We start from the raw sequence: 90,229 nt of genomic DNA on the forward strand, positions 1-90,229 counted from the left end.
TTCGATGGTGAGCCCAAGCTCTTTGGCATCAGCGACATATCCGGCCACGTCGCGCTGCGGGTCCACGACGACTGCGCGTCCGGTGGTTTCGTCACCGATCAGGTAGGACGCGTGCGACAGGCAATCCAGGTAGTACTGCTGCAGGATCATCTCCGGCTTCTTTCTCCTCGTTGGGTAGCACCACTCTGAGCTATACCCCTACGGGTATATCAATTACCCCCGGGGGTATCTTATTCCAATCCCGATGAATACGGGTGGGGGTATTGCTCACATCACTTTGAACAATACCCCCTCCCGTATATTCAGCTAGAGGCTTAGGTCCTCGGGGGCCGCGGCCGTCTGCCGGCGATACCCGGGGTGGCGGGCGCCGTAGCACCGGCGATAGGCGCCGCCTATCACGGCATCTGAAATGCCGATGGCTCCCGCCCCGCTTCCACCCCGGGATCACCGATTACGGGGATTAGATTGGCAAGATGACCAGGGTCAGAGACGGCCACGATGTTGACGCCACCTACGACGAACACGCCGTAAAGGTCACCAACGCCGAACACGAAGCCGCCGGCGTAACGGCCGTGATGGTCAGCATGCAGCGCGGACTTCGGCAGATGGGGCCGCTGCGCACCGCGGAGACGCTCAGCAGGATCAACCAGCGGCACGGGTTCGACTGCCCGGGCTGCGCCTGGCCGGAGGAACACGGCGGCCGCAAGCTCGCCGAGTTCTGCGAAAACGGCGCCAAGGCCGTGGCCGAGGAAGCCACGCTGCGCCGCGTCACCCCGGAATTCTTCGCCCGGCATTCGGTGGCCGACCTCGCCGACCGGCCCGAGTACTGGTTGTCCCAGCAAGGCCGGCTCACCCACCCCATGGTGCTGGCACCCGGGGACACCCACTACCGCCCGATCGACTGGGACGACGCCTACGCGTTGATCGCCTGGGAATTGACGGCCCTCAGCAGCCCCGACGAGGCGTTGTTCTACACCTCCGGCCGCACCAGCAACGAGGCCGCATTCCTGTACCAATTGCTCGCGCGCAGTTACGGCACCAACAACCTGCCGGACTGCTCGAATATGTGCCACGAGTCGTCAGGCACCGCCCTCGTCGAATCGATCGGCATCGGCAAGGGTTCGGTCACCGTCGATGACGTCATCCACGCCGACTGCATCGTCATCGCCGGACAGAACCCGGGCACCAACCATCCCCGCATGCTGTCGGTGCTGGAGAAGGCCAAAGCGGGCGGCGCCAGGATCATCGCCATCAACCCGCTCCCCGAGGCCGGGCTGATGCGATTCAAGGATCCACAGAAAGTGCACGGCGTCGTCGGCCACGGGGTGCCCATCGCCGACGAGTTCGTGCAGATCCGCATCGGTGGCGACATGGCCTTGTTCGCCGGGCTGGGCCGGCTGCTGCTGGAAGCCCAGGATGCTGCACCGTCCGGGCGCATAATCGACGGCGACTTCATCGCGGCACACTGCGCCGGCTTCGAGGAATACGAAACCCGCACCCGCACAATCGACCTGGACACCGTCACCGAGGCCAGCGGGATCAGCCGTGAACAGCTGCACCGGGTCGCCGACGCGCTGATCCGGTCCGAGCGCACCATCATCTGCTGGGCCATGGGCCTGACCCAGCACACCCACGCGGTGGCCACCATCGGCGAGGCCACCAACCTCCTGCTCATGCGCGGCATGATCGGAAAACCCGGAGCGGGAGTGTGTCCCGTGCGCGGACACTCCAACGTCCAGGGCGACCGGACCATGGGCATCTGGGAGAAGATGCCCGAAGAGTTCCTGGCCGCCCTCGACGCCCGCTTCGGGATCACATCCCCGCGCAAGCACGGCCATGACACCGTGGACGCGATCCGCGCCATGCGCGACGGACACGCCAAAGTGTTCGTCGGGATGGGCGGCAACTTCGTCTCCGCCACCCCCGACACCGACGTGACCGCCGCGGCGATGCGCAATTGCGCGCTGACGGTGCAGATTTCGACGAAACTCAACCGAAGTCATCTGGTGCACGGCCGCACCGCGCTGATCCTGCCAACGCTCGGCCGCACCGACAAGGATTTCCAGGCCGGCGGCAAGCAGCTGGTGTCGGTGGAGGATTCGATGTCGATGGTGCACCTGTCACGCGGCGGGCTGACCCCGCCCAGCGACTGCGTGCGCAGCGAGGTCGCCATCGTCTGCCAACTGGGCCGCACGCTGCTGGGCCCCGACCACCCCGTGCCCTGGGAATCCTTCAACGCCGACTACGACGGCATCCGTGACGCCATCGCCGACGTCGTCCCCGGATGTACCGACTACAACACCCGAGTCCGCCAACCTGACGGCTTCCAACTGCCGCACCCACCCCGGGATTCTCGCGAATTCCCCACGCACACAGGCAAAGCCAACTTCTCGGCCGAACCTGTCGAATGGGTGCCGGTACCCGAAGGCCGGCTGGTGCTCCAGACGCTGCGCAGCCACGACCAGTACAACACCACCATCTACGGCCTGGACGACCGCTACCGCGGCGTCAAGGGCGGCCGGCGGGTGGTGTTCGTCAACCCGGCCGACATCGCTGCGTTGGGTCTGCAAGACGGCAGCCGTGTCGACCTGGTGTCCGAATTCGACGGCCAAGAGCGCCGCGCGAAAGACTTTCTGGTGGTGCCCTATTCGACGCCTGTCGGTAATGCCGCGGCCTACTACCCGGAGACCAATCCGTTGATCCCACTGGACCACACCGCCCGAAAGTCCAATACCCCGGTATCCAAGGCAGTGGTGATCAAGCTTGCCCCGGGGGTCGAGCGCAGCGAGCGGGGGATCTGACCAGCCATGGGACGCGTAACCGCACGGCGCCGGGCCGAACACGTCACCGCGGGCGGCGCGGTGTCCCGTCCGGAAACCCTGGCAGTCGAGGAACCCCTGGAAATCCGGGTCAACGGCTCCCCGCTCACCGTGACGATGCGGACGCCGGGTTCGGATGTGGAACTGGCCCAAGGGTTTCTGCTCACCGAGGGCGTGATCGCGCGCCGTGACGACATCGCCCGCGTCGCATACTGCCGGGGCGCCACTTATCCCAATCCCGAGTCGCTTCGCTCCAGCCCGCCGGAAGACGGCGCCAACACCTACAACGTGCTCGACGTGACGTTGGCACCGCACGTCCCGCCGCCGTCGGTCGACGTGACGCGCAACTTCTACACCACCTCGTCGTGCGGCGTGTGCGGCAAGGCGTCCATCGACGCGGTCCGGACCGTAAGCCACTACTCCCCCGGAGACGACCCGACCAGCGTCACCTCCGACGTGCTCTCGGCGATGCCACAGCGGCTGCGCCAAGCGCAGAAGGTGTTCAACAGCACCGGTGGCTTGCACGCCGCCGCGCTCTTCAGCGCCGAGGGGGAGATGTTCGTCGCCCGCGAGGACATCGGCCGGCACAACGCGGTGGACAAGGTGATCGGGTGGGCGCTCGAACAGGGCCGCATTCCACTGACCGGTACCGTCCTGCTGGTCAGCGGCCGGGCGTCGTTCGAACTGACGCAGAAAGCCGTCATGGCCGGCATTCCCGTGCTTGCAGCGGTGTCAGCGCCGTCCTCATTGGCGGTCGATTTGGCCAGCCAGGCGGGGCTCACGCTCGTGGCGTTCCTGCGCGACGAGTCGATGAACGTCTATACCCGCCCGGATCGCGTGCTCAAGTAGGCCGCCCGACCGGTACCAATAGGAAAAGCCCCCGCCGTGGCGGGGGCTTTTCTACTGGCAAAACTAAGCGCTCTTGTCGCGACGCTCGGACCGCGCTGCCTTACGCGGCACGATGGTCGGCAGCACGTTGTCCTGGACGGTCTCCTTGGTGACGACCACCTTGGCGACGTCGTCGCGGCTCGGGATGTCGAACATCACCGGCTGCAGCACCTCTTCCATGATGGCGCGCAGGCCACGGGCACCGGTGCCCCGGTGGATGGCCTGGTCGGCGATGGCGTCGAGGGCCTCCTCGGTGAACTCCAGCTCCACCCCGTCCATCTCGAACAGCCGCACGTACTGCTTGACGAGTGCGTTCTTCGGCGTGGACAGGATCGACACCAGCGATTCCTTGTCCAGGTTGGTCACCGACGCCACGACCGGGAGACGACCGATGAACTCGGGGATCAAACCGAACTTGATCAGGTCCTCGGGCAGCACCTCGGCGAAGTGGTCCTGGGTGTCGATCTCGGCCTTGGAGTGCACCTCGGCGCCGAAGCCCAGACCGCGCTTGCCGACACGGTCGGACACGATCTTCTCCAGCCCGGCGAACGCACCGGCAACGATGAACAGCACGTTGGTGGTGTCGATCTGGATGAACTCCTGGTGCGGGTGCTTGCGCCCGCCCTGCGGCGGCACCGACGCCTGCGTGCCCTCGAGGATCTTCAGCAGCGCCTGCTGCACGCCCTCACCGGACACGTCGCGGGTGATCGACGGGTTCTCGCTCTTGCGGGCGATCTTGTCGACCTCGTCGATGTAGATGATGCCGGTCTCGGCGCGCTTGACGTCGTAGTCGGCGGCCTGGATCAGCTTCAGCAGGATGTTCTCGACGTCCTCGCCGACGTAGCCGGCCTCGGTCAGCGCGGTCGCATCGGCGATGGCGAACGGCACGTTGAGCATCTTGGCCAGGGTCTGCGCCAGGTAGGTCTTGCCGCAACCGGTGGGCCCGAGCATCAGGATGTTGGACTTGGCGAGCTCGACCGGTTCGGACCGGGAGTCGCGCGACTTCTCCTGCGCCTGGATGCGCTTGTAGTGGTTGTAGACAGCGACCGCCAGCGTCTTCTTGGCGTTGTCCTGGCCGATGACGTAGCCCTCGAGGAAATCCCGAATCTCCTGAGGCTTGGGCAGCTCGTCGAGCTTGACGTCGTCAGCGTCGGCCAGCTCCTCCTCGATGATCTCGTTGCAGAGGTCGATGCACTCGTCGCAGATGTAGACGCCAGGTCCAGCTATTAGCTTCTTGACCTGCTTCTGGCTCTTTCCACAGAACGAGCACTTCAGCAGGTCACCGCCGTCTCCGATGCGCGCCATGGGGTGAGGCCCTACTTTCTCCGGTCGCCGTCAGTCGTTACACCAGATAATGGGTTATTTCGGGTGTGATCCCGACGCTACCCGTTCGCTCCGTTGCGATGCGACCGAAAGGGGCGAATCGCTCTAGTGGTATTTATCCGTGTGCAGGAGAACATAGCCCGATCGGTGGCTTGCCACCCGTCGGCGCGCTGACCGTGATTCTGGCGTGTCTTCCGGGCGCCGGTTGGCGCCCGCTCGGCAGGCCTGTGATCAGGGCTGTTCACCTGTCTGCAACCCTACCGTGTGCACATCGAAGCCGCCGACAAGTTTCGCGGCCGGCGCAAGCGCAGGACCGTCGCGCCTAACCCAGCAGCCGACCACCCAGGTCCCCCACCGGCACCGCCACCGTGAGCGGGCCACCGTTGCCGACGAGGTGACTCTCGCCGAAGAAGAACGTGACGGTCTCGTCGGTGAGCGCGAAGTTCCGGTACGAGGTGCGGTCCGGTTCGATGAGTGCCGCATCGAACCCCTTCAGCGTGCGTTGCACCACCGGCGTCAGGATCGCCACCGGATCAGCACCCGGGCCGAACAACGTGTCGATGGTGATGGGCCCGTCCGCGCCATAGGTGAACGTCCGGAACCGGATGTCGGGGTGTCCTTCATGGGCGAAGCCCGTCGGGTCCACGATCTTGAGTACCAGGGTCTGGGTCCGCGCCGAGCGGTACACCGTCGGCGTCACGGTCTCCTCGTACCCCCGGCCGCGGCCGAACTTGTCCACCCAGCCGACGAACCCGTCACGATCCACGGCCAAATAGTCCGCGACAGCCTGTTGATCGGGGTAGTCGACCGGGAAGGCCGCCGTCCGTTCATACCCGGCCCCGATCTCGTGGATCCGGCAGATGCCGGTGGCGTCCGCCGTCCCGCCCAAGGCAGCACACGACCGCTGCGCGGACGCAGTCGGCGCCAGGCTCAGGAACGTCACTGCGGCGGCCGCGACAAGGACCGAAATCTTCATGCACCGATGGTTCGCCGACGCGCTTGGCGGATCCTTGGGATAGCCCTACCCGAGTTCGACGGTGAACTCATGGGAGCCGATGCGGATGCGATCGCCATCGAACAGATTGGTATTGGCCTCGATTCGGGTGCCCTGCACGTACACGCCGTTGGCGGAACGCAGATCCACCATGACAGGGCCGGTACCCGCATCGACGATGACGGCGTGGTGGCGGCTGACGTCCGCCGCGTCGAGCACGATGTCGTTGTCGGCCAGGCGCCCGATGCGGGTGGCCATCGCGCGCAGGGCAAACCACCGCCCGGTCGTATCGCGCAGCCCGGCCTTCGATGAGGTCGATCGGGTGGTGCTCGGCCTGAGCCGGCCGATGGTGTGCACCGCCGTCGCCTGCGCTGTCCCCTGCACGTCGAGCGGTTCCTGACGCAGAATCCGTTGGTGCAGAGCGCTTATCGCCTGGCCGGGATCGATACCGAGGTCGTCGGCCAGGATCGACTTCACGCGCTGGAACGCGTCGAGCGCGTCCGCCTGTCTCTGGCAGCTGTAGTAGGCGGTGATCAACTGTACCCACAGCGGTTCGCGGTAGGGATGTTCAGCGACCAGCGATTCCAGCGGTCCGATCACCAGAGCGGCGTGACCACAAGCGATTTCAGCCTCAGCGCGGGCCGTCTCCACCGCAATCCGGTCGTCGACCAGTGCGGCGGCGACCGCGTCAACGAAGGCGAAGTCGGCCAGATCACCGAGGACCGGGCCACGCCATTCGGCCAGGGCGGCCGAGAGGCGCACCGCTGCCGTTGTGAACTGCCGCTCGGCGGCCGCCCGCACACCGGCGACCTTTTCCTTCTCGAAGCGCCCGAGGTCCGTTACCTCCTCCGGCACATCGAGTCGATAGCCGGGCGGTGCGGCGGCCAGCGTCTCCCGCGGCATTCCGCACTCCGCCAGGATCTTTCGGAGATTGGAGACGTAGGAGTGCAATGCGGTGCGGGCAGCCGCGGCAGGCGACTGCTCCCACACCGCGCCGATCAACGCGTCCACGGACACCGGGCGGCCGCGACCCAGCAACAGCATCGCGAAGACAGCTCGCTGCTTGGGTGCGCCCAGCGGCACGTCATGGTCATCGACGGCCATCCGCAGCGTGCCGAGCACACCGAAATCGATTCCGGTCGGCCGCATGGGCCGAGGGTATCCGGCGCTATCGGCCCATGCGGGCTATTGCCAGTTCCGCGAACGCCTTCAGCGTTTCGCAGCGCCACACCGCAGTGGGGCTGCACAAACGCCAGCGGCCGCCAACCTGAACAGGCTGGCGGCCGCTGGGCGTCGGAGACTCAGGCCTTCTGGGCCGAGAGCTTCCGGTACTCGAGGACCGTGTCGATGATCCCGTACTCCTTGGCTTCGGCCGCGGTGAGGATCTTGTCGCGGTCGGTGTCCTTGCGGACCTGCTCGGCAGTCCGGCCGGTGTGACGTGCGAGCGTCTCCTCCATGAGGGTGCGCATGCGCTCGATCTCGGCGGCCTGGATCTCCAGGTCGGAGAACTGACCCTGGATGACGCCACCGAGCGACGGCTGGTGGATCAGCACACGGGCGTTCGGCAGCGCCAGGCGCTTGCCCGGCGAACCGGCGGCCAGCAGCACCGCGGCAGCCGACGCGGCCTGACCGAGGCACACCGTCTGGATGTCGGCCCGCACATACTGCATGGTGTCGTAGATCGCCATCAGCGAGGTGAACGAGCCACCCGGCGAGTTGATGTACATGGTGATGTCGCGATCGGGGTCCTGCGACTCGAGCACCAGCAGCTGAGCCATCACGTCGTTGGCCGACACGTCGTCCACCTGGGCGCCCAGGAAGATGATGCGCTCGTCGAACAGCTTGGCGTAGGGGTCGACGATGCGCTCGCCGGTGTGCGTCCGCTCGGTGAACTGCGGCAGGATGTAGCGCGCCTGCGGGGCGAGCGCCGGGTTCAGGTGCTTGGAGATCACTTCGAGGCTCCCTTACCGCCGTTGAGGTTTGCGCGGGTGATGATGTGGTCGACGAAGCCGTATTCCAGCGCTTCCTGCGCGGTGAACCAGCGGTCGCGGTCCGAGTCGGCCTCGATCTGCTCGATGCTCTTGCCCGTGAATTGGGCGTTGAGCCGGAACATCTCCTTCTTGATGACGTGGAACTGCTCGGCCTGAATGGCGATGTCCGCCGCGCTACCGGTGACGCCACCGAGCGGCTGGTGCATCAGGACGCGGGCGTGCGGCAGCGCATGGCGCTTGCCCTTGGTGCCGGCGGCCAGCAGGAACTCGCCCATCGACGCCGCCATGCCCATCGCGTAGGTGGCGATGTCGCACTCCGACAACTCCATGGTGTCGAAGATCGCCATGCCGGCGCTGATCGAGCCACCGGGCGAGTTGATGTACATGTGGATGTCTTTGGACGGGTCTTCGGCCGTCAGCAGCAGGATCTGGGCGCACAGCCGGTTGGCGATGTCGTCGTCGACCTGCGAGCCCAGGAAGATGATGCGCTCGGCAAGCAAACGCTCATAGACCGAGTCCGTGAGGTTGAGCCCCGGTGCGCTTGAACGCATGTCAGTCACGACTGGATACCTGCTTTCTCGAGTTCGTTCACACGACACTAACCAACGGCCGACGGCCGCGAGTCCCCGACGCGGTCTAGTTCGCTCACAGCGTCACAGTCGCCGTAGAGCGGACGGTGCCGCAGGCATCACTGAAGACACCTGCGGCACCCGTACCACGATCAGACTTGGGGACTCAGTCCTCGTCCTTCGATTCCTTGGCGGCCTTCTTGGCCTTCTTCTCCTTGGCCGGCTTCTCGTCGTCGGCCTTGGCCTCTGCCTTGGCCTTCTTGGCCTTGGCGGGCTTCTCGCCCTCGGCTTCCTCGGCCGGAGCCTCGTCGGCGGCCGGAGCCTCGGCCTCGGCCTCATCGGCAGCCTCAGCGTCGCCGCCGGCGGGGCCGAAGAACTCCGCGGTGTCGACCGCGTTGCCGTCGGTATCGGTGACGGTCGCCCCATTGACCACGGCGGCGATGGTCATGCCGCGGCGGATGTCGGCGAACATGGACGGCAGCTGGTTGTTCTGCTGCAGGATCTGGATCAGCTGCTGCGGCTCGATGCCGTACTGGCGGGCCATCAGCGCGATGCGCTCCATGAGGTCACCCTGGCCGACCTTGACGTCAAGCTCGTCGGCGATGGCATCCATCAGCAGCTGGGTCTTGACGGCCTTCTCCGCGTTGGTCCGCGCGTCGGCGTCGAACTCTTCGCGGCTGCTGCCCTGCTCCTTGAGCTGCTCCTCAAACTTGGCCTCGTCGTGGTCCAGTCCGTGGACGGCGTTGTGGACGGTTTCGTCGACAGTCGCCTGCACGATGGCCTCGGGCAGCGGCACCTCGATCTGCTCCAACAGGGTCTCGACGGCCTTGTCGCGAATCTGCTCGGCCTGACCGATCTGCTTCACCCGGCGAACCTGGGTGACCAGGCTCTCCTTGAGCTCGGCGATGGTATCGAACTCGCTGGCCAGCTGGGCGAAGTCGTCGTCCGGCTCCGGCAGCTCGCGCTCCTTGACCGACTTGACGGTGACGGAGACCTGGGCCTCCTTGCCGGCGTGCTCACCGGCGGCCAGGGTGGTCGGGAACTCCTTGGACTCGCCGGCCTTCAGGCCGATGATGGCCTCGTCGAGGCCCTCGATCAGCTGACCGGAACCGATCTGGTGCGACAGACCCTCGGTCTTGGCCTCCGGCACGTCCTCGCCGTCGACGGTGGCCGACAGGTCGATCGAGACGAAGTCGCCGTCGGCGGCGGCGCGCTCGACACCGGTCAGAGTGCCGAAGCGGGCGCGCAGGTTCTGCAGCTCGGCGTCGACCTCGTCGTCGTTGATGGCGATGGGGTCGACGGTGATCTTGATGGCCTTCAGGTCCGGGAGGGTGATCTCCGGACGCACGTCGACCTCAGCGGTGAAGACGAGCTCGTCGTTGTCCTCGAGCTTGGTGATGTCGATTTCCGGCTGACCCAGCGGCTTGACGTCCTGCGTGGTGACAGCCTCGCCGTACTTGGTCGGAATGGCGCTGTTGACGACCTGCTCCAGCACCGCGCCGCGGCCGACGCGGGCCTCGAGCAGCTTGGCCGGCGCCTTGCCGGGACGGAAGCCGGGCAGGCGGACCTGCTTGGCCAGCTCCTTGTAGGCCTGGTCGAACTCGGGTTGAAGCTCGGTGAAGGGCACCTCCACGTTGATGCGAACCCGGGTGGGGCTCAACTGCTCCACGGTGCTCTTCACAGCGTTACTCCTTGTGTTTTGTACTTGCCATCAGTTGGTGGTCGGGGTGACAGGATTTGAACCTGCGGCCTTCCGCTCCCAAAGCGGATGCGCTACCAAGCTGCGCTACACCCCGTGCCTCGTCGCGGTCGCATTACCGCGGTCGAGATACTACGTCCTAGACACACGACACCATCAATTGGATTGGCGGCCGCCGTCCCGGTACTGTCTGCCGGTACTGTGATCGCAGCAGTGCACGCGGGCGTAGCTCAATGGTAGAGCCCTAGTCTTCCAAACTAGCTACGCGGGTTCGATTCCCGTCGCCCGCTCCACAGGACCGGCCTGACCAGGCCGGTCCTTTTGTTTTCGGCCTCGTTTTCCATGGTGTGCACAGTCCGAAATCGCGTCGCGCCGAAACCGCCGCACCGGCAGTCCACGACCCCGCGCCCAGCCAGCCCCGCGGAACGACATTTCTGTCGCCGAACAGCTTTGCCTGGATGACTCCGAAGAAATATCGACCGCGCGGCGAATTGATTGCGCCGAGAGCGGCGTTCACTTACTCGATTCTGTGAATTTCCTGGCAATGTTGTGCAAATTGCCGCAATGCCGAACGCTTTTAGACCCCCGCATGTAGTCGCAGCTAAAGGCCCTCGGCAACGTTAATCAAGACACGATGGCAAATATTTTTGCCATCCGAGTCGATAGCTAATGCCGATGGCTGTATAAAAGCACGATGACCACGTCGCTCACTCGATTCGACCGCCGAAAACGGCAGTCGTTCGACGTGGATTCCGGGGTTGCTGAGAGCACGTGGCGCGACCCCAAGCGATACCTATGGTTACTGGTCCCGTCCGCCCCTGGCGCAGTGACGCTGTCCTGGCTGCTGGTGTGGTCGACGGGTCTGCACATCTTCTGGTGGACCGCTCTCGTGCTGATTCTGGTCGCCGGGCCGACCGCCGACCATCTGTTCGGGCGTGAGAAGCCCGATCGCGCACCCGACCGCATCCTGGCCCAGTTGCAGCAGGACAAGTTCTACCGCTTCGCCACGCACATGTTCCTGCCCACGCAGTACCTCGCGCTGGTATTCGGCTGCTGGGTGTGGGCCGGCGGCGGCTGGGTCACGCTGACGTTCAGCGACAAGATCGCATTGATGGTCGCGGTGGGGCTGTCCGGTGGCATCGCCAACAACGCAGCCCATGAACTGGGGCACCGGCGTGAACGCGCCGAACGGTGGCTCAGCAAGCTGGCTCTCGCGCAGAGTTGGTACGGGCAGTTCTACGTCGAGCACAACCGCGGGCACCATGTCCGCGTCGCGACGCCTGAGGATCCGGCCAGCGCCCGCTTCGGCGAGAACGTGTATGCCTTCGTCGTCCGGTCGGTGGTCGGCAGTACCCGCTCGGCCTGGCGCCTGGAAACCAAACGCCTTCGCCGCCAAGGACATTCACGCTGGAGCCTGCGCAATGACGTCCTCAACGCCTGGCTGTTGAGTGCGATCCTGTTCGCCGGCCTGGCGCTGTGGTTCCGTCCGGTGGTCGTGCCGTGGCTGTTCGGCCAGGCACTCATCGGCATCTTCTTGCTGGAGGGAATGAACTACCTGTCGCACTACGGCCTGCGCCGGCAGAAGCTGCCGTCGGGCCGCTACGAGCGCCTCCGTGCCGAGCACAGCTGGAACAGCAACACGGTGATCATGAACGTCTTCCTGCTGCACCTGCAGCGGCATTCGGACCATCACACCGACCCGTCGCATCGATACCAGGGCATCCGGCACACCGAGGATGCGCCGCAGCTGCCCAGCAACTACACCGCGATGCTTGTCCTCACCCTTGTGCCGATGCTGTGGCGTCGGGTGATGGACCCGCGGGTCCTGGCGATCTACGGCGGCGACGTCCGGCTGACCGCGCTCAGCCCCCGGCACCTCAAGCGGATGCAACTCGACGGCAGCTAGCGCTGCCTGCCGTGCCCCTCGAACAGGTTCCAGGACTGGCTCCCCCGAACCACGTGCAGGTAGTACGCGTAGTTCGCCGTCGTCATCGCGATCGCAGCCAGCCCGAACCCGATGCCACGAACGAGGCTGTCCGGCACATCGAGCAAGACGAGCACCACCTCGACCGCGAAGAAGATTCCGAGCAGCGTCAGGCCCTTGCGCCACATGCCCTTGACGAAGAAGTAGATGGGGCCGAACAGGAAAGCCAGGATGTTCGAGGTGAGCTTCAGCCGGTCCATGAAGGACAGCGCCCGGTAGGCCGCCCTGGACTCCGGCGTCGAGTTCGGCAGGCCGTAGGCGTTGAAGAAATCAAAACGCTTCTGCCACGACGGGGACACGGTGGAGCTGGGAAATTGCTGTGACACCGCACCGACAATAACGACTGTGGGGCCTCACGTGCGCACGCGGGCCGTCCCGGTCGCCTAGCTGTTGCCCGGAATCGGGCGGGCTACGCCGTTCGTCGTGCGAACGACGTTCATTTGCGGCGGATTGGCGGGGGCAGCGGCCGTCGAACTCGCGGTCGCGGTCGGCGTCGTGCCCGCCTGGCCGGCCAGCGGCGTGTACTGCTTGGTGGGCGGCGGCGTATAGGTCGTCGGAGCCTGAGTGGTCATCGTCGACGGGCCGGTGGGGGGCGCGGGCTGCGGGCTCACGGTGACGGTCGGCGCCGGTGCGGTGACGGGAGCCGGCGCGACCGTTGCCGGGGCCGGCGACGTGGCGGCAGGCGCCGAAGTGGCGGTGCTGGTCGGGGCGGCCGGTTGATCCGGTGCGGGTGGCGGGATTTCGAACCCGGCAAGGGCTCCAATTGCCAGCAGGATCAACACGATGACGACAGAACCGGTCCCGATGATCAGTACCTTGCCACCGTCGGACTGGAACCATCGCGTCGGTGCCGTCTCGGTTTCCGGTTCTGCCATCAGTTCGGTCTCTGCGTTTGCCATCAGTTGTTCTCCTCCCAGCAAGGTGCCGGGAGCGTATCTCGTAAACCCGCAGGTCGCGATTCGAGCTGACAGCATTTACCCAGCTCACAGGCATCTTCACGGGAACGTAACGCAGGCGCAATGCCGCGTCACATCGCTTATGCGCGATTTGCCGGTATCGACACTGCGGCGGCTACCGAGTCGCCACCTGGAACACCGTCACCGGCCTGGTATGCGCGGGCCGACTGCCGTCCGCGATGAAGAGAGGCGACCGTTCCAGCCGTCGGCGCATCGCGGCCAGCGGGATGGGTTCGGCCCCCGTGCGTTCCGAGAGCTGGAACAGCAGGTCGGTCAGCGCACAGACCTCGATGGCCGTGCACCCGGCGCCGAACATCGCCGCGACCGTCGCGGGGTCCGACAACAGCCGTTGCGACACGGTCGCGGCGGTCTCCCTGACCATCGCGTTGTGCCCGAATGGCAACTCCGGCACGGGTTCTCCGGCGCGGACCACCAGGGTGGCGTCGCCGGGTTCGGCCCGCATCACATTCACCAGCGACACGGTGTGACCGCGCTCGTCGCGCTTCGGGTCGGACACCACGAGTGCCACGGTCGGCGGTCCTTCGACGGGTTCGGCGCCGGCCCGGTCGCGCAGCGCCCGGTGTGCCGCCGCCGCAACGGTCTCGCCGTTGGCGGCGTCGAGCACGACGCCCGGCAACGCCCAGTCCCCTTGGTGCGGCGCGCGTTGCCTGCGCGCCAGGATGAGTCCGGGGTCAGCGCCGGGGCTCACCGCGAAGACGTCGACGCTCAGCCAGGTGGCCAGCGACTCAGCCATTATTGGCGTCCTCCTCGCCGGCGGCGTATGCCGCCCAATCACGTCGCACGGTAGCGCGCACCTCGGCGAAGGACACGGGGTTGACGATGACGCCGTCGTCGAACACCGTCCGCATGGCGTCCGTGGCCTCGACGGTGCCGGCCGCGCCCTGCACCAGGGTCAACTGGCCGCGCTCGTCGCGGACGACGGCCAACCGTCCCCGCGCGCTGCGCTTGCCCGGGTCGGTGACGGGCGCCTTGGCGATGTCGCGGCCACGGCCCTCCACCTGCACCCAGGTCGCCTTCATCGCGATCGAGAACGTGTCACGCGTGACGTATTGGTATGTGTAGGAACCGAATCCCAGTACCGGCGTGGTGGACACGAAGCCCTGTGTCATCAGATTGGCGGTGATCGCGTCGGCCCGGTCGTGGGTGATCGAGTCGCCGTAGATGACGCCGATGTGCGGGTCCAGCTCTCGATAGCCGGCAGCGTTCACGGTGCCGCCGAAGACCTCCCACAGCAGGTTCACCACGCCTTTGTTCGCGGGGCTCCCGGCCGGGGCGTCCGGGTCGCCGCACAGGATGCGTTCGGGGTCACCGCTGTCCGGGCGGATCACCACTTTGCCGTCGCGTGCGGTAACCGTGTCCTTCAGTGTCGGCAGGATGGCGGTGCACACGTGCCACAGGTCCCAGGTATCGCTGACGATCGACACGATCCCGGTGGGATACAGGTCCAGCAGCCGGGCGAACGTCGCGACCTCGTCGTCCTGGGTGCCGGCGCACATGACGCTGTGTTCGGTCGCCGGCACGCTGCCGCCGATCACCGTGCCCGCCGGTGAGCCCGGGTAGTTCCGCTCGACCCAGCCCAGCGCGGGCAGGCAGTCGGTGCCGGTGAACGCCACCAAGTGCCCGGCCCCTGACGCAGCGGCGGCCGCGCTGCCGGCCATGCCGCGGAAGGAGAAGTCGTGCCCCTGCCAGTCCACCGCGGCCGGGTCGGCGCCGCTGTCCTGCGCGCGGGCGTCCAGCAGCGTCCGGTTGCGCCAGGCGGTGGTGGCCGATGTGATGGGCTGCCACAGCGCGGCCGACATCTCGGTCTCGATGTAGTTGGTCAGCCAGAAGAACTCGGGTGCGGTGTTCTCGACGGTCAGGTACGGGATGCCGACCGGGACGATGCTGCCCTCCGGCAACGCCCGCACCCGCAGCGGCAACCGCCCGTAGGCGTGCAGTTGCCGGATGTGTTCGGCACCAACATCATTGGGCCCCAGCACCTGGGTGACGCGGTCCACATAGGCGCGGCACACCTCGTCGACGTCAGCGGCGAAGAAGACGCCCCACTTCTGGTCCAAATCCCGCAGGTAGGCCTGCAGACCGAAGAACGCGGTCCAGGACACCCCCGGGATGCGGCTGCTCCGGGCCGTCAGGTTGGAGTAGACGTATTCCGTGCCCGCCGGGTACTGGCGGCGGTGGTCCAGCTTGTAGGCATCGGTATCCATCAGGACATCCAGGGCCGCAACGGTTTCCGGTCGGTACGTGGTGGTTGCTTCGATGGTCATGGGGTAAGTCCTTGTCAGATCAGAGTGGCCAGGGTGCGGACGATGAACGGTTCCAGCGGTTGGACGTGTACGCCGTCGGGGGTGGCGCGCGAGTCGGTACTGGTGACCGAGGCGTAGCCGGCGAGGTTGTCCCGCCAGCGTCCGGTGAAGCAGCCGTGGCTGACCCACAGGTGCAGCGCCAGTTGGGGCTTGCTCCCGCAGATGGCATCGGCCAAACCGGCGAAGGTGCCGCCGCCGTCGCAGATATCGTCGATCACGAGCAGCCGGCCGGCGTCCGGCAGCCCGCCCGGAGCGACGAATCCCGACAGCTTGCCGTTGGCCGGATTCCGTTGCTTTCCAGCGATATACAGCGGCACGCCGAGCCGGGATGCCACGCGCCCGGCACGGTCACGGGCTCCCTTGTCGGGTGCGACGACGCCCACCCAGCCCGGCTGGTCGGCGCCGCCGCACCCGACGAGGTCCACGGCCTCGATGACGCTGACGGCCAGTCCCCCACGCCGGGCCTCGTCGACCCAGACCGGCGAGTGCGGGTCGACCGTCACGATCTGCGCGACGCCGGTGGCGGCGGTGAGCCGGGCGGCGACGCGCGCATCGTCGGTCGCGTCATGATCACCACGGGCCGACGGGAGGTACGGCGCCACCAGTACCGGGTCGGCCGCGGCGGGCGATTGGTTCCGGTGAAATGCCGCCCACTGCCCGACTGCGGCGTAATCGATGGCACCGCAACGGTTCCATGCGACGGGGCAGAATCCCGCACCGAGCGGTTCCAGCTCACGGACCGCGGTGTCGCCACCCGGGTAGCTGGTGACGATTCCCGGTGCGGTCGACAGCACACCGCGTTCGGTGTCGAAAACGTGGAATGTCAGGTTCATGACGGCCACGGTACTAGATATGGACAGTTATGTCCATATCTAGTTGACGGTGGTCATCGGTAAGCTGCCTGCATGGAGTTCGTGCTCATCCTGATCGTCATCGCGGCCATCGGGTTGTTTCTGTTCAGCAGGCAGGGCAAGGCCAACAAGGCCGCCGCCCTCGCCAACGCGAAAGCCGATGCCCGGCGCGTCATCGAGATGCTCGGCGGCCAGGTGTTCAACTTAACCGGCACGGACGACGCCTCGCGCCAGGCCCTGGCCGACGCGTCCGAGCGCTACAACGCCGCCGCGTCGCAGATCGAGCAGGCCACCACCGCCGAGCAAGCGGCATTCGCCAAGCAGAGCGCGGTCGAAGGGCTGTACTACGTGCGGGCCGCACGTACCGCCATGGGCATCGATCCGGGTCCGCCGCTGCAGGCCCTGGCCGGCCAGCGCGGGGCGGGCGAGGTCACCGAAGATCGCCGAATCGAGTTCGACGGGAGGCAGATTCAGGCCTCCCCGGGCCCGACGGCCGCGACACCGAACTACTACCCCGGCGGTCGGGTGGCCGGTCGCCCGGTGCCCGCGGGCTGGTACTCCGAGCCGTGGTGGAAGCCGGCGTTGGTCGCCGGTGCGTGGGGCGTCGGCTCGGTGCTGCTGTTCGACGCGTTGTTCGACGGCATGCACGGAGTCAATTACGGCGCACAGGGTTTCGAGTCAGGATACGGCTCGGGATTCGACCAGGGCTATCAGCAGGGCCTGGACCAGAGCCAGTTCACCGACTCGGGCAACAACGGCTGGGACGCCGGCAGCAACAGCAATGGGGATTCCGGGAACAGCAACTGCGGCGGCGGGAACAATTGCGGTGGCGGCAGCAGCTGTAGTGGCGGCAGCAGCTGTGGCGGCAGCAGCTGTGGCGGTGGTGGCTGCGGAGGCGGCAACTAGCCCGTCACCGAGCCGCGGCCGTCACACCTGACACTCGGGGCACCAGAACAGGTTTCGCCCCTCCATCACCTCGGTGCGAATGGTGGCGCCGCACACGCGGCACGCCTCCCCCGCGCGTCGGTACACATAGGTGCGCGGCCGGTCCGGGGCGTAGGACGGCGCGCCGTGGTCGTCTTCTGGACGCACCACGACGATCTTGCCGCGACGGACCCCGACCTTCATCAGCGCGACCAGATCGGTCCACAGATCCGCGAATTCGGCCTCGGCCAACTGCACACCCGGCCGGTGCGGATCGATCCGGTGCCGGTACAGCAGCTCGCTCCGGTATACGTTGCCGACACCGGCGATCACCGTCTGATCCATCAGCATCGATCCGATTGACCTGCGCGACTTGCTGATTCGTGCCCAAGCCAGTCCTGGGTCGGCGTCGCGGCGCAGCGGATCGGCACCGAGCCGGGCCACGACGTCGTCGACACCGGATTCGTCGATCAGCTCACAAACCGTCGGGCCTCGCAGATCGGTCCCGAATTCGGCCCCGAGCATGCGCATCCGCACCTGACCGACGGGTGCGGTCATCGGCAGCGGCTGCTCGGTGAACGTGCCGTACAGGCCGAGGTGGATGTGCACCACCGCAGCACCGTCGTAGTGGTGGAACAGATGCTTGCCCCAGGCGTCGGCCTTACGCAGCACCCGGCCGTCGACCGCGGCGGCGGCATCGGCGAACCGACCCTGCGGACTGCTGACCGTCACCGGCGCCCGCCCGAAACGCTGCTGGTGCAGGCGGGCCAACCGGTGCAGGGTATGCCCCTCCGGCACGGATCAGGCCTTCGAGATCAGGCTTGAGCGCCCGGGACTGCCGGCGCGATGTGCGTCTTCTCGTACTCGGCCAGGATGTCGATGCGGCGCTGGTGCCGCTCGGCCTGCGACCACTCGGCAGCCAGGAAGGCGTCGACGATGGCGAAGGCTTCCTCGGTGCTGTGCATGCGGCCACCGATACCCATCACCTGCGCGTTGTTGTGCTCGCGCGCCAGCTGCGCCGTCTCGACGCTCCAGGCCAGCGCACAGCGCACACCCGGCACCTTGTTGGCCGCGATCTGCTCGCCGTTACCCGAGCCGCCGATGACGATGCCCAGGCTGCCCGGGTCCTCGACGGTGCGCTTGGCGGCGTCGATGCAGAACGCCGGGTAGTCGTCCTCCGCGTCGTAGGCGAAGGCACCGCAGTCGACGGCCTGGTGGCCGGCCGCGGTGAGGTGGTCCAGCAGGGCCTGCTTGAGTTCGTATCCGGCGTGGTCGGCTCCGAGATATACGCGCATGGCGCACATTCTGGCAGAACCAGAGCCCGCGGCAGAATCAGCCGGTTCAGCCCGCTCTCTTGTTCACCGAGGCGGCCCGACCCACTAGCCGGCTCAGCCGGCGGCGATCTTCGTGTCGCGGTCGATGGCCTCGGTGATCTGCTTGATGATCTCGGCCTGGTCGGCGACGCCGTCGATGTTGATCTGCATCACGTACAGCCCAGTCCCGTCCTGGATGACGACGGTGTTCTGGGTGATGAGCTTGGTGACCCCGTTGGAGTTCCAGGAACCGGCGATCTGGAACGACTTGTGGCCGTCGACCGTGCCGGGGGTGCCGGTGTCGGTGGGGGTGAAGCCCGGCAGGTTGTTCAGCTCGCCCGGCGCGAAGTCCAGAATCTTCTGCGCATCGGCGTTCGGGCCGAGCCGCGAGATCAATGCTGTGGCGCTGGGCCGGTAATTGCCGCCGCTCGGGCCGTTGTAGACGATCGACTCGTAGGCGAAAGCCGGCGTCTGCGGTCCGGCGTCGACCCAGCCCGGGGGCATCGGCAGCGTCACCCCAGGTGCGCCGGGGTCGTTGCGGTGGACCAGTGACTCCTGAATGTTGTTGCTCTTCAGGTAGGTCGCGATGGTCTGGTAGTTACCGGGCGTGCCGACCAGTACCGGCGGTGCCGGCTTGTGCGACGACGACGGCTTGTCCGCTCCGGAGCTCTGGCTGCTGGAAGCTCCCGACGACGGGTTGTTGTCGTCGCCGGAATTCAAGGCGATGACAGCGACCAGCACGACAACGACGACTGCGACGGCGCCACTGATCGCCCAGATCTTCGCCTTACTGCCCGACTGGCCGCGGCCCGGCGGTGTCTTGCCGATCTCGGCCGCGAGTTGCGAGTACGACGGCGGTGGACCGCCCGGACGTCCCATGCCGGACGTGGCATGCGCCGCAGGATCGGCCGGGATGACCGGCAGCACCACTGTCGGAGATACCGTCTCGTGAGTCGGGCGGACGGGCCGCCGCGGCGGCGGAGGCGTGACCAACGGCTGCCGGTACGGCGGCGCCGACGGTGACGAATCAGGTTCCGGCCGAAAGGGTTTCGCCTCCGGCGGCGGACCGACGGGACCGGGTGGCGGCGGGGTGGGCGGCCGCATCGGCCCGGGACGAACCGATTCCGGAACCGGTGTCGGCTCCGACACCCGCTCGGGCGTCGGTTGCGGCGGCTCGGACGGCGCGGACGGCGCGGGAGCCGGGGACGGCGCGACGGGCTCCTGCGCCACCGGCGGCTGGACAACCGGTTCTGGCTCGAGTTCGGGCCCGACAACCGGGACGACCGGCGGAGGGGGCGTGACCGGCTCGTCTGGTGGCGCCACCGGCGGCGGCGTCACCTCTTGCGCGACCGGCGGCGGCGTCACCTCTTGCGCCACCGGCGGCGGCGTCACCTCTTGCGCGACCGGCGGCGGCGTCACCTCGGGAGCGGACGGTGTCTCGGCGGCGGGCGACTCGGGCACCGAAGTGACCGTCGGCAGCCGCAGTTCGGCAGTGCGCAGGTTCAGCGTCGGCGACTCGGTGACCAGTTCGGCCTGCCGCTCGAAGGCCCGCGCGAACTTGGTGCAGGAATCGAAGCGGTCATCGGGCGACTTGCCCATGGCCTTGATCAGCACGTCGTTCAGCGGCTCGAGCCACGGCTTCAGGTCGCTGACCTTGGGCGGCGTGGCGCTGAGGTGCTGACTGATCACCGCGATCTGATTGGTGTCCTGGTACGGCGTCTGCCCGGTGAGCAACCGGTAGGCGGTCGCGGCCAGCGCGTACTGGTCGGCGCGGCCGTCGATATCGGCGCCCATCAGCTGCTCGGGAGCCGAGTAGGAGACGGTGCCGATCGCCAGGTTCGCCGACGTCAGCCCCGTGACCTCACCGATCTGGCGGGCGATGCCGAAGTCGCTCAGCAGGATTCGCCGCTCATCGCTGTCGATGTTGCTGAGCAGGATGTTGGCCGGCTTGATGTCGCGGTGCAGCAACCCACGCTGGTGCGCGTAGTCGAGGGCCGAGCTCATGGCTTTGACGATGTCGACCACCAGTTCCAGCGGCAGCCCGTTCGGGTACTCGTACTTGACCAGCTGCGCGGCGTCAGTGCCGTCGACGTAGTCCATGCTGATCCACAGCCGGCCCTCGAACTCACCGCGGTCGTGCAGGCCGACGATGTGCGGATGCCACAGACCAGCGGCGATGTTCGCTTCGCGCTCGAACCGGATACGGAATTCGTCGTTGGCGGAGGCGGTTTCCCGCAGCACCTTCATGGCGTCGAGGCGGGGCAGCCGGGGGTGCTGGACGAGGTACACATCGCCCATTCCCCCTGAGCCCAGCAACCGGCGCACGGTGTACCCGGCGAAGGTTGCGCCCGTCTCCAGCGACATCAGCGCATCCTACTCAAACCCGCACGTCGAAGGACGAAACTGTCCGTCGGCACGTCGCTCCCCACCAGTTGCATCGTTGTGGCTCATGTTTCGGATGTGTCTGACCACCGTAACGGCGGCCAGACGTTCCTTGCGGAACGCCGACGAGATTACCTGTGCCGACCCGGACGGAGCGTGGCTAGCGGCGGATTGTGCTCAGTCGAACTCGGGAGCCTCGTCGCGGGAGCGCTTGAGCTCCCAGAAGTGCGGGTAGGAAGCGAAAATCACGGATGCGTCCCACAGCTTTCCGGCTTCTTCACCGCGCGGGATGCGGGAGAGCACCGGACCGAAGAACGCGACCCCGTTGACGTGGATTGTCGGGGTGCCCACATCGGGGCCGACTGCGTCCATGCCGGCGTGGTGGCTCTTGCGCAGCGCCTCGTCGAACTTCTCGCTGGTGGCGGCCTCCGCCAGCTCGGCGGGCAGGCCCAGCTCTTCGAGGGACTCGGCGATGACTTCCGCAAGGTTCTTGTTGCCCTGGTTGTGAATCCGGGTGCCCATCGCGGTGTACAGCGGCGCGAGTACCTCGGAGCCGAGGGCCTCTTCGGCGGCGATCGCGACGCGGACCGGGCCCCAGGCGCTTTTCATCAGCTCCTGGTACTGCTCCGGCAGGTCCCTGCCCTCGTTGAGCACCGCCAGGCTCATGACGTGGAACTGCACGTCGACATCGCGGACCTGCGCGACCTCGAGGATCCACCGGGAGGTGATCCAGGCCCACGGGCACAACGGATCGAACCAAAATCCTGCGACATCCTTGGTAACGGCAGAGTCGGCCATTGAACTTCCTTCGTGCGGTCGGTACAGAACCCTGTTGTCGACAACTATGCCCGGCGTCCCTATGTTCCCGGTCACGGCCACCGGTTGTCCCTTAAGTTGGTGACGTGGCACTTCCGAATCTGACCCGCGACCAGGCCGCCGAGCGCGCGGCGCTGGTGACCGTCGACAACTACCGCATCGATCTGGACCTCACCGACGGTGCCGGTGCGCCGGGCGAGCGCACCTTCCGATCGGTGACGACGGTGACGTTCAGCGCCCTGCCCGGCGCCAACACCGTCATCGACATCGCCGCCGACTCCATCCGCAGCGCCACGCTCAACGGGCTGCCGGTCGACGTGTCGGCCTACGACGAATCGACCGGCGTGCTGTTGACCGGGCTGGCCGAGCAGAACGTCGCCGTGATCGACGCCGACTGCCGCTACTCCAACACCGGTGAGGGCCTGCACCGCTTCGTCGACCCGGTCGACGGCGAGGTCTACCTCTACTCGCAGTTCGAGACCGCTGACGCCAAGCGCATGTTCGCCTGCTTCGACCAGCCGGACCTCAAGGCCACGTTCGACGTGACGGTGACCGCACCCGCGCACTGGCAGGTGATCTCGAACGGTGCCGGTACGTCGGCCGGAGCCGCCCCGGCGGCGGCATCAGATACGGGGACGGTTCATCGATTCGCCACCACCCCGAAGATGAGCACCTACCTCGCCGCGCTGATCGCCGGGCCCTACGCCCGGTGGGACGACGTCTACAGCGACGAGCACGGCGACATTCCGCTGGGCATCTTCTGCCGCGCCTCGCTGGCCGAGTTCATGGACGCCGACCGGCTCTTCACCGAGACCAAGCAGGGATTCTCCTTCTACCACAAGAACTTCGGCACGCCGTACGCGTTCGGCAAGTACGACCAGCTGTTCGTGCCGGAGTTCAACGCCGGCGCCATGGAGAACGCCGGCGCGGTGACGTTCCTGGAGGATTACGTCTTCCGGTCCAAGGTCACGCGCTACTCGTACGAGCGCCGCGCCGAGACCGTGCTGCACGAGATGGCTCACATGTGGTTCGGCGACCTGGTCACCATGCGCTGGTGGGATGACCTGTGGCTCAACGAATCCTTCGCCACGTTCGCATCGGTGCTGTGCCAGGCCGAGGCCACCGAGTACAAACAGGCCTGGACCACCTTCGCCAATGTCGAGAAGTCCTGGGCGTACCGGCAGGACCAGCTGCCGTCCACCCACCCGGTCGCCGCCGACATCCCCGACCTGGCCGCTGTCGAAGTCAACTTCGACGGCATCACCTACGCCAAGGGCGCCAGTGTGCTCAAGCAGTTGGTGGCTTACGTCGGACTGGAACCGTTCCTCTCGGGCCTGCGCGACTACTTCCGCGACCACGCCTACGACAACGCCACTTTTGCCGATCTGCTTGGTGCGCTGGAGAAGTCCTCGGGCCGCGATCTGTCGGACTGGGGCCAGCAGTGGCTCAAGACCACGGGGCTCAACACGCTGCGGGCCGATTTCGACGTCGACGGTGACGGTGCGTTCACCCGGTTTGCCATCACCCAAAGCGGTGCGGCGCCCGGTGCGGGCGAGACACGCGTACACCGGCTTGCCGTCGGCCTGTACGACGACGACGGCTCGGGCAAGCTGGTCCGCGTCCACCGCGAGGAGCTGGACGTCGCAGGTCCGGTGACGGATGTTCCTGCCCTGGTTGGGCTTTCCCGCAGCAAGCTGATCCTGGTGAACGACGACGACCTGACCTACTGCTCGATGCGGCTCGATCCCGCGTCGCTGCAGACGGTGCTGAGCCGCATCGCCGACATCGAGGACCCGCTCCCCCGCACCCTGGCCTGGTCGGCAGCGTGGGAGATGACCCGCGAGGCCGAGATGAAGGCTCGCGAGTTCGTCGCACTGGTGATGAGCGGGCTGCACGCCGAGACCGAGGTGGGCGTCGCCCAGCGGCTGGTGCTGCAGGCACAGACCGCGCTGACCTCCTATGCCGACCCGGTGTGGGCAGCCGAAATCGGTTGGGCCGCTTTCGGTGACGCGCTGCTGGACCTGGCGCGGGACGCGTCGCCGGGATCGGACCACCAGCTGGCGTACGTCAACGCGCTGTGCACGTCGGTGCTGGCACCGAACCACATCGCGGTGCTGTCGACGCTGCTGGACAACGAGCCCGCCGCGGTGAACATGCCAGGGCTGGTCATCGACACCGATCTGCGCTGGCGCATCGTGACCGCATTGGCCCGCGCCGGCGTGATCGACGCCGACGGCGCGGCGACGCCGTTCATCGACGCCGAGGCCCAGCAGGATCCGACGGCGGCTGGTCAGCGCAATGCCGCTGCCGCAGTTGCCGCGCGCCCGCAGGTGGCGGTGAAAGAGGCTGCGTGGCAACGGGTCATCGAGGACGACACGCTGGCGAACATCACCACGCGCGCGATCGTCGGCGGTCTGGTCCAGCCCGGACAGCACGAGCTGCTGGCCCCGTTCCGGGATCAGTACTTCGCGGCGATCTCCGGAGTGTGGGAGCGGCGTTCCAGCGAGGTGGCCCAGACGGTGGTCATCGGCCTGTACCCGGGATGGGACATCAGCCAGGCCGGCCTCGATGCGGCCGACCGGTTCCTCTCCGATCCGCAGGTCCCACCCGCCCTGCGCCGCCTGGTACTGGAAGGCCGTGCGGGAGTGGAACGTTCGCTGCGCGCGCGGGCCTTCGACATCAGCTGACGCGACTGCACGAGCCGCACCTGGCCGATTCCGGGCTAGGTGCGGCCCTGCAGGATGCCTTCGATGTTGCGCTCGGCAAGCGCGGTGATGGTCATGTAGGGATTGCACCCGAGGTGGCCGGGCATCAGCGACGCATCGTTGACGAACAGGTTGCGGTGGCCGTTCACCCGCCCGAAGGCGTCGGTGGCCTTGCCTCGCACACATCCGCCCAGCGGGTGAACGGTGTTGGGCGCGAACACCTTTCCACTGAACAGGTCATTGCGGTAGTCGACCTTGTTGGCCCGCAGGATCTTGTCGAACACCCGCCTCGCCCTGGCCTCGTTGTTCGCCGCGAAGGCGTCGGTCCATTGGATGGTCGCGGTGTCGGACTGGCGGTCATAGGTGATGTCGGCCCGGTCGCCCGTGTCGACCATGACGTAGTAGCCCAGCAGATAGGTTTCGACGGGCAGTGGCATGGAGAACATGCTGGCGTACACCGGGTTGTCCGGGTCGTCGCGACCGTCGATGTTGATCATGCCCATGAGAGATTGCGTGGTGCCGGCCGGATCACTCTTGGCCAGGTTGTGTCCGACCATCAGGTCACCGTTGTTGCCGTAGCCCTTGCCGATCTGATCGTTCAGATGGGCCAGGCCACCGGTCTCCCGCGCCTTCAGCAGCAGCTTGGTGGTGCCGAGCACGCCGGCCGCCAGATACAGCTGGTCACAACCGAATTCGGTCTTGGACAGTTCCTTGCCCCAGCGATCGATCTCGCGGGTGGACACCACGAACTCGCCGGAGCGTTCCTGGTGGATCGAGGTCACCTCGGTCAGTGGGCGCAGCGTGACGTGGCCGGTCTTGAGCGCTTCGGCGATGTAGGTCTGGTCGACGCTGCCGAACCGGCCGTAGTTGTTGCCGAACTGCTGCTCGAACGCCAGCGAGGACTGCGGCACCTGGCCGGCGGCCTCCTTGACCAGGTAATCGAAGGAGTAGGAGCTGCCGTTGTAGTCGACCTTGTAGCCGGCTGCTGCCGCGTACTTGCGGCCGACCCGGGCGTACTGGAAGCACGGCGTCTGCTCGAACCAGGGCGTGTCGCGGTAGCTGATCTTCAGCGCGGTCTTGGCGCGCTCGACATAGGTGTTCAGAAACTCGTCGGTGCCGATGTCGGGGAACGCCGTGGCGAGCTGCCCCTGCGTCGGGATGGCGGCAATGCCCGCGTTGATCATCGAGCCGCCACCGACCGCCAGGCCCCGGAAGACGTCGTGGGCGCCGTGCGTCACCTTCTGGCAGATGCCGGCCTGGATCGGCTGGGGCGACGGCGCGTGCTCCGCCACCTGCTCGACGGTGAAGCCGCCGAAAGAGGTGACCAGACTCGGCGGCACCTTCGTGAACCAGCCGGCGCGGGTGTCGGCGGGCAGCATCTTGGAGAACCGCTTGCCGTCGTCATCGGGCTTGTCCCACAGCCTGCCCTGTTCGATGACCAAGGTCTCGACGCCGGCCTGCCCCAGCCGCAGCGCCGAGACGCCACCGCCGTACCCGCTGCCGATCACGATGGCCGAGAAGTGCTTCCGGGCTTCGGTCCGGTCGCGCGATCTTTCGACGAGGACCCCGACGCCGGCCGCGCCGGCGACGCCCACCACCGCCGCACCGCCGAGAAATTGCCGCCGGCTGAGCGGGCTCATCGGCTACCCGCCGCGGGGAGACACGTGTCGGCTGCACAGGCCGAGCTCCGGCGCCGGATGTATCCATGCCGGCCCTGCAACACTGCCAAGATCGTCCTTCCGCCTTACCCTCCAGCTAACCCGTAGCGGACCAGTGTGAGGGTCCCGAATAACGGATTCATCACAAAAATTACACGATGCTGCGGGGTTTCCGCCGCTGCGCGAGATCCGGCTGTCAGCGCGTCGCCGGACCCGTGCGACCCGCGGTATGTCGTACGTCACCCATATGCATGTATAGCAATCTACCTGCAATTTTATAGTCGTCGACGCCGAATGGACGACGGGTGCCTCGCCCCGGGGACACCGGCTGGCCGATTGACCGGAATACCCCCGCATGCGGACCGTTCAAACAATTTGCCGGATAACGCTGAGAAAACGGACAGGAACTGGCTCTGGCTACCGTCCCGTATTTGCGCAAATGGCCGAATGCGGGTACGAATACGGGGTGTTGTCGGCATTGCGCGCGGGTCAAGAGGCGTCGCAGCCTCACGCGCCTGCACGCGGCACGACTGGCACAGCCGCTGCGCCCAAGTCCAAATGGCTCGACGCCAAGCGCTACGTGTGGCTACTCGGCCCCATCACTCCCGGAATGGTCGCCCTGTCCTGGTTGCTCGTGTGGCTCACCGGCGTCGACGCATTCTGGTGGACCGGCTCGGTTCTCACGTTCGGGCTCGTGCCGCTGCTCGACCACATCGTCGGACCCGAGGCCGAGCAGGCGCCCGGTGACTTGCGCCGCCTGGAAGACGACCCCTTCTACCGGCTCGCCACCCACCTGTTTCTGCCGGCGCAGTACCTGTCGCTGATCTTCGCGTGCTGGCTGTGGGCCGGCGGCGGCTGGGTGACCATGTCGCTCGCCGACAAGCTGGGCCTCATGGCCGCGGTCGGGACGGTCGGCGGCATCGCGATCAACGCTGCGCATGAGCTCGGCCACAAGCGCGGCATGTCCGAACGCCGGCTCAGCAAGATCGCGTTGGCCCAGACCTGCTACGGGCACTTCTTCGTCGAGCACAACCGCGGTCACCACGTGCGGGTGGCGACCCCGGAGGATCCGGCCAGCTCGCGACTGGGCGAGAGCCTGTACGCCTTCATCGGCCGGTCGGTCGTCGGCAGCCTGCGGTCGGCCTGGCGGCTCGAGTGCGACCGGCTCGCCCGCGTGCGCAAGTCCAAGTGGTCGCTGCACAACGAGGTACTCAACGCCTGGCTGCTGAGTGTCGCCCTGTTCATCGTCCTGGTGGCCTGGTTCGGCGTCACGGTTCTGCCGTGGCTGTTCGGCCAGGCCGTGATCGGCATCTTCCTGCTGGAGACCGTCAACTACCTCGAGCACTACGGCCTGCGGCGGCAGAAGCTCCCGGGCGGCCGTTATGAACGGGTGCGCGCCAGTCACAGCTGGAACAGCAACACCGTGATCGCCAACGTCTTCCTGTTCCACCTGCAGCGGCACTCCGATCACCACGCCAACCCCATGCGCCGGTACCAGGCGCTGTGCCATGCCGATGAGGCTCCGCAGCTGCCCGGCGGCTACGGGACCATGCTGCTGCTGGCCATCTGCCCGCCGCTCTGGCGCCGGGTGATGGACCCGCGCGTGCTGGCGCATTACGGCGGCGACATCAGCCTGACCGCCCTGCAGCCAGGTTATGAAGCTCGCCTGCGCAAGCGCTACCCCGCTCTTTCTCTTTCCCGCTGATCCTGCCCCTTATCGTGGATCGGCGGCAGTGGACCGTATCCCTCATCAGTCAGCGGTGACCTAGCCCCGGACAGCACTCTGCCGGGTGCGAACAATCGGTTCGCACCCGGCAGAGTGAAGAAAATCAGGCTGGCGAGACGCCGGCGCTCAGCACGCGAACCGCGCTGATGAGCCCGTCCATCAGGTTGCCCTGCTTGAACGACGCGGCCGCCGCGGAGACGCCCAGCGGAGCAGCCTCTTCGATGCCGCGGCCGCGGACCTCGGAGCCGTAGACGACCTCGATGGCCTTCTGATCCGGCGAGACGGCCAGCAGCACCGCATTGTTCGGCGTCGGCACCGTGGCCAGTACCTCGCGGGCCGTGGCGGCGGTGTCCGCACCCAGGTCGCCGATGTAGACGGCGAAACGGGCGCCGGCGGCGCGCGAACCGTACTTCAGGGCGTCGTCAAGGAACACCAGGTCCTTGACCGGGAACGGGTAGTGCACCGACAGCTCACCGGGCTCGGTGACGCCGGAGACGCGGCCGCTGTACGTGACGGCGTAGCCGTACGGCAGGTTGGCCGGATCGATGTTTGCGACCTCGGTCTGGCTACCACTTGCCACTTGCGCCACCTCCCACAGTCAGGTGCGAGTCATGGCCGCCGTGGCCGTGATCCGCCGGTTCCTCGGCCGCCCACAGGATCGGCGCGTGGGTCCACTTGTCGGTCATCTTGTAGGTGTCCGGATGCGGGCTCTTGCGCAGCAAGAACAGCGCGCCAAGCACCAGCAGCAGTACCAGCGGCACCCCGCCGAGCAGCGAATGAGTAAGTGCAATGCTCACGGGCAAACCGTATCAGCACCGACCGCGCCCGTGCGGGCGAGAGGGGCAATCCGGTGTCCGGTGTCAGGCGGCGCCTTCACCGAGATACCGCACCCACGCCGGATCGAGTTCCTTGACCACAGACAGCAGGCGCCAATGCTGCCCCTTGGGCGGCAACGGCACCACGTGCAATGACCAGCCCAGCTCCGAGAGCAGCCGGTCGGCCTTGCGGTGATTACACGGGCCACACGCCGCGACACAGTTCTCCCAGGAGTGCTCGCCACCGCGGCTGCGGGGTACGACATGGTCGACGGTGTCGGCCTTCCCGCCGCAATACGCGCACCGGAACCGGTCCCGGTGCATCAGCGCGGCCCGCGTCATAGGAATGCGGGCCCGGTAAGGGACCCGCACAAAGTTGCGCAGCCGGATGACGGACGGCACACGGACCGCGCGCGTCGCCGAGTGTATGAGCGGACCGGTCGGATCGTCGTGCACCACGTCGGCTTTGCCGCACAGCACCATGATCACCGCCCGGCGCATGGGCAGGGCCGTCAGCGGTTCGTAGGTCGAATTGAGCAGCAGGACGCGGCGACGGCCCCAGAGCGAACCGGCATTGGGACCCGACTCGACTGCATGCAGGGGTGATGACAGCGCTGGGCCCGAAACGGGCCCAAGCGAGCCTGCCGCGGCGCCATGAAGTCTGTGGCCGCGGACCTTCCTCCGTTGCGACATACGTCCTCCGTATTGACAGTCCACCACGGATCGGCGGAGATCGCACGAGAATTCCGGCGTGTTAGCTGGACCATCGGGTGAACTTCGGGTGACGACTCCCGCGGGGAACGCGCCATCGCGCCCTCGTGGACAATGGCGACCGTGACAGAGGCGCAACGGTCGTTCTACGACGAAATCGGTGGAGCGGAGACCTTCGGGCTCCTGGTGTCGCGGTTCTACAAACTGGTCCGCGATGACGAAATCCTGCGCCCGCTGTATCCGGAGGACGATCTCGACGGCGCCGAACACCGACTGCGGATGTTCCTCGAGCAGTATTGGGGCGGTCCGCGCACCTATGGCGAAGAACGGGGGCATCCCCGGCTGCGGATGCGGCACGCGCCGTTCCGGATCGGTTTCCTGGAACGGGACGCCTGGCTGCGGTGCATGCACAGCGCGCTCGCCTCGATCGGCGCCGACACCATCGACGACGCCCACCGGCAGGCACTGCTGGACTATTTCGACATGGCCGCCCAACACATGGTCAACTCGGCGTTCTGATGACGGACCCGCGGTGGTGGGCACGCGCGGTCTTCTATCAGCTCTACCCGCGCTCGTTCGCCGACAGTGACGGGGACGGCGTCGGTGACCTCGACGGCGTGACGGCGCATCTGGACTACCTGCGCGTGCTCGGCGTCGACGCATTGTGGCTCAACCCGGTCATGGTCTCCCCCATGGTCGATCACGGGTACGACGTCGCCGACCCGCGTGACGTCGATCCTCTGTTCGGCGGGATGGCCGCGCTCGAGCGGTTGATCACCGCCGCCCGCGCCGCGGACATCAAGATCACCATGGACCTGGTTCCGAACCACACCAGCGCGGCGCATCCGTGGTTCCGGGCCGCCCTGGCCGCGGGCCCCGACAGCCCCGAACGGTCCCGCTACCTCTTCCGGGACGGCCGCGGGCCGGGCGGCGCCCGGCCGCCGAACAATTGGACGTCGGTCTTCGGCGGCCCGGCTTGGACTCGCGTCACCGCGCCCGACGGCCGGCCCGGCCAGTGGTACCTGCACCTGTTCGATGCCGCACAGCCGGATTTGAACTGGGACAACCCGGAGGTCGCCGCGGATCTGGAACGGACGCTGCGGTTCTGGCTGGACCGCGGGGTCGCCGGATTCCGGATCGACGTCGCGCACGGGATGGCGAAACCGGCCGACCTACCGGACATGGCCGAGCCCGCCGTGGAATCCGACACCGCCATGCTGACGTCCGAGGCAGACGATCCGCGCTTCAACAACGATGGCGTGCACGACATTCACCGCGGCATCCGGACGGTGCTCGACGACTATCCCGACGCGGCCACCGTCGGCGAGGTGTGGGTGTTCGACAACGCCGATTTCGCCAAGTACCTGCGTCCCGACGAACTGCACCTGGGCTTCAACTTCCGTTTGGTACGAGCCGATTTCACCGCCGCCGCGGTTCATGAAGCAATCGAGAACTCCCTGGCCGCCGCAGAGTTGGCCGATTCCCCGCCCACGTGGACGCTGTCCAACCACGACGTCGAACGCGAAGTGACCCGTTACGGCGATGGCGCCCAGGGGCTTTCGCGGGCCCGGGCGATGGCGCTGGTAATGCTGGCGCTGCCCGGAGCGGTGTTCGTCTACAACGGCGAGGAACTCGGACTGCCCAACGTCGACCTGCCCGACGAAGTTTTGCAGGACCCGGTCTGGGAGCGTTCCGGCCACGCCGAGCGCGGCCGCGATGGCTGCCGGGTGCCGCTCCCCTGGTCGGGCGACACCGCGCCCTACGGGTTCTCTGCAACCTCGGACACCTGGCTGCCGATGCCCGACGACTGGGGACCGTTGACGGTTGCCGCGCAGTCCGTGGACCCGGATTCGACGTTGACACTGTTCCGGCAGGCAATCGAATTGCGCCGGGCGCGACCAGCTTTGGGCCGTTGTGTGCGGTGGTTACCGACTGCGGACGGTCTGCTGGCATTCCAGTGCGAGGACGGGTTGGCATGTCTGCTGAATACCGGGAGCAATCCGGTCGACGTCCCTGCCGGCCGGGTTCTGCTCGCCAGTGGGCCACTACCGGACCGGCGAATGCCACCCGACACGGCACTCTGGCTGGCCTACGATTAGCCCATGCCCGTGGACGCGACGCGCGTAGCGGTGCGGCTGTCCGCACCGACCGGTGACGCGCGGGCCGATCGCTGGCGCGCCCACCGGGCGACAGTACGGGCCGAGCTGATCGAGGCAACCCTGCGCGCCATCGACGAGTTCGGGCCGGATCTCTCGATCGACGACGTGGTAAAGACCGCGGGCGTGCCACGACCGAAGCTGTATCGCTTCTTCACCGACAAGGAGACGTTGTTCGCCGCCGTCGGTGAGCGCATGCAGGAGCTGATCGTCCAGCGCGTCATTCCGCGGTTCCACGTCACCGCGACGGCGCTGGAGCTCGTTCGTTCAGCTCTGGCCGGCTACATCGATCTGGTGGACGAGCGCCCCAACCTCTTTCGGTTCGTCGTCGGTTCGCATTTCAGCGACGACCACTCCCGCACCAAGCTACTCGAGAACGGCCGCAATCTGTCGAGCGCCATGACCGAAGTTCTCGCGGCCATGCTGCGCGCCCACGACGGCGATGCCGACCACCTGGAATACACGGCCGACGCGATCCTCGGTGCCGTTGCCCTTGGCGTGCTGCGGTGGCTCAACGAGCCGACGATCAGCAAAGACGAACTCATCGCGCAACTGGCCCCGGCGATCTGGGGCGCGGTGTCGGCGGCAGCCGCTGCTCGCGGCGTCGTCATCGCGCCCGACGAGCAGATGGCACTGTTCGGCACCACTGGCTGAGCCGGCTCGGGTCGGTCGCGACCTGGCGCCCAGACGGTTCAGAAAACGTCATTATCCAAAACCCTTGCGCTCGGCCGCACGTCGTCGTAACGTGCGAACTACTAGAACTCGCGGTACTAGTTACTGATTGTTCGGGGAAAGGCGGGCGGCATGGCCGTACGCGGTGAGCAACACACCACGATGGCGCCGGAGCGGAACACCCCGGCCGCGATATCCCCGGACCCGGAGAACCCGCTTCCGCTTCAACGAGGAGACCGGCCGGAAATGGCCGGCACCACGGAAGGAATCGATCATGAGTGCTGATCCGATCACCGCGTACGCGGCCGCGTTTCCCAAGGTCCGCCGGATGCGGTTCCGATTCGGCGAACCCGAACCCCTGCACCGCCATTTCGTCGAGGGCGACATCGTGTTCAGTCACCTGGTGGCCGTGTTGTCCGGCTCCTTCCCACCGGGAGAGGAGTCGTTCATCCGTTCCGTTCGCCGCTTCTCCGACCAGATCACCGACCCCGTGCTCAAGAAGCGCGTCGCGGGGTTCATCGGGCAGGAGTCCGTGCACGGACAGCAACACCGCAAGTTGAACACGCAGCTCGCGGACATGGGCTATCCCCTGGTGCGGTTCTTGTTGTTCGCTCCGACCAGCGTGCGGCAGAAGGTGGTGCTGCGCATCGAGAAGCTGATCCCGGCCAAGGTGCATCTGGCGATGACATCCGCCGCGGAACACTACACCGCCGTCCTGGGCGCGCGGGTGCTCTCCAACGACGAAATCCAGGCAATCCCAGGCGATCCCGAGGTCTGGCGCCTGCTGAACTGGCACGCCATGGAGGAGCTGGAGCACAAGTCCGTGGCCTTCGACGTCTACCGGTCGGTGGGCGGTTCTGAGCGCACCCGCATCGCAGTCATGTGGTTCATGTATTTCCTGACCATCCCGGTTGTCACCGCCGCGGTGGCGTTGTCGATCCTGCTGGATCCGACGGCATGGCCGCGACCGATCACGGTCCTGCGCCAGACGTACGGAGTGTTCCGCGGGCCGCTGGTGCGCGGCATTCTCGGGGAGATTCACGAGTATCTGCGGCCCGGCTTCCACCCCGACGACGTGCCCACCGGTGAGATTCTCGAACGCTGGCAGCACGACTTGTTCGGTGCCGGTGGCGAACTCGTCGGCTACGTGAGATAGCCCGGCGCCGGACATGACCGCCAGCACTCAGTACGCGCCGCCGCCGACGGCCGAGCGACGGGAACCAGATCACGAAGTCGTGATCGTCGGTGCCGGTTTCGGCGGCATCGGCGCCGGCATTGCCCTTCAGCGCAAGGGCATTCACGATTTCGTCGTCATCGACAAGTGGGACCACGTCGGCGGCACCTGGCACGCGAACACCTATCCCGGTGTCGCGGTGGATATCCCGTCCGTCATCTACAGCTTCTCCTATGAGCAGCGCGGCGGGTGGTCCCGAGTGTTCGCTCCCGGCACCGAGTTGCGCGACTACGCCGACGACATGGTGGACAAGTACGGCCTGCGCGACAAGTTGCGGCTGGGCTCGTCCGTCACCGGAGCGACGTTCGACGAACAGAACTGCATGTGGCGGTTGCGGATCGACGGCGGCGCCGAGATCACCGGCCGCCATGTGGTGATGGCGGTCGGTGGACTGGAACGGCCGAAGTTGCCCGACATCCCCGGCCTGCAGGAATTCAGTGGCGTGCTCATGCACACCGCCCTGTGGGACCACGACGTCGCACTGGCCGGCAAGCGGGTGGCCGTGATCGGAACGGGCGCGACGTCGCTGCAACTGGTGCCGGCGATCGTCGACGAGGTCGCGCATCTCACCGTCTTTCAGCGCACGCCGATCTGGGTTTTTCCCAAGCCTGACAGTGAGGTTCACGGTATCGCCCGCGCCGTGCTGGAGTTCGGCAAATTTCGGTCGGTGCTGCGCGCCGTCGGGACCGTCGCGACCGAGGTCGGGATGGGCGGCATGCTCACCGGACCGAGCTGGATGGTCGAGGCGACGCGCAAGCTCGCGGAGGCTCCGGTGCGGGCCTGGATGCGCAGTCAGATCACCGACCCGGCGACCCGGGAGAAACTGATCCCCCGCTACGGCCTGGGCTGCAAACGACCGTCAATGTCGAACGACTACCTGAAGACCTTCAATCGCAGCGACGTCAGCTTGGTCACCGATTCCATCGAGCGCATCACCGGGCGCGGCGTGGTGACCGCCGACGGCGTCGAGCACGAGGTCGACATCCTCATCTGCGCCACCGGATTCAAACTGTGGGAACGGGATTCGGTACCGCCCTTCCCGGTCGTCGGCCGCGGCGGACTGGACGCCGCGGAGTTCTGGGCGGTCAATCGATTTCAGGCCTACCAGGGCGTCTCGGTACCCGGCTTCCCGAACATGTTCATGATCACCGGCCCCTACGGATTCGTGCTCGGGTCGTATCTATGGATGATCGAGGCCACCGCGGCACACCTGAGTCGCGCGATCGCCGAAGCCAAGCGGCGCGGCGCCCGTGAGGTGGAGATCCGCCGGGAAGTTCACGACGCCTACTTCCAGCACTGTCTGCGGCGCCAGGAACGCAACGTCCTGTTCACACCGACGTGTGCGGGGTCCAACACGTATTACATCGACTACCACGGCGATTCACCGTTCCGGCCGACGACGCACGGTGAGATGTACTGGCAGAACCGCCATTACAACCTCGACGTCTACCGGTATGGGACCGGCGCGGCCAACACCCACGAAGTAGCAGCCACGTCGAAGGAGGCCGAATGAAGATCAACAATCTCGAACCGCAGCTCGTGGTGGTCACAGGCGCCGGAAGCGGTATCGGGCGTGCCACCGCAATCCGCTTCGCCAAACTCGGTGCGCACGTGGTGGTCTCCGACATCAACCTCGACCTGGCGAAGGCGACCGCGGCCATGATCAAAGGCGCCGGCCGCCGGGCGTCGGCCGCCCAGCTGGACGTCACCGACCCGGACGCGTGGGAGATATTCGCGCGCGACGTGCGTACCGAGCACGGCGTGCCCGACGTCGTGGTCAACAACGCCGGCATCCTCGTCAGCGGTCCGTTTCTCCAACTGTCCGCCGCGGATTGGCACAAGCAACTCAGCGTCAATCTCATGGGCGTGGTGCACGGCTGCCGGGTGTTCGGTGTGCAGATGGCCGAGCGTGGCCGAGGCGGTCATATCGTCAACATCGCTTCGGCAGCAGCGTTCACGCCGACGCCGGTCATGGCGCCGTACTCGGTGTCGAAGGCGGGAGTCAAGATGCTGAGCGAATGTCTGCGCCTGGAATTCAGGCAGTACGGCATCGGCGTCAGCGCAATCTGCCCCGGCGTCATCAACACACATATCGGCGACCGAGCCGTGACGGTCGGCGTGGACCCCGCCATCGTCGAGCAGGCCAAGCGCCTCACCAGACAACTTCAAGCGCTCGCGGACGTCCTGCCGTTCTCGCCGATGAGCCCGGACCTCGTGGCGCGAGCCGCGGTACGGGCGGTCAACTACGATCTCGCGGTGGTCCCGGTGCGGGCAGAGGCATGGCTCGGCTACGCCATGCACCGTCTCGCGCCGGGCATCAATCGACGTATGACACAACCCTTCTCGTTCGATCTGATCGAGAAGGTGGCCGGGCCGCTACTCGACCGAGTGATTCCATCGACCGCCGCCAAGGAGCCCGTCCCGTCTCGCTAAGGTTGGGCATCAGCCGCGCGGGAAAGGGTCTTCATGCTCGTCGATTTGTCGCACACAATTCGGGCCGGGATGGTGACCTATCCGGGGCTGCCCGCACCGTCGATCAGTGACCACCTCACTCGCGAGGCGTCCCGCGAGGTCTATGCCACCGGCACCGAGTTCGCGATCGGCGCGATCACGATGGTCGGCAACACGGGCACCTACATCGACTCGCCGTTTCACCGCTACGAGAACGGCGCGGACCTGGCGGGCCTCGACTTGAACACGCTGGTGGACCTGCCCGCGGTCGTCGTCCACCGTCGGGATGTCGCGGCGCGCAGCGTCGATGTCGCCGAGCTACCCGACGACATCGAGGCCGGCTGCGCGGTCCTGATCGACACCGGATGGGACCGGCATTTCGGTACCGAGGCCTACGGCGTCGACGCACCGTTCCTGTCCGAAGCTGCCACCGAACTGCTGGTGAGCCGCGGCGTGGCGCTCGTCGGTATCGACTCGGTCAACATCGATGACGCCAGTCCCGAGTCGGCGGGCCGGCGGCCCATCCATACTGCGCTGTTGGGCAACGGGATTCACGTCGTCGAGCACCTCACCAACCTGGCGGCACTGCCGGCCCGCGGTGCCCGGTTCACCGCCGTCCCGCCGCGCATCGAAGGTTTCGGCACGTTCCCGGTCCGGGCGTACGCGACCATTCCGGACTGACGGCGGTCTGGCCAGAGTAGGCGATCAGTCCCGCCGCCAGTCGGGACTGGAGGCCGGCCGCAAGCCGCGGAGTAACCCCTGCGCCACCTGTCCGGCCTCGCGCCAGAAGGGTCGCTTCCAAGCAGAGCTATCACCGAAGTCCTGATACATCACATGGGAATCGCGCAAGATCTCACCACCAGTCTCGACATTGCTCGAGGCGTGCGCCTTCCGGACGACATCACCGGAGACGACGCTCTTGAATCGATGCGGGTGCTGGTGACGCTGCGGAATGTGGTTGATCATCTGGCGGCGATGGTGACCGGGGTGCTGGATCGGTGTGCGGTGGCGGCTTCGCAGGGGCGGTTGCTGCGGGAGTTGTTGATGTCGTTGGGGTGCGCGCCGAGTGTGGCGGAGCGGATGGTCCGGGTCGGCGGTGCGCTGCCGCTTCTTCCGACGCTGGCCGCCCACGCCGCGGACGGTGCGATCTCGGGCGAGCATGCGGATGCGATCGTCAAGGGCATCAACCACATTCGGGCACGCTCGCCGGGTGATGTGGCCGAGGAGGCCCGGTTCGCGCAGGTGACCGACCTGCTGGGGCAGTTCTTCTCTGGGGCCACCCCGGCGGAGATCGGGGACCGGGCGCGGCGATTGGGCAACCGGGTCGCCGCGGCTGAGGGTGGGCTGCCGGCCGCGGAGGACCGGGCGATCAACACGGTCGATCACCGGGTGACCAGCGACGGGCGGTTGCAGGTGCGCGCGGATCTGGATGCCGAAGTCGGTGCGAAACTCGTCGCTGCGATGGAGCAGTGGTCGGCGCCGCGGCCTGAACCCGACGGCTCCGCTGATGTCCGTTCGGCGGGGCGGCGCCGGGCTGATGCCCTGGAGGCGGTGTTGGATATCGCCGCTCGCGGTGGGGATGTCGCGTCGGCGCCGCGCACCCAACTGCTGCTGACAGTGCCCGCCGACGCCCCGGACCTGGCCCAGCTGGAATTCATGGGATCAATCAGCATGGCGACGCTGGACCGAATCTGCTGCGACACCACCGTCACCACGGTGATCGTGGACGGCGAGCAGGTGCCGCTGGACATGGTGCGCGAGAAACGCCTGTTCCCGGCGCCTCTGCGCAAAGCGTTGTATCTGCGGGATCAGCGCTGCATCAAATGCGGCGCCCCGCCCGGGCGCACCCATGCGCACCACATCGTGCACTGGACGCACAACGGTGAAACCAGCCTGGGCAACGGCTGCCTGCTGTGCCCGGCGTGTCACGCCAACGTTCACCACGACGGCTGGGACGTGGTCATGGGCCTGGACAAACACCCCTGGCTCATCCCACCGGCGACCGTGGACCCCCACCGGAACCCGATCCCGGCCTATAACCGCCGCACCATGCGACTGGACGTGGCCGCATAGCTGCCCCACGCGCTATCTGAAACCTGCTGTGCACCTTGACAACTCAACAGTGTTCCCGGCCCTCGTGCTCGCGTGGCGGGTGGAGTTCACATCCGCCGCGCGAGCAGCCTCTCGGCGATCTACACGCAGTGAACGAACCTCACGTCTCGCGTTGGCCGCCACGAACCGCTTTGCCGGCCCAGCCCCCGCCGAGGTGCTGTGGGGCGCCTTTCGGCGTGAGCGACAACTCGGCGCACCGGTCCCCCGAAATTCGGCATGCTCCTAGGGCGACAACAGGATCGGACCGCCACGACGGCGGTACACCGAGCCGAAGCGGGCGTCGATGCGCAGCCACGTCGGATGTACCCGAACCCGGACCACCTCGTTCTCGGGCAGCGGATCAGGTACGAAACCCATGGCGGTCAAGGCAAATACGCAACGCATCGGGATACCCACCTCGACGTCACCGGCACTTACCGTGACGACGTCCTGGTCCAGTAGCGACGGCGGCGGGCCCTGTGCTCCACTGTGTTCGCGGGCCAGATCGGCACCCCGCTGCGAGAGCTCCATCATCGCGCGAGCCGGCACGTCGTCGAGATGGCTGAATCCGTTGTCCGGCGGCAGCGCACCACGCCACGCCGAGTCCATCGCGAACCCCGGATCGATGCGGCCCGGACCGGGCAGCTCACGGCTCAGGGCGTCAGCGCCGGCGCACAGGTCGGACGGCGTCAACCGGCCGCTCACCACGCGCGCGGCCAGCACCTCGAAACCCGTTGCCGCCCAGGCGACGACGACACCGTCACCGCGGGCCCGCAACCGCACCACCGCCGCTTCGTCAAGGCGCAGCACACGCTCGACGAAGGTGGCCAGGTTCTGGCCCTGGGCCGCGTCGGCGAGCCAGATTCCGCGTTCGGTCATTTGTGCACCCTGCTCTTCGCGCAAGCGCTCATCGCGCAAAACGCTGCAGGTAGTCCCGCTGGTGTGGGGCGATGCGCACCAGCATCTGCCGCTCGATGTTGAAGGTGGCCAGCTGGGTCTCCCCGATCACGGCCGGTTTGGAATCCGGATCGGCCTGCGCCGAGCGCACCTCATAGCCCAGCGTGAAGTCGCAGGCGCGCAGCCGGTTGGTCCAGATGGTCACCTGCAGCGGCGAATCGACAAGGCGCAGTTGGTCCTTGTACTTCACGTTGACTTCGGCGATCAGCAGGCCGGTGGTGGCGACGTCCTCAGCGAAAGGTTCGGTGAGAAAGGGAACCCGCGCCTCTTCGAGGATGGTCACCATGGTGGCGTGGTTGACATGCTGATACATGTCAATGTCTGACCAGCGCACCGGCACCGGCGTCGTGAATCGTTCAGTCACCGACCCATCATCCCTGATTACCCGTTCCCGTCGTCCTCGTGGTCATGCTCCGCAGCTGCCGTGCGGCCACCGACAGGGTCGCCAGATCGCGCTCTTCGTCGTTGAGGATGTCGGTCAGGGTTCGACGGGCCCGCGTGACGCGCGAACTGTTGGTCGACGCCCATTCGTGAATTTTCTGCTCACCGGTCTCGTCCGTCTCGCCGACGGCGATGACGTCGATGCACAACGCCCGGACAGAACCATAAATGTCGTCGCGAATCGCCAAGCGCGCCAACGAATGCCAACGGTCGTTGCGGCTCAACTGGGATACCGCCGTGAGTAGGTTGTCGATGCCCAGGTGGTCGGTCAGCGCAAAGTAGGTGTCGGCCACCTCTGCAGGTTCCCGCTCGGCGATGTCAGCGATGTCGATGACGTCCAGCAGGCTGTACTGGTAGAGCCCGGTGGCCACCATGTAGGCCAGCTCCTGCGAGACGCCGGCGGCCACGAACTGTGCGGCGTCGGTTTCGGCGATGGCCTTGTCATCGCCGCGCAGCCACTGCGCCATCTGCGGGGTGAGCTCGGCGACCTTGGCGGCGAACCGATTGGCCTCGGCGCCGACCGCCAGCGGCTGCGGCCGGTAGTTCAGCAGCCAACGGCCGGCCCGGTCGATCAGCCTGCGCAGGTCCAGCGTCATGCGGTCGGTGACATCCACCGGGACGCCCGCCATGCCGGCCGCCCGGATGTTCCGCCACACCTCGCCGACCCGGAAGATCTTGTCCACCGCGACATAGCTGCGGACCGCGTCGACCGGCCCGACGCCGACGTCCTCGGCGACCCGGTAGGCGTAGGTGATGCCGGCGGTGTCGACCAGGTCGTTCACCAGCATCGTGGTGATGATCTCCCGGCGCAGCTGGTGCGACCGGATGTCTGCCGCGAACCGGTCCCGCAGCTCCTCCGGGAAGTAGGCTGGGAGCCGTCCGGCGAACACTTCCTGATCGGGCAGCTCACTGCCCAGAACGTCCTCCTTGAGCGCCAGCTTCACGTGCGCCATCAGGGTGGCCAGCTCAGGTGAGGTCAGGCCCAGTCCTGTTTCCAGCCGGCGGCGGATCTCCTTGTCCGACGGCAGTGCCTCCAGCTCGCGGTTGAGGCCACGTTCCCTCGACAGATCGCGAATCTGGGAGGCGTGCACCGGCAGCAGGCTGGCGGCGTTGGCGCGGCTGGTGCCCATCAGGTCGTTCTGCGACATGTTGTCGGCGAGCACCAATCGACCGACCTCGTCGGTCATCGACATCAACAGGTCGGTGCGTTCACCGGCCGCCACCTTGCCGGCGGTCACCAGCGCGTCGACCAGAATCTTGATGTTGACCTCGTGGTCCGAGCAGTCCACGCCTGCGGAGTTGTCCATGGCGTCGGTGTTGATGTGGCCGCCGGACAGATCGAATTCGATGCGGCCGCGCTGCGTGACGCCGAGGTTGCCGCCTTCGCCGACCACCTTGGCGCGCACCTGATTTCCGTTGACCCGGATGGCGTCATTGGCGCGGTCGCCGACGTCGGCGTCCGACTCGGTCTCGGCCTTGATGTAGGTACCGATGCCGCCGTTCCAGAACAGGTCGACGGGCGCCAGCAGGATCGACTTCATCAGCGCCGGCGGCGTGAGTTCGGTGACGTCGGCACCGAGGCCGAGTACTTCGCGCACCTGGGGGCTGATCGGGATCGACTTCTGCTCACGGCTGTACACGCCACCGCCTTCGCTGATGAGCGACTTGTCGTAGTCGTCCCAACTCGACCGGGGCAGCTTGAACATCCGGTCGCGTTCGATCCACGAGCGGGCCGAATCAGGATTCGGGTCCAGGAAGATGTGCCGGTGGTCGAAGGCCGCCACCAGCCGAATGTGCTTGGACAGCAACATGCCGTTGCCGAACACGTCACCGCTCATGTCACCGACGCCGACCACGGTGAAGTCCTGGGCCTGGGTGTCATGCCCCATCTCCCGGAAGTGCCGTTTGACCGACTCCCAGGCGCCCTTGGCGGTGATGCCCATGGCCTTGTGGTCGTAGCCGACCGAGCCACCGGAGGCGAACGCATCACCGAGCCAGAAGCCGTACGACTTGGCAACGTCATTGGCGATGTCCGAGAACGTCGCGGTGCCCTTGTCTGCAGCGACCACCAGGTAAGCGTCGTCGCCGTCACGGCGCACTACCTGCGCCGGCGGGACGACGGCACCGGTGGCCGTCTCGACGTTGTCGGTGACGTCGAGCAGACCGGCGATGAACAGCCGGTAGCAGGCGACGCCTTCGTTACGCAGGGCATCGCGGTCGGCGGCCGCGTCACCGGTGGGAACCGGCGGCGACTTGAGCACGAATCCACCCTTGGCGCCGACTGGGACGATGACGGCGTTCTTCACCGCCTGTGCCTTGACCAGACCCAGGATTTCGGTGCGGAAGTCTTCCCGCCGGTCCGACCAGCGCAGGCCACCGCGGGCCACGTTGCCGAACCGCAGGTGCACGCCTTCGACCCGCGGCGAGTACACGAAGATCTCGTATTTCGGCCTGGGCAGCGGTAATTCGTCGATGAGCTGCGGATTGAGCTTGAATGACAACGCATTTCGCTGTCGCGCCGATCCCGCGGCCGTGACGTAGTAGTTGGTACGCAACGTGGCCTGCACCAACGCCGCGAACGCCCGCAGGACGCGGTCGGTGTCCAGGCTCACCAAGGCGTCGATGTCGGCGGCGACAGCCGCCGCGGCGGTCTGAGCGCGTTCCACGGCGTCTCCCCCGGTCGGGTCGAACACCGCCTCGAACAACTCGACGAGGGACTTCGCCGTCCGTGGGTTGTCCCTGAGCACCGTCTCGATGTGGTACTGGCTGTACGGAAAACCGGCCTGCCGCAAGTACTTTGCATACGCTCGCAGGATCGTAACCTGCTGCCAGGTGAGCCCAGCGCCGAGCACCAACTCGTTGAACCGGTCGATCTCCACCTTGCCCTGCCAGATGGCGGTCACCGCATCGGCGAACCGGCCCGCGATCGCTTCGCGCTCCACCGCCGGGGCGTCGACGGTGGAGTGGTGCCGGGAAATCTTGAACTGGTAGATCCACACCGGTATGTCGTCGCCGCGCACGACGTTGAACGGCTGCTCCTCGAGCACCACCACGCCCATCGACTGCAGCATCGGCAGCAGCTCGCTCAGCGAGGCCGACCGGCCGGCCAGGTACCACGTGAGTTGGGCGGTGCCGTCATCGTCGGGCCCGGCTTCGGGATAGTCCAGCACGAGCTTGACGCTGTCGTCTTGCAGCTGGTCGATGATGCTGATGGCCTCGATGGCCCCCGTCGGCGTGAAGGCCTGCTTGTACACCTCGGGGAACGCCACCGCGTAGTGCTCGGCCTCGGCGCGGGTGATGGTGCCCGGCGTGACGGCACCGATCAGCCGGTCGCCCCAGGTGCGGGCGGCTTCGGTCAGCAGACCCTGAATGCGGGTTTCGTTGGCCAACGACGTATCGATGGTCGCCTGGCTCGCCCCTTCTTTGAGACGGACCGTGAAATGCACGACGGCCCAGGGCGATTCACTGACGCGTGCGGTGTACTCGATGCTCTCGCCACCGAGCTCGCGCACCAGGATGTCCTGCATGGCCAGCCTGACATCGGTGGTGTACCGGTCCCGCGGCAGGTACACCAGGCACGAGACGAAGTGGGCGAGTTTGTCGGCGCGCAGGAACAGCAGCGCACGCCGCCGGGAGCCCAGGTCGATGACGGACTTCCCCATCGCGACGAGGTCGCGCGCGGTCAGGGAGAACAGCTCCGACCGTGGCACGGTCTGGATGATGTCCAGCATCAGCTGGCCGGGCCGGCTCGGATCGCCTTGCGACAGGGCCAACGCCTCGTTGACGCGGCGCGAGATCAGTGGAATCTCCAGCACATTCGCGTTGCCCGCGGTGACCGTGAACTGCCCGATGAAACGGTGTTCGCGGGCGGACCCGTTCGGACCCGTGCTCTCGCGGACCACCACGATGTACGGGTAGGCGCCGTAGCGCAGGTAACTGGGCATGGTGGCCTGGGCCACCGCCAGCAGTTCGTCGTCACCGGCCAGCGGTGGCAGCACGTCGGTGCGCAGCTTGGCCACGCCCAGCCGGGTCGCCGGATCCACCTGGGCCTGCCCGTTCTCCACCGTGCACTGCTGGTAGCCGAGCAGCACGAAGTGCCCGTCGGCCAGCCAGCGCAGCAGGGCCGCGACGTCGCGCCGGTCGTAGCCGGGGAACCGGCCGTTGTGGTCGGCGTCGAGCGCGTTGGCCAGGCCGACGAGCGCGGCATTCATCGCCGGGGTGTCGAGCTCCACGGCTCGGGTGTCGGTCAGGGCATGCGGCAGCACCGCGGCGGCCTCCGCTACCGCGTCACCGTCACCCATGGTCGCCAGCTGCACATGAATCCAGGCCTCGTCGATACCGTCCGCCGGTGCGCTGGGATCACCCGCCGGACCCATCGCGACGACCTCGCCCGCCGAATCCCGCCGGACCCGGAATTCGGGGCTCATGATCGCGGTGTAGGCGACACCGATGCGGTGCAGCAGCACCATCACCGAGTCCATCAGCAGGGCGCTGTGGTCGGTCACGATCTGCAGCGCCGGGCCGAAGCGACCGGGATCGTCGGCAGGGTAGATCGCGACCAGCGTCTCCCCCGTCGACCGGCGATGACCGAGGCGATAGTGCGCCGCCAGCAACTCCGGCGAGACCCGGGTTGCCAGCGCCACATCGATCGGGGCGGTGACCCCACCGTCGGCCGGAGAGCCGTCGTTGGGGCCGCGGTACGTCAGCAGATAGGCCCGTGCGAGACCAGCATTGCCGTCCGTGCCGGCGGACTGCGTCGTGCTGGTGCGTCCGCCCCGATATTCCGTCATCCGACTTGCTCCTGACGTCGCGCCGTCGCGCCCCAATCGGCACGTACGTGCGACGTTAGTCGCGAGTCAGCTTGCGGTGGGTCACTCTGTGCGGACGCGCCGCTTCGATGCCGAGTCGTTCCACTTTGTTCTCTTCATAGGCACCGAAGTTGCCTTCGAACCAGAACCATTTGGACTCGTCCTCGTCGTCGCCTTCCCACGCGAGGATGTGGGTGCAGGTGCGATCGAGGAACCAGCGGTCGTGGCTGATGACCACGGCGCAGCCGGGGAACTGCTCGAGCGCGTTCTCCAGCGAAGACAGGGTTTCCACGTCCAGGTCGTTGGTCGGCTCGTCGAGCAGGATCAGGTTGCCGCCCTCTTTGAGGGTCAGCGCCAGGTTCAGCCGGTTGCGCTCACCACCGGAGAGCACGCCTGCCGGCTTCTGCTGATCCGGGCCCTTGAAACCGAACGCCGACACGTAGGCGCGCGACGGGATTTCGTTCTGGCCGACCTCGATGTAGTCGAGCTTGTCGGAGACGACCTCCCAAACCGTCTTCTTCGGGTCGATACCCGCGCGGCTCTGGTCGACATACGACAGCTTGACGGTCTCGCCGACCTTCACGGTGCCGTCGTCCGGCTGCTCCAGGCCGACGATGGTCTTGAAGAGCGTGGACTTACCCACACCGTTCGGGCCGATGACACCGACGATGCCGTTACGGGGCAGCGTGAAGGACAGGTCCTTGATCAGCGTGCGGCCGTCGAAGCCCTTCTCCAGGTGGTCGACCTCGACGACGACGTTGCCCAGGCGCGGCGGCGTCGGAATCTGGATCTCTTCGAAGTCGAGCTTCCGCGTCTTCTCGGCTTCCGCGACCATCTCCTCGTAGCGTCCGAGGCGGGCCTTGTTCTTGGCCTGGCGGGCCTTGGCGCCCGAACGCACCCAGGCCAGCTCGTCCTTCAGCCGCTTCTGCAGCTTCTGGTCCTTCTTGCCCTGGACCTCGAGACGCTCGGCCTTCTTCTCCAGGTAGGTGGAGTAGTTGCCCTCGTACGGGTAGGCGCGGCCGCGGTCGAGCTCCAGGATCCACTCGGCGACGTTGTCCAGGAAGTACCGGTCGTGGGTGACGGCCAGGATCGCACCCTTGTAGTCGGCGAGGTGCTGCTCGAGCCACAGCACGCTCTCGGCGTCCAGGTGGTTGGTGGGCTCGTCGAGCAGCAGCAGGTCGGGCTTGCTCAGCAGCAGCCGGCACAGGGCCACGCGGCGGCGCTCACCACCGGACAGGTGGGTGACGGGCTCGTCCGGCGGCGGGCAGCGCAGCGCGTCCATGGCCTGCTCGAGCTGGGAGTCGATGTCCCAGGCGTCGGCGGCGTCGAGCTCCTCCTGGAGCTTGCCCATCTCTTCCATCAGCTCGTCGGTGTAGTCGGTGGCCATCAGCTCGGCGACCTCGTTGTACCGGTTGAGCTTGCCCTTGATGGCCACGCCCGCCTCGACGTTCTCGCGGACCGTCTTGGTCTCGTCCAGCTCGGGCTCCTGCATGAGGATGCCGACGCTGGCGCCGGGCGCCAGGAAGGCGTCACCGTTGTTGGCCTTGTCGATGCCGGCCATGATCTTCAGGACGCTGGACTTACCGGCGCCGTTGGGGCCGACGACACCGATCTTCGCGCCGGGCAGGAAGTTCAGCGTGACGTCGTCGAGGATGACCTTGTCGCCGTGCGCCTTACGGACCTTGCGCATCGTGTAGATGAATTCGGCCATGCCGTCGTCATGCCTTTCGTTGGCTGTTCGTCGTAGCGTTCTCGTAGCACGGACCCGGCGCGATCGATCTGGCGCGGTCTCACGAAAACTCGCTGCCCATCCTAGGCAAGGCACAAAATCGCCCGGTGGCGCGGTCGGGGCGCCCCCTGAAGGGCCTCGCGAGGCGCCCCGTCGTTCCGCCTACACCGACAGCGCCAGCCCGTCCGCATTCTCGGTCTCGGGCTGCTGGTCTTGCGGTGGCACCTCCGGGCCGGCCTCGACGTCAAGGGGACCCGGCCGCCGGGGATCGACCTTGACCTGGCACCGCGCCATGTCCGGGCCGACGGACGTCGCCCGTACCTCCATCGACGAGCGCCGGTTGCCTTCCTTGTCCACGTACTCGCTGGTGTAGATGTAGCCGACGACCACCACCGGGTCGCCTTTGAACAGTCGGCCTGCCACCCCGTCGGCCACCCGGCCCCAGCAGTTCACCGTGATGTACAGCGAGTTGCCCGGCTCCCAGCCGTCGTCGGTCTTCTTCCGCGAATTGCTCGCCATGCGGAACGTCACGACGTTGCTCTCCCCGGCCCGGCGCGCGACCACGTCGGTGATCACGTTGCCGACCACGGTGAAGGGTGTCTCGAACATGTGCTTCTCCATCCTTTTCGGTGTTGCCGGCGTTCTCGTCGGCCTGTGCGTCATTGACCCGCCCGGCACCGACAAAAGAACCGGCGCCGCACGAAGGGCGGCGCCGGCTGTGGATGAATCGCGAACTGTGGATAACTGGGGACGGCGTCAGTCCGCCTCGATCGTTTTCTTGGTCTTGCGCCGCTGCAACTCCCGGACGTCGAACTTGATCCAGCCGATTGAGTCGACGGTCGCCATGTCCGCCAGGATCGACCGCAGCTCGGCCAGAAAGGCCGCGCGCCGCTCCTCCAGATCGGGTGCCGGTGCCAGCAGCTTCTGGTCGGCCACCACCTGCCGCGCCGTCGTGAACAGCAGCGCGGACACCGACTCGTTGCTGCGAATCCGGCCCTGCGCGACGTACTGCCGGCCGACGCCGAGCGCCCGCTTCGTCAGGTCTTTCTCACTGATGTCGGGCGGCGTGCCCCGCAACACGTCGGCGACCAGCTCGTAGGCCTCCAGGAACGGCCGCAGCATGGCACCGGCGATGATCGGACGCTTGGCCCGCAGCATCGCGTAGATGGCCTCGCCGCCCTCGGCCAGTTGCTGCTCGCAGTTGTCCTGCCACGACATCTCTTCGAGGATGTGCTCGCGGAACGACGCCGAGTCGGCGAAGTAGAACTCGAACTTGAGCAGGTCGCGCAGCCGCATCACCTGCGACCAGAACGCCTCCACCGGATCGGATTCCGCCTTGGCGGCATGCGCCATGGCCAATTCGACGATCGCGGTCTCCAGGAACGCGTCGATGGTCGTGTTGCGGTAGAACGCCGCCTCGTGCTCGTCCTGCGGCGCGATGTACCAGACCGGCTGCCGGCCCCCGTCCACCGCGGTCACCGGATGCCCGCCGGACATCGCATCGAGCGTGGCCCGGACCCCTTCGGGGGTGCGTAGCCGCAGCACTGAATTGGTCATCGGAATCTGCTTGCGCTCAAGGTAATCCAGCGCATCCTGCAGGGTGTGGTGTAACTGGTCCAGCGTCAGCGCCAGGCCGCGGGTGGTCAGCAGCAGTGCCGACACCAGAGCCGTGGCGTTGACCGGGGTGGCCCGCAGAATGCGCCAGGCCACCTCGAAGGCCATCTTCTGCAGTGCGAGCCGCTTGACCGCCGGGTCGGTGGCCACCGCACCGTCGGGCGGCCCCAGCTGTTCCCGCATGGACACCGCTTCGGGGAAGCGCACATAGATCTTGCCGAAGTTCCGGTCGCCCTGGGCCTTGATGTAGTGGTACAGCCAGCTCAGACCTTCGGGGGTTTTCTCGCCGCCGCGGGCGTAGGCGGCGTACTCCGCGGTCTCGTGCAACTGGTCGAAGCTGATGGAGACGGGCTGCAGCAGGATGTCCTCGCTGCGGCCGTCGAGGTAGGCGTCGGCAACGTAGGCCAGCAGACCGAGCTTGGGCGGCAACATCTTTCCGGTGCGCGAGCGGGTGCCCTCGATGGACCAGTTGAGGTTGAAGCGCTTCTCCACGATGTACCCGACGTACTCTTTGAGCACGTACTTGTACAACGGGTCCCCGGCAATGTTGCGCCGGATGAAGATGACGCCCGAGTGCCGGAAGATCGGGCCCATCAGACCGAACGCGAGATTGATCCCGGCGAAGGTGTGCACCGGCGGCAGGCGGTTCTCCTGCATCGCCACCGGCACGATCACGCCGTCGAGGTACGACCGGTGCGAGAACAGCAGCACGGCCGGGTGCAGCTCCAGCGAGTGCCGCATGGCCTCGACTTGCTCGCGGTCGTAGTCCACCTTGGGGTCGAATCCCCTACTGAAGATGGCGCGCCCGATCTTCGGGATGAAGTCGACCGAGAACCGGCTCCACCCCGTCGACAGCTCGTCGAGCATCTCGCCGGCCTTCTCGACCGTCGCGCCCGGAATCTTCTCCAGGCCTTCCCGGAAGCGCGCCGACGCCAGCACCTCGGGCTTGACGAGCCGAGGTGATTTGTACTCGGGACCGAGCAGCCGCAGCTCCACGCGCTCGATGGCGAGCTGCGCCCGGCGCAGCACGAACCGCGCGAATTCCCTTGGGTTTTCGGCGGTCGTGGTGTCCTTCCACTGTTGCCGCAGCTGCCCGACGGTGGCAGGTTCGCCGGCCACCACCCGGGCCCGCAGCGGGTCCTTGCGCAGGATGCGGCGCTGCAGCAGCTCCGGTGGCCGGTAGCGGTCGCGGCCCGAGATCAGCGACACGATCTTGGAGCGCGTCGGTAGACCGGCGGGCACCCAGAACACCCGGACGGGAACCACCGAACGGCTCTCGTCGGCGCCGAGCAACTCGACCAGGCGGGCCAGGGTGCCGGGCGACGGCTCCCCCTCGGTCGGCAGCCGGAGCACCTCGAGGCGGGTGTCCGGATGCTGTTTGCGTTGGTGCGCCAGCCAATCGTTCAGCAAGTCCCACTCGGCGGCGGAGCCGACCGCGGTCAGCACCAGCGCGTCGTCGGTCGGGTCGAAGCTCGCGAGATCGTCCGCGGTGTGCTTCACCGTCGGCCCTTGGCGCTGCGGGGTGTATCACCGTCGGTGTCGGTCGCGTCCTCGGTGGCCGGCGGCGCCGTCCGGTGGTACAGCGGATTGTCGGGCACCTTGTCGTGCGGCCAATTTCGGAGGGTGTCGAGGTAGAGCTGCCGCACCTCGGCGATGCGCTCGGACAGGTCGTCGAGCGTCCAGTCTTCGACTGAAATCGGCGGGAAGACCACGACGTCGACCTTCCCCGAATGGAAGGTCGACGAATCGCGCGCGGCGATCACCTCCGCATTCCGGATGATGATCGGCACGACGGGAATGCCGGCGGCCATGGCCATCCGGAACGGCCCCTTCTTGAACTCGCCGACCTCGGTGGTGTCCAGGCGGGTGCCCTCGGGTGCGATCAGGATCGAAAGGCCTTTACGGGCAAGGTCTTCCATCTTTCGCAGGCTCTCGATGGCCGAGGCCGGATCGTCGCGGTCGATGAACGCGGCGTCCATCACCTTGCCGATGGTGCCCATGATCGGGTTGCTTTCGAGTTCCTTCTTGCCCACCGAGGTGAAGTTGTCGCTCACCAGCGCGCCGGCGATCATCGGGTCGGCCTGGTTGCGGTGGTTGAAGATGAACACCGCGGGCCGTTGCGCACGAAGATTTTCCGCGCCGAGCACGTTGAGGTCGATACCCAGCGTGGCCATCAATGCCTTGCTCCACGCTGAGGTGAAGAAGTTGACTCCGGTGCGCCGGTTGCCGGTCAGCAGACCGAGGCCGACGGCACCGGCCGCGACCGGCGCCAGCGATGCGATGCCGGCGATGGTTCGCAGCTGTGCGATGGGGCTGCTGCCACTGCGGCTGGAGAACTTCAGCACCGGCCAACCACGTTTGCCGGCAACGGATTCCAGCTTCGCCGCCGGATTGGTGGGCCGCGGGTTGCCGACCAGGTACATCAGGGCGACGTCTTCGTCGCCGTCGGCGTAGAAGTAGCTCTTCGCCAGATCGACGCCGTTGTTCGCCGCGAAATGCTGTGCGGCATTGGCCTTTCCAGGCCCCCACAGCACGGGCCTGACCACCTCGCCGGTGATGAGACCGTACTCGTCGGTCTCGAACTTGTTGCACAGCACGTTCTTGATGCCGAGGAAGTTCGCCACCGGTTCCACCTGAACCGTCAGCGCCGACGAGCTCAGCACGACGGTGTGCCCGCGTGCCATGTGCGCGCGGACGAGCTCGCGCATCTCGGGATAGATGCGTTTCTTGATGTGCTGGATGAACAACCGCTCGCCCAGCTCGTCGAGGTCGCTGAGCGAATTGCCGTTCAGCATCCGCGCCCCGCGGCCGATCAGGTCCTCGAACTCGGCGCGCCGCAGCTGGTGGTTCACCGCGGCCTGCACCATGCCGATGAATTCGCCGACACCCATCTGGCGCCGGCGCAACCGGTCCTGCGTCATGATCACGCCGGTGAACCCGGCCACCAAGGTGCCATCCATGTCGAAGAACGCCCCGACCTGTGGGCCTTGTGGACTGGCCAGGATTTCCGCCACCGACCCCGGCAACCGGGCGTTGCGGAACTCGCCCGCGTAGTCGTCGTCGTCCGAACTCATTGCGCGGCACCCCCGTTCACTGCCGACTCGGCCGGTTCGTCCGGCAACTCGAACGATGCCGGGATCGCCCGGCCGTCCCCACCCAGGGCCAGCACCTCGTTGAAGCCGTCCACCAGGCAGCGGGCCCACAGTTCAGGATCGTCGATCGACGCCCGGTCATAGCGGGTGCTGATGGTGACCCAGCCGCTGCGCGAGATGAGCACCGCCATCATCGCGACGCCGGGAAGTGGCCCGATTCCGTAATGCCGCAACACCTTTGCCCCGGCGATGAAAGTGTCGACCGGCGGACCGGGGACATTGCTCGCCTGCACATCCGAGTTCACCACCGAGCCCGCCATCGACTCCAGCAGGGGGTCCGGCACCAGGTTCAGCAGCGGCGCCACCACACCGACCACCTCGATGGCGCGCTCCTCGCGCTTGCGGGTCATCTGCGCGCGCACTTTCTGGATGCGCTTGCGCGGGTCGACGACGCCGATGGGCGCGGCGATGTTCACGCCGGCAAATCTGTTGCCGCCGGCCGGATCCGAGTCGGAGCGCACATTCACCGGGACTGCCATCGGCAGCGAGGCGACGGGGACGCCCTTGGCCTCGTGGTAGAGGCGCAGCGCACCGCACAGGGCAGCGAGGTAGGCGTCGTTGATGGAGCCTTCGGCGGCCTTGGACGCCTTGTGCAGGTCACCGAATTTGATGTCGATGGCCTCACTACGTGACGCCAGACCACGGCGGCGCAGCACCGGCGACGGCGGCGCCGCCGGCGTCATCACCCGCCGACTCGACCGGACATAGTCGACCACTCCGCCGACCGCGTCGACCGGGTCGCGCACCATGCGCCCGACCAGACCGGCGGCACCACGAGTCGCATCCAGCACGTTGTTGGCGATGCCCTTGGGCAACGCGTTGATACCTTGGCGCGCAAGGTCGTTCGGCGACAGATCTTCGGGGATCGGCAGCGGCGCCGCCGGCCTCGGCGCCGGGTCGCGCTCCAGGTCGTAGAGGTTGGCGAACATCTCCATGCTGCCCACCCCGTCGGTGACGGCGTGGCTCATGTGCATGATGTTGGCCGCGCGGCCGCCCGGCAGCCCTTCGACCAACGTGGCCGTCCACAGCGGACGGGAGATGTCGAGCGGCGACTGCAGCGCCAGCTCGGCGAAGTCGAAGACCTCACGCAGCGTGCCCGCACCCGGGGCACGCACCCGGCGCACATGGAAATCCAGATTGAAGTCCGGGTCGACGACCCAGCGCGCGGCAGCCGTCGGCAGGCTCGGCATCACGACTTTCTGACGCAGGCGAATCGCCTTGCGGGAGGCCTGCTCGAACCGCGCCCGGTACAGCTCCCAATCCGGGGTGACATCCAACAGTTCGACGCCCATGATGCCGGACCGGGTGCGGGGATTGGCTTCGCCGCGATGCATCAACTGATCGACTGCACTCAACTCTTCGGGCAACCCGGCCGTGTCAAAGTCCGGCACGTCGCTCATGGCTGTCGCTCTCCTCCGTCGTCGCCCAGCGGTGGCCCCTAACGCTAGTCCGCTGCCGGGAACGGCGGGGGGCAATACCGCTGTTGCGATGCCCACCGCGACGAGGCGCCAGGTTAGACTTCGTGCGCGTTGCCCCCGTGGCGCAACGGATAGCGCAGCGGATTTCTACTCCGTAGGTTGCAGGTTCGAATCCTGTCGGGGGCGCTTTTTGTCGTCATTCGCATCGGACTGCTGGCCGGCATCCGTCTCCGACTCGATGACCGTCTGCGACGGCGCTGTCCGCTCCCACAGCACCGCGCCGACGCACGCGGTGATGACCCAGCCCGCCCCACTGATCCCGCACCAGGTGAGCAGCGCCATCGCCACGCCGATCGGCCCGAAGTCGTCCCAGCCGCGCAGCAGCGGCGGGAAGATCATCCGGGCGGCCAGCGGCAGTATGGTCCCCTCGATCACCACGCCCGCCAAACCCGCGAGCAGCAGGGCACGCCACGCCCGGCCGCCGTCGCGCACCAGCAGCGCGGGCGTCATGGTCCAGAAAATCCAGACCGGGATCATCGACACCGCGAAGTGCGCGGCGAGACTCCACCCGTGGTGCACGCCGCCGAAGGCGATGCGCTCCCGCAGCCCGATCATGGTCAGGTACAGCGCGAACCACGCCACACCACGCCACAGCCTGCCGCCCCAGCCGAAGGGCTCGCGCCGCCACGCCCTGGCAAAGATGCCGGCGATGGTCATCGACATCGGGATGCCCCACACCAAGAAGCTTGCGACGCCGAAGAACGTCCAGTTGGACCGCAGGCCCGACGCGCGGCCGAATGCGGCCCGCACGTGGTCGGTCAGCGGCGACGCCAGACCGAGTTGCCGGCTCACCACGACGCCGGGGCTGGCGTTGTCGGCGAATCCGGTGAGATAGCTGAAGCCGATGATCGCCAAGGGGATCACCGTGGTGAACAGCTGGACCGACACCACGGTCCCGAGCGTGCCGCCGTCGATCTCGTTGAAGCGGTTGACGACGGCGACGATGGGCCGCAGCTGGCGCATCTCGGCCAGCTGCCGATAACGGTCTTCGACGCGTTGCCGCATTGCCGGCGATTCGGCGTCGTCGCTCATGCTCCCCCTTCTACGGACCCCGGCATTGTGCCCGGCCGGAGAGATGCGCGCGTCGAAACGGCGGGAAGTGAGCACCACTGAGCGCTGGGCCGCAATCACCCGGTCGCGTTCGCGCTCGTCAGCGAGATATGCCGGCGGAGCGGGACTGTCGATAGCGGGTTCCACGGCTTGCCAGATGGCGGCAAACGATGTGATCGTCGGGCAGCAATGCCTTGTCGAACGGCAATTGACCGCTCAGTGCGCGGTTCTGCGCGGAAGTTTGGTCCAGGAAACTGGTGAAGGAGTCCAGCTGGCCGCGGCCGACGATGACGACGAGCTTCCGCAGACCCTGGCAGTGGTGCTGCGACGTAGAGGAGTCGTCGAGATCGACATCGACACGGTTCAGCAGTAGGCACATAGATGATGCCGACGTGACGCGACCGAATAGGGCTTAATTCGAATGGACCTATTGCATTGCATTTTGAGATCGCGGATAAAGTCGGCAGTTCCGCGGGTCTGGGATTGGGCATTTCCTTAGGCGCCGCTATCACGCGAACAGTTCGGCGGTCATCTGATCCGGTCAGGCGCACATGAGTTGTCGCATCACCCGTGACTGAGGCCGCTGAAGCGCGATGAAGATGCGTATTGACCATTGCCGCGTGGTGGGCATTTACGCCTCGTTGAGCTCGGCCGAATTGGCGTTGACGGTGATCAACGGACGCCGGGGACCGGTATAGGCATCTCGTACCCCGCGTGGGCAATGCCCGAGAATCCACAAACGATAGTCGGAATGCGCGAAGGCGTCGCCCACGTCAAATTCGACATCCGAGCGCTGCATTAGCAGCAACAACAGGTCACTTCGAGCCGGCAGACGGTAGCTCATGGCGACGGTGCGACTGCACCGCTAAGGCCCATGGCAACGGTGTACGGCTTTCCCCGCGCCCCCTAGACGCAGTTCCCGCAACGCAACGGACGCCACCCCTCGAAGCTCCGATGCATATGTATTTTTTTACCAACTGCCCGTATCAAACCACGGTTCGGAAACATTGTCCAGCCATGTGTCGCCCCTGAAACCGCACTCCACCGTCACCGCCAAAGCGTTCTTACGCAGCGACGACCCCGACCTCGATCACGCAGTGCTCGAGGTCGGGTGTGCGTCCTCGTCGTAGCTAAACCTCCGGCGATGCGATACAAAATGCCGGGCTGTCAGTCCGAGTGCATCGGCGGACTCAGGACGATCGCAGAGTTCTGGCCCCCCATGCCCAGGGACGTCTTGAGCGTGATGCCCCCGTCGATCGGGGTCGGTCCGTCGAGCAGTCTTCGGTGTCCACGGGCTACGACCGGTGCCGCAGGAATGACGCTGTGGCTGTAGGCCAGGGCTGCCGCGGCGATCTCCACCGCGGCAGCAGCGCCCTGGCAGTGCCCGGTGAGAGGCTTAACTGAGTACACGCTGGGCCGGCCGTCAAACAGATCATCGAGCAGCCCCGCTTCGGCTGTGTCGCATTGCTGGGTTCCGGGACCGTGTGCGTTGAGAAATGCGATGTCTTGCGGGCTGATGCATGCGTTTTCGAGTGCTTCAACAACGCATTCGTCGACATGAGTACGGCCAGGGTCCACGGACGTGACGTGGTACCCATCGTGCGTCATCGCACCGCCCAACATCGATGCATAGCTGCGGGATTGCTGTTTGGTGAGCACGAAAGCCACCGATGCCTCCCCGACAGCAAACCCCCGGCTCCCCTCCTGGAACGGCCTGCAGGCGTCCAAGGGCTCCGTATCGATTACCGCGACCCCAAGCTTCACGAAATGTGCGACATTCTCAGGAGTTAAGGACAGATCGGTCGAAACGAATACGACGTCGTCAACGATGCCGCAATCCAGCCACATTTGAGCGGTCATCATGCCGGCGTTTCCCGATGCGCACATTGCCGACACATTCATCGCCGGACCATGAAATCCGAATTCCTGCATCACCATGGAGACCGGTGTCGAGGGCATTAGCGCCAAGTAGTCCCGGACGCGGCGGTCTCCGCCGTCTTCGAGGTAGAAGGTGCGCCACGTCTCGATCTCAGGCAACACCAGGGCATGCAATAGCCCGACCCGGCGGCCCGGCCGCCATCCGCGTGTTCTGGCATCCGCTATTGCCTCCCGGACTGCCGCCCGCATCGCTCGTATGGACCTAGTCGGGCCGTCGCTACTGAGCCCCGCGTCAGAGACGCGTGATAGCCAGACCGTGTCGTGGCCAACGGAGCTGTAGCCGGCGTGCAGTGATGCGGCCGGTTTGCCGCTGACCAACCCGTCCCACAGGTGGTGTCGTCCCCATCCGTAACCGGTGATGGCTCCGATACCCGCAATATCGATGGTTGTCGTCATGATGTCTTCCTCTCGTGCTCTCAGCCCCTGTTTGCGGCTGCAATATCGATTAAGGTTCATTTGCACGGCATTCACCAGCGGAAGATGCGGCCTGAAGATTTTTGGAGGTGCACGAATTGTCGGAGAAGCCGATGACGGGGTTTGAATCCTCAGCATCGAATTTGGTCCGCAAACATTCTGGTGAAGAGGATTTGGTTGCTGAAAATTCCATGATTAGCGAGGCTACGCGCGGTGAACCCGCAGCATCGAAGTTTGCTGCCGATTGGACGGAGCGACGATATCGAGAGCTGGTCGATCACAGTCCGCACGCCACCGTCGTCCACGAAGCCGGACGACTGGTGTACGTCAATCCGGCGGCGGTCCGTTGGATAGCTGCTACATCCGCCGATCAGCTTCTTGGCCACCCCATCGCCGAGTTCGTTCAGCTGGCGTCCGTACCCGCATTTCTCGTTCGCCTGTCGGCCCTGCAGAACCTGGGGGACGCCTCGGAGCCGTCAGCAGCGGTTCTCACCAAGTTCGACGGAACCACGCTGGACGTTGAGGCGATATCGGTTCTGACCAGGTGGGAAGGACGCCCGGCATACCAGGTCGTTTTCCGGGATATCGGCGCCGACAAGGCGCTCGAAGCAAACGTGCGGCTTCAGGCTGCCCTGCTCAACGCGGTCTCCGATGCTGTCATCGGGACGACCAGGGATGGCATCGTGACCAGTTGGAATCCCGCAGCTCAGCGCACGTACGGGCGATCAGCGGCCGAAGCGCTGAACCAGCCGGTCCGCGCCATGGTGGGCGCCCGTCTTGATCCTTCAGCGATCGTGGCTGCAGGTGGCGTTGCCTACCTCAATCACCGAACGGTCGGTGGTGCAAGAGCGAAAGTGTCGGTTTCGGCTACCGATTCTGGCTTCCTGATCGTGATCGCCGACCAGGCTGCGTTGCGGCGTGCAGAGCTCGTGGAGAGCATCCTTGACTCGCTGCATGGCGCAGTAGTGGTCGTCGATCACCAAGGCAATGTCACCTACTCCAGCGCCACGGCCAAAAATGTGCTGGGCATCGAGCCCGGTGACGCGGCAATCCCGCCAGCCGTGGGGGCGTTCGTCGCGCGGCTGCGCGACAATCAGCCGAGTTCTGGCGTTAATGAATCCGAGCCTGCGGAAGACCCATTCGACGAATCGATCCTGGAATTCTCGCATAGAGATGGTGCCCGAATTGCGCTCGTCGTGAATGGACGGTTACTCGATTCCGCGAATCCAGGCCGGTCTGACATCGTATTGTCATTTTCCGAAGCTACGGACGGGCGCTCCGCCGCCGAATAGCAGCTGCTCGCGACCACAAGTAAGCACGTATTCCACTTTGCCTAGATCGTCCCACGGCAGGGCATCGCCGACACGCCGCTCCGCGAATTTGCCCGCGCCGCAGGGATGTCCGTGGGTGCGGTACAGCACCACTTCTCGACCAAACGTGAACTAACTCGCGCGGTCAACAATCGCGTCCTCGAGATCGTCGCGGAGAGTATCGACCCGAAAACGCCATAATCCTGCGCCTGGGCGTCATCATCCTGCGTGAGCACGTCGAGCGGCACCTGCCTGGGCCGTTCTACGGCGAAGAGCAGCTAGCCCGCCAGAACGCCTCGGTCCGCTTCCTGCTGGGACACGGGTACACCAACGAGACCGACCACGAGCGCTCGGCCGCCACACCTGACCGTAGGGATTAGACGCGCGGCGCCGAGTTCGTAAGCCCCGTGCCAGTTTCGTATTCGTTAACCTAAGTGCGTGATCGGCGACCTCAACAGCCTCGTCGCGACGTCAGCGCGACGGCTGGCCCACGCGTTGGCGGACGATACCGCTGCGATCACTGAACAAATACTTGCCGATGTGGCCAATTTCCTGTCGGTGGACCTTGCGACCCTTCGACACAATGACCACGACCAGCGGGCGACGATCCTTGTCGCCCAGTGGCCGCCTCGCAGCGAGGCCGCCGATCAACATCGGGTTGTCTACTTCAGTCGGGCGGACCCCTTGCTCGCTGCTGCTGAACATCTCGCCGAACCGCTGGTCGTCGACCTTGACTCTGAGGACGCCGAGTCAAAAGCGCGAGTTGCGTACGGTGCCAGCGCTTCACGAGTATCTGTTGCGATAGTCCCCTTGAAGACCGCAGACGGCACCGTGACCGGCACTCTCGAGTTGATCACGTACCGCGAACGATACTGGCCGGCTGAAGAACTGCACGCGCTGCAAACCATTGCCTACGTCTTCGCGCAGGTCAAGACCCGTGCTGACACCCTGGCCGAGATCAAAAGACTTGGCCTCCAGGATGATTTGACAGGACTGTGGAACCGGCGCAAGTTGCTTGACCACCTTGAGCTGCGACTCGCTCCTGGGTCTTCGGCGCCGGTAGGTGTCCTCCATATCAGCCTCGACCGATTGAACGCTGTCAGCGCCTACCTCGGCCGATCAGCCGGCGACCAGCTGCTCATCCAGATGGCCCGACAACTGCAGGACTATGTCGGCGACAACGCTCTTGTCGCCAGGCCAAGTGACGACGAAATGGTCGTTGTCCTTGAGGAGCCCGCCACGCGTGACGAAGCGGAGGCGTTCGCCCGACGTTTACGCAGCGCCCTGAATGTGCGGTATTCGGTGGGGCAAGAGCAAGTCGCCTGCGCCATCAGCATTGGGGTGGCGGTCGGCCAGCCCGGCAAGCATTCAGTGACCGACCTCATGCGCCGCGCCGGTCATGCGCTAGCAGGAGTGGTGGACCTCGGCGGCAACGGCGTCGCGGTGTTCCGGGATGAGCTCGAAGACACCTTTGCGATGCGAACCGACATTGATCTGCATCTGCACGGCGCATCCGAAGGCGACGGTGTTTACCTGCAGTACCAGCCAGAAGTGGACCTTCATACCGGGGCGATCGTCGCCATTGAATCGCTCCTCCGGTGGGATCACCCCTCCCGCGGCTTGCTCTGTCCGGAACAGTTCATGCACGTCGCCGAGGAGACCAATCAGGCCGCGGCGTTTGGGCGTCGAGCACTCTTGTTGGCCTGCCGTCAGCTAGGCCAGTGGCGCCAGGACGGCCTTGTCCGCGACATCGTGATGCGCGTCAAAGTGCCACCAGCGCTGGTGCTCGTACAGAGCTTTGTCGACCATCTACTGGGAACGCTCGACGCTCTGGAACTGTCCGGCGACTCACTGTCACTGGAGTTTTCGGAAAGCGCCATGCTCTACGAGGCGGAAGTCCAGGAAGCGCTGCGGGAACTTAGAGCCGCCGGCGTGAGGCTGGCCTTGGACGGGTTCGGAACTGGATACGGTCCACTTGCGGGTTTGAAGTCACTGCCGATCGACACCATCAAGATTGACAGTTCGTTTGTCCAACTCCTCACTGAGGACCTCGGCAATATCGCGATCGTTCGCGCAATGGCCGTGCTGTGCGATCAGCTTGGGCTTGATCTGGTCGCAGACGGTTTGCAGCACCCCATCGATGCGAGGGCATTGTTGGCGTTGGGCTGCCGGCGAGCCCAAGGTCCGTTCGTCTGCGGGCCTCTGCATGTCGAGGACATGACTGTGCACCTGACCGCGAAGTATGTGTCGCACATCGGCCTGGCATCAAAAGGGATGTTGACGCGCCCCAGCCGAGGAACATAGGGCGCCGGACCGCAGGCGGCCGCGTATCTGGGTGCGGATAGATGCGCCCGGCGAGTCCTAGTGCAAATGACTGCCGAAGAATTCGAGCATTCGCCGCCAGGCATCCTCGGCTTCCTCCGGAGCATAGCTAGCCCCTACCGCACGTTCGATGAACCGAAGGGGGCCAGAAAACCGCCAGTCATTGATGAAACCGTGGCCGACATCGGGGTATTCATGGATGTCTCGCGGCACATCGCCCTGGGATAACGCGGTGTCAAGACGGGCTGCGCTGCCGCGACGGGCAATGAGGTCACGCGAACCATAACTGGCCACCACCGGGCACGCCTCCTTCAGGGCGTGCAGATCCTTGGGCAGGACGCCGTAGTTCGATGCGCAGGCATCGAACAGCCCACCCACGGACAGCTGCAGAGCGAGCTGGCCACCCATGCAGAACCCCAGCAGCCCGACCTTGCCGCTGCAACGCTCGTCGGTCAGGAGAAAGTCGCGGGCCGCCATCAAGGGGGCGTAGCCGTCGCCAATTCCGGCGCTGGCAGCCCGCAGCGTCGCCATCATGCAGCGAATCTTCGGGCCACGGCCGTAGAGCGCAGGCACCAAAGCCATGTAGCCGTTCTCAGCTAAACGATCAGCAGTCCGGCGCAGATCAGGAGTCATCCCGAGGACATCCTGAACAACCACCACCGCAGGCCATGACCCCTGACCTTGCGGGATTGCTAGGTACGCCGGCGCTATGTTGTCGGTACTATCGGAGTAGTTAACCAAGCTCATAATTGAGCGCCGCCATTAGCGCTGCCATTTTGCAGGGCAAATCGGCGAGTTTTGTTCAATCGAACTCCAATGCACCTGTATCTTTCCACATTTTAGCGCTATTGTCGGGGCCCATGGAGGATCGCAGCGTATTCGGTGTAGTCCGGCCACAGCGCGAGCCCTCAACCGAGGAGAAGATCGTCCAGGCGGCCTTGGAGATCTTCGCACAGCGTGGCATCGAGGTCACTTCGCTTCGCACGGTCGCGGACTTCGCGGGGGTATCACCCGGGGCAGTTCAGTATCACTTCAAGGCCAAGGCCGACCTCGTCGCGGCGGTCGACGCCCACGTCCTCCAGATCATCGCCGACGCCCTCGAACCTTCCGAGTACGGGCCCGATTACTCGAGCATCACCGCCGGCCGAGACATCGTCCACCTCTTGCTCCACCACCCCACGGCCATGGACTACCTCAAGCGGGCCCTGGTCGAAGGCAACCCCGACACGGGCGTCGGCCGAGTGATCTTCGACGGGTTGGTCAAGATCAGCGAAAAGCAAGGGTTGAAGTTCCAGGAACTGGGGTTGATGCGCGACGATGTCGACTTTCTCTGGTCCTACCTCAACCCGATCGCTCTTCGCGTCGGAGCGATTATGTTGCGCCAGCACATCGAACGATTCTTGCCGGGGCGCTTCTACGACCAAGACCAACTGAAGCGGTGGAATGACTCGGTCACAAACCTGTTACAGCACGGTGCGCTCATTCCGCACGACTGACCGATGGCGATCGCAGTCCCCTACACTCGTGCCCCATCTCACTTCATCCTGGCGCCTAGTCGTACATCGGACCCGGCGCCACCACCCGCGCGCTCAGCTGCCGGAGCCCTGCGATCCTGACGGCTTCAGCCAGACCCCATTACGCTACTGCTGTGGACGTGGTTGAACATCACGACGTTGAACGTGACGACGAAGTCATCGCGGCCTTGCCCCCGGCGCCCAAGAACCCGCTGCCCTATCTGCAGCGGCTTCGGGCCGTGCGATCCCACCACACAGGAACCGACATCCTGCGCGACGCAGGAGGCCCGGTCACACTGATTTCCTTAGGGCCCAGGTGGCTGATACCGCCCATCGTGCTGGCGACGTCACCCGAAGGTATTCGCGACATGTGTAGTCCTCGGGACGGCTCGATCGACAAAGGCAGCACCGTCAACACCGAGCTCCGAAACCTCATCGGCGCCAACGTTTTCGTTTCGCCTCACACTGAATGGCTGCCGCGGCGCCGGGCGCTGCAGCCGCTGTTCACCCACCAGAAGGTCACCCAAATCGGTGGACACATGGCCGAAGCGGTTGATGCCATGTGCGCCACCTGGAATGTCGACACACCAGTTGATTTGGCCGAGCAAAGCCAGATGCTGTCGTTGCGCACCTTGGGATGGACGGTGTTCGGCACGGACTTGGGCGCCCAGGCCGATTCCATCGCAGAATTCCTGCGAATCACGTCCGAATACGTTCTCAACCGCAGCGTGTCGCCCTTGAGGGCTCCGAGTTGGCTTCCGACGCCAGGGCGGCGACAAGCCCGGGCCGCGGCTGACATACTCGGCCAACTGGCCTACAACATCCTGCTTTCCTGTCGCGAAGACCCAGACAAAGACGCGCCGCTGGTCCAGATGCTGATCGCCGCAACGGATCCCGAGACGGGACAGAGGTTGTCCGATGATGCCATCGTCGCCGAGCTCGTCAGCATGTTGTTCGCCGGATACGGCACCACTGCAACAACATTGACGTATGCGCTGTGGGCTCTCGGCCATCACCGGCATTTCCAGGATCGCGTGGCAGCTGAGGCCGCGGCGTTAGGCGATCGGCCATTGTCTCCCGCCGATCTCGGCGAGCTGACCTACACCGCCCAGGTCATCCGTGAGACCTTGAGGATTTGCCCGCCGGCGGCGACAGGGACACGAATTGCGAAACGGGACGTTGCCATTGCCGGGTATCGGGTCGGCGCCGGCGCCACCCTCGCGATTGGCCGCCGTTCGGTGCAACGCGACCCCACTCTGTGGGATGCGCCCCTTAAATTCGACCCGGATCGATTCTCACCTGAGCAGTCCGCGACCAGAGACCGCTGGCAGTATTTGCCGTTCGGAGCCGGTCCACGCTCGTGCATGGGCCAGCACTTCGCAATGCAACAGGCCACGCTGGCTGTTGCTGACGTCGTTCGACGTTTCGAAATCAATTCCGCCGCAGATGATTTCCCCACGACCGTCGCCTTCACGGTCGCACCTGACGGTCCCGTGCTGGCCCGCGTGAAACCACGCAGACCATAACGACCGCACTGCAGACTCCAAGCGCGTCTCGTTGGCGCGCGTCCGTGGTCTTCGAGCACGGAGCAGTTGGCGCCCGGCGGCTAGTCGTTAGGCCGCGCCACCTGCCGTCGACGCATCTGGGTACCAAAGTGCGATCGCACGGCAAGGCCAACGCTGCGCGATTTGGCCACGTTGCCAACCCATTTCGGGGTGACTCGCGCCGGGAACTCGACCGGTTCTTCGGGTGGGAACCACGGCTGCTCAGCGCTATAGAACCGTGCGCTCACGTCGGTTCGCTCCTTTCGTGCGGCCGCCGATGGGGTCTGTCCCTCGGCTGCGGTCGGCAGCCACCCTGCCAGGGTGTGCTGTGGCGGTCATCGGGATCTCACCAATTGACCATTCGAGGCATCAGCCCGAGCACGATTCCGACCAGGAGGGTCGCGATCATGAGCGCGGTGACGGTGGCCGCACGGCTCAGACGGCCTTCGTCACGCCGTAGTAGGCGACGATGTCGTCGGTGTCGGAGGTGGAGCTGGTGAGCACCGCGTACGACCGAAGGAACGACTGGCCGACGCAGCCGTCGACCTTGACGTGCGTGTCCTTGAGGGTGACGCGCACCGGCGCGGCCTTGAACGCCTTCTTGTCCACCGGGACCTGCGTCACCGTGCCGGGCTTCGGGTGGATTTCCACGGTGCCGGACATCGGGACGCTCACGCCGGTGGGCAGCAGGCCGGCCAGGGTCGACCCGGAGGTACTGATCCCGATGGAACCGACCAGACGCACCTGGCCCAGCTCGATGCCGCAGCCGATCTGGTAGCCGGCCTCCAGCGTGCCGCCATTGAGCGTGGTCTTGCCCTTGCCCGTCACCGTGCCGGTGAACGTGCCGCCCACCAGGTACTCGCGCGAGCTCACCGCGGTCGTGAGAGGTGCGACGGGGAGTTCGGTCTCGTTCTTCGCCACCACGGTGAGGGTCCAGCCGTCGGGGGTCGTCACCGTCGCGGGTTCTTCCGAGGCCACCACGCCGGTGTCCGGCGGCGGGCCCGCGTCACCGACGAGTTCGGGGTCGGCGACCGCAGTGGTCGCGGCCCCCAACGGGAGCAACATGCCCACACCAGCAACCACGACAAAACGCTTCAACATGAACTCAGACGCCTCTCAACACCAACAGCAAAGGAACCACACAGTTCTTTCGCAGATACGACGTCCGGTAAAGGTTTTGACTCACGCGAGTCAAAACACAGGCCATAGGCTGTGGTGGTGTCCGATCTCGTACTGACGCAGGTCATCGACCGCGTCGCACTCATCACGGTCAACGATCCCGACCGCCGCAATGCGGTGACCGCGGAGATGTCCGCCGGCCTGCGGGCCGCCATCAACGCCGCTGAGGCCGACCATGGCGTGCACGCCGTCGTCGTGACAGGCGCCGGCAAGGCATTCTGTGCCGGCGCCGATCTGACCGCTCTGGGCGAGGCCACGGTGAACGGCCTGCGGGTGATCTACGACGGCTTCCTCGCGGTGGCCGACTGCACCCTGCCGACCATCGCCGCGGTGAACGGCCCGGCCGTCGGGGCCGGGCTCAATCTCGCACTCGCCGCCGACGTCCGGATCGCCGGGCCGGCGGCGGTCTTCGACCCTCGGTTCCAGAAGCTCGGGATTCACCCGGGCGGCGGCGCGACGTGGATGCTGCAGCGGGCCATCGGTCCCCAGGCGGCGCGGGCCGCGCTGTTGTTCGGCATGAAGTTCGACGCCGACGCCTCGGTGCGGCACGGCCTGGCGCTGGAGGTCGCCGACGACCCCGTCGCCGCGGCATTGGCGTTGGCTGCCGGGCCGGCTTCGGCACCCCGCGAGGTGGTGCTGGCCACCAAGGCGTCGATGCGCGCGACGGACCATCCCGGCGTCCTGGATAACGAGCAGCACGCGCGGGCCGTGGACATCGAGATCGTCCCGCAGGCGGCGTCGATCGAATCACCGGAGTTCGCCGCAAGGTTGGCCGCGACCAAGCAGCGCTGACTACTACGCGTCGAGCAGCGCCAGCTCCGGTGCCTCGATGAGCGCCCGCAATTCGCCGAGGAACGCGGCTGCGCCGGCTCCGTCGGCGATCCGGTGGTCGAAGGCACAGGTGAGCGTCATGGTCGGCCGCGCCACCACCGCACCGTCGCGCACGACGGCACGGGGTTTGAGCGTCCCCATCCCGAGGATCGCCGCCTCCGGATAGTTGATGACGGGCACCCCGTCGTCGAGACCGAGAGCGCCGAAATTCGACACGGTGAACGTCGAGCCCTGCAGCTGGGCGGGTTTCAGCGAACCTTCCCGGGCAGAACGGATCAGCCCGTCCACTGCCCAGGCCAGTTCGCGGGTGGAGAGCCGCTCGGCGTCCCGGACCACCGGCACCAGCAGTCCACGCGATGTGGCGACGCCGATGCCCAGGTGCACCGAGTCGTGAAGATGCACTTGTGCGTCCCGGGCGCCGTGTCCGGCCGTAACCCAGGTGGCGTTGAACTCGCGGTGGTGGCGCAGCGCGATGGTGAGCAGCCGCAGCGTCAGCACGAACGGTGTGACGGTCCCGTCCGCGCCGGCGAGGGTGTCGCGGACCCGGAGCAATTCGGCGCAGTCCACCTGAACCGCGGCGTGTGCGTCCGGAATCTCCTTACGCGACATCGACATCCGGCGTGCCATCTCGGCCTGCACGCCACTGACGGGAACCAGATCGGCGTCAGCAGTCGGGTGCGCCGAGGCCAGCACGTCCGCACGGGTGACGATGCCGTCGGGGCCTGACGGCGGCACCCCGGTCAAGTCGACGTGCAGTTCGGCCGCGAGCTTGCGCACCCGAGGTTTGGCGCGGGGGCGGCGCCGGGTGGTATCGAGATCCGCGTCCGCCCCGTATCCCACGAGCACGGGTTTGCGTTCCGGCCCTTCGGATTTCGGCTCAGACCGGGATTCAGCCACGTCCGCCGCATCGGAGGCGATACGTACCAGCACGGCCCCGACGGCGAGCGTCTGCCCTTCCGCCCCGCCGAGTTCGGTCACCACACCGGGGTACGGGCTGGGTATCTCGACCGCCGCCTTGTTGGTCTCGACGGTGCACAAGACCTGGTTGAGTTCGACGGCGTCCCCCACCGCCACCGCCCAGGAGGTGATGGTCGCGTCCTCCAAGCCTTCGCCGAGATCGGGCACCAGGAAGTCATGGGTCGAGGTCATGGCTGGCTCATCGCCTTGTGCACGCAGTCCAGCAACCGGTCCACGCCGGGCAGCCACAGCTTCTCCAGCCGGGCCGGCGGGTAGGGAGTGTCAAAACCAGTGGCGCGCAACACGGGTGCCTCCAGGTCGTAGAAGAGCTCCTCGGAGATCCGGGCCGCCAGTTCGGCGCCGAAGCCGAGGGTGCGCGGCCCCTCATGCATGACCACCGCGCGCCCGGTCTTGCGGATCGAGGCCGCGATGGTGTCGAAGTCCAGCGGGTTCAGCGACCGCAGGTCGACGACTTCCAATTCATGGCCGTCGGCCAAGTCTGCTGCTGCCATGGCGGTGTCGACGAGCGAGCCATAGGTGATGACCGTGACGTCGCGCCCGGTGCGCCGCACGGCGGCCTGCCCGATCGGCGGTGCGGGAACGCTGGTGTCCAGCTCTCCCTTGGTCCAGTATCGGCGTTTGGGTTCCAGGAAGATCACCGGATCGCGGGACGAGATGGCTTCGCGCAAAAGCCAATACGCGTCCGACGGCGTCGACGGAATCACCACCTTCAGCCCCGCGGTGTGCAGCCAATAGGACTCGGTGGATTCCGAATGATGCTCCACCGCGCCGATTCCGCCGAACGAGGGGATCCGGATGGTCACCGGCATGTCGACATCACCACGGGTACGCATCCGGTATTTGGCGAGATGGCTGACGATCTGGTCGAACGCCGGTGCGGCGAATCCGTCGAACTGGATTTCCGGTACCGGCACCAGGCCGCGGATCGCCATGCCGATGGCGACGCCCACGATCGCCGACTCGGCCAGCGGCGTATCGAAACACCGTGCTTCCCCGAAGGTTTCGTGTAGGCCGTCGGTGACGCGGAAGACCCCGCCGAGCTGAGCCACGTCCTCTCCGAACACCAGCACCCGGTCATCGGTGGCCATGGCGTCGTGCAGAGCCCGGTTGATGGCCTGCACCATTGACAATGTGGCAACGGTGGCGGACGTCGTCGACGGCGGCTTCGGCTCGTCGGGCTCCGCGTCACCGGACCACGACGGGCGTTCGATGATCTGCGTCATGTCATCCCTCCCAATCCAGTTCGGCCAACAGTGCGTCGCGCTGCCGGGCCAGTTCGGGTGTGATGTCGGCGTAGACGGTGTCGAACATCTCCGCGATGTCGAAGTCCGCCGCGGTCAGCACGGTGTCCCGCAGATCAGCGCGGAGCCGGCGCGAGCGGTTCTCGACGTGCTCCTGCAGTCGCGGTGTCCACACCCCGACGTGTTCCAGGTACACCCGATAGCGCGCGATGGGATCGCGGGCCTCCCAATGCTTCAGTTCTTCCGGGTCGCGATACCGAGTCGGGTCGTCGGAGGTGGTGTGCGGCCCCATCCGGTAGGTGACGGCCTCGATCAGCGTCGGACCGTCACCGTCGCGGGCCCGCTGCGCGGCCTCGGCCATGACGGCGTAGCAGGCCAGTACGTCATTACCGTCGACGCGGATGCCCGGCATGCCGTAGCCGATGGCACGGTGCGCGATCGACGGACCCGACTGCTGATGACGCACCGGCACCGAGATGGCCCACTGATTGTTCTGTATGAAGAACACGCATGGCGCCGAGGCGACGGCCGCCATGTTGAGCGCCTCATGCATGTCGCCCTCGGACGTCCCACCGTCGCCGACGAACGCCACGGTCACCGAGTCCTCACCGAGCCGCTGTGCGGCCATCGCCGCACCGACCGCGTGCAGGCCGTGCGATCCGATGTCGATCGATATTGGCGCACAGTGTTTTTCGGTGAAGCCCAAGCCGCCGTGCCACCGCCCCCGCCATAAGGCACTGATCTGGGCCGGCGAGATGCCGCGGACCAGTAGGGCGCCGAGTTCCCGGTACTGGGGAAACAGCCAGTCGGTTTTACGCAGGCATGCCGCCACACCGACCTGCGCGGCTTCCTGGCCACGGCACGAAGCGAACAGCGCGAGTTCACCCTGACGTTGCAGATTGACGAATTCGACGTCCAGGTCGCGGGTGACGACCATCTCTTCGTAGAGCCAGCTCAGCGTTTCAGGAGGCAGGTCGCGTCGATATCGCTCGTCGGAGGTCGGTGCGCCATCGGGGGCAACCAGTTGAACCGGCGCCAACTCCACGTTGCTGTCCACGTCGTGGGCCGACACGTCAGCCATACCGCCTCCTTTCGGTGACGGCATGTTCGGCCGTCAGTCCGCGAGAAGCTCAGCGCGGTGGCGACCAGAGCAACCCCCGGGTCGTGGGGGCCGCCGGCCGATGCCGGGGTGTGGCATCAGTCGGATGATCCGCTCTGCTCGCCGCAGTGCTGGGGCATCACCGCCATTATGCGCCTGAGGACGCACCGGTCGCGGTTATCGCAGGTAACGGATTGGGGCGGTGTCGCCCCGACTCGCCGAAACGGCATTCCAGCAGGTCCGTTCTCAGACTTTTCCTGCTGGAATGCCGTCTCGGCAGAAACTCAAGGGGCGAGGGCGACGATCCGCTGGGCCCGGCGGAGCACCGGCATGTCGACCATCAGGCCGTCATACTGGAAGACCCCGCGCTCGCGGGTCGCGGCGTCGAGTACCGCACGCGCCCACGTGATGTCCTTCTCGGTCGGTGCATAGCCGTCCCGGATCACCGCCACCTGGGTCGGGTGGATGGCCACTTTTGCGTCGAATCCGACGGCCACCGCATCGTCGACCTCGGCCCGCAGGCCGTCCAGGTTCTTGATGTCGAGGTAGACCGAGTCCAGCGCGACTTTGCCGAAAGCCTTGGCGGCCAACAGCGATTGTGACCGGACATGCTTGGCAACGTCGCGGTACGTGCCGTCGGGCCACCGGTTGGCGGTGCCGCCCAGCACCGCGAACAGGTCCTCGGCGCCCCACATGACGGCATAGGTGTTCTCGACCCGCGCGGTCTCGGTGGCGGCGAGCGCCCCGAGCGGGGTCTCCACCAGCACCACCACATCCAGCGGCGCCAGCGCCCGAACCTGTTCGGCTGATTCGGTTTTGGCCAGCATCACCGTGGTGTACGGGGTGCGGGCCAGCGCCTCCAGGTCCAGCGGATGATCCGCGGTGTCCGACGGATTCAGCCGCACCACGGTGCGCGCCGGGTCCAGCGGAGTGTCGATCAACGCCTGGCGAGCGGCCGGCCGATCCTTGGCCGCACAGCCGTCTTCCAGGTCGAGGATCACCACATCGGCTGCGGCAGCAGCTTTTTCGAACCGCTCAGGCCGGTCCGCCGGGCAGAACAGCCAGCCCGGACCGGTAGCAGACAGAGTCATTTTTGCTCCTCGCGTGCGCGCCGAGCCATCAGTTCTCGCCTGCCGGACGCTTGCGGACCATCGTCTTGCGCGTCGCCGTGGCGACGATGTCGCCGTGCTGGTTGCGGCCGGTGTGAGCGAACGTGACGATGCCCTCGCCCGGCCGGCTCTTGGACTCGCGTTTCTCGAGCACCTCGGTTTCCGCGTAGAGCGTGTCGCCGTGGAAAAGCGGCCTCGGGAACGCGATGTCGGAGAAACCGAGGTTCCCGACGATCGTGCCCTGCGTCAGCTGCGCGACCGACAGACCGACCAGCGTGGACAGCGTGAACATCGAATTCACCAGCCGCGCGTGGAACGGCGGCAACGCGTCGGAGAAGGCGGCGTCCAGGTGCAGCGCCTGGGTGTTCATGGTCAGCGTCGTGAACAGCACGTTGTCGGCCTCGGTGATGGTGCGGCCGGGCCGGTGCCGATAGATGACGTCCGGCTGAAACTCCTCGTACCAGAGCCCGCGCTGCTCAATGACTTTCTTGGGTTCCGTTTCTCCGGTGCTCATAGTCCGGCCTCCCGCGCGATCAGCATCAGCTGGACTTCCGTTGTGCCCTCGCCGATTTCGAGGATCTTCGAATCGCGGTAGTGCCGCGCCACCGGGTACTCGTTCATGAAGCCGTAGCCACCGAACACCTGGGTGGCGTCGCGGGCGTTGTCCATGGCGGCCTCGCTGGCGATCATCTTCGCGATGCAGGCCGCCTTCTTGAACGGCTTGCCCGCCAGCATCAGCGCCGCGGCGTCGTAGTACGCCGTGCGGGCGACGTGAGCGCGGGCCTCCATCCGGGCGATCTTGAAGGCGATGGCCTGGTAGCCACCGATCTTGCGGCCGAACGCTTCGCGCTCCTTCGAGTACTTCACGCACTCGTCGACGCAACCCTGCGCCACGCCGACCGACAGTGCGGCGATGGCGATGCGGCCCTCGTCGAGGATGCGCAGGAAGTTGGCATAGCCACGGCCGCGGTCGCCGAGCAGGTTCTCGGCCGGTACCCGCACGTCGTCGAAGCTCAGCGGGTGGGTGTCCGAGGCGTTCCAGCCGACCTTGTCGTAGGCGGGCTCGGCGGTGAAGCCCGGGGTCGGCACCGGAACCAGGATCGACGAGATCTCCTTCTTCCCGTCGGGCCCTTCACCAGTCACAGCGGTGACCGTCACCAGCTTGGTGATGTCGGTGCCTGAATTGGTGATGAACTGCTTGGAGCCATTGATAACCCAGCTGTCACCGTCCAATTTCGCGGTGGTCTTGGTGGCGCCGGCATCGCTACCGCCGCCGGCCTCGGTCAAGCCGAAGGCGCCCAACGCCTTTCCGCTGGCGAGCAGCGGCAGCCACTCCTGCTTCTGCTCCTCGGTGCCGAATCGGTACACCGGCATGGCGCCCAGTCCGACACCCGCCTCCAGTGTGATCGCCACGCTCTGGTCCACCTTGCCCAGCTCTTCCAGGGCCAGGCACAGGGCGAAGTAGTCGCCACCCATGCCGCCGTACTCCTCTGGGAAGGGCAGGCCGAACAGGCCCATGTCGGCCATGCCGTCGATCACCTTGTACGGGAAGGTGTGGTCCTTGTCGTGCTGTGCGGCGACGGGCGCGACGACGGTCTGCGCGAACTCCCGAACGGTCTTGGCAAGTTCGGCGTAGTGGTCCGGCAGGGTGCCGGTGGACAGAAAATCAGTCATGAGGAGCTTCCTTACTCGCAGCGGTAATCCGGGCCAGCGGCTGGCCCACTTTGACCTGATCGCCAACGGCGACAAGCAATTCCACGGTGCCGGCGACCGGTGACGACAACGTGTGTTCCATCTTCATGGCCTCGACGGTGACCACGACGTCACCGGCACCGACCTTCGCACCGTCCTCGATACCCACGGCGACAACGGAACCTGGCATCGGGCTGACGATCTCGGCGTCGCCGCTGTGTTCGTCGTCGGCGCGGACGGGGGCTTCCCGCACGTCCTCGATGACCGTGGTGCGGCCGCCACCGGCCAGCCACAGCCGGTGGTCCAGGGCGGCGGTCAGGTATTCGGTGCGCAGACCGTCGATGGTGACCACCAGCCGGTCGCCGTCCAACGACGCCGCCACACTGCGTGATTCGCCATCTTCGATGCGCGCCGTGGCGGCACGGGGCGTACCGGTGAGGTGCACGTGGTCGGTCCGCTCGCCGGCCCGCAGCCGGATGGTTGTCGGTGCGTGCTCGCCGACCCGCCAGCCCGACGGCGTGGCCCACAGCTCGCCGGCATCCGACCAGCTGTGCAGCCAGCGGTACGCGGCAGCCGCGATGAATTCGTCGTCTCCGGCCTGTGTGGCGACGTAGTCGCCGGTGCGGCGGTCCAGCAGACCGGTGTCGAGGCGTCCGGCGATGACGTCCTCGTCGGCCAGCAGGAACCGCAGGAAGTCGATGTTGGTTACGACGCCCAGCACGGCGGTGCCGGCCAGCGCCCGGTCGAGTCCGCGCCGCGCCGACTCTCGGTTCGGACCGTAGGCAATGACTTTCGACAACATCGGGTCGTAGTCGCTACCGATCACCGAGCCGGCCCGGATGCCGGAATCCACCCGGGCAACAGATCCCCCATCGCTCCTCACGTCCGCAGCGGGCTCGGCCAGCGCCAGTACGGTGCCGCCGGTGGGCAGGAAGTCGTGCGCCGGGTCTTCGGCGTAGACGCGGGCCTCGATGGCGTGGCCCGTCATCGTGATGTCGTCCTGTGCCACCGGTAGTGCCTCACCGGCCGCCACCCGCACCTGCAGTTCCACCAGGTCGATCCCCGTGACCAGTTCGGTGACAGGGTGTTCCACCTGAAGACGGGTGTTCATCTCCATGAAGAAGAACTCGTCGGGCCGGTCGGCCGAGACGATGAACTCGACGGTGCCGGCGCCGCGGTAGTCGACGCTGCGGGCGGTGTCGCACGCGGCCGCACCGATTCGGGCCCGGGTCACCTCGTCCAGCACGGGCGACGGGGCTTCTTCGATGACCTTCTGGTGCCGGCGTTGCAGGCTGCATTCGCGCTCACCGAGATGCACGACGTTGCCGTGGCTGTCCGCGACAACCTGGACCTCGATGTGCCTGGGGTTCAACACGAACCGTTCCAGGAACAGGGTGTCGTCGCCGAACGCCGACGCGGCCTCGCGCCGGGCCGAGGTGAGGGCAGCCGCAAGTTCATTGGCGGAATGCACCACCCGCATGCCCTTACCGCCGCCACCGGCAGACGGCTTCACCAACACCGGGAACCCGATCTCAGGGGCACCGGCGATGAGCTCGTCGTCCGTCAGGCCGGGACGCGAGATACCTGGAACCACGGGAACTCCGAAGGCCGACACCGCTGCTTTCGCGGTGATCTTGTCGCCCATGGTGCCGATGGCCTTGGCCGGCGGCCCGATGAAGACAATGCCCGCGTCATGCAGTGCGGCCGCGAATTCAGCGTTCTCCGAGAGGAATCCGTAACCGGGGTGCACGGCCTGTGCACCGGTGCGCCGGGCCGCGCTCACGATGGCCTCGATGCTCAGGTAGCTCTGCCGGGCCGGAGCGGGGCCGATGTTCACCGCGACGTCGGCCTCGAGCACATGCCTGGCACCGGCGTCGGCATCGCTGAACACCGCGACCGAGCGAATACCCATGGCACGCAGGGTGCGCATGACGCGAACTGCAATCTCGCCACGATTGGCGACCAAGACGGTGTCGAAAGTTCTGGTCATCACGTCACATCCTGAATACGCCGTAGGACACAGGCTCGAGCGGAGCCTGTGCAACAACCGAAAGAGCCAGTCCCACCACTGTTCTGGTGTCTGCCGGGTCGATGACGCCGTCGTCCCAGAGCCGGGCCGTCGAGTAGTACGGGTTGCCCTGATCCTCGTACTGCTGGCGGATCGGAGCCTTGATCGCCTCTTCCTCCTCGGGCGTCAGCTCGCCACGCACGGTGGCCAGCACCGAGGCGGCCTGCTCGCCGCCCATCACCGAGATGCGGGCATTCGGCCACATCCACAGGAAGCGTGGGGAATACGCCCGTCCGCACATCGAGTAGTTGCCGGCACCGTAGGAGCCGCCGATCACGACGGTCAGCTTCGGCACCCTGGCGCAGGCCACGGCGGTGACCATCTTGGCGCCGTGCTTGGCGATGCCGCCCGCCTCGTAGTCGCGGCCGACCATGAAGCCGGAGATGTTCTGCAGGAACAGCAGTGGCACCGACCGCTTGTCGCACAGTTCGATGAAATGTGCGCCCTTCTGGGCGGATTCACCGAACAGCACACCGTTGTTGGCGACGATGCCCACCGGGTGGCCGTGGACGCGCGCGAAGCCCGTCACCAGCGTGGTGCCGTATTCGGCCTTGAATTCGGTGAACTCGCCGCCATCGACGATGCGAGTGATCACCTCGTGCACGTCGTACGGCACCTTGGAGTCGATCGGCACGACGACGTAGAGCTCGGTCTGGTCGCACACCGCGTCCACTGTCGGCGCGACGTCCCACGGCGTCTCCGCACGCGGCCCGAACGTCGCGGCGATGCGGCGGACGATGCGCAGTGCGTCGCGGTCGTCGTGGGCCAGGTGGTCGGTGACACCGGAAGTCTTGGAGTGCAGGTCGCCACCGCCGAGGTCCTCGGCCGAAACCACCTCTCCGGTAGCGGCTTTCACCAGTGGCGGACCGCCCAGGAAGATGGTGCCCTGGTTGCGGACGATGACGGCCTCGTCGCTCATGGCGGGAACGTAGGCGCCGCCGGCGGTGCAGGAGCCGAGCACCGCGGCGATCTGCGGAATGCCCCGCGCCGACATGTTGGCCTGGTTGAAAAAGATGCGGCCGAAGTGCTCGCGGTCCGGGAACACCTCGTCCTGGCGCGGCAGGAACGCGCCGCCGGAGTCCACCAGGTACACGCACGGCAGCTGGTTCTGGCTGGCGATCTCCTGCGCCCGCAGGTGCTTCTTGACCGTGATCGGGTAGTACGTGCCGCCTTTCACCGTTGCGTCATTGGCGACGATCATGCACTCGCGGCCCGAGACCCTGCCGATGCCGGCGATCATCCCGGCGCCCGGGCATTCGTCGTCGTACATGCCATTGGCGGCCAGTGGCGCGATCTCCAGGAACGGGCTGCCGGGGTCGAGGAGTCCGTTGACCCGGTCGCGCGGCAGGAGCTTGCCGCGACCGACATGACGCTCGCGCGAGCGTTCCGATCCCCCGAGCGCAGCGCTGGCCAGCTTGTCCTTCAGATCAGCCACCAGCGCCAAGTGCTGCTCGCGATGCGATACCCGTCGGGAAACGCTCGGCGCCATTGTCGCTCCATTTCGCTTGAATTAATGGCGAATAACCGAACACGATGTTAGTCTTCATTAACTGAGTTGTCCAGACCGGGTGGGAGGTGTCGATGACGGCATCACGGGTAGGCGCCACCTCGGCCACGCATCCCGCACCTGCCGACGCCGAAACCCCGCGCAGCCGAGCCAAATCCGACCGCCGCAGCCAACTGCTCGCCGCCGCCGAGCGGCTCATCGCCGAGCGTGGCTATCTGGCGGTCCGCCTCGAGGACATCGGGTCCGCGGCCGGTATCAGCGGGCCCGCGATCTACCGCCACTTCCCCAACAAGGAAGCGCTTCTGGTCGAGTTGCTGGTCAGTATCAGCGCCCGGCTGCATGACGGCGGACGCGCCGTCGTCGCCGGCACCGACGACCCTGCTGAGGCGCTCGACGGGCTCATCGAGTTCCACCTCGACTTCGCGCTGGGCGAATCGGACCTGATCCGGATTCAGGACCGCGACCTGAACAACCTCCCCGACGCCGCCAAGCGGCAGGTGCGTCGGTCGCAGCGCCAGTACGTCGAAATCTGGGTCGACGTACTGCGTCGGCTCGACCCGTCGCGCAGCGAAGCCGACGCCCGCACCATGGCGCACGCCGCGTTCGGGCTCCTGAACTCGACGCCGCACAGTGTCAGCGCGGGCGGGGCCCGCAAGCAGGAGGAATCCTCGCGCGCAGTGCTGCGCGCCATGACGGTCGCGGCACTGGCCCCGCACCGCTGACCCGGCCCGCCGCAACGTCCCGGCGGTCCGCCGCGCGCCGCAGGTACCCTGCAAACATGAGGTGGCAATGACCGGATCGCGCGACGACGGGCTGGACGCCACCAGGAAACTCCCGGCCGTGCCGACTGCCGGCTATCAGACCGACGCCTTCACCGATCCCTACGGTGTCGCCGCACCACCGAAGGTCGGCCGCCACAAGTGGCTGTTCCCGCTGGCCGGAGCGGTGCTGATCCTGGCGCTCTGCATGGTGATCGCAATGGTCATCGTCAACAGTTCCGAGCAACAAACCCTTGTCGCACCGCCGCCGCTGCCGGCGCCGACGCAGGATCCGATGTCGTCGTCGACGACTGTGACGACCACCACGACGCCCGAAAGCAGCGAGCCCAGCGAAGCCGTCAGTCCCCCCGCCGCGGCGGCGCCCTCGGATCCGGAAAGCGGTGACACCGAAGCGGTCCTGTACTCGGTGATCGGCAACGGCCGTGCCGTGAGCATCACCTACGTCGACACCGGCGGCGTGCTGCAGACGGAGTTCAACGTGGCGCTGCCGTGGACCAAGGAAGTTCAGCTGGGCCGGCCGGCGGCGCGCTCGGCCAGCGTCAGCATCGTCAATGCGGGACGCGGCATCGCCTGCACCATCTCCATCGACGGCACCCAGGTCCAGCAGCGGGAAGGCGCCGGCCTCACGGTGTGCCGGCAGTCCGGCAAACGCGCCCGCGGGCACGGGAACTAGCGCCGGGCCGGCACCTTCACCAGCAGCATCCCCACCAGTCCGATCGCCAGAACGGTGCACAGACCCCCGAGGCCCGCGCGGGTCGTCGCGAAGATGTCGATGAACATCGAGAACAACCACGGCGACAGCACGTGCGCTGCCCGCCCTGTGGTGGTGTACAGCCCGAAGGCCACACCCTCCTTGCCGTCCGCCGCGATGCGGAGCATCAGGTTCCGCGACGCCGACTGGGTGGGGCCGACGAACAGGCACAGCGTCAGACCGCAGATCCAGAAGACCAACGGGCCCGACAGGAACATGAGGGTGGTGCCCACCGCCACCATCGCAGTCAGCGAGCCCACGATCACACGCTTGGAACCGATCCGGTCGTCGAGCAACCCGCCGAGCGCCGCACCGAGCGCCGCGATGGTGAACGCGCCGGCCCCGAACAGCGGCACACTCGTCGGCGCCAGGCCGTAGACGCTGACCCCCACCACCGGGCCGAAGATCGAGATGCCCGTCAGGCCGTCGCGGAAGACGGCGCTGGAGAGCAGGTAGTAGATGACGTTACGGTCGCGCCGCCACTCCCCGACCACCTCGGTCCACAACCTGCGATAGGCACCGAGGAGCCCCACGGCCGGACTGCCGTCGTGAGGCGGCGACTTCACCGTGAGCAGCAACGGCAGCGCGAAGAGGGTGAACCACGCCGCCGCCACCAGGACCGCGTACCGGTCCGGTTTGCCGTCCGAGTTCGGGATGCCCAGCAGGCCGAGCGTGTCGCCACTGCCGGACTTGAACCCCACGAAGACCAGGAGCAGCAGCACGACGCTGCCGAAAAACCCTGCCGCCAAGCCGAATCCAGAGATGCGGCCCGAGGTCATCGGAGTCGACATCTGACGCAACATCGCGTTGTACGGGACGGTCGCCAGATCCATGCATGCCGCCGTGGCGGCCAACAGCGCCAGGCCGATCCACAGGTAGTGGTAGTCGGGCTTGATGAACGTCATCGACGCCGTCAACACCACCACGGCACCCGTCAGCGCTGCGAGCGCACGGCGCCGCCGGTACGCGGCGTCGACCATCACCCCCGTCACCGGGGCCAACAGCGCCACCGCGATACCGGCCACCAGTACGGCGCGCCCCAGCCAGCTCTCCGGCGTCGTCGAGCCGGGCAGCCCTTTGCCGACCTCAGAGATGAGGTAGATGTTGAAACCGAATGTCGCCACGATCGCGTTCACGCCCGTGGCGCCGCTGTCCCACAGCGCCCAGGCGACGACGCGACCCCGGTCTACGGGTGGGATCCCCGCCGCGGGGCTGCTCGGGGCCCGTCGATTCGCTCGGCAAGCCTCGCTCATGCGCTCACTCTATTGGTCCCTACGATTGGCCCCATGCCTGTACCCGCTCCCAGTCCCGACGCCCGCGCCGTGGTCACCGGCGCCTCTCAGAACATCGGTGAAGCGCTGGCCACCGAACTCGCCGCCCGCGGCCACAACCTGATCATCACAGCCCGCCGCGGAGAGGTGCTGGCCGAGGTCGCGGGGCGCATCACCGACAAGTACGGCGTCACCGTCGAGGTCCGGGCCTGCGACCTGACCGACCCGGCCGACCGCGACAAGCTCTGCGAGGAACTGGCGCAGCGCAACATCTCGATCCTGTGCGCCAACGCCGGCACCGCGACGTTCGGCGCCGTCGCCGACCTGCCCGCCGAGGGCGAGAAGGCCCAGGTGCAACTCAACGTGCAGGGCGTGCACGATCTGGTGCTGGCGGTCCTGCCCGGCATGATCGAGCGCAAGGGCGGCGGCATCCTGATCTCCGGTTCGGCCGCGGGCAACTCGCCCATCCCGAACAACGCGACCTACGCCGCGTCCAAGGCGTTCGCCAACACGTTCAGCGAATCGCTGCGCGGCGAGCTCAAGCCGCACGGCATCAACGTCACGCTGCTGGCGCCCGGACCGGTCCGCACCGAGCTGCCGGACCCGTCCGAGCAGTCCCTGGTCGAGCGCCTGATCCCCGACTTCCTGTGGATCGACACCGAGTACACCGCCCGGATTTCGCTGGACGGCCTCGAGCGCAACAAGATGCGGGTCGTGCCGGGCATCACGTCCAAGGCCATGTCGACCGCCAGCGGCTACGCCCCGCGCGCGATCGTCGCGCCGATCGTCGGCGCGGTCTACAAGAAGCTCGGCGGGTCGTAGGGCGCTAGGCGCGGCCTCCGGCGTCGGGCCGCGCCGAATGCAACTGGGTGGCGGAAAATCGGCCCAGAATTCGCCCTGCAGTTGCATTCGCAACAACTCCGCGCGCGAGCCTGACGACAGGGCGGAAAAGGCCGGCCGAAACCGCCGTGTGGTCAGGCTCGAGCCCGACCCGCCCGCCGCCTACCTACGGCGGGCCGTGCCGAACAGGCTGCGGGTGATCTCACGCCCGGCCACGGTCGCCGCGGACCGCAAGAAGCTCTTGAACGCCGGGCTCTGCAAGACTTCCGCAACCATGCCGGGGCCTTCGGCCTCGACCTCGACGCGGCCAGAGGCAGTGAGGTCAGGTTCTTCGGCCGGCGCGGGAGCGGGCGCGGTGTCCGGGGCGGCAGACGGCGCACCGGTCGGGGCCGGCTGCGCAGACAGCCGCTCGTAGGCCGAGTCGCGGTCGACCGTCGGCCCGTAGGTCGCTTGCAACGCGCTGGCCTTGGCCGCGGCAGCGATGGCGTCAGGGCCGATGGTGCCCATGAGCGACCGCGGCGCGCGCAGCCGGGTCCATGCCACCGGCGTCGGCGCACCCACCTCCGACAACACCGTGACGACGGCCTCACCGATCCCGAGCGACGTGAGCGCCGACTCCAGGTCGTAGACGGACGACTTCGGGTATGTCCGGACCGTCTTGCTCAGGGCCTTCTGGTCATCGGGTGTGAAGGCGCGGATCGCGTGCTGGACACGGGCACCCAGCTGGCTGAGCACGTCGTTGGGAATGTCGGTCGGCAGCTGGGTGCAGAAGAAGACGCCGACGCCCTTCGAGCGAATCAGCTTGACGGTCTGCTCGACCTGGTCCAGGAACGCCTTGGACGCGTCGGCGAACAGCAGGTGCGCCTCGTCGAAGAAGAAGACCAGCTTCGGCTTGTCCGCGTCACCGATCTCCGGCAGCGTAGTGAAAAGGTCGGCCAGAACCCACATGAGGAACGTCGAGAACAGCACCGGCCGCGCGGCCTGGCTGCCCAGCTCCAGCAGCGTGATGATGCCGCGGCCCTGTGGGTCCAGCCGCATCAGGTCCTCGGGCTTGAGTTCGGGCAATCCGAAGAAGGTGTCTCCGCCCTCGGCCTCCAGGTTGATCAGCGCACGCAGGATCACGCCCGCGGTGGCCGGCGACACCGCGCCGAGCGCCTTGAGCTCCTCTTTACCGTCATCACTGGTCAAGAACTGGATGACGCCGCGCAGATCCTTCAGGTCATCGAGTAGCAGGCCCTTCTGGTCCGCCCAGTGGAAGATCAGACCGAGCGTCGACTCCTGAGTCTGGTTGAGCCCCAACACCTTCGACAGCAGAATGGGCCCGAAGCTGGTGACGGTGGCCCGCACCGGAACGCCCACACCGGTGGTTCCCAGGGAAAGGAACTCGACGGGAAACGCGGTCGGCGTCCAGTCGTCGCCGGTGTCGGTCGCGCGCTGAGCGGTCTTGTCGCCCGCCGCGCCGGGCTGCGCGAGCCCCGACAGATCGCCCTTGACGTCAGCCATCACGACGGGCACCCCGGCCGTCGACAGCTGCTCGGCGATCACCTGCAGCGTCTTGGTCTTACCGGTACCGGTCGCGCCGGCGATCAGGCCGTGCCGGTTGATGGTGGCCAGCGGAATCTTGACCTGAGCGCCGGCATCGACAGCTCCGTCGACGACGACCGCGCCCAGGTTCAGCGCCTGGCCGGTGACGGCGTAACCAGCGGCGATCTGCTGCGCGGGGGATGCACTCGATTCGGTCGTCATGCGCCTGACCCTACTTCGTCGGGTCGCTGGTGACCGGGTATGGATACCCCGGTGATCGGCCTGGGAATAGTCTGGAACACCGTGCGTGACGAACTGGTATGGATCGACTGCGAGATGACGGGGCTGGATCTCAAGTCCGACCGACTCATCGAGATCGCGGCATTGGTCACCGACAGCGACCTGAACGTGCTGGGCGACGGGGTGGACGTGGTGATCAACACCGACGACGCCGCACTGGACGGCATGGCTGACATCGTGATGAAGATGCACACCCGCTCGGGCCTGATCGAGGAGGTGCGGACCTCCACGGTCACCCTCGAAGACGCCGAGCAGATGGTGCTGGACTACATCCGCAGCCACATCGGACAGGCGAAAACCGCTCCCCTGGCCGGTAACTCGATTGCCACCGACCGCGGCTTCATCGCCCGGGACATGCCCCGCCTCGATGATTTCCTGCACTACCGGATGATCGACGTCAGCTCGATCAAGGAACTCTGCCGCCGCTGGTACCCGCGAATCTATTTCGGGCAGCCGGACAAGGGGCTCGCGCACCGCGCACTGGCCGACATCCACGAGTCCATCCGCGAGTTGAAGTACTACCGCGGCACCGCGTTCGTAGCCGCGCCCGGCCCGTCTACCAGCGAAATCGCCGCTGTCGCGGGCGAGCTGGGCCCGCCGACGAACGACGCGGCGGTAACCGATTCGGCTTAGCGGGCCGAACCGGTTAATATCTACGACGCTGCTTCTGCCGAGAGGCTCGCAGCAATGGTGGCTGTAGTTCAGCTGGTAGAGCACCAGGTTGTGATCCTGGGTGTCGCGGGTTCGAGTCCCGTCAGCCACCCCGAGGTAGAACATCGCCTCACCCGCATGCGGGTGAGGCGATGTTTGTTTTCCGGGCCACACCCACTGGCACAGTGGCGAGCGTGAGTGACGTGATCGAGCTGCGAGCAGTCCGTCTCGAAGGGCCCCGCGTCCGCCTCCGTAAAGCGCGCGACGATGACGCCGAGGGGCTGATCGAAACCCAGACCGACGAACGGGTGCGGCGGTACCTGGGCGGCCCGCGGCCCGTCGATGAAGTTCATGCCGCGATCGAATCAGTCGGGGCGGCAACGCTATTGGCAGCCCCCGGCTGCTACATCGTGGCGGCCGGGGACTCCGACGAAATGCTGGGGACGGTGACGCTCGGCCGCCGTCGCAACGACGTTCCCGGCCATCTGCACCCCGGTGGCGACGAGCTCGAGCTGAGCTACGTTTTTCGGCCGCACGCGTGGGGCCGGGGTTATGCGAGTGAAGCCGCGCGACTGTTGCTGCAGTACGCGGCCGGCGAACTGGACGACCAACCTGTCGTGATCGTCACCCAGACCGCCAACCGCGCCTCACTGCGCCTGGCCGAGCGCCTCGGCTTCAGTGTGGTGACCACGTTCGAGCAGTACGACGCCGAACAGGCGCTGGCGACCGCTCAACTGGCCACGTTCCGAACCGCCGAGGCCTAGGTTCAGCCAGGCACCTGGTCCAGGAAGCCGTGCACCGACCGGATTCGGCCGTCGGCATCGGTCGCCAGGACGTCGAAGCCGACGACCGGCGGCTGCTCCCCCGCCGGCCCCAGCCCCCACTGAAATCGGGTCTGGTTGTGGTGGCTGTCCGGTCCGCTGACGAGTGAGAACACGAATCCAGGGAACTGGGTGTGGACCGCACCGATGACCCCGGAGATGGCGTCGCGACCACCCACGTCGGCCATCGGGTCCGTGTACGTCGCCTCAGGCGCCCAGTGGTCGCCGAGTAGGGCGTTCCTCTCGGCTGGGTCGGTGGCGTTCCACGTCTTCAGGTAGGCGGTGACGATGTCGTTCATGCTGACCTCTTTCGTGTCGGTTGGTCAGCTCCAAGCTTGGCCACGCTGGCGCGGCAAGTCGATTACGTCATAGGTAATGATGTTCCGCCACTTGGGTTTTCACCAGATGACCCGCAGGCCATTCAAGCCGCCGAACACAGGATCGGACGAGACGAGCGCAATCCCCTCGACCATCGCGGTGGCTGCGATCACCCGATCGAACGGGTCACGGTGCGCCCAGCCGATGGCCCCGCCGAGGATCGCGTGGTCCGTCGAGATGTCGATGATTTCGACGGCTGCCCGCCGCAGGTGCTGCTCGAAGTTCATCGTGATGCTGTCCGCGAGTGGCAGCTTCCCCAGCCGGCACTTGGTGGCGATTTCCCACGCGGACGCCGCCGAGACGTGCAGTCGATTTGCCGCATCGCTCAGGAGCCGTTGGGCCGCGTCAGACAACCGGGCCGGTTCGGTCAGCAACCAGAGCAACACGTGGGTATCGAGGAGGTAGCCGTCTTTCAGCTCTCCCACGTCGCGAGCTCTTCCTCCGGCAGCGGATCGAAGAACGTCTCCGGGACGCGATAGGCGACAAACCCCATCGCACGCGGCCCTGGCTTCGAGATCGGCACCAGGCGGGCCACGGGGACGTCGCCCCGGGCGATCACGATCTCGGCGCCGGATTCGACTTCGGCCAGCAAGGCCGACAATCGCGTCTTCGCTTCCTGCACTTTCACCACCTGCGCCATGTCACCAAACTAAGTTGACCAACCACGTTGGTCAACCTCTTGGCACAAAACGACGAAAGCCCCCTCCCGAAGGAGGGGGCTTTCGTATCTGGAGTGCGCCGTCAGGGTTTCGAACCCCGGACCCGCTGATTAAGAGTCAGCTGCTCTACCAACTGAGCTAACGGCGCGCGAGAGAGACATTAACAGTCCGATGGCCGCAGGGTGAAATCGTATGGTCAGCGCCGTTTCTTGCGTCGTCACCGCGGGTATGAGCAGTGCGTCGAGGTCAGCAACCGCCACGCAACCGGACCGTGCTGTCGTCAACGTCACACCCCGACATCTCCATCCGCTCCAACAGCCGGACGGGCCGCACCCGTCCGTCACTCCAACGTTGCCGGCAGACACCTTCAGTAACACGACATAGCAACAGCACCGTCAATAGCGGCCCACGTTCAACTATCGTCAAAAATCTGATGGACCTGCAACTTTGTGATGTGTCACGCAGAGATAAAGTTAGCTGAAACCGCGCATGATGGTGTAGAAATATAGATAACGTCGCCTGGAGGGGGTTAGCTGATGACACCCATTGCCGGTGCCGTCTACGCAGCGCCCAACGCCGACGTTGTGACAGCAGCCGACGACACCCTGGTCATCGTCCATAACTGCACCCGGCTGGGCCGGGTGGCGAATCCTCCCCGCAGCTGGCTGCCAGGCTGGCTGACGCCGCGTCGAGGGAACTAGAGAGTCGCTTTATCCGCGGATTTTGCGGATAACCACCACCAGTACGACAACGCCGAGTCCGGCGAACGTTGCGATCACCGCCGGCTTGGAAGCTATCTCGATGGCTTTGGCCTTGGCGTCGTCCGCCAGCCGCTGGGGATTTGCCCGCTCTGCGAGGGCGTCAACCGTCAACGCCAACTGATCGCGTGCACGATCGATTTCCTGCTTGATCTCGTCAGGATTCCGGTCAGCCACTTCAGCCCTCCAGCTCGCGTTGCACCTTGGCGCTCTACCCTAGAGCAGCTTGTCGTAACAGCAACGCTTGGCCGACAGAAGGGACACCCCGGTGGCACCGACACCGCGACTCGAAGTGGGCGCCAAAGCCCCCGCATTCAGCCTGCCCGACGCCGACGGAAACACGGTGAAGCTGTCGGACTACAAGGGCCGCAAGGTCATCGTCTACTTCTACCCCGCGGCCTCGACACCGGGCTGCACCAAGCAGGCCTGCGATTTCCGAGACAGCCTGGCCGAACTGAACGAGGCCGGACTCGATGTCGTCGGCATCTCCCCCGACAAGCCGGAGAAGCTCGCGAAGTTCCGCGACAACGAGGGCCTGACGTTCCCGCTGCTGTCTGATCCCGACCGCAAGGTGCTCACCGCCTACGGCGCGTTCGGCGAGAAGACGATGTACGGCAAGACAGTGCAGGGCGTCATCCGCTCGACGTTCCTCATCGATGAGAAGGGCAACATCGAGGTCGCGCAGTACAACGTCAAGGCTGCACACACAACAACAAAGATTCAGCAGTACATCAAGCTGGCTACGGCATAGAAACCGCTCCTGCTTAGTACTCGCCGTGGAGTTCGATAAGGCGGCGTTGCATGTGGACCATCTTCTCTTCGAGTTCGAGCACGTAGCCGCACAGCAGGGAAATCAGGTCCCGCTCAGACGGCTTTGTGCCGTCCCGCTTGTGCCGCTCGGTGAACGTGTGGAGCGATTGCGCGACGGTGAACTCGTCGGACGGTTCACCGCTGCGAGCGGGTTCATGCTCTGGCCAGAATCCCATTAGTTCTCCTGCATATTCGTTTGGCGGGGCCGCAGGAAATCACGGTACCCCCGGCACTCGTCGGTTTCGTCAGCTCCGCTGCATCACGTAGGTGACGTGTGCCGTTCGCCGGCTGCCCGTGTGCTGCTCCGGTTGACCGACGATGGAATACCGCTTGCCCTGCCACTCGACCTGCGCCTGGGCGCCGAGCAAGCCGGGGTAGCCCACGAGGCGTAGCCGGTACCGGGAGACGGTCTCGAAGCCGGTTTGGTTGGTCTCGGCCTGCGCCCCTGCGGCCATCGGCTGCACCGAGGCCTGGTACTGCGTCCCCGTGGTGGACGCCTCGGTGATGGTGTTCCCGTCCTCGTCGGTCCTGGTTACGACCGGATGGACGGTCACGGTCTCAGTTCCCTTGTCCAACAGACTCACGACTAACCCCCTACGGGTCTCGGGGCAATGCAGAACATGCCAACTGTGTTGACCCCCAGCGTTTCCCAGTCCGCAGGGGGTATTTCGAGCTTGCCAGAGGCGATGTCCCGGAGCACCTGGTATTGGTAGTTCCCGTCACCCTCGGATAGCAGGCCCTCGGGGTTGCGTACCAGGCGCAGTACGGCGTCTGCCTCGACCTGTTTGACGTCTTCGACGTCGATGGTCTCGTCGCCCACCTTGGCCGCGAGGTCAGGAATAGACCGCCTGATCATCCTCTCGGCGTCTGCCAGTCGGATTCCGACGAGAGTGGTTTCCTCGGTCGTCAGCTCGCGGCCTAGTCGGGCCGCTACGTCGGACGCCGATGCGTATGTGGTCACTGTGCCGCCCACTTCAGATAATCGCTGTACGTCGGTGCTGGCTCGCCCGGCTCATGGGCCGGCATCGACAGCACGTGTCGGTAGTAGTCGGCCACCGAGGCCTTGAGGGCCATCTCGGGGCCTTGACGCTTCCTGCGGCGAGTCTTTCCGAGCCGGCCAGTCATCCGGCCTGCTCGAAGTCGAGTCGGGCCAGCAGCTGGGCCAGAAGGCTCCGCTGGGCTCTCGCCTCCGCGATCAGCGGGGAGATAACCTGCTGTCCCATAGAGCCTTTGACGGTCAGCGGGCCGTCGTCGGCTGCGTCGTCCAGCTCGGCCACGATGTCGGCCACCCTGCACGCCTGCGCGAGCACCTGGCGCTTGTGGGGCTCGTCATCGAGTTCAAATTCGGCGGTAATCTCCCGCCACAGTTTCCTACCGGGGGCCTGCAGCCCCGATGGTGCTCTCATCCCGCACCCTCCTAACTGACTGTTGAAAAAACCAGGTTCTGAGTCGCATCGGATCGACCTCCCGCATTACCTGCCGGTCTACGTGCCCGGGGCAGGGTGGTCACTACCCCCTCCGGTGGTGGCCTACTGCGGGTCCCACATATCCTCTGTGACCTGCGGAGATGGCAAGCCAACGTCTCGCATCGCTGCGTTGAGCCGCGACAACTCTGCGGTGAACCGCTCGTGGTGATACACCATCTGCCCTGCGTGGTGTGCCAGCCTGCCGGCTAGGTCCGGGCCGAGGGTCTGGCGGTAGACCTCGACGCGTGCTGTGGTTGCACGCAGGTGCTGGCTCATGGTGGCTGGGCGTCTGCGGTTCCGCTTGGCCTGTGGCCCTGCGGTCTGGCGCGGGGTGTCTGTAGACACGGGTCCTCTCGTGATTGGTGGGGGTCACAGAGAGCCCCCGGCCTTGTGAGCCGGGGGCCTCTGCGTTAGAGGGCTACCGATCAGGCGTGGTCGAACAGACGCACAACACCCGCGGGGTTGGTCACGCCGAAATCGACACGGGCGACACCGCGAACGGCGGTGCCGTCCTGCTGGAACACTGCGGACTTGTCGGCCACGATGGCCGTGCCCTGCCGGCGAACGGTGAACACCTGCGCAGCGTCGACAATCCACGCCGCGGTGAGCGCGTCGACAGCACGGCTGACGTACACCGGCACGCCGCCGATGGTGAAGCCGGCGTAACCGGCACGCCGCTGCTCGTCGGCCAGCAGTTGGTCCTGCACGAGGTACGACGAGTATCCGGTCGCGGTCTTGATCTGCCGCCACTGCAGCTCTACGGCGGGGTTGATCACTACAGCAGTCGGGTCGGCCCCGTTGTCCTTAGCCAGCTTGATGCCCGCCATGACGTGATCGAACGTCGCAGAAGCCACGGCGATATCCACGTACGAATACGCACCGACGCCGAGCGGGAGCTGAGGCCCCTTGGTGACAGCGGCCAGCGAGAACAGCGCAGCGTCAATCTTTTTGGCGATGCTGCGGCCAATCGAGTTGCCGATCAGGTTGGCGACAGCCGGTGAGGTGTCCTCGACGGACTCATTGCTGACGACGGTGTACGCCTTGACACCCTTGGGGGTGACGACCAGCTCATCGGTAGCCGGGTCTGCCTCGGTGATCGAGTCCAGCTCGTTGTACCAGCCGCTGGAGACGTCGCCGGTCAGCAGCGGGATACGGATGGACTCGGTGCTGATGTTCAGCACGGTGGCAATAGCGGGGTTGAACGCAATCGAATTTGAATCGATAACGGTGTCGACCAGCTTGCCGTAGGACTCGGGCTTGAAAGCCTGATCGAGACCGGTGTTTACAACAGACATGTTTCTCCTTGAAACAACAAGGGCACCAACCCTTTTGGCTGATGCCTCGGAATCAAGGACGGGCCACGGACCCGTACTTACCCGTCGTGCAGACGGGATTTATTGCGCCACAGACGCATTGCTGGGACAGACCGCCACGGACGGTCCTGTCACGCTCCCCGGCCGGGAGTCGAACCCGGCTCTTGTGCCACTCGGGGATACCTGCTCCTAGCTGAATAACCCCGCGAACGTCGGGGTAGTCGTGCCGCTTCGGGCTCCGTGACCCTGCGACGGGTCCACGGCGGGCAGGGTGAGGTTTTTCGCCAGTCCTGGGCGGGACTGGACCAACGAGGCAGCCGCTTCGGCTACGGCGTCAGCATCGAGCCACCCCTCGGGGGTGAGGTAGTCAGCCAGTGCCCGGCCAGACAGTTCGATGTCCTCGGGCTGCGCCAGGTGCTCGGCTGCTAGACGGTGAAGCTCTCGCGTCTGGAGCTGAGTCAGCTGGTCTGCCAACGCATCCCGCTCGCCTCGGGCTTCGTTCCTCTCGACGCGGTAACGGGCCTCTCTGGTGCCCTTGGGCTCCGGCGTGGCCGGGGCCTCGGCCTGTGCCGGTTGCTCGTCAGCGGGGCCGCTGGGGGCCTCCGCTGCGATGTCTACGGTGTCGCTCATCGGGTTACCTCTCGGTGTCGGTTGAACAGCGCACGGCGGCGCTCGTCTTCGGTCATCTCGGTGATGCCCGGTATCCGGCGCTCAAGTCGAGCGAGCTTCACGGGGTCTTTGAACCACGGCAGATCACCGGCAGCCTCGATGGCTGCGTTGTACTCCACGGTGGTTTCCACGAGCCGCTGATACGCGGTCTCGCGGTCTGCCTCAGCGCGCTCACGGCGGGCCTGTGGGCCCGACCAGAGACTTGCGGTCATCGCTGCGACTCTTCGTATTTCGTGATCGTGGCTCCGGTGATGATCCACCCGGCTAGCGGGTGGTCTCGGTGCGGTCCGACGTCGGGCAGCGGGGTTACCCGTGCGGTGTCGGGGATGTCGATGTGGAGATGGTCCACGTTGGTTTCCTTCCCTTGGAGTGGTGAAAGCCCCCGGCTCACAAGAGAGCCGGGGGCCTTCGGGTTACTACGTTGGCGGGCCGGCCCCATCGGAGAGATGGGACCTCTGGAGCGGGTAGTTACCTACCCGCGTATGTCATTCCCTTGCGGGCTTGCTCGGCTCGCTGCAGGGCCATCGCTTCGTCGGTCGACTGGACGTGGAAGTGGGTGTCCCCACCCGCCTTGCCAGCACCGAACGCGCCGCTGATGGCGCCGTTCAACATCTGCGACCCCCACTGCAGGCCGGTGTTGGCAATCGTCGGGATCGCGCCCTGGCCCGAGATACCGAGGTCCTGCTCGAACTGGTTGACGTTCGCCATAGCGAACCCCTTGGCAGTGTCAAGACCCTTGGCCAGCGAAGAGGTGATCAGCTGTGCCGCTTGGTTCATCGAGTCCGACGACGGGCCGCCCGCGTTCAACGTGCCCAGTTGCTCGGTGCCGAGCTTGAGCCGGTCCCGTGCGGTCTGTAGCTCGTGCATCTGGTCAGCGATGGCCCTGCGCCCGGCCTTGTCCTTGGGGTCCAGCTGGTCACGGTCGAGCCTGAGCTGTGCGTACTCCTGGCTAATCGCCTGTAGCTCCTGCTTGACGTTGTCCCGCAGTCCTGCGGGGACGATGCCCTTACCGACTGCATCCTGAAGCTGGCTAGCGAGAGCGGTAGCCGAGGCGATCACACCCTGAAATCCGCTCTCCAGACCCGTCTGGAAACCCTGCGCTGTGAACTGGCCGAGTTCCGCGAACACCCGCGATGGGGAGTGAATACCCAAGGCGCCCTTGACCGCGCCAGCCACGTCACCGGCCAAGCTCTTTGCAGCCGCGATGGCGCTGCCAACCATCGACTTGATGCCGTTGATCAGACCTTCGATCAGGGCCTTGCCTGCGCCTACCAACAGCGTGCCGAACCCGCTCACGGCCCCGCTGATCGCGGGACCTAGCGCCGACACCGTGGTGACCACACCCTGAGCGAACTGGGCCACCTTCCCGGCTGCGTCCAGCGCACCGGATGCCAGCTGTGACAACGCACCAACCACCGCCATCGCGGCGCCGGCAATCGGCGTCAGCGACGGCAGCATCCCGACGAACTGAGCGGCCAGCCCAGCCAGTTGCGGCACGAGCGGCGTCACCGACGTCAGGAAGCCGGCGAACGCCGTAGCCAGCGGCGGCAGCGCGGCCACGAGGTTGGGCAGCGCCGGGGCCATCGCGGTGAACGCCTGCGCCACCGACTCCAGCACCGTGGGCGCAATCGTCATCACGGCGCCCGCCAGCTGACCGAATGAGGTGGCGAGCTGCGGCAGGGTCGCTGCCAGCTTCTCGCTCAGTGCGCCGGCCATCTGCTGAACCGTGCTCATCAGGCCCGGCAACATCGGTTGGATGGTCGTTAGTGCTGACTGCAGACCTGTACCGAGCGCATCGCCAATCTGCGTGAAGATCGGCCCGAGTGTCGCAATGTTGCTCGACACGAGGTTCCCCAGCGTGTTGAGTACGTTCCCCAGCGGGACCGAAACCGCTTGCAGCGCAGGGGCTATCGCCGAACCGAGAGACCCGAGGACGTTCCCGATTGCTCCCGAGAAGCCGGTCAGCGCCGGCATTACCGCGGTGAAGCTGTCGACCAGCCCGCGAACTAGCGTGCTGATCGGCCCGCCGAGCTGGCCCATTGCGTTGATGCCCGACTCGAACAGCTTGGTGAAGCCGTCGCCCAGCGACCCGAGCACCTGCGACAGCCCGCCGAACGACTTCTCCAGCGCACCGCTTTGCGATACCCGTCCGATCATCTGATCGAACGAAACGGCGAACGTATTCAGCGGGGCCGCGAGGAGATTCAGATTCTTGGCCCCGTCAGCACCGAGCGTCAAGAATGTCTTGGTGAACGATTGCAGCGCCGGGGTCATCGCCCCGACGAAGTTGCCGACCTGACCGAAGATCGTGGCGACCTGGGCCATACCACCCGAGGAGGTCACCACGTCTGTGATGCCCCTTGCCGTCCTGCTGAGCTGTTGAGCCATCCCGGTGAACCCCGATGTGAGGACCGGGGTCAGCGTCAGCAGCTCTTGGAACACAGGTGTCAGTCCAGTGGCGAACGCGGAGCTGACCGACTCCTTCATCTGCTGGAGCTGCGCTCCCATCCCGGTGAGCTTGCCCTTTTTGTCCTCCGAGGCGATACCGCTGTCCACCATCGCCTTCTTGATGCCGTCGAACCCAATCGCGACCGCACCGAGGGGTGCGACGATTGCGCTCAGCAGCGACGGGATGCCGGCCAGTAGGCCGGACACCAGCCCGACTGCGGGTGCCGCTGCGGCGAACACCGCGCCGATCAGCAGCCCCGAGCTGCCGCCCGAGAATCCCCCGCCGGCAGTGCCGAGACCACCACCGAACCCGTCACCTCCCAGCATCCCGGTGGGGATGCTGGGAGGCTTGAGCACACTGTCGATCTCAATCTTCGGCTTGAAGTGCTGGAGGTCGCTCAGGATGCGACCCTTCAAGTAATCCGAGTTGAAGTCCGCCCGGATTTTCGTTTTGGCACTGGCCTCCTCGGCGGCGGCCTGCACCTTTTCCTTGAGTCCGTCCTTGTCGAAGTCCGCCTCAACGCGGACCTTGGCCTTCTCGGCCTTCTCGATCTCCTCAAGCTCGGCGTGTAGCTCTCGCCGGAATCGGGTGGTATCAGGGGTGACCTTGATCGAGATTGTGCCGACTACCTGACCTGCCATAGGCACGTCTCCTGTCAGTAGATCCAAAAAGGCCCCCAGCGTCCAGGCGGTTTCTAGGGGTTGTCGCAACACTGCTGGTTATTGAGCCCGTAGTAGATCACGCAAGCGCTCGGCTGGGGTAT

At 66.2% G+C, this 90,229-nt stretch carries 86 protein-coding genes and 5 tRNA genes (1 of these 91 running past the window's edge); 33 read left to right on the forward strand and 58 right to left on the reverse strand.

The features are described 5' to 3' along the window. Nucleotides 1–150 carry the beginning of an MBL fold metallo-hydrolase gene (locus AC3WTE_RS22435; protein ID WP_492441036.1) on the reverse strand. The gene continues 1,230 nt to the left of window position 1, outside the view, so only the first 150 of its 1,380 coding nucleotides appear in the window; its start codon is at nucleotides 148–150; its stop codon lies beyond the left edge, outside the window. A gap of 323 nt (nucleotides 151–473) precedes the next feature. Here AC3WTE_RS22435 and AC3WTE_RS22440 point away from each other — a divergent pair, with 323 nt between their 5' ends. Together AC3WTE_RS22440 and fdhD are read left to right on the forward strand one after the other, a co-directional pair. Next, nucleotides 474–2,801, forward strand: coding sequence for an FdhF/YdeP family oxidoreductase (locus AC3WTE_RS22440; RefSeq protein WP_492441038.1), 2,328 nt, complete (start codon nucleotides 474–476; stop codon nucleotides 2,799–2,801). Nucleotides 2,802–2,807: 6 nt separating this feature from the next. Next, the gene (gene fdhD, locus AC3WTE_RS22445; protein ID WP_492441040.1) at nucleotides 2,808–3,668 is read left to right on the forward strand and encodes a formate dehydrogenase accessory sulfurtransferase FdhD; all 861 of its coding nucleotides are present in this window, start codon (nucleotides 2,808–2,810) and stop codon (nucleotides 3,666–3,668) included. Between the two features lie 63 nt (nucleotides 3,669–3,731). Here the strand turns inward: fdhD and clpX are convergent, their stop codons facing one another. From clpX to AC3WTE_RS22480, 7 genes are all read right to left on the reverse strand, one after another. Further along, nucleotides 3,732–5,012 carry an ATP-dependent Clp protease ATP-binding subunit ClpX gene (clpX, locus tag AC3WTE_RS22450; protein ID WP_459369057.1) on the reverse strand — a complete coding sequence of 427 codons (1,281 nt, stop codon included), beginning with the start codon at nucleotides 5,010–5,012 and terminating at the stop codon, nucleotides 3,732–3,734. A 340-nt stretch (nucleotides 5,013–5,352) separates the two neighbouring features. Next, the gene (locus AC3WTE_RS22455; RefSeq protein WP_492441042.1) at nucleotides 5,353–6,006 is read right to left on the reverse strand and encodes an RsiV family protein; all 654 of its coding nucleotides are present in this window, start codon (nucleotides 6,004–6,006) and stop codon (nucleotides 5,353–5,355) included. A 45-nt stretch (nucleotides 6,007–6,051) separates the two neighbouring features. After that, entirely contained in the window at nucleotides 6,052–7,173 is a 1,122-nt protein-coding gene (locus AC3WTE_RS22460; protein WP_492441044.1) for a BTAD domain-containing putative transcriptional regulator, read from the reverse strand. Nucleotides 7,174–7,325: 152 nt separating this feature from the next. Further along, on the reverse strand, nucleotides 7,326–7,961 hold the full coding sequence (locus tag AC3WTE_RS22465) for an ATP-dependent Clp protease proteolytic subunit (RefSeq protein WP_492441173.1): 636 nt from the start codon (nucleotides 7,959–7,961) through the stop codon (nucleotides 7,326–7,328). Between the two features lie 11 nt (nucleotides 7,962–7,972). Continuing rightward, nucleotides 7,973–8,566 carry an ATP-dependent Clp protease proteolytic subunit gene (locus tag AC3WTE_RS22470; protein ID WP_020102210.1) on the reverse strand — a complete coding sequence of 198 codons (594 nt, stop codon included), beginning with the start codon at nucleotides 8,564–8,566 and terminating at the stop codon, nucleotides 7,973–7,975. 184 nt (nucleotides 8,567–8,750) lie between these two features. After that, nucleotides 8,751–10,265, reverse strand: coding sequence for a trigger factor (gene tig, locus AC3WTE_RS22475; protein WP_492441046.1), 1,515 nt, complete (start codon nucleotides 10,263–10,265; stop codon nucleotides 8,751–8,753). Nucleotides 10,266–10,303: 38 nt separating this feature from the next. Beyond that, a tRNA-Pro gene (locus AC3WTE_RS22480) sits at nucleotides 10,304–10,380 on the reverse strand. Between the two features lie 122 nt (nucleotides 10,381–10,502). On the opposite strand from AC3WTE_RS22480, the gene AC3WTE_RS22485 reads away from it, so the two are divergent. Continuing rightward, nucleotides 10,503–10,576: transfer RNA gene (locus AC3WTE_RS22485), tRNA-Gly, on the forward strand. A gap of 401 nt (nucleotides 10,577–10,977) precedes the next feature. Further along, nucleotides 10,978–12,189, forward strand: coding sequence for an alkane 1-monooxygenase (locus AC3WTE_RS22490; RefSeq protein ID WP_492441048.1), 1,212 nt, complete (start codon nucleotides 10,978–10,980; stop codon nucleotides 12,187–12,189). On the opposite strand, the gene AC3WTE_RS22495 is transcribed toward AC3WTE_RS22490, so the two are convergent. From AC3WTE_RS22495 to AC3WTE_RS22515, 5 genes are all read right to left on the reverse strand, one after another. Further along, nucleotides 12,186–12,593, reverse strand: a complete 408-nt coding sequence (locus AC3WTE_RS22495) for a DUF2628 domain-containing protein (RefSeq protein ID WP_492441049.1) — start codon at nucleotides 12,591–12,593, stop codon at nucleotides 12,186–12,188. The genes AC3WTE_RS22490 and AC3WTE_RS22495 overlap by 4 nt on opposite strands. Nucleotides 12,594–12,650: 57 nt before the next feature. After that, on the reverse strand, nucleotides 12,651–13,166 hold the full coding sequence (locus AC3WTE_RS22500) for a hypothetical protein (RefSeq protein ID WP_492441051.1): 516 nt from the start codon (nucleotides 13,164–13,166) through the stop codon (nucleotides 12,651–12,653). Between the two features lie 172 nt (nucleotides 13,167–13,338). After that, entirely contained in the window at nucleotides 13,339–13,977 is a 639-nt protein-coding gene (locus tag AC3WTE_RS22505; RefSeq protein WP_459369046.1) for an NUDIX hydrolase, read from the reverse strand. After that, nucleotides 13,970–15,508, reverse strand: coding sequence for a nicotinate phosphoribosyltransferase (locus tag AC3WTE_RS22510; RefSeq protein ID WP_492441053.1), 1,539 nt, complete (start codon nucleotides 15,506–15,508; stop codon nucleotides 13,970–13,972). The genes AC3WTE_RS22505 and AC3WTE_RS22510 overlap by 8 nt, the downstream gene beginning before the upstream one ends. Nucleotides 15,509–15,522: 14 nt before the next feature. Further along, nucleotides 15,523–16,380: a phosphoribosyltransferase family protein gene (locus AC3WTE_RS22515; protein ID WP_492441055.1), complete on the reverse strand. Its 858-nt coding sequence runs from the start codon at nucleotides 16,378–16,380 to the stop codon at nucleotides 15,523–15,525. A gap of 72 nt (nucleotides 16,381–16,452) precedes the next feature. Here AC3WTE_RS22515 and AC3WTE_RS22520 point away from each other — a divergent pair, with 72 nt between their 5' ends. After that, nucleotides 16,453–17,304: a DUF1542 domain-containing protein gene (locus AC3WTE_RS22520; protein ID WP_492441057.1), complete on the forward strand. Its 852-nt coding sequence runs from the start codon at nucleotides 16,453–16,455 to the stop codon at nucleotides 17,302–17,304. Nucleotides 17,305–17,325: 21 nt separating this feature from the next. On the opposite strand, the gene AC3WTE_RS22525 is transcribed toward AC3WTE_RS22520, so the two are convergent. From AC3WTE_RS22525 to AC3WTE_RS22540, 4 genes are all read right to left on the reverse strand, one after another. Further along, nucleotides 17,326–18,120: an Fpg/Nei family DNA glycosylase gene (locus AC3WTE_RS22525; RefSeq protein WP_492441058.1), complete on the reverse strand. Its 795-nt coding sequence runs from the start codon at nucleotides 18,118–18,120 to the stop codon at nucleotides 17,326–17,328. A 17-nt stretch (nucleotides 18,121–18,137) separates the two neighbouring features. Further along, nucleotides 18,138–18,617 (reverse strand): ribose-5-phosphate isomerase, encoded by a 480-nt coding sequence (locus AC3WTE_RS22530; protein ID WP_459369041.1) that lies wholly within the window; start codon nucleotides 18,615–18,617, stop codon nucleotides 18,138–18,140. A 93-nt stretch (nucleotides 18,618–18,710) separates the two neighbouring features. Continuing rightward, the gene (locus AC3WTE_RS22535) at nucleotides 18,711–20,999 is read right to left on the reverse strand and encodes an LpqN/LpqT family lipoprotein (protein WP_492441060.1); all 2,289 of its coding nucleotides are present in this window, start codon (nucleotides 20,997–20,999) and stop codon (nucleotides 18,711–18,713) included. 195 nt (nucleotides 21,000–21,194) lie between these two features. Next, nucleotides 21,195–21,815 carry a mycothiol-dependent nitroreductase Rv2466c family protein gene (locus tag AC3WTE_RS22540; protein WP_492441062.1) on the reverse strand — a complete coding sequence of 207 codons (621 nt, stop codon included), beginning with the start codon at nucleotides 21,813–21,815 and terminating at the stop codon, nucleotides 21,195–21,197. A 104-nt stretch (nucleotides 21,816–21,919) separates the two neighbouring features. On the opposite strand from AC3WTE_RS22540, the gene pepN reads away from it, so the two are divergent. Then, nucleotides 21,920–24,520, forward strand: coding sequence for an aminopeptidase N (pepN, locus tag AC3WTE_RS22545; protein ID WP_492441064.1), 2,601 nt, complete (start codon nucleotides 21,920–21,922; stop codon nucleotides 24,518–24,520). A 35-nt stretch (nucleotides 24,521–24,555) separates the two neighbouring features. Here pepN and AC3WTE_RS22550 read toward each other — a convergent pair whose 3' ends face one another. Continuing rightward, the gene (locus AC3WTE_RS22550; RefSeq protein WP_492441066.1) at nucleotides 24,556–26,178 is read right to left on the reverse strand and encodes a GMC oxidoreductase; all 1,623 of its coding nucleotides are present in this window, start codon (nucleotides 26,176–26,178) and stop codon (nucleotides 24,556–24,558) included. A gap of 457 nt (nucleotides 26,179–26,635) precedes the next feature. Here AC3WTE_RS22550 and AC3WTE_RS22555 point away from each other — a divergent pair, with 457 nt between their 5' ends. Next, a complete protein-coding gene (locus AC3WTE_RS22555; RefSeq protein ID WP_492441067.1) occupies nucleotides 26,636–27,901 on the forward strand; it encodes an alkane 1-monooxygenase in 1,266 nt (421 codons plus the stop codon). 124 nt (nucleotides 27,902–28,025) lie between these two features. Here the strand turns inward: AC3WTE_RS22555 and AC3WTE_RS22560 are convergent, their stop codons facing one another. The 3 genes from AC3WTE_RS22560 to AC3WTE_RS22570 form a co-directional block, all read right to left on the reverse strand. Next, a complete protein-coding gene (locus AC3WTE_RS22560) occupies nucleotides 28,026–28,502 on the reverse strand; it encodes a DUF5130 domain-containing protein (protein WP_492441069.1) in 477 nt (158 codons plus the stop codon). Further along, nucleotides 28,489–28,719, reverse strand: a complete 231-nt coding sequence (gene ctaJ / locus AC3WTE_RS22565; RefSeq protein WP_459369034.1) for an aa3-type cytochrome oxidase subunit CtaJ — start codon at nucleotides 28,717–28,719, stop codon at nucleotides 28,489–28,491. The genes AC3WTE_RS22560 and ctaJ overlap by 14 nt, the downstream gene beginning before the upstream one ends. Before the next feature lie 63 nt (nucleotides 28,720–28,782). Continuing rightward, nucleotides 28,783–29,430, reverse strand: a complete 648-nt coding sequence (locus AC3WTE_RS22570; protein ID WP_492441071.1) for an HNH endonuclease — start codon at nucleotides 29,428–29,430, stop codon at nucleotides 28,783–28,785. Between the two features lie 132 nt (nucleotides 29,431–29,562). Between AC3WTE_RS22570 and AC3WTE_RS22575 the strand changes: the two genes are divergently transcribed. The 8 genes from AC3WTE_RS22575 to AC3WTE_RS22610 all read left to right on the forward strand — a co-directional run bounded on the left by AC3WTE_RS22575 (nucleotide 29,563) and on the right by AC3WTE_RS22610 (nucleotide 38,034). Further along, complete coding sequence (locus AC3WTE_RS22575) at nucleotides 29,563–29,967, forward strand: globin (RefSeq protein WP_492441073.1); 405 nt, start codon at nucleotides 29,563–29,565, stop codon at nucleotides 29,965–29,967. After that, the gene (locus AC3WTE_RS22580) at nucleotides 29,967–31,547 is read left to right on the forward strand and encodes a glycoside hydrolase family 13 protein (RefSeq protein WP_492441075.1); all 1,581 of its coding nucleotides are present in this window, start codon (nucleotides 29,967–29,969) and stop codon (nucleotides 31,545–31,547) included. The genes AC3WTE_RS22575 and AC3WTE_RS22580 overlap by 1 nt, the downstream gene beginning before the upstream one ends. A gap of 3 nt (nucleotides 31,548–31,550) precedes the next feature. Next, entirely contained in the window at nucleotides 31,551–32,258 is a 708-nt protein-coding gene (locus tag AC3WTE_RS22585; RefSeq protein WP_492441077.1) for a TetR/AcrR family transcriptional regulator, read from the forward strand. 292 nt (nucleotides 32,259–32,550) lie between these two features. Further along, the gene (locus tag AC3WTE_RS22590; protein WP_492441078.1) at nucleotides 32,551–33,432 is read left to right on the forward strand and encodes a metal-dependent hydrolase; all 882 of its coding nucleotides are present in this window, start codon (nucleotides 32,551–32,553) and stop codon (nucleotides 33,430–33,432) included. A gap of 13 nt (nucleotides 33,433–33,445) precedes the next feature. Further along, nucleotides 33,446–35,023 (forward strand): flavin-containing monooxygenase, encoded by a 1,578-nt coding sequence (locus tag AC3WTE_RS22595; protein ID WP_492441080.1) that lies wholly within the window; start codon nucleotides 33,446–33,448, stop codon nucleotides 35,021–35,023. Continuing rightward, the gene (locus AC3WTE_RS22600; protein ID WP_492441081.1) at nucleotides 35,020–35,943 is read left to right on the forward strand and encodes an SDR family NAD(P)-dependent oxidoreductase; all 924 of its coding nucleotides are present in this window, start codon (nucleotides 35,020–35,022) and stop codon (nucleotides 35,941–35,943) included. Before AC3WTE_RS22595 ends, AC3WTE_RS22600 begins: the two co-directional genes overlap by 4 nt. A gap of 33 nt (nucleotides 35,944–35,976) precedes the next feature. Then, nucleotides 35,977–36,642 (forward strand): cyclase family protein, encoded by a 666-nt coding sequence (locus AC3WTE_RS22605; RefSeq protein WP_492441082.1) that lies wholly within the window; start codon nucleotides 35,977–35,979, stop codon nucleotides 36,640–36,642. Nucleotides 36,643–36,795: 153 nt separating this feature from the next. After that, a complete protein-coding gene (locus AC3WTE_RS22610) occupies nucleotides 36,796–38,034 on the forward strand; it encodes an HNH endonuclease (protein ID WP_492441084.1) in 1,239 nt (412 codons plus the stop codon). A gap of 261 nt (nucleotides 38,035–38,295) precedes the next feature. Here AC3WTE_RS22610 and AC3WTE_RS22615 read toward each other — a convergent pair whose 3' ends face one another. The 8 genes from AC3WTE_RS22615 to AC3WTE_RS22650 all read right to left on the reverse strand — a co-directional run bounded on the left by AC3WTE_RS22615 (nucleotide 38,296) and on the right by AC3WTE_RS22650 (nucleotide 52,153). Then, on the reverse strand, nucleotides 38,296–38,931 hold the full coding sequence (locus AC3WTE_RS22615) for a DUF8010 domain-containing protein (protein ID WP_492441085.1): 636 nt from the start codon (nucleotides 38,929–38,931) through the stop codon (nucleotides 38,296–38,298). A 28-nt stretch (nucleotides 38,932–38,959) separates the two neighbouring features. Then, a complete protein-coding gene (locus AC3WTE_RS22620) occupies nucleotides 38,960–39,373 on the reverse strand; it encodes an acyl-CoA thioesterase (protein WP_492441087.1) in 414 nt (137 codons plus the stop codon). A 7-nt stretch (nucleotides 39,374–39,380) separates the two neighbouring features. Continuing rightward, nucleotides 39,381–44,240 carry an NAD-glutamate dehydrogenase gene (locus tag AC3WTE_RS22625; RefSeq protein ID WP_492441088.1) on the reverse strand — a complete coding sequence of 1,620 codons (4,860 nt, stop codon included), beginning with the start codon at nucleotides 44,238–44,240 and terminating at the stop codon, nucleotides 39,381–39,383. Nucleotides 44,241–44,295: 55 nt separating this feature from the next. Then, complete coding sequence (gene ettA / locus AC3WTE_RS22630) at nucleotides 44,296–45,969, reverse strand: energy-dependent translational throttle protein EttA (protein WP_492441089.1); 1,674 nt, start codon at nucleotides 45,967–45,969, stop codon at nucleotides 44,296–44,298. Nucleotides 45,970–46,149: 180 nt separating this feature from the next. Then, the gene (ssb, locus tag AC3WTE_RS22635) at nucleotides 46,150–46,596 is read right to left on the reverse strand and encodes a single-stranded DNA-binding protein (RefSeq protein ID WP_492441091.1); all 447 of its coding nucleotides are present in this window, start codon (nucleotides 46,594–46,596) and stop codon (nucleotides 46,150–46,152) included. 147 nt (nucleotides 46,597–46,743) lie between these two features. Next, nucleotides 46,744–49,101, reverse strand: coding sequence for a glycerol-3-phosphate 1-O-acyltransferase (locus AC3WTE_RS22640; RefSeq protein WP_492441093.1), 2,358 nt, complete (start codon nucleotides 49,099–49,101; stop codon nucleotides 46,744–46,746). After that, nucleotides 49,098–50,675: an HAD-IB family hydrolase gene (locus tag AC3WTE_RS22645; protein WP_492441094.1), complete on the reverse strand. Its 1,578-nt coding sequence runs from the start codon at nucleotides 50,673–50,675 to the stop codon at nucleotides 49,098–49,100. Before AC3WTE_RS22645 ends, AC3WTE_RS22640 begins: the two co-directional genes overlap by 4 nt. Then, on the reverse strand, nucleotides 50,672–52,153 hold the full coding sequence (locus AC3WTE_RS22650) for a wax ester/triacylglycerol synthase family O-acyltransferase (RefSeq protein ID WP_492441096.1): 1,482 nt from the start codon (nucleotides 52,151–52,153) through the stop codon (nucleotides 50,672–50,674). The genes AC3WTE_RS22645 and AC3WTE_RS22650 overlap by 4 nt, the downstream gene beginning before the upstream one ends. Before the next feature lie 131 nt (nucleotides 52,154–52,284). Between AC3WTE_RS22650 and AC3WTE_RS22655 the strand changes: the two genes are divergently transcribed. The 4 genes from AC3WTE_RS22655 (at nucleotide 52,285) to AC3WTE_RS22670 (ending at nucleotide 53,654) form a co-directional block, all read left to right on the forward strand. Then, a tRNA-Arg gene (locus tag AC3WTE_RS22655) sits at nucleotides 52,285–52,357 on the forward strand. Nucleotides 52,358–52,466: 109 nt separating this feature from the next. After that, nucleotides 52,467–53,066, forward strand: a complete 600-nt coding sequence (locus AC3WTE_RS22660) for a hypothetical protein (RefSeq protein ID WP_492441098.1) — start codon at nucleotides 52,467–52,469, stop codon at nucleotides 53,064–53,066. 9 nt (nucleotides 53,067–53,075) lie between these two features. Then, nucleotides 53,076–53,213 carry a hypothetical protein gene (locus AC3WTE_RS22665; protein ID WP_492441100.1) on the forward strand — a complete coding sequence of 46 codons (138 nt, stop codon included), beginning with the start codon at nucleotides 53,076–53,078 and terminating at the stop codon, nucleotides 53,211–53,213. Nucleotides 53,214–53,438: 225 nt separating this feature from the next. Further along, nucleotides 53,439–53,654: a hypothetical protein gene (locus tag AC3WTE_RS22670; RefSeq protein WP_492441102.1), complete on the forward strand. Its 216-nt coding sequence runs from the start codon at nucleotides 53,439–53,441 to the stop codon at nucleotides 53,652–53,654. Nucleotides 53,655–53,912: 258 nt separating this feature from the next. On the opposite strand, the gene AC3WTE_RS22675 is transcribed toward AC3WTE_RS22670, so the two are convergent. Together AC3WTE_RS22675 and AC3WTE_RS22680 are read right to left on the reverse strand one after the other, a co-directional pair. Next, nucleotides 53,913–54,125 carry a hypothetical protein gene (locus AC3WTE_RS22675; protein ID WP_492441103.1) on the reverse strand — a complete coding sequence of 71 codons (213 nt, stop codon included), beginning with the start codon at nucleotides 54,123–54,125 and terminating at the stop codon, nucleotides 53,913–53,915. A 323-nt stretch (nucleotides 54,126–54,448) separates the two neighbouring features. Further along, the gene (locus tag AC3WTE_RS22680) at nucleotides 54,449–55,615 is read right to left on the reverse strand and encodes a beta-ketoacyl synthase N-terminal-like domain-containing protein (RefSeq protein WP_492441175.1); all 1,167 of its coding nucleotides are present in this window, start codon (nucleotides 55,613–55,615) and stop codon (nucleotides 54,449–54,451) included. A gap of 116 nt (nucleotides 55,616–55,731) precedes the next feature. Here AC3WTE_RS22680 and AC3WTE_RS22685 point away from each other — a divergent pair, with 116 nt between their 5' ends. The 3 genes from AC3WTE_RS22685 to AC3WTE_RS22695 all read left to right on the forward strand — a co-directional run bounded on the left by AC3WTE_RS22685 (nucleotide 55,732) and on the right by AC3WTE_RS22695 (nucleotide 59,247). Next, entirely contained in the window at nucleotides 55,732–56,925 is a 1,194-nt protein-coding gene (locus tag AC3WTE_RS22685; protein WP_492441105.1) for a PAS domain-containing protein, read from the forward strand. Between the two features lie 63 nt (nucleotides 56,926–56,988). Then, entirely contained in the window at nucleotides 56,989–57,144 is a 156-nt protein-coding gene (locus tag AC3WTE_RS22690) for a TetR/AcrR family transcriptional regulator (RefSeq protein ID WP_492441177.1), read from the forward strand. A gap of 237 nt (nucleotides 57,145–57,381) precedes the next feature. Continuing rightward, nucleotides 57,382–59,247, forward strand: coding sequence for a putative bifunctional diguanylate cyclase/phosphodiesterase (locus tag AC3WTE_RS22695; RefSeq protein ID WP_492441107.1), 1,866 nt, complete (start codon nucleotides 57,382–57,384; stop codon nucleotides 59,245–59,247). 57 nt (nucleotides 59,248–59,304) lie between these two features. On the opposite strand, the gene AC3WTE_RS22700 is transcribed toward AC3WTE_RS22695, so the two are convergent. Continuing rightward, nucleotides 59,305–60,012 carry a dienelactone hydrolase family protein gene (locus tag AC3WTE_RS22700; protein WP_492441109.1) on the reverse strand — a complete coding sequence of 236 codons (708 nt, stop codon included), beginning with the start codon at nucleotides 60,010–60,012 and terminating at the stop codon, nucleotides 59,305–59,307. A 2-nt stretch (nucleotides 60,013–60,014) separates the two neighbouring features. Here AC3WTE_RS22700 and AC3WTE_RS22705 point away from each other — a divergent pair, with 2 nt between their 5' ends. Both AC3WTE_RS22705 and AC3WTE_RS22710 read left to right on the forward strand, forming a co-directional pair. After that, the gene (locus tag AC3WTE_RS22705; protein WP_492441111.1) at nucleotides 60,015–60,761 is read left to right on the forward strand and encodes a TetR/AcrR family transcriptional regulator; all 747 of its coding nucleotides are present in this window, start codon (nucleotides 60,015–60,017) and stop codon (nucleotides 60,759–60,761) included. A 152-nt stretch (nucleotides 60,762–60,913) separates the two neighbouring features. Beyond that, the gene (locus AC3WTE_RS22710; RefSeq protein ID WP_492441113.1) at nucleotides 60,914–62,305 is read left to right on the forward strand and encodes a cytochrome P450; all 1,392 of its coding nucleotides are present in this window, start codon (nucleotides 60,914–60,916) and stop codon (nucleotides 62,303–62,305) included. Between the two features lie 453 nt (nucleotides 62,306–62,758). On the opposite strand, the gene AC3WTE_RS22715 is transcribed toward AC3WTE_RS22710, so the two are convergent. Beyond that, nucleotides 62,759–63,388: an MspA family porin gene (locus AC3WTE_RS22715; RefSeq protein WP_492441178.1), complete on the reverse strand. Its 630-nt coding sequence runs from the start codon at nucleotides 63,386–63,388 to the stop codon at nucleotides 62,759–62,761. Nucleotides 63,389–63,541: 153 nt separating this feature from the next. Between AC3WTE_RS22715 and AC3WTE_RS22720 the strand changes: the two genes are divergently transcribed. Further along, on the forward strand, nucleotides 63,542–64,294 hold the full coding sequence (locus AC3WTE_RS22720; RefSeq protein WP_492441114.1) for an enoyl-CoA hydratase: 753 nt from the start codon (nucleotides 63,542–63,544) through the stop codon (nucleotides 64,292–64,294). A 3-nt stretch (nucleotides 64,295–64,297) separates the two neighbouring features. Here the strand turns inward: AC3WTE_RS22720 and AC3WTE_RS22725 are convergent, their stop codons facing one another. The 8 genes from AC3WTE_RS22725 to AC3WTE_RS22760 form a co-directional block, all read right to left on the reverse strand. After that, the gene (locus tag AC3WTE_RS22725; RefSeq protein ID WP_492441116.1) at nucleotides 64,298–65,482 is read right to left on the reverse strand and encodes a dihydrolipoamide acetyltransferase family protein; all 1,185 of its coding nucleotides are present in this window, start codon (nucleotides 65,480–65,482) and stop codon (nucleotides 64,298–64,300) included. Next, nucleotides 65,479–66,534, reverse strand: coding sequence for an alpha-ketoacid dehydrogenase subunit beta (locus tag AC3WTE_RS22730; protein ID WP_492441118.1), 1,056 nt, complete (start codon nucleotides 66,532–66,534; stop codon nucleotides 65,479–65,481). Before AC3WTE_RS22730 ends, AC3WTE_RS22725 begins: the two co-directional genes overlap by 4 nt. Nucleotide 66,535: 1 nt before the next feature. Beyond that, nucleotides 66,536–67,633 carry a pyruvate dehydrogenase (acetyl-transferring) E1 component subunit alpha gene (gene pdhA / locus AC3WTE_RS22735; protein ID WP_492441120.1) on the reverse strand — a complete coding sequence of 366 codons (1,098 nt, stop codon included), beginning with the start codon at nucleotides 67,631–67,633 and terminating at the stop codon, nucleotides 66,536–66,538. 302 nt (nucleotides 67,634–67,935) lie between these two features. After that, entirely contained in the window at nucleotides 67,936–68,742 is an 807-nt protein-coding gene (locus AC3WTE_RS22740) for an HpcH/HpaI aldolase/citrate lyase family protein (protein ID WP_492441122.1), read from the reverse strand. 28 nt (nucleotides 68,743–68,770) lie between these two features. After that, nucleotides 68,771–69,274 (reverse strand): MaoC family dehydratase, encoded by a 504-nt coding sequence (locus tag AC3WTE_RS22745; protein ID WP_492441124.1) that lies wholly within the window; start codon nucleotides 69,272–69,274, stop codon nucleotides 68,771–68,773. Beyond that, nucleotides 69,271–70,434 carry an acyl-CoA dehydrogenase family protein gene (locus tag AC3WTE_RS22750; RefSeq protein ID WP_459369008.1) on the reverse strand — a complete coding sequence of 388 codons (1,164 nt, stop codon included), beginning with the start codon at nucleotides 70,432–70,434 and terminating at the stop codon, nucleotides 69,271–69,273. Before AC3WTE_RS22750 ends, AC3WTE_RS22745 begins: the two co-directional genes overlap by 4 nt. Next, nucleotides 70,427–72,442, reverse strand: coding sequence for an acetyl/propionyl/methylcrotonyl-CoA carboxylase subunit alpha (locus AC3WTE_RS22755; protein ID WP_492441126.1), 2,016 nt, complete (start codon nucleotides 72,440–72,442; stop codon nucleotides 70,427–70,429). The genes AC3WTE_RS22750 and AC3WTE_RS22755 overlap by 8 nt, the downstream gene beginning before the upstream one ends. A 4-nt stretch (nucleotides 72,443–72,446) precedes the next feature. After that, complete coding sequence (locus tag AC3WTE_RS22760; protein WP_492441128.1) at nucleotides 72,447–74,009, reverse strand: carboxyl transferase domain-containing protein; 1,563 nt, start codon at nucleotides 74,007–74,009, stop codon at nucleotides 72,447–72,449. A 92-nt stretch (nucleotides 74,010–74,101) separates the two neighbouring features. Here AC3WTE_RS22760 and AC3WTE_RS22765 point away from each other — a divergent pair, with 92 nt between their 5' ends. Both AC3WTE_RS22765 and AC3WTE_RS22770 read left to right on the forward strand, forming a co-directional pair. Next, on the forward strand, nucleotides 74,102–74,749 hold the full coding sequence (locus tag AC3WTE_RS22765; RefSeq protein WP_492441129.1) for an SACE_7040 family transcriptional regulator: 648 nt from the start codon (nucleotides 74,102–74,104) through the stop codon (nucleotides 74,747–74,749). Between the two features lie 67 nt (nucleotides 74,750–74,816). Continuing rightward, nucleotides 74,817–75,479 carry an MmpS family transport accessory protein gene (locus tag AC3WTE_RS22770; RefSeq protein WP_492441130.1) on the forward strand — a complete coding sequence of 221 codons (663 nt, stop codon included), beginning with the start codon at nucleotides 74,817–74,819 and terminating at the stop codon, nucleotides 75,477–75,479. On the opposite strand, the gene AC3WTE_RS22775 is transcribed toward AC3WTE_RS22770, so the two are convergent. Beyond that, the gene (locus AC3WTE_RS22775; RefSeq protein ID WP_492441131.1) at nucleotides 75,476–76,810 is read right to left on the reverse strand and encodes an MFS transporter; all 1,335 of its coding nucleotides are present in this window, start codon (nucleotides 76,808–76,810) and stop codon (nucleotides 75,476–75,478) included. The genes AC3WTE_RS22770 and AC3WTE_RS22775 overlap by 4 nt on opposite strands. A 33-nt stretch (nucleotides 76,811–76,843) precedes the next feature. On the opposite strand from AC3WTE_RS22775, the gene cmrA reads away from it, so the two are divergent. After that, a complete protein-coding gene (cmrA, locus tag AC3WTE_RS22780; protein ID WP_492441132.1) occupies nucleotides 76,844–77,650 on the forward strand; it encodes a mycolate reductase in 807 nt (268 codons plus the stop codon). Between the two features lie 180 nt (nucleotides 77,651–77,830). Here cmrA and AC3WTE_RS22785 read toward each other — a convergent pair whose 3' ends face one another. Next, a complete protein-coding gene (locus AC3WTE_RS22785; protein ID WP_492441133.1) occupies nucleotides 77,831–79,414 on the reverse strand; it encodes a helicase HerA-like domain-containing protein in 1,584 nt (527 codons plus the stop codon). 81 nt (nucleotides 79,415–79,495) lie between these two features. Here AC3WTE_RS22785 and orn point away from each other — a divergent pair, with 81 nt between their 5' ends. From orn to AC3WTE_RS22800, 3 genes are all read left to right on the forward strand, one after another. Continuing rightward, the gene (gene orn / locus AC3WTE_RS22790) at nucleotides 79,496–80,125 is read left to right on the forward strand and encodes an oligoribonuclease (RefSeq protein WP_492441180.1); all 630 of its coding nucleotides are present in this window, start codon (nucleotides 79,496–79,498) and stop codon (nucleotides 80,123–80,125) included. Nucleotides 80,126–80,182: 57 nt separating this feature from the next. Then, a tRNA-His gene (locus tag AC3WTE_RS22795) sits at nucleotides 80,183–80,255 on the forward strand. A gap of 82 nt (nucleotides 80,256–80,337) precedes the next feature. Continuing rightward, nucleotides 80,338–80,907, forward strand: a complete 570-nt coding sequence (locus AC3WTE_RS22800) for a GNAT family N-acetyltransferase (protein ID WP_492441134.1) — start codon at nucleotides 80,338–80,340, stop codon at nucleotides 80,905–80,907. A gap of 2 nt (nucleotides 80,908–80,909) precedes the next feature. Here AC3WTE_RS22800 and AC3WTE_RS22805 read toward each other — a convergent pair whose 3' ends face one another. From AC3WTE_RS22805 to AC3WTE_RS22820, 4 genes are all read right to left on the reverse strand, one after another. Beyond that, a complete protein-coding gene (locus AC3WTE_RS22805; RefSeq protein ID WP_492441135.1) occupies nucleotides 80,910–81,263 on the reverse strand; it encodes a nuclear transport factor 2 family protein in 354 nt (117 codons plus the stop codon). 99 nt (nucleotides 81,264–81,362) lie between these two features. Continuing rightward, the gene (locus tag AC3WTE_RS22810) at nucleotides 81,363–81,767 is read right to left on the reverse strand and encodes a type II toxin-antitoxin system VapC family toxin (RefSeq protein WP_492441137.1); all 405 of its coding nucleotides are present in this window, start codon (nucleotides 81,765–81,767) and stop codon (nucleotides 81,363–81,365) included. Continuing rightward, on the reverse strand, nucleotides 81,755–81,982 hold the full coding sequence (locus AC3WTE_RS22815) for a type II toxin-antitoxin system Phd/YefM family antitoxin (protein ID WP_492441139.1): 228 nt from the start codon (nucleotides 81,980–81,982) through the stop codon (nucleotides 81,755–81,757). The genes AC3WTE_RS22810 and AC3WTE_RS22815 overlap by 13 nt, the downstream gene beginning before the upstream one ends. Before the next feature lie 94 nt (nucleotides 81,983–82,076). Further along, nucleotides 82,077–82,149: transfer RNA gene (locus AC3WTE_RS22820), tRNA-Lys, on the reverse strand. 388 nt (nucleotides 82,150–82,537) lie between these two features. Here AC3WTE_RS22820 and AC3WTE_RS22825 point away from each other — a divergent pair. Next, nucleotides 82,538–82,702, forward strand: coding sequence for a hypothetical protein (locus AC3WTE_RS22825; protein ID WP_492441140.1), 165 nt, complete (start codon nucleotides 82,538–82,540; stop codon nucleotides 82,700–82,702). Between the two features lie 9 nt (nucleotides 82,703–82,711). On the opposite strand, the gene AC3WTE_RS22830 is transcribed toward AC3WTE_RS22825, so the two are convergent. Then, a complete protein-coding gene (locus AC3WTE_RS22830; protein ID WP_459368994.1) occupies nucleotides 82,712–82,936 on the reverse strand; it encodes a DUF3618 domain-containing protein in 225 nt (74 codons plus the stop codon). A 91-nt stretch (nucleotides 82,937–83,027) separates the two neighbouring features. Here AC3WTE_RS22830 and bcp point away from each other — a divergent pair, with 91 nt between their 5' ends. Next, the gene (gene bcp, locus AC3WTE_RS22835; RefSeq protein ID WP_492441142.1) at nucleotides 83,028–83,510 is read left to right on the forward strand and encodes a thioredoxin-dependent thiol peroxidase; all 483 of its coding nucleotides are present in this window, start codon (nucleotides 83,028–83,030) and stop codon (nucleotides 83,508–83,510) included. 13 nt (nucleotides 83,511–83,523) lie between these two features. Here the strand turns inward: bcp and AC3WTE_RS22840 are convergent, their stop codons facing one another. The 10 genes from AC3WTE_RS22840 to AC3WTE_RS22885 all read right to left on the reverse strand — a co-directional run bounded on the left by AC3WTE_RS22840 (nucleotide 83,524) and on the right by AC3WTE_RS22885 (nucleotide 90,107). Then, nucleotides 83,524–83,745 carry a hypothetical protein gene (locus AC3WTE_RS22840; RefSeq protein ID WP_492441144.1) on the reverse strand — a complete coding sequence of 74 codons (222 nt, stop codon included), beginning with the start codon at nucleotides 83,743–83,745 and terminating at the stop codon, nucleotides 83,524–83,526. A 69-nt stretch (nucleotides 83,746–83,814) separates the two neighbouring features. Then, nucleotides 83,815–84,123 carry a phage head completion protein gene (locus AC3WTE_RS22845; RefSeq protein WP_492441146.1) on the reverse strand — a complete coding sequence of 103 codons (309 nt, stop codon included), beginning with the start codon at nucleotides 84,121–84,123 and terminating at the stop codon, nucleotides 83,815–83,817. 32 nt (nucleotides 84,124–84,155) lie between these two features. Then, on the reverse strand, nucleotides 84,156–84,530 hold the full coding sequence (locus AC3WTE_RS22850; RefSeq protein WP_492441148.1) for a Gp19/Gp15/Gp42 family protein: 375 nt from the start codon (nucleotides 84,528–84,530) through the stop codon (nucleotides 84,156–84,158). Next, nucleotides 84,527–84,694 (reverse strand): hypothetical protein, encoded by a 168-nt coding sequence (locus AC3WTE_RS22855; RefSeq protein WP_492441150.1) that lies wholly within the window; start codon nucleotides 84,692–84,694, stop codon nucleotides 84,527–84,529. Before AC3WTE_RS22855 ends, AC3WTE_RS22850 begins: the two co-directional genes overlap by 4 nt. Then, a complete protein-coding gene (locus AC3WTE_RS22860) occupies nucleotides 84,691–84,975 on the reverse strand; it encodes a hypothetical protein (protein ID WP_492441152.1) in 285 nt (94 codons plus the stop codon). Before AC3WTE_RS22860 ends, AC3WTE_RS22855 begins: the two co-directional genes overlap by 4 nt. Before the next feature lie 485 nt (nucleotides 84,976–85,460). Then, nucleotides 85,461–86,330, reverse strand: coding sequence for a phage major capsid protein (locus tag AC3WTE_RS22865; RefSeq protein WP_492441154.1), 870 nt, complete (start codon nucleotides 86,328–86,330; stop codon nucleotides 85,461–85,463). Between the two features lie 207 nt (nucleotides 86,331–86,537). Further along, nucleotides 86,538–86,978, reverse strand: coding sequence for a hypothetical protein (locus AC3WTE_RS22870; protein WP_492441156.1), 441 nt, complete (start codon nucleotides 86,976–86,978; stop codon nucleotides 86,538–86,540). After that, nucleotides 86,975–87,229, reverse strand: a complete 255-nt coding sequence (locus tag AC3WTE_RS22875) for a hypothetical protein (RefSeq protein WP_492441157.1) — start codon at nucleotides 87,227–87,229, stop codon at nucleotides 86,975–86,977. Before AC3WTE_RS22875 ends, AC3WTE_RS22870 begins: the two co-directional genes overlap by 4 nt. Continuing rightward, complete coding sequence (locus tag AC3WTE_RS22880; protein ID WP_492441159.1) at nucleotides 87,226–87,366, reverse strand: hypothetical protein; 141 nt, start codon at nucleotides 87,364–87,366, stop codon at nucleotides 87,226–87,228. The genes AC3WTE_RS22875 and AC3WTE_RS22880 overlap by 4 nt, the downstream gene beginning before the upstream one ends. 119 nt (nucleotides 87,367–87,485) lie before the next feature. Next, complete coding sequence (locus AC3WTE_RS22885; protein WP_492441161.1) at nucleotides 87,486–90,107, reverse strand: phage tail protein; 2,622 nt, start codon at nucleotides 90,105–90,107, stop codon at nucleotides 87,486–87,488. Between the last annotated feature and the right edge of the window lie 122 nt (nucleotides 90,108–90,229).

Source organism: Mycobacterium sp. FW102-FHT13B02 (genome assembly GCF_058790275.1).

Excerpts from the sequence above, each read along its gene's own strand:
- AC3WTE_RS22805 (WP_492441135.1), bottom strand. The coding sequence starts at position 81,263 with ATGAACGACATCGTCACCGCCTACCTGAAGACGTGGAACGCCACCGAC.
- AC3WTE_RS22500 (WP_492441051.1), bottom strand. The coding sequence starts at position 13,166 with ATGGCAAACGCAGAGACCGAACTGATGGCAGAACCGGAAACCGAGACG.
- clpX (WP_459369057.1), bottom strand. The coding sequence starts at position 5,012 with ATGGCGCGCATCGGAGACGGCGGTGACCTGCTGAAGTGCTCGTTCTGT.
- AC3WTE_RS22730 (WP_492441118.1), bottom strand. The coding sequence starts at position 66,534 with ATGACGCAGATCATCGAACGCCCGTCGTGGTCCGGTGACGCGGAGCCC.
- AC3WTE_RS22680 (WP_492441175.1), bottom strand. The coding sequence starts at position 55,615 with ATGACGACAACCATCGATATTGCGGGTATCGGAGCCATCACCGGTTAC.
- AC3WTE_RS22555 (WP_492441067.1), top strand. The coding sequence starts at position 26,636 with ATGGCCGAATGCGGGTACGAATACGGGGTGTTGTCGGCATTGCGCGCG.
- AC3WTE_RS22455 (WP_492441042.1), bottom strand. The coding sequence starts at position 6,006 with ATGAAGATTTCGGTCCTTGTCGCGGCCGCCGCAGTGACGTTCCTGAGC.
- AC3WTE_RS22870 (WP_492441156.1), bottom strand. The coding sequence starts at position 86,978 with ATGAGCGACACCGTAGACATCGCAGCGGAGGCCCCCAGCGGCCCCGCT.
- AC3WTE_RS22540 (WP_492441062.1), bottom strand. The coding sequence starts at position 21,815 with ATGGCCGACTCTGCCGTTACCAAGGATGTCGCAGGATTTTGGTTCGAT.
- AC3WTE_RS22825 (WP_492441140.1), top strand. The coding sequence starts at position 82,538 with ATGACACCCATTGCCGGTGCCGTCTACGCAGCGCCCAACGCCGACGTT.
- AC3WTE_RS22675 (WP_492441103.1), bottom strand. The coding sequence starts at position 54,125 with ATGAGCTACCGTCTGCCGGCTCGAAGTGACCTGTTGTTGCTGCTAATG.
- AC3WTE_RS22815 (WP_492441139.1), bottom strand. The coding sequence starts at position 81,982 with ATGGCGCAGGTGGTGAAAGTGCAGGAAGCGAAGACGCGATTGTCGGCC.
- pdhA (WP_492441120.1), bottom strand. The coding sequence starts at position 67,633 with ATGGCTGACGTGTCGGCCCACGACGTGGACAGCAACGTGGAGTTGGCG.
- AC3WTE_RS22745 (WP_492441124.1), bottom strand. The coding sequence starts at position 69,274 with ATGAGCACCGGAGAAACGGAACCCAAGAAAGTCATTGAGCAGCGCGGG.
- AC3WTE_RS22760 (WP_492441128.1), bottom strand. The coding sequence starts at position 74,009 with ATGGCGCCGAGCGTTTCCCGACGGGTATCGCATCGCGAGCAGCACTTG.
- AC3WTE_RS22590 (WP_492441078.1), top strand. The coding sequence starts at position 32,551 with ATGAGTGCTGATCCGATCACCGCGTACGCGGCCGCGTTTCCCAAGGTC.
- AC3WTE_RS22770 (WP_492441130.1), top strand. The coding sequence starts at position 74,817 with ATGACCGGATCGCGCGACGACGGGCTGGACGCCACCAGGAAACTCCCG.
- AC3WTE_RS22570 (WP_492441071.1), bottom strand. The coding sequence starts at position 29,430 with ATGTCGCAACGGAGGAAGGTCCGCGGCCACAGACTTCATGGCGCCGCG.
- AC3WTE_RS22865 (WP_492441154.1), bottom strand. The coding sequence starts at position 86,330 with ATGTCTGTTGTAAACACCGGTCTCGATCAGGCTTTCAAGCCCGAGTCC.
- AC3WTE_RS22600 (WP_492441081.1), top strand. The coding sequence starts at position 35,020 with ATGAAGATCAACAATCTCGAACCGCAGCTCGTGGTGGTCACAGGCGCC.
- AC3WTE_RS22740 (WP_492441122.1), bottom strand. The coding sequence starts at position 68,742 with ATGACTCTGTCTGCTACCGGTCCGGGCTGGCTGTTCTGCCCGGCGGAC.
- ettA (WP_492441089.1), bottom strand. The coding sequence starts at position 45,969 with ATGGCCGAATTCATCTACACGATGCGCAAGGTCCGTAAGGCGCACGGC.
- AC3WTE_RS22725 (WP_492441116.1), bottom strand. The coding sequence starts at position 65,482 with ATGACCTCGACCCATGACTTCCTGGTGCCCGATCTCGGCGAAGGCTTG.
- AC3WTE_RS22535 (WP_492441060.1), bottom strand. The coding sequence starts at position 20,999 with ATGTCGCTGGAGACGGGCGCAACCTTCGCCGGGTACACCGTGCGCCGG.
- AC3WTE_RS22715 (WP_492441178.1), bottom strand. The coding sequence starts at position 63,388 with ATGTTGCTCCCGTTGGGGGCCGCGACCACTGCGGTCGCCGACCCCGAA.
- AC3WTE_RS22785 (WP_492441133.1), bottom strand. The coding sequence starts at position 79,414 with ATGACGACCGAATCGAGTGCATCCCCCGCGCAGCAGATCGCCGCTGGT.
- cmrA (WP_492441132.1), top strand. The coding sequence starts at position 76,844 with ATGCCTGTACCCGCTCCCAGTCCCGACGCCCGCGCCGTGGTCACCGGC.
- AC3WTE_RS22530 (WP_459369041.1), bottom strand. The coding sequence starts at position 18,617 with ATGCGCGTATATCTCGGAGCCGACCACGCCGGATACGAACTCAAGCAG.
- AC3WTE_RS22670 (WP_492441102.1), top strand. The coding sequence starts at position 53,439 with ATGGCGGCAAACGATGTGATCGTCGGGCAGCAATGCCTTGTCGAACGG.
- AC3WTE_RS22585 (WP_492441077.1), top strand. The coding sequence starts at position 31,551 with ATGCCCGTGGACGCGACGCGCGTAGCGGTGCGGCTGTCCGCACCGACC.
- AC3WTE_RS22575 (WP_492441073.1), top strand. The coding sequence starts at position 29,563 with ATGGCGACCGTGACAGAGGCGCAACGGTCGTTCTACGACGAAATCGGT.
- AC3WTE_RS22645 (WP_492441094.1), bottom strand. The coding sequence starts at position 50,675 with ATGAGTTCGGACGACGACGACTACGCGGGCGAGTTCCGCAACGCCCGG.
- AC3WTE_RS22470 (WP_020102210.1), bottom strand. The coding sequence starts at position 8,566 with ATGCGTTCAAGCGCACCGGGGCTCAACCTCACGGACTCGGTCTATGAG.
- AC3WTE_RS22775 (WP_492441131.1), bottom strand. The coding sequence starts at position 76,810 with ATGAGCGAGGCTTGCCGAGCGAATCGACGGGCCCCGAGCAGCCCCGCG.
- AC3WTE_RS22515 (WP_492441055.1), bottom strand. The coding sequence starts at position 16,380 with ATGAACCTGACATTCCACGTTTTCGACACCGAACGCGGTGTGCTGTCG.
- ssb (WP_492441091.1), bottom strand. The coding sequence starts at position 46,596 with ATGTTCGAGACACCCTTCACCGTGGTCGGCAACGTGATCACCGACGTG.
- AC3WTE_RS22660 (WP_492441098.1), top strand. The coding sequence starts at position 52,467 with ATGACCCAGCCCGCCCCACTGATCCCGCACCAGGTGAGCAGCGCCATC.
- AC3WTE_RS22855 (WP_492441150.1), bottom strand. The coding sequence starts at position 84,694 with ATGACTGGCCGGCTCGGAAAGACTCGCCGCAGGAAGCGTCAAGGCCCC.
- fdhD (WP_492441040.1), top strand. The coding sequence starts at position 2,808 with ATGGGACGCGTAACCGCACGGCGCCGGGCCGAACACGTCACCGCGGGC.
- AC3WTE_RS22700 (WP_492441109.1), bottom strand. The coding sequence starts at position 60,012 with ATGAGCTTGGTTAACTACTCCGATAGTACCGACAACATAGCGCCGGCG.
- AC3WTE_RS22650 (WP_492441096.1), bottom strand. The coding sequence starts at position 52,153 with ATGAGCGACGTGCCGGACTTTGACACGGCCGGGTTGCCCGAAGAGTTG.
- AC3WTE_RS22550 (WP_492441066.1), bottom strand. The coding sequence starts at position 26,178 with ATGAGCCCGCTCAGCCGGCGGCAATTTCTCGGCGGTGCGGCGGTGGTG.
- AC3WTE_RS22595 (WP_492441080.1), top strand. The coding sequence starts at position 33,446 with ATGACCGCCAGCACTCAGTACGCGCCGCCGCCGACGGCCGAGCGACGG.
- AC3WTE_RS22755 (WP_492441126.1), bottom strand. The coding sequence starts at position 72,442 with ATGACCAGAACTTTCGACACCGTCTTGGTCGCCAATCGTGGCGAGATT.
- AC3WTE_RS22665 (WP_492441100.1), top strand. The coding sequence starts at position 53,076 with ATGATCGCCAAGGGGATCACCGTGGTGAACAGCTGGACCGACACCACG.
- AC3WTE_RS22505 (WP_459369046.1), bottom strand. The coding sequence starts at position 13,977 with ATGGCTGAGTCGCTGGCCACCTGGCTGAGCGTCGACGTCTTCGCGGTG.
- AC3WTE_RS22765 (WP_492441129.1), top strand. The coding sequence starts at position 74,102 with ATGACGGCATCACGGGTAGGCGCCACCTCGGCCACGCATCCCGCACCT.
- AC3WTE_RS22885 (WP_492441161.1), bottom strand. The coding sequence starts at position 90,107 with ATGGCAGGTCAGGTAGTCGGCACAATCTCGATCAAGGTCACCCCTGAT.
- AC3WTE_RS22840 (WP_492441144.1), bottom strand. The coding sequence starts at position 83,745 with ATGGGATTCTGGCCAGAGCATGAACCCGCTCGCAGCGGTGAACCGTCC.
- AC3WTE_RS22490 (WP_492441048.1), top strand. The coding sequence starts at position 10,978 with ATGACCACGTCGCTCACTCGATTCGACCGCCGAAAACGGCAGTCGTTC.
- AC3WTE_RS22875 (WP_492441157.1), bottom strand. The coding sequence starts at position 87,229 with ATGACCGCAAGTCTCTGGTCGGGCCCACAGGCCCGCCGTGAGCGCGCT.
- AC3WTE_RS22750 (WP_459369008.1), bottom strand. The coding sequence starts at position 70,434 with ATGACTGATTTTCTGTCCACCGGCACCCTGCCGGACCACTACGCCGAA.
- AC3WTE_RS22580 (WP_492441075.1), top strand. The coding sequence starts at position 29,967 with ATGACGGACCCGCGGTGGTGGGCACGCGCGGTCTTCTATCAGCTCTAC.
- AC3WTE_RS22510 (WP_492441053.1), bottom strand. The coding sequence starts at position 15,508 with ATGACCATCGAAGCAACCACCACGTACCGACCGGAAACCGTTGCGGCC.
- AC3WTE_RS22460 (WP_492441044.1), bottom strand. The coding sequence starts at position 7,173 with ATGCGGCCGACCGGAATCGATTTCGGTGTGCTCGGCACGCTGCGGATG.
- AC3WTE_RS22615 (WP_492441085.1), bottom strand. The coding sequence starts at position 38,931 with ATGACCGAACGCGGAATCTGGCTCGCCGACGCGGCCCAGGGCCAGAAC.
- AC3WTE_RS22440 (WP_492441038.1), top strand. The coding sequence starts at position 474 with ATGACCAGGGTCAGAGACGGCCACGATGTTGACGCCACCTACGACGAA.
- AC3WTE_RS22605 (WP_492441082.1), top strand. The coding sequence starts at position 35,977 with ATGCTCGTCGATTTGTCGCACACAATTCGGGCCGGGATGGTGACCTAT.
- AC3WTE_RS22610 (WP_492441084.1), top strand. The coding sequence starts at position 36,796 with ATGGGAATCGCGCAAGATCTCACCACCAGTCTCGACATTGCTCGAGGC.
- AC3WTE_RS22625 (WP_492441088.1), bottom strand. The coding sequence starts at position 44,240 with ATGACGGAATATCGGGGCGGACGCACCAGCACGACGCAGTCCGCCGGC.
- AC3WTE_RS22520 (WP_492441057.1), top strand. The coding sequence starts at position 16,453 with ATGGAGTTCGTGCTCATCCTGATCGTCATCGCGGCCATCGGGTTGTTT.
- AC3WTE_RS22860 (WP_492441152.1), bottom strand. The coding sequence starts at position 84,975 with ATGAGAGCACCATCGGGGCTGCAGGCCCCCGGTAGGAAACTGTGGCGG.